Annotated in this window: 109 protein-coding genes, 1 tRNA gene and 1 riboswitch (1 of these 111 running past the window's edge); of the genes, 41 read left to right on the forward strand and 69 right to left on the reverse strand. The window is 68.1% G+C overall.

Going from position 1 to position 110513, the window contains the following annotated elements; translation table 11 throughout:
* Positions 1-91 precede the first annotated feature (91 nt).
* Positions 92-652 (reverse strand): RBBP9/YdeN family alpha/beta hydrolase, encoded by a 561-nt coding sequence (locus RCO38_RS01325; RefSeq protein ID WP_308326507.1) that lies wholly within the window; start codon positions 650-652, stop codon positions 92-94.
* A 127-nt stretch (positions 653-779) separates the two neighbouring features.
* Positions 780-1247 (reverse strand): Lrp/AsnC family transcriptional regulator, encoded by a 468-nt coding sequence (locus RCO38_RS01330; RefSeq protein WP_308326508.1) that lies wholly within the window; start codon positions 1245-1247, stop codon positions 780-782.
* Positions 1248-1471: 224 nt separating this feature from the next.
* On the opposite strand from RCO38_RS01330, the gene RCO38_RS01335 reads away from it, so the two are divergent.
* The 4 genes from RCO38_RS01335 (at position 1472) to mmuM (ending at position 4719) form a co-directional block, all read left to right on the forward strand.
* A complete protein-coding gene (locus RCO38_RS01335; RefSeq protein ID WP_308326509.1) occupies positions 1472-2257 on the forward strand; it encodes a transporter substrate-binding domain-containing protein in 786 nt (261 codons plus the stop codon).
* A 68-nt stretch (positions 2258-2325) separates the two neighbouring features.
* Positions 2326-3006 (forward strand): ABC transporter permease, encoded by a 681-nt coding sequence (locus RCO38_RS01340; RefSeq protein ID WP_308326510.1) that lies wholly within the window; start codon positions 2326-2328, stop codon positions 3004-3006.
* Positions 3003-3704 (forward strand): ABC transporter permease subunit, encoded by a 702-nt coding sequence (locus tag RCO38_RS01345; protein ID WP_308326511.1) that lies wholly within the window; start codon positions 3003-3005, stop codon positions 3702-3704. The genes RCO38_RS01340 and RCO38_RS01345 overlap by 4 nt, the downstream gene beginning before the upstream one ends.
* Before the next feature lie 40 nt (positions 3705-3744).
* Positions 3745-4719: a homocysteine S-methyltransferase gene (gene mmuM, locus RCO38_RS01350; RefSeq protein ID WP_308326512.1), complete on the forward strand. Its 975-nt coding sequence runs from the start codon at positions 3745-3747 to the stop codon at positions 4717-4719.
* Positions 4720-4764: 45 nt separating this feature from the next.
* On the opposite strand, the gene RCO38_RS01355 is transcribed toward mmuM, so the two are convergent.
* From RCO38_RS01355 to RCO38_RS01380, 6 genes are read right to left on the reverse strand one after another with little or no spacing between them, the layout of a single operon-like run.
* Positions 4765-6099 carry a sulfatase family protein gene (locus RCO38_RS01355; protein WP_308326513.1) on the reverse strand — a complete coding sequence of 445 codons (1335 nt, stop codon included), beginning with the start codon at positions 6097-6099 and terminating at the stop codon, positions 4765-4767.
* Positions 6096-7196, reverse strand: coding sequence for an ABC transporter substrate-binding protein (locus RCO38_RS01360; RefSeq protein WP_308326514.1), 1101 nt, complete (start codon positions 7194-7196; stop codon positions 6096-6098). Before RCO38_RS01360 ends, RCO38_RS01355 begins: the two co-directional genes overlap by 4 nt.
* A 28-nt stretch (positions 7197-7224) precedes the next feature.
* Positions 7225-8058 (reverse strand): ABC transporter ATP-binding protein, encoded by an 834-nt coding sequence (locus RCO38_RS01365; RefSeq protein ID WP_308326515.1) that lies wholly within the window; start codon positions 8056-8058, stop codon positions 7225-7227.
* Positions 8059-8077: 19 nt separating this feature from the next.
* Positions 8078-8869, reverse strand: a complete 792-nt coding sequence (locus RCO38_RS01370; protein ID WP_308326516.1) for an ABC transporter permease — start codon at positions 8867-8869, stop codon at positions 8078-8080.
* A 14-nt stretch (positions 8870-8883) separates the two neighbouring features.
* The gene (locus RCO38_RS01375) at positions 8884-9726 is read right to left on the reverse strand and encodes an ABC transporter permease (protein ID WP_308326517.1); all 843 of its coding nucleotides are present in this window, start codon (positions 9724-9726) and stop codon (positions 8884-8886) included.
* 28 nt (positions 9727-9754) lie between these two features.
* Positions 9755-10834, reverse strand: coding sequence for an ABC transporter substrate-binding protein (locus RCO38_RS01380; RefSeq protein WP_308326518.1), 1080 nt, complete (start codon positions 10832-10834; stop codon positions 9755-9757).
* Positions 10835-11094: 260 nt separating this feature from the next.
* Here RCO38_RS01380 and RCO38_RS01385 point away from each other — a divergent pair, with 260 nt between their 5' ends.
* The gene (locus tag RCO38_RS01385; RefSeq protein WP_308326519.1) at positions 11095-11964 is read left to right on the forward strand and encodes a TauD/TfdA dioxygenase family protein; all 870 of its coding nucleotides are present in this window, start codon (positions 11095-11097) and stop codon (positions 11962-11964) included.
* 24 nt (positions 11965-11988) lie between these two features.
* Positions 11989-13359 carry an LLM class flavin-dependent oxidoreductase gene (locus RCO38_RS01390; RefSeq protein WP_308326520.1) on the forward strand — a complete coding sequence of 457 codons (1371 nt, stop codon included), beginning with the start codon at positions 11989-11991 and terminating at the stop codon, positions 13357-13359.
* 65 nt (positions 13360-13424) lie between these two features.
* Here the strand turns inward: RCO38_RS01390 and RCO38_RS01395 are convergent, their stop codons facing one another.
* The 4 genes from RCO38_RS01395 to RCO38_RS01410 are packed head-to-tail and all read right to left on the reverse strand — an operon-like array spanning position 13425 to position 16254.
* The gene (locus RCO38_RS01395; RefSeq protein ID WP_308326521.1) at positions 13425-14351 is read right to left on the reverse strand and encodes a CysB family HTH-type transcriptional regulator; all 927 of its coding nucleotides are present in this window, start codon (positions 14349-14351) and stop codon (positions 13425-13427) included.
* A 2-nt stretch (positions 14352-14353) separates the two neighbouring features.
* Positions 14354-14569 (reverse strand): TOBE domain-containing protein, encoded by a 216-nt coding sequence (locus RCO38_RS01400; RefSeq protein ID WP_066150175.1) that lies wholly within the window; start codon positions 14567-14569, stop codon positions 14354-14356.
* 26 nt (positions 14570-14595) lie between these two features.
* Positions 14596-15192 carry an NADPH-dependent FMN reductase gene (gene ssuE, locus RCO38_RS01405; RefSeq protein WP_308326522.1) on the reverse strand — a complete coding sequence of 199 codons (597 nt, stop codon included), beginning with the start codon at positions 15190-15192 and terminating at the stop codon, positions 14596-14598.
* A 42-nt stretch (positions 15193-15234) separates the two neighbouring features.
* A complete protein-coding gene (locus RCO38_RS01410) occupies positions 15235-16254 on the reverse strand; it encodes a sulfate ABC transporter substrate-binding protein (protein ID WP_308326523.1) in 1020 nt (339 codons plus the stop codon).
* Positions 16255-16421: 167 nt separating this feature from the next.
* Between RCO38_RS01410 and RCO38_RS01415 the strand changes: the two genes are divergently transcribed.
* Entirely contained in the window at positions 16422-17786 is a 1365-nt protein-coding gene (locus tag RCO38_RS01415; RefSeq protein ID WP_308326524.1) for an MBL fold metallo-hydrolase, read from the forward strand.
* A gap of 14 nt (positions 17787-17800) precedes the next feature.
* On the forward strand, positions 17801-19063 hold the full coding sequence (locus RCO38_RS01420; RefSeq protein WP_308326525.1) for a lytic murein transglycosylase: 1263 nt from the start codon (positions 17801-17803) through the stop codon (positions 19061-19063).
* On the opposite strand, the gene RCO38_RS01425 is transcribed toward RCO38_RS01420, so the two are convergent.
* The 5 genes from RCO38_RS01425 to RCO38_RS01445 form a co-directional block, all read right to left on the reverse strand.
* Positions 19035-19379, reverse strand: coding sequence for a heavy metal-binding domain-containing protein (locus RCO38_RS01425; protein WP_308326526.1), 345 nt, complete (start codon positions 19377-19379; stop codon positions 19035-19037). The genes RCO38_RS01420 and RCO38_RS01425 overlap by 29 nt on opposite strands.
* Positions 19380-19431: 52 nt before the next feature.
* Positions 19432-20085 carry an ABC transporter ATP-binding protein gene (locus RCO38_RS01430; protein ID WP_308326527.1) on the reverse strand — a complete coding sequence of 218 codons (654 nt, stop codon included), beginning with the start codon at positions 20083-20085 and terminating at the stop codon, positions 19432-19434.
* Positions 20078-21667: an ABC transporter permease gene (locus RCO38_RS01435; RefSeq protein WP_308326528.1), complete on the reverse strand. Its 1590-nt coding sequence runs from the start codon at positions 21665-21667 to the stop codon at positions 20078-20080. Before RCO38_RS01435 ends, RCO38_RS01430 begins: the two co-directional genes overlap by 8 nt.
* Positions 21664-22704, reverse strand: coding sequence for a thiamine ABC transporter substrate-binding protein (locus tag RCO38_RS01440; protein WP_308326529.1), 1041 nt, complete (start codon positions 22702-22704; stop codon positions 21664-21666). The genes RCO38_RS01435 and RCO38_RS01440 overlap by 4 nt, the downstream gene beginning before the upstream one ends.
* Positions 22705-22765: 61 nt before the next feature.
* Positions 22766-22874, reverse strand: a riboswitch (TPP riboswitch).
* Between the two features lie 84 nt (positions 22875-22958).
* Positions 22959-23129 (reverse strand): hypothetical protein, encoded by a 171-nt coding sequence (locus tag RCO38_RS01445; RefSeq protein ID WP_308326530.1) that lies wholly within the window; start codon positions 23127-23129, stop codon positions 22959-22961.
* 94 nt (positions 23130-23223) lie between these two features.
* On the opposite strand from RCO38_RS01445, the gene RCO38_RS01450 reads away from it, so the two are divergent.
* From RCO38_RS01450 to RCO38_RS01465, 4 genes are all read left to right on the forward strand, one after another.
* On the forward strand, positions 23224-25791 hold the full coding sequence (locus tag RCO38_RS01450; protein ID WP_308326531.1) for an ABC transporter permease: 2568 nt from the start codon (positions 23224-23226) through the stop codon (positions 25789-25791).
* On the forward strand, positions 25791-26891 hold the full coding sequence (locus RCO38_RS01455; RefSeq protein ID WP_308326532.1) for a lipocalin-like domain-containing protein: 1101 nt from the start codon (positions 25791-25793) through the stop codon (positions 26889-26891). The genes RCO38_RS01450 and RCO38_RS01455 overlap by 1 nt, the downstream gene beginning before the upstream one ends.
* A gap of 155 nt (positions 26892-27046) precedes the next feature.
* Complete coding sequence (locus tag RCO38_RS01460) at positions 27047-27280, forward strand: hypothetical protein (RefSeq protein ID WP_308326533.1); 234 nt, start codon at positions 27047-27049, stop codon at positions 27278-27280.
* A 33-nt stretch (positions 27281-27313) separates the two neighbouring features.
* Entirely contained in the window at positions 27314-29101 is a 1788-nt protein-coding gene (locus RCO38_RS01465; RefSeq protein WP_308326534.1) for an ABC transporter transmembrane domain-containing protein, read from the forward strand.
* Between the two features lie 152 nt (positions 29102-29253).
* Here RCO38_RS01465 and RCO38_RS01470 read toward each other — a convergent pair whose 3' ends face one another.
* The 5 genes from RCO38_RS01470 to RCO38_RS01490 form a co-directional block, all read right to left on the reverse strand.
* The gene (locus RCO38_RS01470; RefSeq protein WP_308326535.1) at positions 29254-30246 is read right to left on the reverse strand and encodes a dipeptide ABC transporter ATP-binding protein; all 993 of its coding nucleotides are present in this window, start codon (positions 30244-30246) and stop codon (positions 29254-29256) included.
* Complete coding sequence (locus RCO38_RS01475; RefSeq protein WP_308326536.1) at positions 30243-31232, reverse strand: ABC transporter ATP-binding protein; 990 nt, start codon at positions 31230-31232, stop codon at positions 30243-30245. The genes RCO38_RS01470 and RCO38_RS01475 overlap by 4 nt, the downstream gene beginning before the upstream one ends.
* A 19-nt stretch (positions 31233-31251) precedes the next feature.
* Positions 31252-32109, reverse strand: a complete 858-nt coding sequence (locus RCO38_RS01480; RefSeq protein WP_308326537.1) for an ABC transporter permease subunit — start codon at positions 32107-32109, stop codon at positions 31252-31254.
* The gene (locus tag RCO38_RS01485; protein WP_308326538.1) at positions 32106-33134 is read right to left on the reverse strand and encodes an ABC transporter permease subunit; all 1029 of its coding nucleotides are present in this window, start codon (positions 33132-33134) and stop codon (positions 32106-32108) included. The genes RCO38_RS01480 and RCO38_RS01485 overlap by 4 nt, the downstream gene beginning before the upstream one ends.
* Before the next feature lie 85 nt (positions 33135-33219).
* Positions 33220-34812 carry an ABC transporter substrate-binding protein gene (locus RCO38_RS01490; protein ID WP_308326539.1) on the reverse strand — a complete coding sequence of 531 codons (1593 nt, stop codon included), beginning with the start codon at positions 34810-34812 and terminating at the stop codon, positions 33220-33222.
* A 204-nt stretch (positions 34813-35016) separates the two neighbouring features.
* On the opposite strand from RCO38_RS01490, the gene RCO38_RS01495 reads away from it, so the two are divergent.
* Entirely contained in the window at positions 35017-35994 is a 978-nt protein-coding gene (locus tag RCO38_RS01495) for a dipeptidase (RefSeq protein ID WP_308326540.1), read from the forward strand.
* Between the two features lie 133 nt (positions 35995-36127).
* On the forward strand, positions 36128-37456 hold the full coding sequence (locus RCO38_RS01500) for a Glu/Leu/Phe/Val family dehydrogenase (RefSeq protein ID WP_308326541.1): 1329 nt from the start codon (positions 36128-36130) through the stop codon (positions 37454-37456).
* A 39-nt stretch (positions 37457-37495) separates the two neighbouring features.
* Here RCO38_RS01500 and RCO38_RS01505 read toward each other — a convergent pair whose 3' ends face one another.
* The 32 genes from RCO38_RS01505 to RCO38_RS01660 form a co-directional block, all read right to left on the reverse strand.
* Positions 37496-37957 (reverse strand): DUF1178 family protein, encoded by a 462-nt coding sequence (locus RCO38_RS01505; RefSeq protein ID WP_308326542.1) that lies wholly within the window; start codon positions 37955-37957, stop codon positions 37496-37498.
* Between the two features lie 8 nt (positions 37958-37965).
* Positions 37966-38562 (reverse strand): NUDIX hydrolase, encoded by a 597-nt coding sequence (locus RCO38_RS01510; RefSeq protein ID WP_308326543.1) that lies wholly within the window; start codon positions 38560-38562, stop codon positions 37966-37968.
* Positions 38563-38571: 9 nt separating this feature from the next.
* Entirely contained in the window at positions 38572-38874 is a 303-nt protein-coding gene (locus RCO38_RS01515) for a DUF2818 family protein (RefSeq protein WP_308326544.1), read from the reverse strand.
* Complete coding sequence (gene nuoN, locus RCO38_RS01520; protein ID WP_308326545.1) at positions 38871-40379, reverse strand: NADH-quinone oxidoreductase subunit NuoN; 1509 nt, start codon at positions 40377-40379, stop codon at positions 38871-38873. Before nuoN ends, RCO38_RS01515 begins: the two co-directional genes overlap by 4 nt.
* Before the next feature lie 35 nt (positions 40380-40414).
* Positions 40415-41890 carry an NADH-quinone oxidoreductase subunit M gene (locus RCO38_RS01525; protein WP_308326546.1) on the reverse strand — a complete coding sequence of 492 codons (1476 nt, stop codon included), beginning with the start codon at positions 41888-41890 and terminating at the stop codon, positions 40415-40417.
* 13 nt (positions 41891-41903) lie between these two features.
* Positions 41904-43934, reverse strand: coding sequence for an NADH-quinone oxidoreductase subunit L (gene nuoL / locus RCO38_RS01530; protein ID WP_308326547.1), 2031 nt, complete (start codon positions 43932-43934; stop codon positions 41904-41906).
* 4 nt (positions 43935-43938) lie between these two features.
* Entirely contained in the window at positions 43939-44256 is a 318-nt protein-coding gene (gene nuoK, locus RCO38_RS01535; RefSeq protein ID WP_308326548.1) for an NADH-quinone oxidoreductase subunit NuoK, read from the reverse strand.
* Positions 44253-44891, reverse strand: a complete 639-nt coding sequence (locus RCO38_RS01540) for an NADH-quinone oxidoreductase subunit J (RefSeq protein ID WP_308326549.1) — start codon at positions 44889-44891, stop codon at positions 44253-44255. Before RCO38_RS01540 ends, nuoK begins: the two co-directional genes overlap by 4 nt.
* Before the next feature lie 19 nt (positions 44892-44910).
* Positions 44911-45420 carry an NADH-quinone oxidoreductase subunit NuoI gene (nuoI, locus tag RCO38_RS01545; RefSeq protein WP_066150086.1) on the reverse strand — a complete coding sequence of 170 codons (510 nt, stop codon included), beginning with the start codon at positions 45418-45420 and terminating at the stop codon, positions 44911-44913.
* A 15-nt stretch (positions 45421-45435) separates the two neighbouring features.
* A complete protein-coding gene (nuoH, locus tag RCO38_RS01550; RefSeq protein ID WP_308326550.1) occupies positions 45436-46518 on the reverse strand; it encodes an NADH-quinone oxidoreductase subunit NuoH in 1083 nt (360 codons plus the stop codon).
* On the reverse strand, positions 46515-48641 hold the full coding sequence (nuoG, locus tag RCO38_RS01555; RefSeq protein ID WP_308326551.1) for an NADH-quinone oxidoreductase subunit NuoG: 2127 nt from the start codon (positions 48639-48641) through the stop codon (positions 46515-46517). The genes nuoH and nuoG overlap by 4 nt, the downstream gene beginning before the upstream one ends.
* Before the next feature lie 14 nt (positions 48642-48655).
* Positions 48656-50023, reverse strand: coding sequence for an NADH-quinone oxidoreductase subunit NuoF (gene nuoF / locus RCO38_RS01560; RefSeq protein WP_308326552.1), 1368 nt, complete (start codon positions 50021-50023; stop codon positions 48656-48658).
* Entirely contained in the window at positions 50020-50553 is a 534-nt protein-coding gene (gene nuoE / locus RCO38_RS01565) for an NADH-quinone oxidoreductase subunit NuoE (protein WP_308326553.1), read from the reverse strand. Before nuoE ends, nuoF begins: the two co-directional genes overlap by 4 nt.
* A complete protein-coding gene (locus RCO38_RS01570; protein ID WP_308326554.1) occupies positions 50550-51803 on the reverse strand; it encodes an NADH-quinone oxidoreductase subunit D in 1254 nt (417 codons plus the stop codon). Before RCO38_RS01570 ends, nuoE begins: the two co-directional genes overlap by 4 nt.
* Before the next feature lie 2 nt (positions 51804-51805).
* Positions 51806-52420, reverse strand: coding sequence for an NADH-quinone oxidoreductase subunit C (locus tag RCO38_RS01575; protein WP_308326555.1), 615 nt, complete (start codon positions 52418-52420; stop codon positions 51806-51808).
* 32 nt (positions 52421-52452) lie between these two features.
* Positions 52453-52932, reverse strand: coding sequence for a NuoB/complex I 20 kDa subunit family protein (locus RCO38_RS01580; RefSeq protein WP_308326556.1), 480 nt, complete (start codon positions 52930-52932; stop codon positions 52453-52455).
* Positions 52933-52959: 27 nt separating this feature from the next.
* The gene (locus RCO38_RS01585) at positions 52960-53319 is read right to left on the reverse strand and encodes an NADH-quinone oxidoreductase subunit A (protein WP_308326557.1); all 360 of its coding nucleotides are present in this window, start codon (positions 53317-53319) and stop codon (positions 52960-52962) included.
* 49 nt (positions 53320-53368) lie between these two features.
* A tRNA-Leu gene (locus tag RCO38_RS01590) sits at positions 53369-53453 on the reverse strand.
* A 155-nt stretch (positions 53454-53608) separates the two neighbouring features.
* On the reverse strand, positions 53609-53998 hold the full coding sequence (gene secG / locus RCO38_RS01595; protein WP_308326558.1) for a preprotein translocase subunit SecG: 390 nt from the start codon (positions 53996-53998) through the stop codon (positions 53609-53611).
* Positions 53999-54030: 32 nt separating this feature from the next.
* Complete coding sequence (gene tpiA, locus RCO38_RS01600; protein ID WP_308326559.1) at positions 54031-54774, reverse strand: triose-phosphate isomerase; 744 nt, start codon at positions 54772-54774, stop codon at positions 54031-54033.
* A 24-nt stretch (positions 54775-54798) separates the two neighbouring features.
* Entirely contained in the window at positions 54799-55788 is a 990-nt protein-coding gene (locus tag RCO38_RS01605; protein ID WP_308326560.1) for an NAD(P)H-quinone oxidoreductase, read from the reverse strand.
* 19 nt (positions 55789-55807) lie between these two features.
* Positions 55808-57937 (reverse strand): polyribonucleotide nucleotidyltransferase, encoded by a 2130-nt coding sequence (gene pnp / locus RCO38_RS01610; RefSeq protein WP_308326561.1) that lies wholly within the window; start codon positions 57935-57937, stop codon positions 55808-55810.
* A 229-nt stretch (positions 57938-58166) separates the two neighbouring features.
* Positions 58167-58433 carry a 30S ribosomal protein S15 gene (gene rpsO / locus RCO38_RS01615; RefSeq protein ID WP_308326562.1) on the reverse strand — a complete coding sequence of 89 codons (267 nt, stop codon included), beginning with the start codon at positions 58431-58433 and terminating at the stop codon, positions 58167-58169.
* A gap of 130 nt (positions 58434-58563) precedes the next feature.
* Entirely contained in the window at positions 58564-59742 is a 1179-nt protein-coding gene (locus RCO38_RS01620) for a pyridoxal phosphate-dependent aminotransferase (protein WP_308326563.1), read from the reverse strand.
* 16 nt (positions 59743-59758) lie between these two features.
* The gene (locus tag RCO38_RS01625; protein ID WP_308326564.1) at positions 59759-61039 is read right to left on the reverse strand and encodes a branched-chain amino acid ABC transporter substrate-binding protein; all 1281 of its coding nucleotides are present in this window, start codon (positions 61037-61039) and stop codon (positions 59759-59761) included.
* Positions 61040-61146: 107 nt separating this feature from the next.
* Complete coding sequence (gene tsaD, locus RCO38_RS01630; RefSeq protein ID WP_308326565.1) at positions 61147-62232, reverse strand: tRNA (adenosine(37)-N6)-threonylcarbamoyltransferase complex transferase subunit TsaD; 1086 nt, start codon at positions 62230-62232, stop codon at positions 61147-61149.
* A gap of 27 nt (positions 62233-62259) precedes the next feature.
* Entirely contained in the window at positions 62260-62952 is a 693-nt protein-coding gene (locus RCO38_RS01635; protein WP_308326566.1) for a Crp/Fnr family transcriptional regulator, read from the reverse strand.
* A gap of 70 nt (positions 62953-63022) precedes the next feature.
* The gene (locus tag RCO38_RS01640; RefSeq protein ID WP_308326567.1) at positions 63023-64858 is read right to left on the reverse strand and encodes a nitric oxide reductase activation protein NorD; all 1836 of its coding nucleotides are present in this window, start codon (positions 64856-64858) and stop codon (positions 63023-63025) included.
* Positions 64858-65811 carry a 4Fe-4S binding protein gene (locus RCO38_RS01645; protein WP_308326568.1) on the reverse strand — a complete coding sequence of 318 codons (954 nt, stop codon included), beginning with the start codon at positions 65809-65811 and terminating at the stop codon, positions 64858-64860. The genes RCO38_RS01640 and RCO38_RS01645 overlap by 1 nt, the downstream gene beginning before the upstream one ends.
* A 52-nt stretch (positions 65812-65863) precedes the next feature.
* A complete protein-coding gene (locus RCO38_RS01650) occupies positions 65864-66676 on the reverse strand; it encodes a CbbQ/NirQ/NorQ/GpvN family protein (RefSeq protein ID WP_308326569.1) in 813 nt (270 codons plus the stop codon).
* Between the two features lie 18 nt (positions 66677-66694).
* The gene (locus tag RCO38_RS01655) at positions 66695-68143 is read right to left on the reverse strand and encodes a cbb3-type cytochrome c oxidase subunit I (RefSeq protein ID WP_308326570.1); all 1449 of its coding nucleotides are present in this window, start codon (positions 68141-68143) and stop codon (positions 66695-66697) included.
* A 13-nt stretch (positions 68144-68156) separates the two neighbouring features.
* Positions 68157-68591 carry a c-type cytochrome gene (locus tag RCO38_RS01660; RefSeq protein WP_308326571.1) on the reverse strand — a complete coding sequence of 145 codons (435 nt, stop codon included), beginning with the start codon at positions 68589-68591 and terminating at the stop codon, positions 68157-68159.
* 108 nt (positions 68592-68699) lie between these two features.
* Here RCO38_RS01660 and RCO38_RS01665 point away from each other — a divergent pair, with 108 nt between their 5' ends.
* From RCO38_RS01665 to RCO38_RS01680, 4 genes are all read left to right on the forward strand, one after another.
* A complete protein-coding gene (locus RCO38_RS01665) occupies positions 68700-69014 on the forward strand; it encodes a metal-sulfur cluster assembly factor (protein ID WP_308326572.1) in 315 nt (104 codons plus the stop codon).
* A complete protein-coding gene (locus RCO38_RS01670; protein ID WP_308326573.1) occupies positions 69008-70111 on the forward strand; it encodes a hypothetical protein in 1104 nt (367 codons plus the stop codon). Before RCO38_RS01665 ends, RCO38_RS01670 begins: the two co-directional genes overlap by 7 nt.
* Before the next feature lie 63 nt (positions 70112-70174).
* Positions 70175-70405 carry a ribbon-helix-helix domain-containing protein gene (locus RCO38_RS01675; protein ID WP_308326574.1) on the forward strand — a complete coding sequence of 77 codons (231 nt, stop codon included), beginning with the start codon at positions 70175-70177 and terminating at the stop codon, positions 70403-70405.
* Positions 70406-70410: 5 nt separating this feature from the next.
* On the forward strand, positions 70411-70815 hold the full coding sequence (locus RCO38_RS01680; protein ID WP_308326575.1) for a PIN domain-containing protein: 405 nt from the start codon (positions 70411-70413) through the stop codon (positions 70813-70815).
* Positions 70816-70826: 11 nt separating this feature from the next.
* Here the strand turns inward: RCO38_RS01680 and RCO38_RS01685 are convergent, their stop codons facing one another.
* The 11 genes from RCO38_RS01685 to RCO38_RS01735 form a co-directional block, all read right to left on the reverse strand.
* Positions 70827-71102, reverse strand: coding sequence for a cytochrome C oxidase subunit IV family protein (locus RCO38_RS01685; protein ID WP_308326576.1), 276 nt, complete (start codon positions 71100-71102; stop codon positions 70827-70829).
* 14 nt (positions 71103-71116) lie between these two features.
* Complete coding sequence (locus RCO38_RS01690) at positions 71117-71647, reverse strand: cytochrome c oxidase subunit 3 (RefSeq protein WP_308326577.1); 531 nt, start codon at positions 71645-71647, stop codon at positions 71117-71119.
* Between the two features lie 128 nt (positions 71648-71775).
* Positions 71776-73329 carry a cytochrome D1 domain-containing protein gene (locus tag RCO38_RS01695; protein WP_308327306.1) on the reverse strand — a complete coding sequence of 518 codons (1554 nt, stop codon included), beginning with the start codon at positions 73327-73329 and terminating at the stop codon, positions 71776-71778.
* A gap of 46 nt (positions 73330-73375) precedes the next feature.
* Positions 73376-74605, reverse strand: coding sequence for a heme d1 biosynthesis radical SAM protein NirJ (gene nirJ, locus RCO38_RS01700; RefSeq protein WP_308326578.1), 1230 nt, complete (start codon positions 74603-74605; stop codon positions 73376-73378).
* Between the two features lie 5 nt (positions 74606-74610).
* Positions 74611-75093 carry a siroheme decarboxylase subunit beta gene (ahbB, locus tag RCO38_RS01705; RefSeq protein ID WP_308326579.1) on the reverse strand — a complete coding sequence of 161 codons (483 nt, stop codon included), beginning with the start codon at positions 75091-75093 and terminating at the stop codon, positions 74611-74613.
* Positions 75080-75580 (reverse strand): Lrp/AsnC family transcriptional regulator, encoded by a 501-nt coding sequence (locus RCO38_RS01710; protein WP_308326580.1) that lies wholly within the window; start codon positions 75578-75580, stop codon positions 75080-75082. The genes ahbB (RCO38_RS01705) and RCO38_RS01710 overlap by 14 nt, the downstream gene beginning before the upstream one ends.
* A complete protein-coding gene (gene ahbB / locus RCO38_RS01715; RefSeq protein ID WP_308326581.1) occupies positions 75564-76580 on the reverse strand; it encodes a siroheme decarboxylase subunit beta in 1017 nt (338 codons plus the stop codon). The genes RCO38_RS01710 and ahbB (RCO38_RS01715) overlap by 17 nt, the downstream gene beginning before the upstream one ends.
* A gap of 15 nt (positions 76581-76595) precedes the next feature.
* Entirely contained in the window at positions 76596-77789 is a 1194-nt protein-coding gene (locus tag RCO38_RS01720; RefSeq protein WP_308326582.1) for a cytochrome D1 domain-containing protein, read from the reverse strand.
* Entirely contained in the window at positions 77786-78127 is a 342-nt protein-coding gene (locus RCO38_RS01725) for a c-type cytochrome (protein ID WP_374694493.1), read from the reverse strand. Before RCO38_RS01725 ends, RCO38_RS01720 begins: the two co-directional genes overlap by 4 nt.
* A gap of 15 nt (positions 78128-78142) precedes the next feature.
* Positions 78143-78457: a c-type cytochrome gene (locus RCO38_RS01730; RefSeq protein WP_308326583.1), complete on the reverse strand. Its 315-nt coding sequence runs from the start codon at positions 78455-78457 to the stop codon at positions 78143-78145.
* 152 nt (positions 78458-78609) lie between these two features.
* Positions 78610-80337, reverse strand: a complete 1728-nt coding sequence (locus RCO38_RS01735; protein ID WP_374694494.1) for a cytochrome D1 domain-containing protein — start codon at positions 80335-80337, stop codon at positions 78610-78612.
* Positions 80338-80569: 232 nt separating this feature from the next.
* On the opposite strand from RCO38_RS01735, the gene cobA (RCO38_RS01740) reads away from it, so the two are divergent.
* From cobA (RCO38_RS01740) to RCO38_RS01770, 7 genes are all read left to right on the forward strand, one after another.
* Positions 80570-81412 carry a uroporphyrinogen-III C-methyltransferase gene (gene cobA / locus RCO38_RS01740; RefSeq protein WP_308326584.1) on the forward strand — a complete coding sequence of 281 codons (843 nt, stop codon included), beginning with the start codon at positions 80570-80572 and terminating at the stop codon, positions 81410-81412.
* Between the two features lie 83 nt (positions 81413-81495).
* A complete protein-coding gene (locus RCO38_RS01745; RefSeq protein ID WP_308326585.1) occupies positions 81496-82191 on the forward strand; it encodes a substrate-binding domain-containing protein in 696 nt (231 codons plus the stop codon).
* A 45-nt stretch (positions 82192-82236) separates the two neighbouring features.
* Positions 82237-83520, forward strand: a complete 1284-nt coding sequence (locus tag RCO38_RS01750) for a nitrate- and nitrite sensing domain-containing protein (RefSeq protein WP_308327309.1) — start codon at positions 82237-82239, stop codon at positions 83518-83520.
* Between the two features lie 340 nt (positions 83521-83860).
* On the forward strand, positions 83861-85138 hold the full coding sequence (locus RCO38_RS01755) for a CmpA/NrtA family ABC transporter substrate-binding protein (protein ID WP_308326586.1): 1278 nt from the start codon (positions 83861-83863) through the stop codon (positions 85136-85138).
* Between the two features lie 24 nt (positions 85139-85162).
* Positions 85163-86083, forward strand: a complete 921-nt coding sequence (ntrB, locus tag RCO38_RS01760) for a nitrate ABC transporter permease (RefSeq protein ID WP_308326587.1) — start codon at positions 85163-85165, stop codon at positions 86081-86083.
* Positions 86080-86895, forward strand: coding sequence for an ABC transporter ATP-binding protein (locus RCO38_RS01765; protein ID WP_308326588.1), 816 nt, complete (start codon positions 86080-86082; stop codon positions 86893-86895). The genes ntrB and RCO38_RS01765 overlap by 4 nt, the downstream gene beginning before the upstream one ends.
* 150 nt (positions 86896-87045) lie before the next feature.
* Positions 87046-88053: a helix-turn-helix domain-containing protein gene (locus RCO38_RS01770; protein WP_308326589.1), complete on the forward strand. Its 1008-nt coding sequence runs from the start codon at positions 87046-87048 to the stop codon at positions 88051-88053.
* A gap of 25 nt (positions 88054-88078) precedes the next feature.
* On the opposite strand, the gene RCO38_RS01775 is transcribed toward RCO38_RS01770, so the two are convergent.
* Positions 88079-89209, reverse strand: coding sequence for an FAD-dependent oxidoreductase (locus RCO38_RS01775; RefSeq protein ID WP_308326590.1), 1131 nt, complete (start codon positions 89207-89209; stop codon positions 88079-88081).
* Between the two features lie 229 nt (positions 89210-89438).
* On the opposite strand from RCO38_RS01775, the gene RCO38_RS01780 reads away from it, so the two are divergent.
* The 7 genes from RCO38_RS01780 (at position 89439) to RCO38_RS01810 (ending at position 95580) form a co-directional block, all read left to right on the forward strand.
* Positions 89439-90596, forward strand: a complete 1158-nt coding sequence (locus RCO38_RS01780) for an alpha/beta hydrolase family protein (protein ID WP_308326591.1) — start codon at positions 89439-89441, stop codon at positions 90594-90596.
* Complete coding sequence (locus tag RCO38_RS01785) at positions 90593-90913, forward strand: subunit of meta cleavage enzyme (RefSeq protein ID WP_308326592.1); 321 nt, start codon at positions 90593-90595, stop codon at positions 90911-90913. The genes RCO38_RS01780 and RCO38_RS01785 overlap by 4 nt, the downstream gene beginning before the upstream one ends.
* Entirely contained in the window at positions 90906-91739 is an 834-nt protein-coding gene (locus RCO38_RS01790) for a 2,3-dihydroxyphenylpropionate 1,2-dioxygenase (RefSeq protein ID WP_308326593.1), read from the forward strand. The genes RCO38_RS01785 and RCO38_RS01790 overlap by 8 nt, the downstream gene beginning before the upstream one ends.
* Positions 91736-92533 carry an alpha/beta fold hydrolase gene (locus tag RCO38_RS01795; protein ID WP_308326594.1) on the forward strand — a complete coding sequence of 266 codons (798 nt, stop codon included), beginning with the start codon at positions 91736-91738 and terminating at the stop codon, positions 92531-92533. Before RCO38_RS01790 ends, RCO38_RS01795 begins: the two co-directional genes overlap by 4 nt.
* A gap of 17 nt (positions 92534-92550) precedes the next feature.
* Positions 92551-93564 carry a Bug family tripartite tricarboxylate transporter substrate binding protein gene (locus RCO38_RS01800; RefSeq protein ID WP_308326595.1) on the forward strand — a complete coding sequence of 338 codons (1014 nt, stop codon included), beginning with the start codon at positions 92551-92553 and terminating at the stop codon, positions 93562-93564.
* Between the two features lie 3 nt (positions 93565-93567).
* Positions 93568-94092, forward strand: a complete 525-nt coding sequence (locus tag RCO38_RS01805) for a carboxymuconolactone decarboxylase family protein (protein ID WP_308326596.1) — start codon at positions 93568-93570, stop codon at positions 94090-94092.
* Positions 94093-94365: 273 nt separating this feature from the next.
* Positions 94366-95580 carry an MFS transporter gene (locus RCO38_RS01810; RefSeq protein WP_308326597.1) on the forward strand — a complete coding sequence of 405 codons (1215 nt, stop codon included), beginning with the start codon at positions 94366-94368 and terminating at the stop codon, positions 95578-95580.
* Positions 95581-95680: 100 nt separating this feature from the next.
* Here the strand turns inward: RCO38_RS01810 and RCO38_RS01815 are convergent, their stop codons facing one another.
* Complete coding sequence (locus RCO38_RS01815; RefSeq protein ID WP_308326598.1) at positions 95681-96679, reverse strand: LysR family transcriptional regulator; 999 nt, start codon at positions 96677-96679, stop codon at positions 95681-95683.
* A gap of 106 nt (positions 96680-96785) precedes the next feature.
* On the opposite strand from RCO38_RS01815, the gene RCO38_RS01820 reads away from it, so the two are divergent.
* Genes RCO38_RS01820 through RCO38_RS01830 form a run of 3 tightly spaced genes read left to right on the forward strand, consistent with a single transcriptional unit; the run spans position 96786 to position 99371 of the window.
* Positions 96786-97124, forward strand: a complete 339-nt coding sequence (locus tag RCO38_RS01820) for a hypothetical protein (protein WP_308326599.1) — start codon at positions 96786-96788, stop codon at positions 97122-97124.
* Between the two features lie 10 nt (positions 97125-97134).
* On the forward strand, positions 97135-98109 hold the full coding sequence (locus RCO38_RS01825) for a Bug family tripartite tricarboxylate transporter substrate binding protein (protein WP_308326600.1): 975 nt from the start codon (positions 97135-97137) through the stop codon (positions 98107-98109).
* 35 nt (positions 98110-98144) lie between these two features.
* Complete coding sequence (locus tag RCO38_RS01830; RefSeq protein WP_308326601.1) at positions 98145-99371, forward strand: glycosyltransferase; 1227 nt, start codon at positions 98145-98147, stop codon at positions 99369-99371.
* Here the strand turns inward: RCO38_RS01830 and RCO38_RS01835 are convergent.
* Entirely contained in the window at positions 99316-101088 is a 1773-nt protein-coding gene (locus RCO38_RS01835) for a bifunctional protein-serine/threonine kinase/phosphatase (protein ID WP_308326602.1), read from the reverse strand. The genes RCO38_RS01830 and RCO38_RS01835 overlap by 56 nt on opposite strands.
* A 53-nt stretch (positions 101089-101141) precedes the next feature.
* A complete protein-coding gene (locus RCO38_RS01840; protein ID WP_308326603.1) occupies positions 101142-102437 on the reverse strand; it encodes a type IV pili methyl-accepting chemotaxis transducer N-terminal domain-containing protein in 1296 nt (431 codons plus the stop codon).
* 370 nt (positions 102438-102807) lie between these two features.
* Between RCO38_RS01840 and nirB the strand changes: the two genes are divergently transcribed.
* The 6 genes in view from nirB to cobA (RCO38_RS01870) are tightly spaced (at most 36 nt apart) and all read left to right on the forward strand, a layout consistent with a single transcriptional unit that may run on beyond the window.
* Positions 102808-105261, forward strand: a complete 2454-nt coding sequence (gene nirB, locus RCO38_RS01845) for a nitrite reductase large subunit NirB (RefSeq protein ID WP_308326604.1) — start codon at positions 102808-102810, stop codon at positions 105259-105261.
* A gap of 9 nt (positions 105262-105270) precedes the next feature.
* The gene (locus RCO38_RS01850) at positions 105271-106053 is read left to right on the forward strand and encodes a type IV pili methyl-accepting chemotaxis transducer N-terminal domain-containing protein (protein WP_308326605.1); all 783 of its coding nucleotides are present in this window, start codon (positions 105271-105273) and stop codon (positions 106051-106053) included.
* 22 nt (positions 106054-106075) lie between these two features.
* Positions 106076-106459 (forward strand): nitrite reductase small subunit NirD, encoded by a 384-nt coding sequence (gene nirD / locus RCO38_RS01855; RefSeq protein WP_308326606.1) that lies wholly within the window; start codon positions 106076-106078, stop codon positions 106457-106459.
* A 4-nt stretch (positions 106460-106463) separates the two neighbouring features.
* Positions 106464-109238, forward strand: a complete 2775-nt coding sequence (locus RCO38_RS01860; protein ID WP_308326607.1) for a nitrate reductase — start codon at positions 106464-106466, stop codon at positions 109236-109238.
* Between the two features lie 36 nt (positions 109239-109274).
* Positions 109275-110234 (forward strand): DNA-binding protein YbiB, encoded by a 960-nt coding sequence (gene ybiB, locus RCO38_RS01865; RefSeq protein ID WP_308326608.1) that lies wholly within the window; start codon positions 109275-109277, stop codon positions 110232-110234.
* Positions 110231-110513, forward strand: partial view of a uroporphyrinogen-III C-methyltransferase gene (cobA, locus tag RCO38_RS01870; protein ID WP_308326609.1) — the start only. The gene runs 530 nt beyond the window's last position; the window shows 283 of its 813 coding nt (coding positions 1-283); its start codon is at positions 110231-110233; the stop codon falls past the right edge of the window. Before ybiB ends, cobA (RCO38_RS01870) begins: the two co-directional genes overlap by 4 nt.

Genomic DNA, 110513 nt, shown 5'->3' on the forward strand with positions numbered 1-110513 from the left:
CCGATAGAGGGAATGCATGGCATTCTGAAACCAGGTCGTTCTGAATCAAACGACTTTGTTCTTGTTTTCTTATTCGGATACCGAATAAAGCTCAGGCCGCCAGCGGCAGCGGCCGGGCTGGCGTGATCTCGGCCCCCAGCGCCTGCAGCAAGGCCAGGCCCAGCGGCCACTCCCCGTGACCGGACTCCACATTGATGTGGCCGGCGTCGTTCAGGCGCATGAACTCGCTGCCCCAGGCACGGGCGTAGGCGCCCGCCAGACGCACCGGGCAGTACGGGTCGTTGCTGCTGGCCACGACGATGCTGGGGAACGGCAGGCGCTGGTAGGGCACGGGCGCGAAGTCGGCGAGCACGCCGCGGCGCTCGGGGTCGGCCGGCGCCACCAGCAGGGCCGCCCGGATGCGCGCCTTGATGGCGTCGGGCAGGTGGGTGGTGGCGATGCAGCCGAGGCTGTGGGCGGCGATCACCACCTCGCCCGGGGCTTGCTCGATGGTGCGGGACAGCTGGTGCACCCAGGGCCGCCGGAGCGGGCTGATCCAGTCGTCCTGCTCGACCCGCAGAACCTTGGGCAGTCGGTTGGCCCACAGGCTCTGCCAATGGCCTGAGCCAGAGTTGCGCCAGCCGGGAACGATGACAACGGTGGGAGAAGACATGCGGCGATTCTGGTCAGCACGCTTCCAAACACAAACGACTGAGTCGTAGTTTGCTTATGCGTATTCCGTCTATGACCGCCCTGGCCGCCCCTGCGCAAGGCGGATTGGCCAGGGTGCACGCGCTGCCTCAGGAAGAGACCGGCACGAACAGGCTTTGTTTCATGGTGTCGATCACGACGTGGGTGGTCATGCGCACCACCTGGGGGATGTGGGCCATCAGCCGGGCCGACAAGGCGTCGTAGGCCTTCACGTCGCTGGCCACCACCACCATCATGATGTCGAAGCTGCCCGTCACGTAGTAGACCTGCTGCACCGCCGGCTCACCCAGGGACCACTGGCGAATGCGTGGCAGGGCCTCGTAGTTGTCCTTGATCTCCAGCCCCGCCAGGAAATGCATGGTGTTGCCCACCGCCTGCGGGTCCACCACCGCCACCTCGGCGCTGATGGTTTTGTCCTGGCGCATGCGCCGCAGGCGGCGCTGGACGGCCGATGCAGACAGACCCACCGCCTCGGCGATCACCTCTGCATTGAGTTGGCAATCTTTCTGGACCAGGTCCAGAATCTTGCGGTCGAAAACGTCCAGGTCGCTGTCCATGCGGCGATTCTAGGCACAGCATCTGCAGGCCGCTGCCGCGCGGCACCACCATCCGATTCGCCGCCTGGCCGCGCCATGCACGGCGTTTTTGCCGCCACGCCGCATTGCGGGCACAGATACTTCCCAAGCTTTTTGCGCTGAAAAAACAGTTTGCCCGGCACACCGGGACGCTGGCGGCGCTGTTCTGTCGGGTGTTCGATGTGTTTTTTTCTGGAGATTGATGAATGAGTCGTTCGCTGTTGGGTTGGTTGGTCGCTGGCGTGGTGTCGGTCAGTGGTTTCGCACACGCACAGGATGTGGTCCGCATCGGCACCCTGTCGGACTACGCGCCGTTCGAATACCGCGATGCCAAAGGTGAGCTCAAGGGCATGGAGATCGAACTGGCCAAGACCATGTGCAAGCACATCCAGGCCAGGTGCGAGTTCGTGACGATCGACTTCGACGCGCTGATCCCTGCCCTGAAGGCCAAGAAGATCGACGCGGTGGTGGCCCAGATGTCGATCACCGACGAGCGCAAGAAGGAAGTGGACTTCACCGACCTGTTCACGCTGGCGCCGGTGCAGTACGTGGCCAAGGCGGGCTCGGGCATCTCCGACGATCCGGCCACGCTCAAGGGCAAGACCGTGGGCGTGTACAGCGGGTCGACCCACGAAACCTACCTCAAGAAGCGCCTGCCCAAGAGCACGTCGGGCATCGCCACCAAGTCGTACCCGTCGCAGGACCCGATCTGGCTGGACCTCGAAGCCGGACGGGTGCAGGCCGCCCTGACGGACACCACGGTGGCCCACGAATGGCTGGAGAAGACCGGCAAGGCCAAAGGCTTCGCGCTGGTCGGCAAGCCGCTGAGCGACCTGGCCATCTTCGGTGAAGGCACCGGCATCGCCGTGCGCAAGGGCGACCCGCTGCGCACGCGCCTGAACGGCGCGATCAAGCAGGTGCTGAGCGATGGCAGCTTCGCCGCAGAGAACAAGAAGGTGTTCCCCTTCAGCATCGCGCCGACCGCCAAGTAAGCGGTCGGGTGTCCAGGCCAGGCCCTCGGTTGCGATGGCCTGGTTTTTCTTTTTCCGGGTGTGAACGCATGGATGACTTGTGGCCGTACGCCGGTCAGTTGATGCAAGGTGCGTGGATCACCGTGCAGCTCGCCGTGTGCTCGCTGGCGCTGGGCATGCTGCTCGGCCTGCTGCTGGCGGCGGGCAGCCTGAGCCGGCAGACCTGGCTGCGCCGGGCCGTGATGTTGTGGACCGCCGTGCTGCGCGGCATCCCCGAGTTTCTGATCGTGCTGGTCTGCTACTTCGGGCTGTCCAACCTGATCAACACCCACTTCGACGGTGCCATCGACCTCAGCCCGTTCGCGGCCGGTGTGTTTGCGCTGGCCATCGTGTTTTCGGCCTACGCCGCCGAGGTGTTCCGTGGCAGTTTCGCGGCCATCCCCAAGGGCCAGATCGAAGCGGCGCACGCCCTTGGCCTGCGGCCCGTGCAGACCTTCTTTGCCGTGCGCCTGCCGCAGGCCTGGCGCATCGCCCTGCCCAGCCTGGGCAACCTGTGGCAGTCGCTGTTGAAAGACACCTCGCTGGTGTCCGTGGTCGGGCTGGAAGACCTGCTCAAGAAAGCCAACATGGCCGGGCAGGCCACCCACCAACCCTTTGTGTTCCTGCTGGCGGCCGCGGCGGTGTACTTCGTCTTTCTCCACGCGTCCCAACCGGTTCAGCACTGGCTGGAACGGCGGGCGGGTGCGGGCTTCGGACCGAGGGCCGCATGAGCCTCGAACCGCTGGAGTCCTGGCTGGGCCTGCCCCCCGACAGCACCCTGGAGGTCTGGGAAGGACTGGTCACCACCGTGCAACTGCTGACAGGGTCGGTGGTGCTGGCCTTCTTGCTGGCGGTGCCCCTGGCACTGGCGGCCACCTCGGGCCATGCGTGGCTGGCCCGGCTCTCGCGCGGCTACAGCGCCGCGTTTCGTGGCACGCCGCTGCTGGTGCAGCTCTTCATCCTGTACTACGGCGTCAGCCAGTTCGAGGCGGTGCGCAACTCGCCCGCCTGGTGGCTGCTGGAGGAGGCGTTCTATTGCGGTCTGCTGGCACTGAGTCTGAACCTGGCCGCCTACATGGCCGAGGACCTGCGCGCCGGCATCCTGGCGGTGCCCGTCGGCGAGAAGGAAGCCGCCCTGGCCCTGGGCATGAGCAGCCACCAGGTCAACCGGCGGATCGTGCTGCCGGCGGCCTGGCGCATCGCCACCCCCGCCCTGGGCAACGAGGTGATCGCCCAGCTCAAAGCCACCGCTCTGGTGAGCACCATCACCGTGCTGGACCTCACCGGCGTGGCCCGCCGCCTGTCCACGACGGCCTACACCACCGATGCCCTGGTCATGGCTGGCGTGGTGTACGGCGTCATCACCCTGCTGATCGTGCTGGCGGTGCGGCTCATCGAAAGACGGTTCGGCCCCGCCGGCCGACGCTAGACCGCCCGCCCCCGGCCTCCCCCTGAACTCGTACCAAGACATGAACATGCACACCCACCCCTTGCAGCAAGCCCTGACCGACCAAGGCCTCTTCGTGCTCGACGGCGCACTGGCCACCGAACTGGAACGGCGCGGCGCCGACCTCAAGGACCCGCTGTGGTCCGCCAAGCTGCTGATCGAGCAGCCCGACCTGATCCGCCAAGTCCATCTGGACTACTTTCTCGCGGGGGCCGACGTGGCCACCACCGCCAGCTACCAGGCCACCTTTGAAGCGTTCGCGCGGCGTGGCCTCGGCCACGAACAGGCGGCGGACCTGATGCGCCGCTCGGTCCAGCTGGCCTGCGAAGCCCGCGACGCCTTCTGGTCAGACCCGGTCCACCGCACAGGCCGACGCAAACCGCTGGTGGCCGCCTCGGTGGGGCCCTACGGCGCCATGCTGGCCGACGGCTCGGAGTACCGCGGCTACGACGGTGTGTCCCGCGAAGCCCTGGCCGCCTTCCACCGCCCCCGGTTGCAGGTGTTGGCCCACGCCGGAGCAGACCTGCTGGCCTGCGAGACCCTGCCCTGCCTGGCCGAAGCCCTGGCCATCACCGACCTGCTGCCCGAGTTCCCGGGGGTACAGGCCTGGATCAGCTTCTCGTGCCGCGACGGCGAACACAACAGCCAGGGCGAAGCGCTGGCGGACTGCGTGGCCGCGCTGGACAGCGTGCCCCAGGTGGCGGCGGTGGGGCTGAACTGCACCGCGCCCGAGTTCGTGCCCTCGCTGGTGGAGCGTGCCCGTGCGCGCACGAGCAAACCCATCGTGGTGTACCCCAACTCCGGCGAACACTACGACGCGGTGGGCAAGGTGTGGCAAGGAGAAGGCCAGGCCCACGACTTTGCCGCCCAGGCCATGCGCTGGCACAACCGCGGTGCCCGCCTCATCGGCGGCTGCTGCCGCACCGGCCCGGACGACATCCGCGCCTTGCGGCAGGCGGCCGCGGCGGCTGGAGCCCTCCAGCCAGCCGCAGCCTGACGCACGGGCGGTGTCCCTGGCATCGCCCGCCGCGCCACCCCAGCCTCACATCCCTCGCCGGTCCCGCTCGGGCGCGTAGCGGTCGGCCTGGATGTCGGGCGTCACGCCGTGCGTGAACACCTCGTCCGTGATGGGCAGGAACTGCGCATTCCAGTCCTCCCAGGCCCGGCGCAGGCGCGCGAACACCTCGGGGTGTTTGTCCTTGAGGTTGGCGCGCTCCAGCGTGTCGTCTTCGACGTCGAACAGGAACTCGTTCTGGTTGATGCGCAGGTACTTGAAGCGGCCCTCGCGCGCGGCGCGCTGGCGCTGCGCCTTGTAGCGCCAGAACAGGCGGCGTTCGTGCACCGGCGCCTCAGCTTGCAGCACCGGCAGGATGTTCTCGCCATCGCTGGGGCGGTCGGGGTGCGGCGCCGTGCCCGCGGCCGACAGCAGCGTGGGCAGCCAGTCCATGGTGATGGTGACCTGCTCGCTCACTTGCGGTTTCAGGCGCGCAGGCCAGGACAGCAGGGTCGGCACGCGGATGCCGCCTTCGAGCAGCTCGGTTTTCTGGCCGGTGAAGGGCCAGGTCTTGGAGAAACGCTCACCGCCGTTGTCGCTGGTGAAGACCACGATGGTGTTGTCGAAGATGCCCTTGGCCTTGAGCGCCTGCACCACCTGCCCCACCGCGGCGTCGAGCGAGCGCACCATCTTCGCGTAGGTGTGCAGGTTGCCACCGTCGTAGTGGAAGATGTCGGTCAGGTCGCGCGAGACGTGTTCGTCCTCCGGACCGACCCAGGGCCAGTGCGGCGCGGTGAAGTGCAGCGAGAGGAAGAACGGTTTGTCCTCACTCTGCTGGCCGATCCAGGACGAGGCCTCGTCGGCCAGCAGCTGCGTGTAGTAGCCCACGCGCTCGACCGGCACCTCGCCTTCGTAGAGATCGCGCGGCACCGCCGCGCCCACGCCCGGCTTGTGGGTGAAGTAGTCGATGGCGCCGCCGTAGTTGCCGAAGAAGCGGTTGTAGCCGCTCTTGAGCGGGCCGTAGTTCGGCAGGTTGCCCAGGTGCCACTTGCCGATCAGCGCAGTCTCGTAACCCGCATCGCGGAGCAGCGACGGCAGCGTGGGGTGGTCGGTCGGCAGGCCGTGCAGATGCGCGGTGCGCACCAACGGCTCTTCCAGCCCGCCGCGCAGGCGGTACTGGTAGCGCCCGGTGATCAGGCCGAAGCGCGTGGCCGAACACACCGCCGAGTTGGCATAGGCTTGGGTGAAGCGCACACCGCCGGCCGCCAGCGCATCCAGGTGCGGCGTCTGGTAGTGGGTCTGCCCGTAGACGCTCAGGTCGGCCCAGCCCAGGTCGTCGGCCAGGATGAAGACGATGTTGGGCTGGTTCGTGGCGCCGCTCATGCCGCACCCTTCGCCTTGCCGCTGGCGTCGGTCTCTCGCCAGGCCTTCTCCAGTTTCAGATCCTTGACGGCCTGCTGCACGAACTGGGGTTGGAACCAGGCCTTGACGTCGAAGCCCTCGCCGCGGATCAGCCCCAGGCGCAGGCCGTCGTTCAACACCAGCTGGTAGTTGGACTGGAAGCCGTCGTCCAGCAGCGGCGAGTAGCGCACCGCCAGTTGGTCGCCCGCCAGTTCCTCGCGGAACGACAGTTCGGGGTTGCCGCTGTTGCTGGCGTAGAGCTTGATGAGCGCGTCGCGGTTGGCCTCCTGCGAGGCCCAGGCCGAGGCGCGCACCAGCTGCTTGACCACACGCTGCGCGACCGGCGCATGGCCGGCCAGGAACTCCTCGGTCGCCAGCAGGCCGGAATTGATGGTGAAGGCCGGTCCCTTGCCACGCGTGAGCGGGAGGATGTTCACGCCCTTCTCGCGCAGGATGAACAGGTCCGGCCCGCCGAAGGTGGCGTCGATCTGGCCCGCCACCACCGCCGCCTTGGAACTGGGCCAGTCCATGTTGATGAGCCTGACGTCCTTCTCGCTCAGGCCGGCGGCGGCCAGCAGGTTGTCGAACGGGCGCTGGTAGGCCGTGCCCTTGAGCACGCTCACCTTCTTGCCCTGCAGGTCGGCGATGGTCTTGATGGTCGAGCCCGGCGCGGTGGCCAGGTAGCTGTCGGTGCCCCGGCCGGTGGCGGCGATGAAGCGCGTGGGCAAGCCGCGGGCCTTGTGGATCACCGAGGCCAGGTCGCCCAGCGAGACGATGTCCAGCTGTTTGGCCGCCAGCGCCTCGGCCACCGCCGGGCCGGCGCCGCGGAAGAAGTTCCACTGCACCTCGATGCCGTCCTTGGCGAACTCTTCTTCCAGCCATTGGTTGGCCTGCACGATGGCCAGGGTGCCCCCGCCCGGCGAGGGCTTGCCGGCGGTGCCCAGGTCGGGTGAACCGATGCGCACCACCCTGGCGGGCGAAGACTGTGCGCGGGCCAGCCACGGAGTGGCCAGGCCGGCGGCGGCGAGACCGGCCACGAATTGCCGGCGCTGGAGGGATGTCGGGAGATGGTTTTTCATGGGTGGACTCCGAAGTGGGGGAAAGAAGTCAGACGGCGAACTGCCAGGCACTCAGCCCAGGCCCGGGACGTTCGGCTTTCAGCGGGGGCTCGGCCAGGTCGGCGGCGCTGTGCTCGCCGAACTCGCGCAACACGCTGTCCTTGACGGTGGTGAAGGCGTAGGACGCGCGGTCGCGCGGATGCGCCAGCGGCACCGGCACGGTGCGGCGGATGCGGCCCGGGCGCGGCTCCATCACCACCACCTTGTCGCCCAGGTAGACCGCCTCTTCCACGTCGTGGGTGACCAGAATCATGGTGATGCCCTCGGTCTGCCAGATGCGGTGCAGCTCCTGCTGCAGGTGGGCGCGCGTCATGGCATCGAGCGCGCCGAAGGGTTCGTCCAGCAGCAGGATGTCGGGCCGGTTCACCAGCGCGCGGGCAATCGCCACGCGCTGCGACATGCCGCCCGAGAGCTGGTGCGGGTAGGCCTTCTCGAAGCCGCTGAGGCCCACCAGTTCGATGTGCTCGCGGATGGTGGCGCGCCGCTGGCCTTCGGTCAGGTCCGAGTTGAGCAGCCCCAGCGCGATGTTCTTTTCCACCGTCAGCCAGGGAAACAGGCGGTGCTCCTGGAACACGATGCCGCGGTTGAGGTTCGTGCCTTTGATGCGCGCGCCATCGAGCAGGATCTCGCCCTGGTAGTCCTCTTCCAGGCCGATGACCAGGCGCAGCAGCGTGGACTTGCCGCAGCCGCTGGTGCCCACGATGCTGACGAATTCGCCCGGTTCGATGGTGAGGTGGATGTCCTGCAGCACGGGCAGGGGCTGTCCCTTCACCTCGTACCGCTTGTTCAGGCCCCGGATGTCCAGGGTGCCGGCGTGTGCCATGGGTGTTTCTCCTTCTTGTTCAGTAACGCGCGACGGTGCGGTCGCGCCAGGCCAGCAGGCGGCGTTCCAGCGCAGACGTGAGGGCGTTGAGGGCGTGGCCCACCAGGCCGATCACGACCACGCCGAACAGCACCAGGTCCATCTCGAAGTGCTCGCGCCCGTCGATCAGGGTGTTGCCGATGCCCGCGCCCGAGGCCATCAGGTATTCGCTGCCCAGCGTGGCCAGCCAGCTGTAGATCAGCGCCAGCTGCACGCCGGTGAACACCGAGGGCGCGGCCGAGGGCGCGATCACGCGGGTGAGCTGCTGCCAGAGGCCGAAGCCGTAGACGCGCCCCACCTCGATGAATTCGCGCGGCATGCTGCGCAGGCCCTCGAAGGTGTTGAGCACCATGGGGAAGAAGGCCGCCATGGCGATGAAGGCGACCTTGGCGCCATCGCCCAGGCCGAACCACATCGAGAGCATCGGAATCCAGGCGAACAGCGAAATCTGCTTGAGCGTGTGGAAGGACGGACCGACCAGGCGCTCGGCCCAGCGCGACCAGCCCAGCAGCACGCCGAAGGCCAGCCCCGCGCTGGCGCCGAACAGAAAGCCCCGGGCGTTGCGCCAGAGGCTGGCGGACAGCGCGGTCCGGAGGTCTCCACTGGTGAGTTGCTGCACCGCGCGGTCCCACACCGCGCCGGGCGAGACCAGGAGTGGCGAAGTCGACCAGCCCGAGGTCACGGCCCACCACCAGAACAGCAGGATCAGCGCAGGCAGCACCCAGCCACGCAGGGCCGGCGGCACGATGGCCAGAGAACGTGTTCGCGACATGTCGGTCTCCTTGTTCACAGACCAGGCTTGCGCCAGCGCAGCAGCCAGGCCTCGGCCAGCGACAGCAGCTTGTCGATGGCCAAGCCCACGATGCCCACCGCCAGCACCGAGGCCAGCACCACGTCGAGCTGGAACAGCTGTCGGCCGTAGACGATCAGGAAGCCGATGCCCTCGGACGAGGCCAGCAGTTCCACCACCACCAGGGCCAGCCAGGCGTGGGTGAGGCCGTAGCGCACGCCGTTCCAGATCGGCGCCGTGGCGGCCGGGAACACCACGCGGGTCAGCAGTTGCCAGCGCGTGAAGCCATAGACGCGGGCCACCTCGACGAGGCGGTGGGGCACGCCCTGGATGCCCTGGCAGGTGTTGAGCGTGACCGGCACCAGGGTGGCCTTGGCGATCAGCAGGAACTTCAGCGCCTCGTCGATGCCGACCAGCAGCATCAGCAGCGGCAACCAGCCGATGACGGGCACCTGGGCGAAGGCCTTGAACAGCGGGTACAGGTAGTCGCGTGCGGTGGACGACAGCCCCATGACCGACCCCAGCACCAGCCCGGCCAGCAGGCCGATGCCGAAGCCGGTGAACACGCGCACCAGGCTGATCGTGAGGTTGCTCCAGATCTCGCCGCTGGCCAGCATGTCGGCAAAGGTCCGGGCCACCTGGGCCGGCGGCGGCAGCACCTGCTCGGGCGCCCAGCCCAGCACCGACGACAGGTGCCACAGCAGCAGCACCGCCAGCGGGAACGGCCAGGCCCAGAGCCATTGCAGCGGCGGGTGCCAGCGCCAGGACTGGGCCTGTCGCACGTCATTTGCAGGCACCGGCGACGGCAGTGGCGCGGTCACGCCAAGGGAAGAAGACATGGTGATGCTCTCCACTCAAGACGCGGCGTCAATTCGCCAACTGGCCGTCGGGTCCGTAGACCGGCCAGTAGGTCTCCAGCTTGAGTTCCTTGAGCGCCACGTTCAGGTAGCGGCGGTCGAACCAGCTGTCGATCTCGGGCACGCTGCGCGTGAGCTTGAGTGCTTGCGCGTCCTTGGCGGCTTCCTTGTAGCGCGAGACCAGGAAGGGGTCGAGCAGCGGCGAGAGGCGCACGCGCAGCGGCTGGCCGATGAAGTCCTCGCGCCAGATCTTTTCCGGATATTCCGTCTTGCCCCAGCGCTCGAACAGGTCGGCACGGTTCGCTTCGTTCGAGTAGCGGTGCGCCACCTTGACCAGCGCAGTGACGATGCGCTGCACGGCCTGCGGGTGTTTCGCGGCGAAGTCCTCGGTCACCAGCAGGTGGGTCTGGCGGGTGTACTTGTAGTTGTCGGCCGCGGCGGACCACACGATCTTCGCCTGTCCCTTGTCGCGCAGGTCGAAGGCGCCCACGTAGTCGAAGATGGCGTCCACGTCCTTGTTGAGCAACGCGGTGCGGCCACCGGCCAGGTCCAGGTTGATGAGCTTGAGGTCGCTCTCCTTCAGGCCGTGCGCGGCCAGCGCGGCGGACGCGGCCAGGTGCAAGTTGGTGCCCTTGAACAGCGCCACGCGCTTGCCCTTGAGGTCCTCGAGTCTGGTGATACCCGAATCGGGCTGTACCGCGAGGTACAGGCCGGTGCGCACGCCGCTGCCGGCGATCAGCTTGGTCTTCACACCGTTGGCGCGCGCCACGATGGCCGGCAGGTCGCCCTGCCAGGCGAAGTCCAGCTGTTTGTTGACCAGGGCCTCGTTGACAGCCGGTCCGGCGCCCTTGAAGAACACCCACTTGATCTCGACGCCGTCCTGACGGAACGCCTCTTCAAACGCGCCGTCGGTGTAGGCCAGCGCGGTGGTGGTGCCGCCGTGCCGGATGGGGTTGCTGCCCACGCCGCCGGTGGCCACACCGATGCGGATGACTTTCAGCGGTTCGGGCGTGGACTGGGCCTGCGCGAGGCCCGTGGTGGACAGGGTGAAGGCCAGTGCGAGCAGGCCCAGGCGTTGGCGTGGATTCATGGTTCCTCCGGTTGAATCGGTTGCTGTGGACCGACCGAAATCTACGGACGAAGCCTTGCTCGCGGAACGAATGAAAACGGATATCCAAACGCGGTGTTGTTGCGGTCATGAGCTCATCGCCGCACCGCATAAGAACCCCGTGTTTGCCGCGCATGCATATGCGAATCCCTTCGTTCACGGGGTGACACGCCAGGCCTAGCCTGAAAAAAGGACGCCGCATTCCGCACCGTCCGGCACAACACCCATTCCAAGGAGTTCCCATGTCCCAGCTCAACGATCTGCCCGGCACCTACTCGCGCTTCAAGGTCGAGCCCTACACCCCGAACATCGGCGCCGTGATCCACGGCCTGGACCTGCGCCAGCCGCTGGACGAAGCCACCCAGGCCGAGCTGCGCGACGCGCTCGCCCGCCACGAGGTCATCTTCTTCCGCGACCAGGACCTCACGCCCGAACAGCACGTGGCGTTCACGCGCACCTTCGGTGGCGTGGCCGAGGTCAAGGCCTTCTTCCCTCGCCTCGAATCGCACCCCGAGATCGAGATCGTCGAGAGCACGGCCGACAAGCCCAAGGCCGCCAGCAACTGGCACGCCGACATCACCTGGCGCGAACAGCCGCCGCTGGGCACCAGCCTGTACGCGCAGGTGATTCCGGCCACCGGCGGCGACACGCTGTGGGCCAGCCTGACCAAGGCCTACGACAGCCTGCCGCCCGCCTTCCAGGCCTACCTGGAAACGCTGACCGCCGTGCACACCTGGGAGATCAGCGGCTGGACCGAGTACCTGCTGCGCAAGGACGCCAGCGGCGAAGAACTCAAGGCCGCACGCGCCAAGTACCCGCCGGTGGAACACCCGGTGGTGCGCGTGCACCCGGTCACCGGCAAGAAGATCCTGTACGTCAACAGCACCTTCACCAGCCACATCAAGGGCCTGTCGCGCGCGGACAGCGACGCGCTGCTGACGCAGCTGTTCGAACTGGCCCGCGTACCCGAGTTCCAGGCGCGCCTGCGCTGGGCACCCGGCACCCTGGCCGTGTGGGACAACCGCTCGACCCAGCACTACGCGGTGGGCGATTTCTTCCCGCAGCACCGCAAGCTGCACCGCATCACGATCACGGCAGACCAGACCTTCTGATCGCCCCACAAGGAGGAACCCGACATGACCCAAGAGCAACGGCCACCCCAACGAAAGCTCCGCCTCGGCGCGTTCATCATGGCCACCGGCCACCACATCGCGGCCTGGCGCCACCCCGACGCGCAGGCCGATGCGGGCGTGAACATCGACCACTACATCGAACTGGCGCAGACGGCCGAGCGCGGCCTCTTCGACCAGGTCTTCGTGGCGGACAGCCCCGGCATCTGGCACCAGGGCGACCGCGAGTCGTTCAGCCGCCAGGGGCGCCTGTCGCACTTCGAGCCGGTCACGCTGTGGGCCGCGCTGTCGGCGGTGACGAAACACATCGGCTTCGTCGCCACCGCGTCCACCACCTATGAAGACCCCTACCTGCTGGCGCGCAAGTTCGCTTCGCTGGACCACATCAGCAAGGGCCGCGCGGCCTGGAACGTGGTGACCACCAGCGCCGAAAACGTGCACGGCAACTTCGGCCTCGACGCGCACCCGGACCCGGCCCTGCGCTACGAGCGCGCGCACGAGTTCGTCGATGTGGTCAAGGGTCTGTGGGACAGTTTCGAAGACGACGCCTTCGTGCGCGACAAGGCCTCCGGCGTGTACTTCGACCCCGACAAGCTGCACGCGCTCAACCACATCGGCAAGCACCTCAAGGTGAAGGGACCGCTGAACATCGAGCGCCCGCCGCAGGGCCATCCGGTGATCGTGCAGGCCGGCTCGTCGGAAGACGGCAAGGAGCTGGCCGCCGCCACCGCCGAAGCCATCTTCACCGCCTGGACCAGCCTGGCCGAAGCGCAGGCCTTCTACAAGGATGTGAAGGGGCGCCTGGCCAAATACGGCCGCCGGCCCGAACAACTGCTGGTGCTGCCGGGCATCTCCCCCGTGATCGGCCGCACCGAGGAAGAGGCGCAGGCCAAGTGGGCCGAGCTGCAGGCGCTGATCCACCCCAGCGTGGGCCTGGCCACGCTGGCGCCGTTCTGGCCGGGTGAAGACCTGAGCAAGTGGGACCTGGACGCACGCCCGCCGTACATTCCACAGCCGCCCAAGGGCGTGCACAGCCGCGCCCACGTGGTGCTGGAGCTGGCGCGGCGCGAGCGCTACACCGTGCGCCAGCTCTACGAGTACCTGGCCGGCGCGCGCGGCCACTGGGTGGTGGTGGGCACGCCGGCGCAGATCGCCGACCACATCCAGGAGTGGTTCGAGAACGGCGCGGCCGACGGTTTCAACGTCATGCCGCCGGTGCTGCCGCAGAGCCTGAACGAGTTCGTCGATCTGGTGGTGCCCGAACTGCAGCGCCGCGGCCTGTTCCGCACCGCCTACGAAGGCACGACACTGCGCGAGAACCTGGGGTTGGCACGGCCGGCGGGCCGCTGGGCCGAACGGCAACCGAAGGCCGCCTGAAGAATGGTTCGTGGGGTTGAAGCGGGGTCCCGCCAACTGGCGGGCTCCGCTTCTTTTTGGAAAGCTCAGGCGCTTTCCTGTGCCGCCATCACCGCCTCGCGCGTGAGCGTGGGCACGAAGGTTTCGATGAAACCGTAGGCGAAACCCGGCAGCCAGTGGTTGCGGCGCAGGCCCAGGCGCGTCAGGTTGATCTGGAACAGATGGCCGGCGTCAATGGCGTGCAGGTGCGCGTCGCGCTCTTCGTCGAAGGCGATCGAGGCCACGATGCCCACCCCCATCTCCAGCTCCACGTAGGTCTTGATCACGTCGGCATCCATGGCGGTGAGTACCACATCAGGCCGCAGACCCTCGGCTGCAAACGCATCGTCGATGTGCGAACGGCCGGTGTAGCCCACCTCGTAGGTGATGATGGGATGGGCCACCAGATCCAGCAGCGTCACCGGACGCCCCAGCGCGAGCAGCGGATGCCCCGGCGGCACGACGATGCTGTGGCTCCAGCGGTAGCACGGCAGCGTCACCAGCGGCGCGTAGCCGGCCAGCGCCTCGGTGGCCACGCCGATGTCGGCATCGCCCGAGAGCAGCATCTCGGCCACCTGTTTGGGCGAGCCCTGGTGCAGGTGCAGCGTGACGCGCGGGTAGCGCCGGCGGAAGTCGCGCACCACGTGCGGCAGCGCGTAGCGCGCCTGCGAGTGGGTGGCCGCGATCGACAGCCGGCCCTCGTCGCGGCCCTGCAGCTCCTGGCCGGCGCGGCGCAGGCTTTCGGCGTCCAGCAACACGCGCTGGATGATGGGCAGCAGGGCCTGGCCGGCCGAGGTGAGCCCGAGCAGCCGCTTGCCCGAACGCACGAACAGCTCGACACCCAGTTCCTCCTCCAGCTCGCGCACCTGCCGGCTCACGCCGGGCTGCGAGGTGTGCAGCACCGCAGCGACTTCGGTGAGGTTGAAGCCGCAGCGCTCGGCCTCCCGGACCGAGCGCAGCTGTTGAAAGTTCACCCTCAGACCTTGGCGATGGACACCTCGGTGGACTTCACCAGCGCGACCACGTCGGACCCCACGGCCAGCCCGAGGTCGACCACCGAGCGGGTGGTGATGACCGAGGTCACGACACCCCAGGGCGTTTCGACATCGACCTCGGACACGACGTCGCCTTTGATGATTTCCTTGACCTTGCCGCGGAACTGGTTGCGGACGTTGATGGCTTGAATGGACATGACAGAAGCTCCTTTGAAAAAATGGTTCAGACGCTGTAGAGCGCCTGGGCAAACGGCACCGGCCGGACCATGGCGGCGGGCGGGAGGCGCAGCCCCTCGTGCAGCAGGAGGTGCGTGGCGTCGTCCAGTCGCTGGGCGATGTCACCTTCGATGAGGTACTCGCCGTCTTCGTCCTTCGGGATCTGGCTGTCGGAGGCGTACACACCCGGCAGGATGTGGCGCGCCCCCAGCGACTGCAGCACCGGCCGCAGCGCGTAGTCGAGCGCCAGCATGTGGTGCGGGCTGCCTCCGGTGGCCAGCGGCAGCACCGCCTTGCCCTTGAATGCGCTTTGCGGCAGCAGGTCCAGAAAGACCTTGAGCACGCCGCTGTACGCGGCCTTGTAGACCGGCGTGGCGATCACCAGCGCGCGGGCGTTGGCCACCTGTTCGATGGCGCGGACGACGCTGGGGTGCCCCCAGTCGGCCAGCAGCAGCGCCTGCGGCGAAAGGTCGCGGATGTGCAGGCGGTCGACACGCAGCCGCCGGTCGTCGACGGCGGCGTGCAGGCGCTGCTCCACGCCGCCCAGCAGCGTGGCAGAGCGCGAGTGTTCGGTGGGACTGCCGGCGATCAGCAGGACGGACATGAAGGACTCCCTGGGGTGAGTGACAGCGAACCGGAGGGCGCCTTACTTCTTGGTGTAGATCTGGTCGAACGAAGCGCCGTCGGCGAAATGCTCCTTGGCCGCTTTCTCCCAGCCGCCAAAGGCCTCGTCGATCCTGAACAGATTGAGCTTGGGGAACTGCTTGCTGTACTTGGCCTGCGCCTTGGCCGAGATGACCGGGCGGTAGAAGTGCTTGCCGATGATGTCCTGGCCTTCTTCGGAGTACAGGTACTCCAGGTAGGCGGTGGCCACGGCGCGCGTGCCTTTCTTGTCCACGTTCTTGTCGACCACGGTCACCGCCGGCTCGGCCAGGATGGACAGCGAGGGGTAGACCACGTCGAACTTGGTGTTGAACTCCTTCTCCAGCAGGTAGGCCTCGTTCTCCCACGCAATCAGCACATCACCCTGGTTGCGCTGGGCAAAGGTGATGGTGGAGCCGCGTGCGCCGGTGTCGAGCACCGGGACGTTGCCGTACAGCCTGGCCACGAATTCCTTGGCCTTGGCGTCGCTGCCGAACTTGCGCTTGGCGAATTCCCAGGCGGCCAGGTAGTTCCAGCGGGCGCCGCCCGAGGTCTTGGGGTTGGGGGTGATGACCTTCACGTCCGGGCGCACCAGGTCGTCCCAGTCCTTGATGCCCTTGGGGTTGCCCTGGCGCACGGCCAGGATGATGGTGGAGGCGTAGGGCGTGCTGTTCTGCGGCAGGCGCTTCTGCCAGTCCTTAGGAATCCAGCCGCCGTTGGTGTGCAGCGCGTCGGTGTCGCCGGCCAGGGCCAGGGTGGCGACGTCGGCGTCCAGGCCGTCGATGATCGAGCGGGCCTGCTTGCCCGAGCCGCCATGGCTCTGCTTGATGGTCACGTCCTGTCCGGTCTTGGCCTTCCAGGCCTTGGCGAAGGCGGCGTTGACCTCAACGTAGAGCTCGCGCGTCGGGTCGTAGGACACGTTGAGCAGGGTCACGGGGGCGGGCTGGGCCAGCGCGGTGCCGCTGGCGGCGGTGAGCGCGGCGGCGGCGATCAGGGTGGTGGTGAAGTGGCGGCGGGTGCTCATGGTTTTGCTCCGAAAGGGTGGTCAACGGAGCGGATCATGAAAGCCGGTCGTCAAAACTGGAACGAATACGTTCTCAGTTGTTTATTACCAAATCAACTAACAACCCAGGTGCGGTGTCCGTCGGCCAAGCTGCTTGCGGGCCGCGGCCCGCGGGGTACCATGCCCGCATGAACGTCCACATCCGCTTCCTCGGCGCCGCCGGCACCGTCACCGGCTCCAAGTACCTGGTCGAGTTCAATGGCGAGAGCCTGCTGGTCGACTGCGGGCTGTTCCAGGGCTACAAGCAGCTGCGCCTGCGCAACCGCGACCCGCTGCCGGTGCTGCCCAACCACATCGGCGCCGTGCTGCTGACCCACGCCCACCTGGACCACAGCGGCTACCTGCCGCTGCTGGCCAAGGAAGGTTTCCACGGCAAGGTCTGGTGCACGCCCGCCACGCGCGACCTCGCGCAGATCCTGCTGCCCGACAGCGGCCACATCCAGGAAGAAGACGCGGCCTTCGCGAACCGCAAGGGCTTCAGCAAACACGCGCCCGCGCTGCCGCTCTACACGGAAGCCGATGCGCTGGCTTCGCTCAAGCTGCTGCACACCGTACCCATGGACCGGGCCTTCGAGCCCCTGCGCGGCTGGACCGCCCGCTTCACCCGCGCCGGCCACATCCTCGGCGCGGCCAGCCTGCTGCTGGAGGTGGGCGGCAGGAAGATCGTGTTCTCGGGCGACCTGGGCCGGCCCGACGACATGCTGATGCTGCCACCCGAACCACCGCCCGCCGCCGACGCGGTGGTGATCGAATCCACCTACGGCGACCGCGAGCACCCCGATGAGGACGTGCTGGCCGAACTCGGCCCGGCCCTGCAGCGCGTGGCTGCGCGTGGCGGCACCGCGGTGCTGCCGGTGTTCGCCGTGGGCCGTGCGCAGGAGATCCTGCACGCCATCGCCCTGCTCAAGGCCAACGGCGTGCTGCCGCACAGCCTGCCGATTTACCTCGACAGCCCGATGGCCGTGCACACCACCGACCTGTACGACCGCCACCTGGGCGAGCACCGCCTGAACGCCGCCCAGTGCCGCGACATGGAGCGCGTGGCGAAGATGGTGCGCAGCGTCGACGAGTCCAAGGCCATCGCGCAGCAGCACGGCCCCAAGATCATCCTGGCCGCCAGCGGCATGGCCACGGGCGGTCGCGTGCTGCACCACCTCGCGCTGTACCTGGGCCACCACCGCAACATGGTGGTGCTCACCGGCTACCAGGCCCCCGGCACGCGCGGCGACTCGCTGTCCCGCGGCAACAAGGCCATCCGCATCCACGGGCAGGACGTGCCGGTGCGCGCCGAGGTCGTGCAGCTGCAGTCCGCCTCGGCCCACGCCGACGCCGGCCAGCTCATGGCCTGGCTGCGCGCTTCACCACACGCGCCACACCGCGTCTTCATCACACACGGCGACCCGGGCGCCTCCGACGCGCTGCGCCAGCGCATCGAGCACGAACTGGGTTGGCGCGCGCTCGTTCCAGAACACGGTTCCACCTGGGCAGTCTGATTTTTTCCGTTTTCATGAACCGCCGCTCCCCGCTTCTGGCCGCCGCCGCGCTGGCCCTCTCCCTTCCCGCGTTCGCGCAGCCCGCGCCCGCCAGCATCCCGCCCGACTTCACCCAGTGCCTCGACGGCCTGCGCGACGAGGCGCGCCGCAACGGCGTGTCGGAAACCACCTACCGTTTCCTCACCCGCGACCTCGCGCCCGACATGAGCGTGATCGACAAGCTGAACGTCCAGCCCGAGTTCAGCATGCCGATCTGGGACTACCTCAGCGGCCTGGTCGACGACGAGCGCGTGCAGCAGGGCCAGGCCATGCTGCAGCAGCATGCGGCGGTGCTCGAACGGGTGCAGCAGCGCTTCGGCGTCGACCCCGCCACCGTGGTCGCCGTCTGGGGCGTGGAGAGCAACTTCGGCCAGAGCCTGGGCAAGTACCCGCTGGTGCAGGCCCTGGGCACGCTGTCGTGCTACGGCCGGCGCCAGGCCTTCTTCCAGGGCGAGCTGTACTCGGCCATGCGCATCCTGCAGGCCGGCCACATCGCGCCCGAGCGCCTGGTTGGTTCCTGGGCCGGCGCCTTCGGCCACACCCAGTTCATGCCCACCACCTTCGAACGCCTCGCGGTCGATGGCGATGGCGACGGCCGGCGCGACCTGATGGACAACACCGCCGATGCGCTCGCCTCCACCGCGAACTTCCTCGCCAGGGCCGGATGGCAGAGCGGCCAGCCCTGGGGCTTCGAGGTGCAGCTGCCACCGGGCTTCAGCACCGATGGTGAAGGCCGACGCAGCAAACGGCCGGTGAGCGAATGGGTGGCGCGCGGCCTGCGCAAGGTCGACGGCTCACCGCTGCCCACAGGCCTGGGCAGCGCCGGCCTGATGACCCTGGCCGGCCCCACCGGCCCGGCCTTCCTGGTGTTCAGGAACTTCGACGCGATCTACAGCTACAACGCCGCCGAAAGCTACGGCCTGGCCATCGCCCACCTGAGCGACCGGCTGCGCGGTGCCGGCCCGTTCGCCACACCCTGGCCCACCGACGACCCCGGCCTCTCTCGCGCCGAACGGCGCGAACTGCAGATCCTGCTGCTGCTCGCCGGCCACGAGGTGGGCCTGGTCGACGGCATGCTCGGCGACAAGAGCCGCACCGCCATCCGCACCGAACAGGCGCGGCTGGGGCAGGAGGTCAACGGGCGTGGGGGAATGAAGCTGTTGAAGGCGCTGCGCTCCGAGACACCGCCGTCACTGCCTGCCGCGGAGATCAGCCCAGTTTCACCGCCGTCCCGCTGACGGCCACCATCATCATCCCGTTGGTCTCGCCCATGACTTCGTAGTCGAAGTCGATGCCAATCACGCCGTTGGCACCCAGCTCTTTCGCGGCCTCGATCAGTCCTTCCAGCGCCGCGTCGCGCGCGCCCGACAGCGCCCGCTCATAGCCCCCGGCGCGGCCGCCGACCACGTCGCGCACGGACGAGAACATGTCGCGGAAGATGTTGGCGCCGATGATGGCCTCGCCGTTGACCACGCCCAGGTACTGGCTGCGCGCGATGTCGGGCGGCGTGGTGGTGGAGAGGAAAAAATCACTGCTCTTGGAAAACCAGCCCATGGGAACCTCCTTGGTGGGAACGAAGAATCTTCATTCTCACCCAGTGCCGACGTCACCAGAGCGCGACCGGTTTCCCGTCCTTCAACCCCCAGGCGTGCCGCGCCATGGAGCGCGCCTCCTGCTCGTCGTGCGTCACCAGGATCGCGGCCATGCCGGCCTCGGTGATGCGCTCCTTGAACTCCGAGCGCAGCTGCTCGCGCAGCGCGGCGTCAAGGGCGGAGAAGGGTTCGTCCAGCAGCAGGGCGCGCGGCTGCGTGATGAGCGCGCGCGCCAGCGCCACGCGCTGCTGCTCGCCACCCGAGAGCGTCCACACCCGCGCGTCGCCGTGACCGGCCAGACCGAAACGCGCCAGCATGGCCTGCGCGCGCTCGCGGGCCTCGGCCTTGCGCACGCGCTGCTCGATCAGGCCGAAGGCCACGTTGTCGCGCACGTTCAGGTGCGGGAACAGCGCGAAGTCCTGGAACATCAGCGCGAAGCGGCGCCGCTCGGGCGGCCAGGCGGTGATGTCCACGCCGTCGAACCAGACGCTGCCCCGTTCCGGCGCTTCCAGTCCGGCCACGATCTTGAGCAGGGTGCTCTTGCCGCTGCCCGAGGCGCCGAGCAGCGCCACCGTCTCGCCCGCGTCCACGCGCAGGTTCACGCCGGACAGCAGCGGCCATTCGGGTGCGTCGTGCCAGTGTTTGTGGATGTCGCGCAGCTCAAGCATGGCGCGCATTGTCCCTGCCCCGCCCTTCGATCAGCACGAAGGCCAGCAGCGCCAGCGCCATCAGCAGCGCCGCGAGCACGAAGGCGGCGTCCAGCTGGGCCGCGCCGGGTCGCCCCAGGTGCTGGTGGATCAGGGTGGTGAGCGTGGTCCACTCGGGCCGCGAGAGGAACAGCGTGACCGCGAACTCGCCCAGTGCGGTGGCGGCGGCAAAGGCCATGCCGCGGCGCAGCGCGGGCGCGATCAGCGGCAGCGTGACGCGGCGGAACACGCGCCAGGGGGAGGCGCCCAGCGTGGCTGCGGCCTGCGCATAGTGGGCCGGCAGGCCGTCGAGAGCAGAGCTGACCGACTTGGTGACGAAGGGCCAGGCCAGCAGCGCGTAGGCCGCCAGCAGCACCACGAGGCTCGCGCTCCAGCCGGGGTAGAGCAGCAGCAGGCCGAAGGCCACGCTGACCGGCGAGACCACGAAAGGCAGAAAGGCCAGCGCGCGCCAGGCCACAGCGCCCTGCAAGGCGAAGGCGTGCGAAAGGCCGAGCGCGGTCGAGAACAGCACGGCCAGCACCGAGAAACGCAGCGTGTTGCCCAGCGCGGCCAGGGTCTCAGGGTCGGTGACCACGTCCACGCCCGAGCCCGAGAACAGCGCCGACGCCGCGTGCCAGCCGATGGCCGCGAGCGGCGCGACGCACACCAGCACCAGCAGCCCCATGGCGCCGGCCACGCCGAGCCACTGCAGGGTGCCCGAGGGCCGCTGTCGCAGCACGGGCGTGACCCGCGCCGGCGCGGCCAGCCGCCGCTCCAGCCAGGCGTAGGCCAGCGCGACGACCCCGGTCAGCGCCATCATCCAGACCGCCAGCACGCCCGCGCGGCCCAGCTCCAGTTCGTGCGCCACCAAGGTGTAGATCTCGACCTCGGCCGTGGCGTAGCGCTGCCCGCCCAGCACCAGGGCCAGGCCGAAGCCCGCGAAGCAGTAGAGGAACACGAGGCACAGCGCCGAGGCCAGCCAGGGTGCAATGGCCGGCCACTCGATGCGCCAGAACGCGCGCCAGGGCGTGGCGCCCAGGGTGCGGGCGGCCGCCAGCCGCTGCGCGCCCACCTGGTCCAGCGCGTCGACGCCCGCGCGCACCACCAGGCAGAGGTTGAAGAACAGGTTGCCATAGAGCAGCAGCCAGGGGGTGTCGGTGAGTTCGATGCCGGCGTCGGCCAGCGGCCCGCCGATCAGGCCGCGCGGCCCCCACAGCGCCAGCACGCCCATGGCCGCCACCAGGGTGGGCACCACAAAAGGCAGCATCATCAGGCGCAGCACCAGTCTGCGGCCCGGAAACTCACGCCGCGCCAGCACCCAGGCGCAAGGCAGGCCCAGCAGCAGCGCGAGTGCGCAGGTGATGGCCGCCTGGGCGAACGACCAGAGCACGCGCCAGCGCAGGTAGTCGTCCCGCCATACATCGAGCCAGCGCAGCGGCTCGGCGCCGTCCGCCGCACCGGGCGCAAACCCCTCGGCCAGCAGCCGCAGCACCGGCGCCACCAGCACCACCGCCAGGAAAACCAGCGGCAGCGCGGGCAGCAGCCCGCGGCCGGGCAACCTCATTTCAGAACCACTTTGGTCCAGCGTTGGACCCAGCCCTTGCCCTTCGAACTCATGTCCGCCGCAGCCGGGTTGTCAAACGCCGTCGGCTCCACCGCATGCGCCTTCATCACGTCCGCCCGCGCGGCACCGGCCTCGGCCGGGTACATCCACATCGTGGTCTGCAGCGCCTGCTGCGCCGGGACCGAGCGCAGGAACTCGATGAACTTGCCAGCGGCCTCGCGCGCTGCGGGGTTGCCGCCCCTGACCAGCGCCACGCCCTCGACCTGGCGGAACACGCCGCCCTTGAGGAACAGGTTGGCGGTGGGCGACTCGGTGATCTTGTCCTTGCTGTAGAAGACCTCGGCCGCCGGGCTGCTGGCGTAGCTCACGACGATGGGGCGGGTGCCGCCATTGCGAGTGAACTCGGTGTAGTAGGCCTCGGTCCAGCCCTTGACCACCTTCACGCCGTTGGCGCGCATCTGGCCCCACCACTTGAACGCACCTTCTTCACCCAAGCCGGCGATGGTCGCAAACAGGAACGCCTGGCCAGGGCTGGACGTGGCGGGGTTCTGCACCACCAGCAGCTTGGCGTAGGCGGGTTTGGTCAGGTCCTCCAGCGATGCCGGCAGGGCCAGGCCCTTCTTCGCGAACCACGCCTTGTCGATGTTGAGATTGACGTAGCCGAAGTCGACCGGCACCACGCCGCCGTCCAGGGTCACCGCGACCGCGCGCTGGGCCGCCGGGCCGGTGTACGGCTCGACCACGCCGGCGGCCAGCGCACGCGGCAGCAGGGTGTTGTCGATGCCGAACGCGACATCGGCGATCGGCTTGGCTTTCGTCAGGATGAGCTTGTTGGTCATCTCACCAGCGTCGCCGGCCTTGACGATCTGCAGCTGGACGCCTGCGTCCTTCTCGAACTGCGCCAGCAGCTCCTTGGGCAGGTCGAACGAGCTGTGGGTGAGCACGCGCAGCGGCATCGGCGCCTGCGCGTGGGCCAGGCCCGCCAAAGACAGCGTGGTGAGGGAGAGGAATGCCGAAATAAGAAACCGCCGTTGCATATGCATCCGCCTTGTCAAACAGCCCGCGACGGGGCTGAGCAGGACGGACCGCAGCACACGGCGGACCGGCATGTCACGCTCCCTACGCTGGCACAACCCAGATCAGGTGAGAGGGGTATTTCTCAGCCGCTGCCCGCCTTGCTGCGGGCCCGGCACCCCCGGTGAAGCTTTGAATTTTAGTCGGGGCGCGCCAAAAGCAGAAAAGGCCCTGGCGGGCCTTTCTTCAAGCTCGGGGCGCGGCCCCGGACGGGCGATCAGCCGCCCTTCTTCGAGCGCTTGCCAGGGTTCTTCTTGGTGCGGGTGGCCACACCACGCTCCAGACTCACGCGCTGGCCACGGCCGGGCGTGGGCAGCACCACGCCGTTGGCGGCGGTGGGGCGGGGAGTGGCTTTGCGGTCGGCTTCGGTGACGATTTTGTTGCCCATGTCGGTCTCAAGGGAAAGTTGGTTGGAAACCCCGTATTGGACCACATGACCACGTCCGGCACGGGGGGCCGGGGCGCAGCGCTAAGCTCGCACGATGTTTGCACTGCTCAAGACCTATTCCTGGCAGGAACTGCGCCACCACCCGTGGCGCACGGCCGCCGCGGTGGCCGCGGTGATGCTGGGCGTGGCGCTGGCCTTGGCGGTGCAGCTGATCAACGCCTCGGCGCTGGCGGAATTCTCTGGCGCGGTGAGCGCGGTCAACGGCCAGCCGGACCTCTCGCTGCGCGCGCGCCAGGGCAGGCTGGACGACGCGCTGCTGGCGCCTGTGGCGCAGGCGCCCGGCGTGGCCGCCGCGAGCCCGGTGCTGGAGGTGTCCACCTCGGTGCAGACGGCCGATGGCCGGCGCCTGGGGGTGCGGCTGGTCGGGGTGGACGCCCTGGCCGTGGCGGCGGTCTCGCCTGCGCTGATGCCCCTGCCCACGCCGGGCAACGACCCCGCGGGCCGCGGCCGCTTCGAGCTGTTCGCGCCCGACGCGGTGTTCCTCAACCCGGCGGCCGCTCAGGCGCTGGCGCCGTCGGGTGATCCGCCGGCCACGCTGCGGGTGCAGCGCGGGCTGGACCACGCGACCCTGCGGGTGGCCGGCACCGTCAACGCCCCCGGCGCTCCCCTGCTGGTGATGGACATTGCGGCGGCGCAGGCGCTGGTGGACAGCACCGGAGAGGTCAGCCGCATCGACCTGCGCCTGGCACCGGGCGCCGACACCCCGGCGCTGTTGCGCGTGCTGGCCCTGCCGCCCAACGTCGTCGCCCAGCCACCGGGCCAGGCCGGCGAGCGCGCCGACCAGCTCTCGCGCGCCTACCGCGTCAACCTCACCGTGCTGGCGCTGGTGGCGCTGTTCACCGGCGGCTTCCTGGTGTTTTCGGTGCTGTCGCTGTCGGTCGCGCGGCGCCAGCAGCAGCTGGCCCTGCTGGGTGTGCTGGGCCTGTCGGCTCCGGAGCGGCTGCGCCTTGTGCTGGCCGAGTCGGCGGCACTGGGGCTGATCGGCAGCGTGCTCGGTGTGGCACTGGGCACGGGGCTCGCGGCGGCCGCGCTGCGCCTGCTGGGCGGCGACCTGGGCGGTGGCTACTTTTCGGGCGTCGCGCCGTCCTTGCACTGGAGCACGCCGGCCGCCCTGCTCTACGGCGCGCTGGGTGTGGTGGCGGCGCTGGCCGGCGGCTGGTGGCCGGCGCGGGCGGCAGCGGCCATGGCCCCTGCCCTGGCGCTCAAGGGGCTGGGCGCGTCCGGCCCGGTGTCCCGGCGCAGCCACAGGCTCGCCCTGGGCCTGATGGCCCTCGCCGCGGCCCTGGCCTGGGCGCCGCCGGTCGCGGGCATTCCGCTCGCCGCCTATGTGTCGGTGGGCCTGCTGCTGGTGGGCGGCATTGCGGCGCTGCCGCTGGCGGTGGGCGCGCTGCTGGACCGGATTGCTCCCCGGGCGGGGGGCCATGCACTGGTGCTGCTGGCTGTGGAGCGCTCGCGCCGCCTGCGCGAGACGGCCGCGGTTGCGACCAGTGGCGTGGTCGCCAGCCTGGCGCTGTCGGTGGCGCTGACGGTGATGGTGGCGAGCTTCCGCGACTCGGTGACGCAGTGGCTGGACGGCGTGCTGCCGGCGCAGCTGTATGTGCGCAGCGCCGGCAGTGCTTCGGAAGGGCAGACGCTGCCGCCGGAGTTCGTGGTCGCGGTGCGGACGCTGCCCGGCATCGAGCGGGTGGATCCGCTGCGCGCCACCGAGGTATTGCTGGACACCACGAAGCCGGCGGTCACCCTGCTGGCGCGACCGCTGGTGCACGACGACACCGGCACGCCGGGCCAGCGCCTGCCTCTGGTCGGCGATGCGCTGACGCCCCCTCCGGGCGCGGTGGCGGTGTACGTGAGCGAAGCCATGCGGGACCTGCACAGTGCGCAACCGGGCGGCGGGCTGGACGCGCTGGCCCCGGCGTTCCCGCAGAGGCCGCCAGGCACGCGCTTCTTCGTGGCCGGCGTCTGGCGCGACTACGCACGCCAGCACGGCAGCGTGGTGATGGACCTGGTGGACTACCGCCGCCTCTCGGGCGACCTGCGCGTCAACGACCTCGCGCTGCACCTCGCGCCCGGCACCGGCGAAGACACGGTGCGCGAGGCGATCCGCGGCCTGGCGCAGTCCGCGGGTGCGCAGGACCTGATCGAGTTCGCCTCGGCGGGCCAGATCCGCGCCATCTCGCTGCGCATCTTCGACCGCAGCTTCGCCGTCACCTACTGGCTGCAGGCGGTGGCCATCGGCATCGGCCTGTTCGGCGTGGCCGCCAGCTTCAGCGCCCAGGTGCTGGCGCGGCGCAAGGAGTTCGGCCTGCTGGCGCACCTGGGCCTGACGCGCCGGCAGATCCTCGGCGTGGTGGCGCTCGAAGGCCTGTCGTGGACCACCCTGGGTGCCCTCGCCGGGCTGGCGCTGGGGCTGGCCGTGAGCGTGGTGCTGGTGCATGTGGTCAACCCCCAGAGCTTTCACTGGACCATGGAGCTTTCGCTGCCCTGGTGGCGCCTGCTGGCCCTGTGCGCTGCGGTGGTGGCCGCCGGCACGGTGACGGCCTGGCTGGCCGGGCGCGCCGCCGCCGCCCGCGACGCGGTGCAGGCGGTCAAGGAGGACTGGTGATGAACGGTCTCACGCGCCGCGCGCTGATCGCCGCGGGGCTGGCAGCGCCGCTGCCGGCGCTCCCGCGCGCCCTTGTGCCGCGCCCGCTGATGTTCCCGCGCGACCACGGCACGCACAACGACACGCGCACCGAGTGGTGGTACCTGACCGGCCACGCCAGGGACACGACAGGACGAGAGTTCGGCTTCCAGATCACGTTTTTCCGCAGCCGCGTGGACGGCACCGAAGCGCTGACCAGCCGCCTCACCGCGCGCCAGCTGTTGTTCGCCCACGCGGCCATCACCGACGTGCAGGGCGGCCGGCTGCTGCACGACCAGCGCATCGCCCGCTGGAATGGCGAGCCTCCGGCGCGCACCCAGCGCGCGGTGTTCGCCAGTGCAGAAGACACGCATGTGGCGATCCGCGACTGGCTCCTGCGCCGCGAGGCCGACGGCCGCTACACCACGCGCGCTTCGGGCGACGAGCTGCAGATCGAGCTGGAGGCCACGCCCCGCCAGGCCTGGCTGCTGCAGGGCGACCAAGGTTTTTCGCGCAAGGGCCCCGAGCCGTCACAGGCCAGCTTCTACGTGAGCCACCCGCAGCTGGCGGTGCGCGGCACGCTGGGCCTCAAGGGCCAGCGCTTCGAGGTGCAGGGCACGGCCTGGCTGGACCACGAATGGAGCGAGGCGCTGATGCACCCCGAGGCGGTGGGCTGGGACTGGTTCGGCATGAACCTGTTCGATGGCCACTGCGTCACCGCCTTCCAGCTGCGGCGCCAGGACGGCAGCAAGCTCTGGGCCGGCGGCTCCTTCCGCGCCGCCGGCAGCGCCCACAGCCCGACCGACATCTACCGCTTCCGGCCCGGCGAACTGGACTGGGTGCCGCAGCGCCACTGGACCAGCCCGCGCACCCGTGCGCGCTATCCGGTCGAGTGGGTGGTGCGCACACCGGCCGACTTTTACACCGTCAAGGCGGTGATCGACCCGCAGGAACTGGACGCCCAGGGCAGCACCGGCATGGTGTACTGGGAAGGCCTGTCCAACCTGTTCGACAGCAACGGCCAACACGTGGGCCGCGGCTACCTGGAGATGACCGGCTACGCCAAACGGCTGGTGCTGTGAGGGGCGGAAGCGGCGGAATGTCGCAAAAAGAGACAAACCCCTAAATCGCGCCCACCCGTTGCAGCCCATAACGGTTTTTGCCGATAATGCTGCACCGCACCATGGGTACCACCACCGCTCCCCTGCAAGTTGGCCTCGAGGATCTCCTCGGGGACATGCAACATGCCCGCCGCACCGGCGACATGGGCCGCCTCGCCCTGCTGGCCTATTGCGAGGTGCGCCGCTGGGCCCGGCAGGCCGGCGAACCCGAGCTGGCCGACCGTTCCACCCAGCTGATCACCCGCCACCCGTACGCCAGCCGCGACCAGTTCATGGCACAGATCGACGACCTGATCCTCGATCTGGAGCGGGCCCACGCCCGCGTTTCTGCCCGGCACCTGCCCCTCTGAGCGGCCCCGGCCAACTGCCGGCACACTGTGGGGATGAGCACTCCCTCGTCCGCAGACCGCCCCCGCGCCACCACACCCACGTCGCTGAGCGGCCTGCTGCCGTTCCTTCGGCCCTACCGCATGCAGATCGCGGGCGCCCTGCTGTTCCTCACGCTGGCCGCTGTGGCCACGCTGCTGTTTCCGCTGGCCCTGCGCCAGCTGATCGATGGCGGACTGGTGTCCCTCGACCGGGGTGGCCAGACCATGGCGTTGCGTGGGCATTTCCTGCAGCTGTTTGCCGTCGCGGTGCTGCTGGGCCTGTCGTCGGCGATGCGCTTCTATTTCGTGAGCTGGATCGGCGAGCGCGTCACGGCCGACCTGCGCAACGCGGTCTACAGCCACGTGCTGCGCCAGAGTCCGCAGTTCTTCGAAACCACCCAGACCGGCGAGGTGCTCTCGCGCCTGACCACCGACACCACGCTCGTGCAGACCGTGGTCGGCTCGTCGATGTCGATGGGGCTGCGCAACGCCGTCACCGGCCTGGGCGCGCTGGCGATGCTGATCTGGACCAACCCCTATGTGATGACCCAGGTGCTGCTGATCCTGCTGCTGGTGGTGGCGCCCAGCATGTGGTTCGGCCGGCGCGTGCGCAAGCTCTCGCGCGCCAGCCAGGACCGCGTGGCCGACTCCAGCGCGATCGCGGCCGAGGTGCTCAACGCGATTCCGGTGGTGCAGAGCTACGCCGCCGAAGACCGCGAGGCGCAGCGCTTCTCGGCCTCGACCGACAGCGCCTTCCTCACCGCGGTGCGGCGCAGCAAGGCCCGCGCCGCGCTGATCGCCTTCATCATCATCAGCACCGCGGCCCTGCTGCTCTGGGGCCTGTACCAGGGCACGCAGGCGGTGATCGCGGGCCAGATCAGCGCCGGGCACCTGGGCCAGACCGTGGTCTACATCGTCATCCTGGCCGGTGCGGTGGCGGTGCTCGGCGAGGTCTATGGCGATCTGCTGCGCGCGGCCGGTGCCAGCGAACGGCTGATGGAACTGCTGGCGCTGCGCTCGCCGGTGCAGTCGCCCGCGCAACCCGTGTCGGTGCCCTGGCCACAGCGCGGCAGCGCGGTGCGCTTCGACGCAACCACCTTCCACTACCCCTCGCGCCCCGATCAGCCCGCGCTGTCGGACCTGACGCTGGACGTGGCACCCGGTCAGACCGTGGCCCTGGTCGGCCCCAGCGGCGCCGGCAAGACCACGGTGTTCGGCCTGCTGCTGCGCTGGTACGACCCGGCCTCGGGCAGCATCACGCTGGACGGCACGCCGATCCAGCGAATGGCCCTGCAGGACCTGCGCGAGCGCATCGGCATCGTGCCGCAGGATCCGGTGATCTTCTCCAGCAGCGCGATGGAGAACATCCGCTACGGCAAGCCCGGCGCCAGCGACGACGAGGTGCGCGCCGCCGCGAAGGCGGCCTTTGCCGACGAGTTCATTGAACGCCTGCCCGAGGGCTATGGCACCTTTCTGGGTGAGCGCGGCGTGCGGTTGTCGGGCGGCCAGCGCCAGCGCATCGCGATCGCGCGCGCCATGCTCAAGAACCCGCCGCTGCTGCTGCTCGACGAAGCCACCAGCGCGCTGGACGCGCGGAGCGAGCGCATGGTGCAGGCGGCGCTGGCATCGGCGATGAAGGACCGCACGACGCTGGTCATCGCCCACCGCCTGGCCACGGTGCAGCAGGCCGACCACATCCTGGTGCTGGACCACGGGCGGCTGGTGGAACAGGGCACGCACTCCGAACTGGTGGCGCTCGGTGGCGTGTATGCGCGACTGGCCGCGCTGCAGTTTTCCGTTTGAACCCATCGCGCCCGGTGCCGCAACGCGCGGGGAAGCGCCAACCCGGGGACACCGAGGGTCCGGCTCCGCCGGCCCAAGGGTGTCGTCCCCCTCCCAAGCCGAAGGCGCCAGGGAGGGGGGAAGCCGTGCAGCGGCGCAGGGGGAGACCTGATTCACACGTGGTGACAAGCCACCAGCCGCCCTTCGACCTCGCGCAACAACGGCAACTCACCCGAACACCGCGCATCCGCACGCGAACAGCGCTTGTGAAAGGCACACCCGGTCGGCGGATTCAGCGGACTCGGCAACTCCCCGGTGATCGGGATCTTTTTCTGCCGCTGCGCCGGATCGATCGACGGGGTCGCCGACAGCAGCGCCTGCGTGTACGGATGCAGTGCGCCCGCGAACAGCGCGGCCTTCGGCGCCGACTCGACCACCCGGCCCAGGTACATCACCATCACATGGTCGGCGATGTGTTCCACCACCGCCAGGTTGTGCGAGATGAACACATAGGCCGTCTTCAACTGCTCCTGCAGGTCCATGAACAGGTTCAGCACCTGCGCCTGGATCGACACGTCCAGCGCCGACGTCGGCTCGTCAGCCACCAGAATCTTGGGCTGCAGCACCATCGCGCGCGCAATCGCGATGCGCTGGCGCTGACCGCCCGAGAACATGTGAGCGTAGCGGTCGGCGTGCTCGGGCCGCAGGCCCACGCGCTGCAGGATCTCCTGCACCTTGTGCCGGCGCTCGTCTCCACCCAGTGAGGTGTTCAGCAGCAGCGGCTCGGCGATCTGGTGGCCGATCTTCTGGCGCGGGTTGAGCGAGGCGTACGGGTTCTGGAACACCATCTGCACCTGGCTGCGCAGGCGCTTGTACTGCGCGCGGTCGCCCGGCACCACCCACTCACCGCCGACCTGCAACCGCCCTTCGGTCGGGGGCTCGATCAGCGTGAGCTGGCGCGCCAGCGTGCTCTTGCCGCAGCCCGATTCGCCCACCACCGCCAGGGTCTGGCCGGCGGCGAGGGAGAAGGACACGTCGACCAGGGCCTTGACGGTCAGCTTCGGTTTGAACGCGCCCTGCGAGACGCCATAGTGGCGCGTCAGCGACTCGGCCTGCATCACCGACGTGGCAGCGGTGCTCATCTGCAATGGAACGGCGTTGCTCATGACAGAACCTCCTCGGCCACGAGGGGGAAGAAGCAACGCACCTGGGCACCCTCGTGGGCGTTCAGCATGGGGCGCTCGTTCTGACAGCGCCCCTGCACCTTGGGGCAGCGCGGCGCCAGCAGGCAGCCGGCCGGCCGGTCGTGCTGCCCAGGCACGATGCCCGGCAGCGTGTGCAGGCGCCGCGCCCCGCGGCTGTGTTCGGGCACGCTCTGCAGCAGCGCGGCGGTGTAGGGGTGCGAGGGCGCTGTGAACAGACGCTCCACGGCGCCCTGCTCCACCACCTGGCCGGCGTACATCACGGCCACGCGCTGCGCCACCTCGGCCACCACCGCCAGATCGTGCGTGATCAGGATCAGCGCCATGTGGTGCGCCTGCTGCAGCTGCACCAGCAGCTCCATGATCTGCGCCTGGATGGTCACGTCCAGCGCCGTGGTCGGCTCGTCGGCGATCAGCAGCTTGGGGTTGCAGGCGATCGCCATCGCGATCATCACGCGCTGCGCCATGCCGCCGGAGAACTGGTGCGGGTAACTGTCGAGCCGACTCTGCGCGCCCGGGATCTCGACCATCTGCAGCAACTCCAGCGCCCGCGCGCGCGCCGCGGCGCCGCGCAGGCCCATGTGCTCGCGCAGCACCTCTTCGAGCTGGTAGCCCACGGTGAAACACGGGTTCAGCGAGGTCATGGGGTCCTGGAAGATCATGGCCATGTCCTTGCCCAGGATCCTGCGGCGCTGCCGGTCGCTGATCTTCAGCAGATCCTGGCCGTCGAACTGCAGGCGCTGGGCACTGACCCGGCCTTGTCCGGCCAGCAGCCCCATCATCGCCATCATGGCGACCGACTTGCCCGAGCCGGACTCGCCGACGATGCCCAGCACCTCGCCCTGGTTCAGTTGCAGGTCGAGCGAATCGACCGCCCGGAAGGCGTGGCCCGTGGTCTTGGATGTCGCGCCGAACTCGACGCTCAGTTGTTGGATGTCCAGAAGGCTCATGTTGGTGTTCCTTGCCCGTTCATGAGGCCGACTTGAGTTTGGGGTCCAGCGCGTCGCGCAGCCCGTCGCCCACCAGGTTGATCGCCAGCACCGACAGCAGGATGGTCAGGCCCGGCAGCGTCACCACCCACCAGGCGCTTTCGATGTAGTCGCGCGCCGAGGCGAGCATGGTGCCCCACTCGGGCAGCGGCGGCTGCACGCCCAGGCCCAGAAAGCCCAGCGCTGCGATTTCCAGGATGGCGGCGGAGAAGCTCATGGTGGCGTGCACGATCAGCGGCGCCGTGCAGTTGGGCAGCACGGTCACGAACATCAGGCGCAGCGTGCGCGCGCCCGACAGGCGCGCGGCCGTCACGTAGTCGCGCTTGAGCTCGCTCATCGCCGAGGCGCGCACCAACCGCACATAGGCCGGCAGCGACACCAGGGCGATTGCGATCATCGCGTTGACCAGGCCCGGGCCGAGGATGGCCATGATCGCCACCGCCATCAGCAGCGACGGCAGTGCCATGACGATGTCCATCACGCGCATGATGGCTGCGTCGACCCACTTGCCGGCAAAGGCCGCCACCAGGCCCAGGATCACCCCCGGCACCAGCGCCATCACCACCGACACCAGGCCCACCAGCAACGACAGGCGTGCACCGTGGATCAGGCGCGAGAGCAGGTCGCGGCCCAGCTCGTCGGTGCCCAGCAGGAACTGCGGGCTGCCGCCGGCCCAGGCCGGTGCCTGCAGGAAATGGTCGCGGTACTGCTCGACCGGACTGTGCGGCGCCACCAGCGGCGCGAACAGCGCCAGCAGCACCACCACGGTCATGAACAGCAGGCCGGCCACGGCCCCCTTGTTGAGCGAAAACGCCCGCCAGAACTCTTTGAAATTCATGACTGCACCCGGATGCGTGGATTGGCCACACCGTAGAGCAGGTCCACGGTGAAGTTGGTCAGGATCACCAGCGTGGCGACCAGCAGGATGCCGTTCTGCACCACGGGATAGTCGCGCCGGCCGATCGCCTCGATCAGCCACTTGCCGATGCCGGGCCAGGAGAAGATCGTCTCGGTCAGCACCGCGCCGCCCATGAGCGTGCCGACCTGCAGGCCGACCACCGTCAGCACCGGAATCAGCGCGTTGCGCAGCGTGTGCACGAAGATCACCCGCGTGGGTGACAGGCCCTTGGCGCGCGCGGTGCGCACATAGTCCTCGCGCAGCACCTCGAGCATGGACGAGCGCGTCATGCGCGCGATCACCGCCAGCGGGATGGTGCCCAGCACGATGGCCGGCAGAATGAGGTGGCGCACCGCGTCCCACCAGGCGCCGGCATTGAGCTCAGGGTCGGCGCGCTCGGCCAGCCAGGCGTCGATGAGCATGAAGCCGGTCCGCGGCTCGACGTCGAACATCAGGTCGAGCCGGCCGGACACCGGCGTCCAGCCCAGGCCGACCGAAAAGATCAGGATCAGCAGCAGACCCCACCAGAAGATCGGCATCGAATAGCCGGTCAGCGCACCGGTCATGACCGTGTGGTCCAGCCAGGTGCCGCGCCTCACGGCGGCCAGCACGCCCGCGATCAGCCCGAACACCAGCGCGATCAGCAGCGCACACAGCGCCAGCTCCAGCGTGGCGGGGAACAGCGACTTGAACTCGGTCCAGACGCTGGCCTGCGTCTTGAGCGACTGGCCCAGGTTGCCCTGCGCCAGATCGGCCAGGTAGCGGCCGTACTGCACGTACAGCGGTTGGTCCAGTCCGAGTCGCTTGAGCGCCGCGGCGTGCATTTCGGGGTCGAGCGTGCGCTCGCCCACCATGACCTCCACCGGATCACCCGGGATCAGCCGGATGAGCGAGAAGGTCAGCAGCGTGATGCCCAGGAACGTGGGTATGAGCACCAGCAGTCTTTGGAGAAGGTATCTCAGCATGAGAGAACACTCCTTGTTGTTATGCGAATACAAAAAAAGCAGGCGTCAAACCTGACGCCTGCCATGTGAGCCACCGGGTGTGGCTTTACTTCACACCAACGCCTTCAAAGTTGTAGTCGCCAAACGGGCTGATGACGAAACCGCTCACGCCCTTGCGCATCGGTTGGTTGACCGTCGAGTGGGCGATGGTGGTCCAGGGCAGGTCCTTCTTGAAGACTTCCTGCGCCTTCATGTACAGCTCGGTGCGTTCCTTCTGGTTGGTGCTGTTGCGGGCCTTGAGGGTATAGCCGTCGAAGTCCTTGCTGCAATAGCGCGCGTAGTTGGAGCCGCCCACGGCCTCGCAGGTCAGCAGCACGCCCAGGAAGTTGTCGGGACTGGCGTAGTCGCCGGTCCAGCCGATCAGGCCGGTGTCGTGCTCGCCCTGCTTCATGCGCTTGAGGTACTCGCCCCACTCGTACTGCGTGATCTTGGCCTTGATGCCCACCTTCGCCCAGTCGGCCTGGATCATCTCGGCCATCAGCTTGGCGTTGGGGTTGTAGGGGCGCTGCACCGGCATGGCCCACAGGGTGATCTCGGTGCCTTCGGCCACGCCGGCCTTCTTCAACAGTTCCTTGGCCTTCTCGGGGTTGTAGGCGGCGTTCTTGAGGCTCTTGTTGTAGGACCACAGCGAGGCCGGGAACGGGTTCGAAGCCTCCTGGCCCTGGCCCTGGTAAACGGCGTCGATGATGGCCTTGCGGTTGATCGCCATGTCCAGCGCCTGGCGCACTTCCAGCTTGTTCATCGGGGCCTTCTCGGTGTTGTACGAGAGGTAGCCGATGTTGAAGCCCGGGGCGGTGTCGACCTTGAGGTTGGGGTCGGCCTTCATCGCGGCAATGTCCTGTGGCTTGGGGTAGGACATGATGTGGCACTCACCGGCCTTGAGCTTCTGGAAGCGCACCGAAGCGTCGGTGGTGATCGCGAAGATCAGGTTGTCCACCAGCACGTTCTTGGCGTTCCAGTAGTCCTTGTGCTTGGCGTAGCGGATCTGCGCATCCTTCTCGTAGCGGCGCAGCACGAACGGGCCGGTACCCACCGGCTGCTGGTTGATCATGCTGGCCTTGCCCTCGGCGAGCAGCTTGTCGGCGTACTCCTTGGACAGAACGGAAGCGAACGGCATGGCCAGCTTGACCAGCAGATCCGGGTCGGGCTTCTTGAGCTTCACGACCACGGTCAGCGGATCGGTCTTGGTCACGGATTCGGTGTTGCTCTCCAGGCCCACGTCGGAGGCGTAGGGGAATTGCGCGGGGTAGGCCTTGTTGAAGGCATGCTCCTTGTTGACCATGCGCTCGATGGTGAAGATCACATCGTCCGCGGTCATGTCCCGCCCGGGCTTGAAGTAGTCGGTGGTGTGGAACTTCACGCCCTTGCGCAGCTTGAAGGTGTAGGTCAGGCCATCGGCGGAGATGGTCCAGGACTCGGCCAGGCTGGGCTCGACGTCGGTGCCGCCCTTCTTGAACTGCGTGAGGCGGTTGAACATGGCATGACCGGCGGCATCGAAGGTGTTGCCCCCGGTGTACTGCGCAGTGTCGAAGCCTTCGGGACTACCTTCGGAACAGTAGATCAGCGTGCCGGCCGCATGCGACGCAGCTGCGACGGCCGTCATGCCCAGCGCGAGCACCAGTTTCTTCACTTCAAACATAGGTCTTCCTCAAGTTGTGCGGGCGCAGCGGGGTGCTCGCCCGTCGGTGAAAAATCATTATCAAGACAAATGCCTGTGCGGCTGTCACCTGCGTTGGTGCCACTCGTACCGAACCACAGGTCCAATTGACCCGCATCAAGGACTGCAAAATCGGTGCCACCGCGCGGCGCTTCGCTGGCCTCGCCCTCACCGCCAAGGAACCCCATGATTCGCTGGGAAGCCCACACCTGCCTGCCCCTGCATCCCGACGCCAGCTTTGCACCACTGGAGCACTACCGCACCGCGGGCGTGCACTACGTGAGCATCAATGTGGGCATGGACATGAACCCGCTGTCGCAGATCCTGCCGGTGATCGCGGCATTTCGATCCCGGCTGCTCGCTCAGCCGGACCGGTACCTCCTGCCGGACACGGTAGCCGACATAGAACGAGCGCGTCACGAGGGAAAACTCGCGGTCGGCTTCGACCTGGAAGGTGCCCTGCCGCTGCTCGATCGGCCCGAGATGGTGGCGCTGTACCGCGACCTAGGCGTGCGGCAGATCCACTTCGCCTACAACCGCAACAACAGCGTGGCCGGCGGCTGCCACGACACCCCGCAGGGCCTGACCGCGCTGGGAAGCCGCATGGTCGAGGCGATGAACGCGGCGGGGGTGATCATCGACTGCTCGCACACGGAGCGCCGCACCACGCTGGACATCATGGCGCAGTCGGCCCGGCCTGTCGTGTTCAGCCACGCCAACCCGCTGGCGCTGGTGGAGCACGGTCGCAACATCACCGACGAGCAGATCCAGGCCTGTGCCGCGACGGGAGGTGTGGTGTGCATCTCCGGCGTGTCGCGCTTTCTCGGGGTCGAGTCGCCCGCCGCCACCGACATCGTCCGCCACATGCTGCACGTCGCCGATCTCGTGGGTCCCCGGCACGTCGGCCTGGGCCTGGACATCGGTTTTGGCGAGCCTCACCTCAACGACGATCCGCCCCCTCCTTTCGACCCGGGCCACTGGTGGCCCGCAAACGACGGCTACGGCGATGGCATCCGGCAGATGCGGTATGCACCGGTCGCCACCTGGACGGTGTTGCCCGAAGCCTTGCGCGAAGCGGGTATGGGCAACGCCGACATCGACGGCATCCTGGGTGGAAACATGGCCCGGGTGGCGCGCCAGGTCTGGAAACCCTCGCCCGCCTGAAGGGCACGGTTATGCATCGAACGCATAACCGAATGGCAACTCGGCCTTGGACAGCACCGGCAACCGGTCTTTACAGTCGCGCCCATCGATCCCACCCGGAATCGATGAGACAACCCACAAGGACACTTTGCACATGTCACAAGCACCGCATCCGGCCGGCGCCGCGGCCAACAGCCCGGCCGCCTTCACCAGCGCCCTGCCGTCCTACCTGGACCCCAACAACCTCGGCCCCTGGGGCATCTACCTGCAACAGGTCGACCGCGTCGCGCCCTACTTGGGCAGCCTGGCCCGCTGGGTGGACACCCTCAAGCGCCCCAAGCGCACCCTGATCGTCGACGTGCCGATCCACCTCGACGACGGCACCGTGGCCCACTTCGAGGGCTACCGCGTGCAGCACAACACCAGCCGTGGCCCGGGCAAAGGCGGCGTGCGCTTCCACCAGAACGTGACGCTGTCCGAAGTGATGGCACTGTCGGCCTGGATGTCGATCAAGAATGCGGCGGTCAACGTGCCCTACGGCGGTGCCAAGGGCGGCATCCGCGTCGACCCGCGCCAGCTCTCCATCGGTGAGCTTGAGCGCGTGACGCGCCGCTACACGAGCGAGATCGGCATCATCATCGGCCCGACCAAGGACATCCCGGCTCCCGACGTCAACACCAACGAGCAGGTGATGGCCTGGATGATGGACACCTACTCCATGAACGAAGGCGCGACGGCCACCGGCGTGGTCACCGGCAAGCCGGTCGACCTCGGTGGCTCGCTGGGCCGCCGCGAGGCCACCGGCCGCGGTGTGTTCACGGTTGGCGTCGAAGCCGCCAAGCACATCGGCCTGGACATCTCCAGGGCCCGCGTGGCCGTACAGGGCTTTGGCAACGTGGGCGGTGTCGCCGGCAAGCTGTTCGCCGAAGCCGGTGCCAAAGTCGTCGCGGTGCAGGACCACGGCGGCACCGTCTACCGCGAGGCCGGCCTGGACGTGCCTGCCCTGCTGGCCCACGTGGGCCGGTTCGGTTCGGTGGCCGGCTTCACCGGTGGCGAAGTGATCGACAACGACGCCTTCTGGGGCGTGCCTTGCGAGATCCTGATCCCCGCCGCGCTGGAGCAGCAGATCACCGAGGCCAATGCTGGCCGCATCCAGGCGAAGATGATCATCGAAGGCGCCAACGGCCCGACCACACCGCAGGCCGACGACATCCTGCACGACCGCGGCATCCTGGTGCTGCCCGACGTGATCGCCAACGCCGGCGGCGTGACGGTGAGCTACTTCGAGTGGGTGCAGGACTTCTCCAGCTTCTTCTGGAGCGAGGACGAGATCAACGAGCGCCTGGTCCGCATCATGAAGGGTGCATTCGCCGCCGTCTGGCAGGTGGCCGAAGAGAACAAGGTCAGCCTGCGCACCGCCACCTTCATCGTGGCCTGCAAGCGCATCCTCCATGCACGTGATCTCCGTGGCCTGTATCCTTGACAGGCCCACCATGAAAAAGCCCCGCATCGCGGGGCTTTTTCATTGAAGAGTTTCCTTGAGAGCCGGCAAGGCCGGCAATGGCATCACGTCGATGCCCTCCTCGATCAACTCCATCGCCACCTCGGGGGTGGTGCGGCCGCGGATATTGCGCTGTGCCAGCTCACCGTGGTGCATGGCCCGCGCCTCGTCGGCAAAACGTTCGCCCACGTCTTCGGTCTGGCTCATGAGTTCGCGCACGGCGCGCAACAGGCGCCCTTGCAGTTCCGAGCCTGGCGCGGTGCGCCCCATCTCTACCATGCCGTCCCCGGCAGGGGCCGGCGCTTCTTCGCGCGCACGTCCGAGGTTGAGCCGGGGTGCGGACAGCATCTTGCGCACCTGCACATCGCCGCACAGGGGACAGCCCAGCAGGCCGCGTTCGAGCTGCTGGTGGAAATCCTCTTCGGAAGCGAACCAGCCCTCAAAATCATGCTGGTGCGCGCATTGCAGGTTCAGAACCTTCATGGAAGCAATTATCGGGCGACCTCGGGCGGCATGTTCCCCGTCCAGTCCAGAGACCACGCACCCGACAGCACGTTCTGAAGCCACAGAGCGCCGACCAGTGTCTTGCAATCGATGATGCGACCGTCGCGGCACCAGCCACTCACTTCGTCGGGCGTGGCGGTGAACACGTCCAGGAACTCACCCTCGTCGAGGCGGCGTTCGCCTGGCGTCAGCCCGCGGGCGAACCAGATGTCGATGGTCTCGTCGGAGTAGGCAATGGTCGGCGCCAGCCGTCCCGCAAACGCCCACTCCGTGGCGCTGTAACCGGTTTCTTCCCGCAACTCCCGCTGCGCGCAGGCCAGGCTGCGCTCGCCCGCATCCAGCTTGCCCGCCGGGAACTCGACCATGACACTGCGCAAGGGGTGGCGGTATTGCCGCTCCAGGATCACGCGCCCGTCGTCGAGCAGACCGATCACCATCACCGCACCCGGGTGCAGCACGTACTCCCGCGTGGCCTCGCGTCCGGAGGGCAGCCGGACCGTGTCGCGCACGACATGCAGGAAGTGCCCACTGAGCAGTTCGGTGCGCGACACCGGCTCTTCGCGCAGATGGAGGTCCTCGCTCATGGCAGGTTCTCAGCCGTGGCGTTTGAACAAATAGCGGTAGACGAAACCGGGAAAGGCCAGCGTGAGGAAGAGCGCCGCCGTCGTGGCATAGAACTCCCAGCCCTGCGGGTAGATCTGGCCGTCTGCCTTCTCCAGCCCCAGGCCCAGCGCACCCACGAGAAAATAGCACACCACCAGTTCCAGCAGGTGGACGCCCAGGGTCTTGGGCGTGGAGCGCGGGACCACGCCCAGCCAGCGTTGGTTCAGAAATGGCAGGTTGGCAGCCAGAACAGCCGCCAGCAACACCAGCCACACCGACGCCGAGGCACTCACGCGATCAGCGAGGCGATGGCCTGGGCACACAGGGCCATCAGGCCAGCCGGAAACACACCCAGCACCAGCACCAGCGCGCCATTGACCGTCAGCACCGAGCGCACTTCCATGCCTGCGGTGATGCCGGCGGTCTGCGTCGGCGCGTCGAAGTACATGACCTTGACGAGGCGCAAGTAATAGAAAGCACCAATCAGCGACATCACCACGGCGAACACCGCCAGTCCGATGTACACCGGTTGGGAAGACGCCAGAAGGGCCTGGAGCACCGCCAGCTTGGCGTAGAAGCCCACGAGCGGCGGCACGCCCGCCAGAGAAAACATGCACACGGCCATCACACCGGCGTACAGCGGGCTGCGCTGGTTCAGACCGGCCAGGTCGGCGATTTCATCGGACTCGAAGCCATCGCGCGACAGCAGCAGGATGACACCAAAAGTGCCCAGGGTGGTCAGCACATAGGTGATGACGTAGAACATCGTGGCGCTGTAGGCATTGGCCATGTTGCCCGTGTCCAGCCCTTTTTCGCCTTGCACCACACCGGCCAGCAGACCCAGCAGCATGAAGCCCATCTGGGCAATCGTCGAGAACGCCAGCATGCGCTTGAGGTTGCTCTGTGCAATGGCGGCGAGGTTACCGATCACCAACGAGGCAACGGCGAGTACCGCCAGCATCTGCTGCCAGTCCATAGCGAGCGGTGCCATGCCTTCCACCAGCAGGCGGATCACGATGGCAAATGCCGCCAGCTTCGGCGCGCCCCCCACCATCAGCGTGATGGAAGTGGGAGCGCCGTGGTACACGTCGGGCACCCACATGTGGAAGGGCACCACGCCCAGCTTGAACGCGAGACCGGCCACCACGAACACCAGCCCCAGCATCAGCACCTGGGACGACCCCTTGAGGGACTCCGGACCGCCTGCGATGGCCTTCATCACGTCCGCCACGTCCAGCGAAGCGGTGGCGCCGTACACCAGCGAAAGGCCATACAGCAGGAAGCCGCTGGCCAGCGCGCCGAGCACGAAGTACTTCATGGCCGCCTCGATCGCCTTGCCGTCGTCGCGACGCAGGGCCACCAGGGCATAGCTGGAGAGCGTCAGCAGTTCCAGACCGAGATAGATCACCAGGAAGTTGTGGCCGGAGATCATCACGAACATGCCCAGCAGCGCATACAGCGACAGCGTGAACAGGTCGCCCGCACGCAGCATGTCGCGGCTGGCCGCGTAGTCGCGGCCATAGACCAGCGTGACGAACATGGCGATGGCGGCAAAGCACTTGAGCCACAGCCCCATCGGATCGCTCACGATCATGCCGCCGAAGCCGCTGATCGATTGACCGGCCAGAGCATTCTTGCCTTGCAGGAAGGCCACGCTGGCCAGGGTCAGCAGGGTGAGCACATAGGTGGGACGGCGGGTCGTCGACTTGACGGTCAGGTCAACCAGCGAGATCACGCAGGTCATCACCAACAGGAAGATCTCGGGGTACACCGCCACCAAGCTGAGTTGATCAATCATGTGAAGACTCGTTCGTGTGTTTGCTCAGGCCACGATCAGGGCAGCTTGGAGATGGCGACATGCCGCAGCAGCTCGGCGACGGATGCATCCATCACGTCGGTGAACGGCTTGGGGTTCACGCCCATGTACAGCACAGCAATGGCCAGCAGCGCCATGATCAGGAACTCGCGTCGACCGATGTCGGTGAGTTCCTTGACATGGTGGTTGCCCACCGCGCCCAGGTACACGCGCTTGTACATCCAGAGCGAATAGGCGGCGCCGAAGATGAGAGCCGATGCGGCGGCAGCGCCGATCCAGAAGTTGGCTTTCACGGCGGCCAGGATCACCATCCATTCGCCCACGAAGCCGGCGGTTCCCGGGAGACCGCAGTTGGCCATGGTGAACAGAAGGGCGAACGCCGCGAAATTGGGCATGGTGTTGACGACACCACCGTAGTCGGCGATGTTGCGCGAGTGCACACGGTCGTACAGCACGCCAATCGACAGGAACATGGCCGCCGAAACGAAGCCGTGGGCGATCATCTGCACGATGGCGCCGGACACGCCCAGATCACTGAAAACGAAGAAACCGAGCGTCACGAAACCCATGTGGGCCACCGACGAGTAGGCCACCAGCTTCTTCATGTCTTTCTGCACCATGGCCACCAGACCCACATAGATCACCGCCACGAGCGACAGCGTGATGATCAGCCAGGCCCACTGGTGGGAGGCGTCGGGCAGGATGGGCAGCGAGAAGCGCAGGAAGCCGTAGGCACCCAGTTTGAGCATGATGGCGGCCAGCACGGCCGAGCCGCCAGTGGGCGCCTCCACGTGCACATCGGGCAGCCAGGTGTGCACCGGCCACATCGGCACCTTCACCGCGAACGCGGCGAAGAAAGCGAAGAACAGCAGCGTCTGCGCCGTGCTGCCCAGCGGCAGCTTGTGCCAGGCAGCGAGATCGAAGCTGCCACCCGACTGGTTGTACAGGTAGATCAGGGCCACCAGCATCAGCAGCGAGCCCATCAGGGTGTAGAGGAAGAATTTGAAAGCCGCGTAGATCTTGTTCGGCCCCCCCCAGATGCCGATGATCAGGTACATCGGAATCAGCGTGGCCTCGAAGAACACGTAGAACAGCATGCCGTCCAGAGCGGAGAAGACGCCGATCATCAGGCCCGACAGGATGAGGAATGCGCCCATGTACTGGTTCACGCGCTCGGTGATCACCTCCCAGCCGGCCAGCACCACAATCACCGTGATGAAGGCGGTCAGCAGCACCAGCCAGAGGGAGATGCCGTCGACACCCAGGTGGTAGTGGATGTTGAAGCGCTCGATCCAGGGCATCTTCTCGACGAACTGCATCGCGGCCGTGCCCAACTCGAAGCCGGAGTACAGGGGAATGGTCACCGCCAGAGAGGCCAGCGCCCCCACCAGGGCGATCCAGCGCACCACGCCAGCCTGGTCATCCCGACCCAGGGCCAGCAACACGACACCGAACAGGATCGGCGTCCAGATCGCAAGGCTCAGCAAACCCATCTTCTTGTTCTCCTTATTTGGCGAGCCACACGAAATACGTCATGAACAGGAACACGCCCACAATCATCAGCAGCGCGTAGTGGTACAGGTAGCCACTCTGGAAGCCACGAACCACGGAAGAAAATCCGCCCACGACTTTCCAGCTGGCATTGACCACGCCGGTCTCGATCACGCCCTGGTCGCCACCCTTCCACAGACCGGTTCCCAGCGCACGCGCGCCACGGGCGAGCACGTTTTCGTTGAACCAGTCCATGTAGTACTTGTTCTCGAGGATCGTGACGATGGGCTTGAGGGCACGGCCGATGGCAGCGGGCACCGCCGGGTTGACCAGGTACATGTACCAGGCCGTCACAGCACCAGCGAGGGCCAGCCAGAACGGCGCGGTGGAGAACGCGTGCAGGGCCATGGCCAGCGGGCCGTGGAATTCTTCTGCGAACTTGGCCATCGCCGGATGAGCGGCCGTGTTGATCGTGATGGCGTCCTTGAGGAAGTCACCGAACAGCATCGGCTGGATGGTCATGAAGCCGATCACCACCGAGGGAATGGCCAGCAGCAGCAGCGGCACGGTCACCACCCACGGGGTTTCGTGCGGCTTGCCATCACCATGGTGGGCATGGTCGTCGTGGTGGTCGTCGTGACCGTGATGGGCGTCCGGGTTCTGGTCGTAGCGCTCCTTGCCGTGGAACACCAGGAAGTACAGACGGAAGGAATAGAACGACGTGACAAACACGCCCGCCAGTACGGCGAAGTGCGCGAAACCGGCCGCAGGCAGGTTGCTGAAATGCACCGCCTCAATGATCGCGTCCTTCGAGTAGAAGCCCGCGAAGAGCGGCGTGCCGATCAGCGCCAGCGTGCCGAGCAGCGACGTGATCCACGTGATGGGCATGTACCTGCGCACACCACCCATCCAGCGGATGTCCTGGTTGTGGTGCAGCCCCATGATCACCGAACCGGCGGCCAGGAACAGCAGCGCCTTGAAGAACGCGTGCGTCATCAGGTGAAAGACCGCCACCGAGTAGGCCGAAGCGCCCAGCGCCACCGTCATGTAACCCAGCTGGGACAGCGTGGAATAGGCCACGACACGCTTGATGTCGTTCTGGATGATGCCCAGGAAGCCCATGAACAGGGCGGTGATGGCGCCGATCACCATGATGAAATTCAGCGCAGTGTCCGACAGCTCGAACAACGGAGACATGCGCGAAACCATGAAGATGCCGGCCGTCACCATCGTGGCGGCGTGGATCAGCGCGGAGATGGGCGTCGGGCCTTCCATCGAGTCCGGCAGCCAGACGTGCAGCGGAAACTGCGCCGATTTGCCCATGGCTCCGATAAACAGGCAGATACAGATGACGGTGACCAGCATCCAGTCGGTGCCCGGAAAGCCCAGTTGGGCCAGCTCGGGGGCCTTGGCGAACACCTCGGTGTAGTTGAGCGTACCGCCATAGGCGACGATGAGGCCGATGCCCAGGATGAAGCCGAAGTCGCCGACCCGGTTGACCAGGAAGGCCTTCATGTTGGCGAAGATGGCGGTCGGCTTGTTGAACCAGAAACCGATCAGCAGATAGGACACCAGACCCACCGCTTCCCAGCCGAAGAACAGCTGCAGCAGGTTGTTGCTCATCACCAGCATCAGCATGGAGAAGGTGAAGAGCGAGATGTAGGCGAAGAAGCGGTTGTAGCCTGCGTCCTCTTCCATGTAGCCGATGGTGTAGAGGTGCACCATCAACGATACGAAGGTGACCACGCACATCATCATGGCGGTCAGGCCGTCGACCATGAAGCCGATTTCCATCTTCAGGCCGCCCACCACCATCCACTCGTAGATGGTCTGGTTGAAGCGGGCGCCTTCCAGCGCCACGCTCTTGAGCGTCATGGCCGAAATGATGAAGGCCACCAGCACACCCAGGATCGTCAGGGAGTGGGCGGCGCGCCGACCGATCAGGTTGCCGCCGAAGGTGGTACCCAGAATGCCGGCCAGGGCGGAACCCACCAGCGGTGCCAGCGGCACGGCCAGCAGGGTCGTTGCGGAAAGGGTGGTGCTCATGTTCTTAACCCTTGAGGGCGTTGAGTTCTTCGGCGCTCACGGAGGACTTGCTGCGGAACAGCAACACCAGAATGGCCAGGCCGATGGCCGACTCGGCGGCGGCCACGGTCAGAATGAAGAACACAAACACCTGTCCGTGCAGGTCTCCAAGGTAATGGGAGAACGCGACGAAGTTCATGTTGACCGCCAGCAGCATCAGCTCGATGGCCATCAGCAGCACGATGATGTTCTTGCGGTTCAGGAAGATACCGATGACGGACAGCGCGAAGAGGATCGCACTCACTGACAGGAAATGTCCCAGTGACAGGTTCGTGAGGCTCATGCCTTGCCCTCCTCGGCGGCGACTGCTTCGGCAGGCGCGGATTTTTTCGTGGCGGCCATGGGCACCACCACCAGTCGGTCGGCGGCGCGCACACGGACCTGCAGACCCGGGTCGATGGCCTTGCTGTCCTTGCGCTGACGCAGGGTGAGTGCAATGGCAGCGAACATGGCCACCAGCAGAATGACCGCGGCAATTTCAACCGGGTACAGGTACTCGGTGTACATCAGCGCGCCGAGCGCCTTGGTGTTCGAGGCCCCGGTTGCCTGTGCAGCCACCGGCGCCACCATATTGGGGAAACCGACCCACAGCACGGCGATCAGCTCTGCGGCGACCAGCGCACCCAGCGTGGCGGCGAGCGGAAAGTTCTGCCAGAAACCCCAACGGTCGCCGTCGAGCTTGATGTCCAGCATCATGACGACGAACAGGAACAGCACCATGACCGCACCCAGGTACACCAGCACAAGGGTCAGTCCGAGAAACTCGGCCTTGAGCAGCAGCCAGAGGCCCGACGCCTGCGAGAACGCGAGCATCAGGAACAGCACGGCGTGCACCGGGTTGCGCGCCGTGATGACGCGGTAGGCGGCAAACAGCATCACCGCCGCGAACAGGTAGAAAAAGCCGGTCTGGTAATCCATGGTCTTGTCTTTCGCCGGCTCAGCGGTACTTCGCGTCCGCGGCCTTGGCTGCTGCTATCTCGGGCTCGTAGCGGTCACCAACGGCCAGCAGCATTTCCTTGGTGAAGTACAGGTCACCGCGTTTTTCGCCGTGGTACTCCAGAATCTGGGTTTCGACAATGGCGTCGACCGGGCAGGCCTCCTCGCAGAAACCGCAGAAGATGCACTTGGTCAGGTCGATGTCATAGCGCGTGGTGCGGCGGGTGCCGTCTTCACGCTCACCGGCCTCGATGGTGATGGCCATCGCGGGACACACCGCTTCGCAGAGCTTGCAGGCGATGCAGCGCTCCTCACCGTTCTCGTAACGGCGCTGGGCGTGGAGACCGCGGAAACGCGGGGACAACGGCGTCTTCTCTTCGGGGAACTGGACCGTGACCTTGCGGCGCAGGGCGTAGCGGCCGGTCAGGGCCATGCCCTTGAAGAGCTCCAGCAACATGAAGCTCTTGAAGAAGTCACTCAGCGAAAAGGGGGCAACGGCGGAGGTGGACATGATCGGTCGCCTTGCTTATTTCCAGAGGTTCCACGAGGTCTGCATCAGGCCGCCGACGAGCAGCAGCCAGACCAGCGTCACGGGAATGAAGATCTTCCAGCCCAGACGCATGATCTGGTCGTAACGGAAACGGGGGAAGGTGGCGCGGATCCAGATGAACAAAGACACCACGAAGAAGGTCTTGGCACCCAGCCAGATCCAGCCGGGAATCCAGTTGAACAGGGCGCTGTCGATCGGCGGGAGCCACCCGCCGAGGAACATCACCACTGCCAGGATGGACACCAGCCACATGCTGGCGTATTCGGCCAGGAAGAAGATGGCGAAGCCCATACCCGAGTACTCGACCATGTGGCCGGCCACGATTTCCGCTTCGCCTTCGACCACGTCGAACGGGTGGCGGTTGGTTTCGGCCACACCCGAGATCAGGTAGACGAGGAAGATCGGCAGCAGCGGCAGCCAGTTCCAGGAAAGGAAGTCCAGGCCCATGTTCACACCATGGCCCTTGGCCTGCGACGCCACGATGTCGCCCAGGTTCAGGCTGCCGGCGGTCATCACGACCACCAGGAAACAAAAACCGATGGCGATCTCATAGCTCACCATCTGGGCCGAGGCGCGCAAAGCGCCCAGGAAGGCGTACTTGGAGTTGGAAGCCCAACCAGCAATGATCACGCCGTAGACCTCGATGGAGGTGATGGCCAGAATGACCAGCAGGCCGGCGTTGATGTTGGCAATCACAGCCTCGGGGCCGAAGGGCACCACCACCCAGGCCGCGAGGGCCGGCATGATGGCCATGATGGGCCCCAGGCGGAACAGGCCATTGCTGGCGGCGGTCGGGTTGATCAGCTCCTTGGTTAGCAGCTTGAGCGCGTCGGCGATCGGCTGCAGCAGGCCGGCCGGGCCGACCCGGTTGGGCCCCAGGCGGACCTGCATGAAACCCAGCAGCTTGCGCTCCCACAGAGTCAGATAGGCCACCGCTCCCATCAGTGGTGCCAGCACCGCCACGATCTTGATCAGACCCCAGATGACCGGCCACGCCGCAGTAGTCCACCAGGAAGCATTGATGAGGCCGAGGCCTCCGTTGTACATCGCATCGATCATGCGCGGGCTCCTCGGGCGTCGCTCGTGAGTTGCAGCGAGGTGGCGCGGCGCACCAGCCCATCGAGCTGATAGATCGGCGCCACACAAGGTGAAGTCCGGACGGGCGACTGGTCTGCCGCGGCAGGTCCCAAGCCAAACTCCGCGTTGCTCAGACGGGACGCCGCCACCAGCGATTCACCGGCCACGCCCGGCAGGGCGGCTGCCAGCACGGCCTGGGAAGTGTCCGCATCAAACCCGGGCAGACCCAGGAGGTTGCCCAGCACGCGCAGCACCTTCCAGGCCGGACGCGTCTCGCCGAGCGGACGCACCACTGCGTGGAAGCTCTGCAGGCGGCCTTCGGCATTGACAAAGGACCCGGAGGTTTCCGTGAACGGTGCGATGGGCAACAACACGTCGCTGATGTCCATGTTGGCCTTGAACGGACTGAGCGTGACCACCATGTCGGCGGATTTCAGGCCTTCCGCACCATGGGCACTGTCAAAAGCAGGCTCGGTGTTGAGGAGAATGGCGGCCTTCAGTTGCCCGCCGAGCATTTGAGCGGCGTTCAGACCACCCTGCCCCGGCACGGCACGCACCAGCTGGGCCCCGACGGTGTTGGCCGCTTCGGTGAGGTAACCCACCGAGGCGCCCGTCTGCTGACCGATCCAGTTGGCCAGCGCCAGCAGGCTGGAAGCTTTTTCATGGTGGGCAGCGGCGTTGCCCAGAAGGATGGCCTTTTGTTCGCCGCTCAACAGGGACTTGGCCACGGCGCGGGCATCGTCGGTGATGCTGCCGGCGACCGGCGGTTGCACACCGGCCTCAGCCGCTACAGCGGCAGCGATTCCAGCCAGTGCGCTGACCCAGACACTGCTGTCGGCCAGCAGCACGTTCTTCAGCGGCATCGCCCAGTCCGGAGCCTGGCCATCCAGCACGTTGACCTGGCCACCCTTGCGTGCGGCTTGACGGATCCGCTGGGCGAACAGCGGATGGTCCTTGCGCAGGTTCGAACCCACGACGAGCACGCGCTGCAGCTGCGACAGTTCGGAGATCGGACGGCCGAGCCAGCGGGCCTGACCGGCCGGCGCCGCATTGCCGAAATCGGCATGGCGCAGACGGCTGTCGATGTTCTCGCTGCCCAGGCCACGCACGAGGGCGCCGGCCAGCGACAGTTCTTCCACCGTGCTGTGCGGACTGGCCAGCAGGCCGATGGCGCCTGCGCCATGCTTGTCCTTGACGCACTTGAGACCGTTGGCCACGTACTCGAGTGCCGTCTGCCAGTCCACGGTTTGCCATTCGCCGCCCTGTTTGAGCATGGGCCGGGTCAGGCGGTCTTCACCATTCAAGGCTTCGTACGAGAAGCGGTCGCGATCCGCGATCCAGCACTCGTTGACGGCGTCGTTCTCCAGCGGCACCACGCGCATCACCTGGTGGTTCTTCACCTGGACGATCAGGTTCGCACCGGTCGAGTCGTGCGGGCTGACGCTCTTGCGGCGCGAAAGCTCCCATGTGCGGGCGCTGTAGCGGAAGGGCTTGCTGGTGAGCGCACCCACCGGGCAGATGTCGATCATGTTGCCCGAAAGTTCGGAGTCCACCGACCGACCGACGAAGGTCTCGATCTCCGCATGCTCGCCGCGGTTGGACATGCCCAGCTCCATGACGCCGGCGATTTCCTGGCCGAAGCGCACGCAGCGGGTGCAGTGGATGCAGCGGCTCATCTCCGCCATGGAAATCAGCGGGCCCACGTTCTTGTGGAACACCATGCGCTTTTCTTCTTCGTAGCGGGAAGCACCACCGCCGTAGCCCACAGCCAAGTCCTGCAGCTGGCATTCACCGCCCTGGTCGCAGATCGGGCAATCCAGCGGGTGGTTGATCAGCAGGAACTCCATGACCGACTTCTGGGCCTTGATGGCCTTGTCGGACTTGGTGCGCACGATCATGCCCATGGTAACCGGCGTGGCGCAGGCGGGCATGGGTTTGGGGGCCTTCTCCACCTCGACCAGGCACATGCGGCAGCTGGCGGCAATGGAGAGCTTCTTGTGGTAGCAGAAGTGCGGAATGTAGGTACCAGCCTTCTCGGCAGCATGCATGACCATGCTGCCCGGGGGCACTTCGACCTTCTGGCCGTCGAGTTCGATTTCAACCATGGTGTGTTCCGGAATCAGGCCGAGGCCGCGGTGTCGGCCTTGATCATGGCCGCGAACTCGTGACGGAAATGCTTGAGCATGGCGCGCACCGGCATCGCGGCAGCATCGCCCAGGGCGCAGATGGTGCGGCCCATGATGTTTTCGGCCACGTTGTCCAGCAGGTCCATGTCGGCCGGCTTGGCGTCGCCGCGCTGGATCTTGTCGACCAGTCGCCAGAGCCAGCCCGTGCCTTCGCGGCAGGGCGTGCACTGGCCACAGGACTCGTGCATGTAAAAGTAGGACAGGCGCTTGAGCGACTCGACCATGCAGCGGGTGTCGTCCATCACGATCACGGCCCCCGAGCCCAGCATGGAACCGGCCTTGCTGATCGAGTCATAGTCCATCGTGCAGTCCATGATGATGGACGCCGGCAACACGGGCGAAGACGAACCGCCGGGGATGACCGCCTTGAGCTGGCGACCGGTGCGCACACCGCCGGCCAGGTCGAGCAGCTTGGAGAACGGCGTGCCCATGGGAATCTCGTAATTGCCGGGCAGGTTCACGTCACCACTGACCGAAAAGATCTTGGTGCCACCGTTGTTGGGCTTGCCGCATTCGAGGTAGGCCTGGCCGCCATTGCGGATGATCCAAGGCACGGCCGCGAAGGTCTCGGTGTTGTTGATGGTGGTCGGCTTGCCGTACAGGCCGAAACTGGCCGGGAACGGCGGCTTGAATCGGGGCTGGCCCTTCTTGCCTTCCAGCGATTCGAGCAGCGCGGTTTCTTCACCGCAGATGTAGGCCCCAAAGCCATGGTGCGCATGGAGCTGGAACGAGTAGTTCGAGCCCATGATGTTGTTGCCCAGATACCCGGCGGCGCGGGCTTCTTCCAGGGCGGCCTCGAAGCGTTCGTACACCTCGAAGATTTCGCCGTGGATGTAGTTGTAGCCCACGCTGATGCCCATGGCGTACGCCGCGATCGCCATGCCTTCGATGACGATGTGCGGGTTGTACATGAGGATGTCGCGGTCCTTGCAGGTGCCCGGCTCGCCCTCATCGGAGTTGCACACGAGGTATTTCTGGCCCGGGAACTGGCGTGGCATGAAGCTCCACTTCAGGCCCGAAGGGAAACCCGCGCCGCCGCGGCCGCGCAGCGCCGACTCCTTGACAGTGGCGATCACCTGGTCCTGGGTCATGCCCACGGCACCCGTCTCGGGGTTGGGCGCCGAACCATCCATGCCCAGCACCTTGCGCAGGGCCTGGTAGCCGCCACGTGCCTCGTAGTCCTTGAGCGACCAGTTGCTGCCGTTGAGGTCCTTGTAGATCTGCGGCTCGATGTGGCGGCCATGGAAGCAGGTCTGAACGCCAGTGGCGCTGAACTGCGCGAGCACTTGCTGGGCGTTCATTGTTTGCCCTCCGCGGCGCGCAGGCCGTCAATCAGCTGATCGAGCTTTTCATTGCTCATGAAACTGCACATGTGGCGATCATTCACCAGCATGACCGGCGAATCGGCGCAGGCGCCCAGGCACTCGCTCTGCTGCAACGTGAACAGGCCGTCGGCCGTCGTCTCGCCCATGGCGATGCCCAGCTTTTTCTCAAGGTGGTGCAGCGCGGTGTAACCGTCGCGCAACTGGCACGGCAGGTTGGTACAGACGTTGAGCTTGAATTTGCCCACCGGCCTCTGGTTGTACATGTTGTAGAAGGTCGTCACCTCGTGGACGGCCATCACCGGCATGCCCAGGTAGTCGGCGATCGCCTGCTCGGCGGCATTGCTGACATGCCCCTGCTCCTGCTGCACGATGGACAGACAGGCCATCACGGCCGATTGCGCCTGCTCGGTGGGGTACTTGGCGACTTCGCGGGCGAAGCGCGCCTTGGTGGCCTCGGACAGCTCCATCGCCGTCACCGGCCCCTGATTTGCGGGGGTCGAGATCATCGGTCAATCTCTCCAAAAACGATGTCCATCGTGCCGATGATGGCCACCGCGTCGGCCAGCATGTGGCCCTTGGCCATTTCATCCAGCGTGGACAGGTGCGTGAAACCGGGGGCGCGGATCTTCAGGCGGTAGGGCTTGTTGGCACCGTCGCTGACCAGGTAAATGCCGAATTCGCCTTTGGGATGCTCGACGGCGGCATAGGCCTCGCCTTCGGGCACGTGGAAACCCTCGGTGAAGAGCTTGAAGTGGTGGATCAGCTCTTCCATGCTCGACTTCATCGCCTCGCGGGAGGGCGGCGCCACCTTGTGGTTGTCGGTGATGACCGGACCTGGATTGGCACGCAGCCAGTCCACGCACTGCTTGATGATGCGATTGGACTGCTTCATCTCCTCCATGCGGACGAGGTAACGGTCGTAGGTGTCACCGGTCTTGCCGACCGGGATGTCGAATTCGACGCGGTCGTAGACGTCGTAGGGCTGCTTCTTTCGAAGGTCCCAGGCGATGCCGGACCCCCGCAGCATCGGACCGGTCATGCCCAGGTTCAGCGCGCGTTCGGGCGACACCACGCCAATGCCCACCGTGCGCTGCTTCCAGATTCGGTTGTCGGTCAGCAGCGTGTGGTATTCGGCCAGGTAGGTCGGGAAACGCTGGGTGAAGTCGTCGATGAAGTCCAGCAGCGAGCCTTGGCGGTTCGTATTCATCTCCGCCAGCGCCTTGGCGTTGCGGATCTTGCTGTGCTTGTACTGCGGCATGGTGTCCGGCAGGTCGCGGTACACGCCACCCGGGCGGAAGTAGGCCGCATGCATGCGCGCACCGGACACCGCTTCGTACATGTCGAACAGGTCCTCGCGCTCGCGGAACGCGTAGATCAGGATGGTCGAGCTCCCGCAGTCGTTGCCGTGCGAACCGAGCCACATCAAGTGGTTCAGCAGGCGGGTGATCTCGCTGAACATGACACGGATGTACTGCGCGCGGATCGGCACTTCGATGCCCAGCAGCTTCTCAATGGCCAGACAGTAGGCGTGCTCGTTGCACATCATGGACACGTAGTCGAGACGGTCCATGTAAGGCAGCGACTGGATGAAGGTCTTGTGCTCGGCGAGCTTTTCGGTGGCCCGGTGCAGCAGGCCGATGTGCGGGTCGGCGCGCTGCACCACCTCGCCGTCGAGCTCGAGCACCAGACGCAGCACACCGTGTGCGGCCGGGTGCTGCGGCCCGAAGTTCAGGGTGTAGTTCTTGATTTCAGCCATGATCAGTGCAGTCCGCCATAGTTGTCTTCACGGATCACGCGCGGCGTGATCTCGCGCGGCTCGATCGTCACCGGCTCATAGACCACGCGCTGACGCTCGGCGTCGTAACGCATCTCCACGTGCCCCGACAGCGGAAAGTCCTTGCGGAAGGGGTGACCGATGAAGCCGTAGTCGGTCAGGATACGGCGCAGGTCGTTGTGCCCCTCGAACACGATGCCGTAGAGGTCGAAGGCCTCGCGCTCGTACCAGTTGGCCGACGACCAGAGCCCGGACACCGAGTCCACGACCGGAAAATCATCTTCCGGGCAGAACACACGCACCCGCAAGCGGTGGTTGAGACTCACCGACAGGAGATGGACGACCACCGCAAAGCGGGAACCCTCCCACCGGCCATCACCGTAGGTGGAGTAGTCCATGCCACACAGATCGATGAGTTGCTCGAAGCGCGTTTGCGGCGCATCGCGCAGGGTCTGCATGACCTCGAGGTAGTCGGAGGCCGCCACCACCAGGGTGACTTCGCCGCGGACAACGGATACCGATCTTGCGCGTTCGCCAAGCAATTGCGCCACGTTGGCAGCAATGGTTTCGGCAGGAGTGAAGTAGGCTGTGTCGCTCATGGGCCGTCTTTCTGACTCAGTCCAGGCACCGGTCAGGCGCGGGCAATCGTGTTGGTGCGACGGATCTTCTGCTGCAACTGGATGATCCCGTAGATCAGCGCTTCGGCCGTCGGAGGACAGCCGGGCACATAGACGTCCACCGGTACGATGCGGTCGCAGCCGCGCACCACGGAATAGCTGTAGTGGTAGTAGCCACCACCGTTGGCACAGGAGCCCATCGACAACACCCAGCGGGGCTCGGCCATCTGGTCGTACACCTTGCGCAGCGCGGGCGCCATCTTGTTGCACAGGGTCCCTGCCACAATCATCAGATCGGACTGGCGGGGGCTGGCACGAAACACCTCGGCACCGAAGCGGGCCAGGTCGTAACGGGCCGTGGCAGCGTGCATCATCTCCACGGCGCAACAAGCCAGACCAAAGGTCATCGGCCAGAGAGATCCGGTTTTGGCCCAGTTCACCACCGAGTCATAGCTCGTGGTGATGAAGCCTTCTTTCAGGACGCCTTCAATCATGTGTGCTCCACTGCGCCAGCAGGCGCATCATTCCCAGTCCAGGGCGCCGATCTTCCAGGCGTAGACAAATCCAACCAGCAGGTCGATCAGGAAGATCACACCCACCCAGAAGCCGGTCGAACCGATGTCGGTCAGGGCCACCGCCCAGGGAATCAGGAACGCGATTTCCAGATCAAAGAGGATGAAGAGGATGGCCACGAGGTAGTAGCGGACATCGAACTTCATGCGCGCATCTTCGAAAGCCTCGAAGCCGCATTCGTAAGGGGAATTTTTTGCAGGATCCGGGCGGTTGGGGCCCAGGATGTAGCCCAAGGCCTGGGGTATCACGCCTACGGCAAGACCGACCAGGATGAACAAAAGCACGGGGAGATATTGTTCGAGACTCATCGTGGGTCGGTTCCATGCGCAGGGCCTGATGGCCCTGCCTGCCTTTGTCTGGTGCCGACGGCGAGACTCGAACTCGCACAGCTTTCGCCACTACCCCCTCAAGATAGCGTGTCTACCAATTTCACCACGTCGGCTGGGTCTGCATTGTCTGGCTCACGAGGGCTGGTGTGAGCATTGTCGACAACCCATAGAGTTTACCCTGAAACGACCCGGGTTTTCCAGAATTCCTGGGCTTTTTCGGGGTGGCCGCCCCGCTCTCGCCGGGGCGGCCACACACCCTCTCGGGCATTTATTTGCCGGGGATCTGCGCCGCGCCAGAAGCCGGCGTCGCCGGAGTTTCGACCGGCGTCCCTGCGGGGGCGGCAGAACCCTCCGCCGGAGCCTGCGTCGCAGGGGTCACGCTCTCCAGCACACTGCCGGAGCGCGCCGTTGTCGGCACCAGGTTGCCAAAGTAGGCGAGACCAAGGGTGCAGGTCAGGAACACACCAGCCAGCACCGCAGTGGTGCGAGACAGGAAGTTGGCACCTCCCGAGGCACCGAAGAGGCTCGCAGACCCTGCTCCACCACCGAAGGCGGCGCCGGCATCGGCACCCTTGCCGTGCTGCATGAGGATCAGGCCGATCATGCCAACGGCGGCAAGGATCTGGACAGCCTGGAGGATGGTCATCAAAACGTTCATGTCTGCTCCTAATGTGCGTAAAGGGGAGATCGTCAGCCGGCCGCAGCCACGATCTGAAGGAAGTCGGCGGCCTTGAGGGAAGCGCCTCCGATGAGGCCCCCATCGATGTCCGGCTGGGCCAGCAGGCTGGCTGCGTTGGCCGCGTTCATACTGCCGCCGTAAAGAATGTGCACCCGCTTCGGGTTGGTGGTGGCGGCCGCCAGCTGGGCCCGCAGGACAGCATGCACGGCCTGCGCCATTTCGGGCGTGGCCGTCTTTCCGGTACCGATGGCCCACACAGGCTCGTAGGCCACCACGATTTCGGTGATGCAGTGGCCTACGGTGTGGATCACCGCAGCCAGTTGGCGCTTGACCACGGCCTCGGTTTCGACGGCCTCTCGTTCGGCCAGTGTTTCGCCCACGCACACGATGGGCGTGACACCAGCCGACAGCGCCCGCTGGGCCTTGGCGGCCACCAACTCATCGGTCTCGCCGTGGTACTGGCGGCGTTCGCTGTGGCCGACGATGGCGTAGCGGCAACCGAAGTCCTTGAGCATGGCCACGCTGACCTCGCCCGTGTAGGCGCCTTGCTCATGGGCAGACACATCCTGCGCGCCCCAGGCGATCGGACTGCCTTGCAGCAGGCCCTGCAGCTGCGCCAGATAGGGCGCGGGTGCGCACAGCGCGACCTCGGCCGCAGGCTGGCCGACACCGGCCAGCATGGCCTGGACCAGGGCCTCGTTGGCCGCCAGGCTCCCGTTCATCTTCCAGTTGCCGGCGATCAGCTTCTTGTTCATCTCAGTCTCCGAAAGAGTGGTGGATCACGCCCAGGTCAGCACGATCTTGCCGATGTGCCGGTTGGACTCCATCAGTGTGTGGGCCTCGGCCGCACGGGCGGCCTCGAAGGTGCTGTGGATCACCGGTTTGACCTGCCCCTGCTCCAGCAACGGCCAGACCTTTTCGCGCAGCGAGGCCGCGATGGCCGCCTTGAAGGTCACGGGACGTGGCCGCAGCGTCGAGCCGGTGATGACCAGCCGGCGGCGCAGCACCAGACCGGCATTGAAGCCAGCCTTGACGCCACCCTGCACCGCGATGATGACCAAGCGCCCGTCTTCGGCCAGGCACTCAACCTCGCGGGCCACGTAGTCGCCGGCCACCATGTCCAGGATCACATTCACACCCTGCCCACCCGTCAGTTCCTTGGCCACGACCGAAAAATCCTGGCTGCGGTAGTTGATGGCGTGGTCGGCACCAAGGCCCAGACAGGCTGCACACTTGTCGTCGCTGCCGGCCGTCGCGATCACGGTCGCTCCGAAGGCCTTGGCCAGCTGGATCGCGGTCACGCCGATGCCGCTGGTGCCGCCTTGCACCAGCAAGGTTTCACCGGCCTGCAAGCGGCCGCGGTCGAACACGTTGCTCCAGACCGTGAAGAAGGTCTCCGGCAACGCTGCCGCCTGCACATCGTCGAAGCCTGCAGGCACCGGCAGGCACTGCCCCACCGGCGCGACGCACAGTTCGGCATAACCACCACCCGCGACCAGAGCACAGACGCGGTCCCCGATCTTGAAACCTGCCTGCGCCATCGCGTCGGCGTCACCCGACTCGATGACACCCGCCACTTCGAGGCCAGGCAGATCAGACGCCCCGGGCGGCGGCGGGTAGGACCCGCTGCGCTGCAGCACGTCCGGGCGGTTCACGCCCGAAGCGCGCACACGGATCAGTACCTCGCCGGCCGCCGCGACCGGCGCCGGGCGTTCCGCCAAGCGCAGGACCTCGGGTGCGCCGAAGGCGCTGATCTCGACCGCTTGCATCACCGTCAGCGGCAGCTGCTTATTGCTGCTGTTGCTGGGCCTGCTCGCCACCGCCATTGCGGTCCAGCAGCGCCTTCATGGACAGCTTCACGCGGCCCTTCTCGTCGGTCTCGAGCACCTTGACCTTCACGATCTGGCCTTCCTTGAGGTAGTCCGTGACCTTCTCCACGCGCTCGTGGGCGATCTGGCTGATGTGCAGAAGACCGTCCTTGCCGGGCAGCAGGTTGACCAGGGCGCCGAAGTCCAGGATCTTGGTGATCGGGCCTTCGTAGACCTTGCCCACTTCCACTTCGGCCGTGATCTCGGCGATGCGGCGCTTGGCCTCTTCGGCCTTGGCGCCGTCCGTGGAGGCGATGGTGATGGTGCCGTCTTCGGCGATGTCGATCTGGGTGCCGGTTTCTTCGGTCAGCGCACGGATGGTGGCGCCGCCCTTGCCGATCACGTCGCGGATCTTCTCCGGATTGATCTTCATGGTGTACAGACGCGGCGCGAAGTTGGAGATCTCCGTCTTCGCTTCGCCCATGGCGTCCTGCATCTTGCCCAGGATGTGCATGCGCGCTTCCTTGGCCTGGGCCAGGGCGACCTGCATGATTTCCTTGGTGATGCCCTGGATCTTGATGTCCATCTGCAGGGCGGTGATGCCGTTGGTGGTGCCGGCCACCTTGAAGTCCATGTCGCCGAGGTGGTCCTCGTCACCCAGGATGTCGGTCAGCACCGCGAAGCGGTTGCCTTCCTTGATCAGGCCCATGGCGATGCCGGCCACGTGGGCCTTCATCGGCACGCCGGCGTCCATCAGCGCCAGGCAGCCGCCGCAGACGGACGCCATGGAAGAAGAACCGTTGGACTCGGTGATTTCGGACACCACACGGATGGTGTAGGGGAAATCTTCCTTGGTCGGCAGCGCGGCCACCAGGGCGCGCTTGGCCAGGCGGCCGTGGCCGATTTCGCGGCGCTTCGGCGAGCCTACGCGCCCGGTTTCGCCGGTGGCGAACGGAGGCATGTTGTAGTGCAGCATGAAGCGGTCTTCGAAGTCGCCGGACAAGGCGTCGATGCGCTGCGCGTCGCGGTCGGTGCCCAGCGTGGCGATCACCAATGCCTGGGTTTCACCACGGGTGAACAGGGCCGAGCCGTGGGTGCGCGGCAGCACGCTGTTGCGGATTTCGATGGCGCGCACGGTGCGCGTGTCGCGGCCGTCGATGCGCGGCTCGCCGGCCAGGATCTGGCCACGCACGATGGCGGCTTCGATGTTGAACAGCAGGCCTTCGACGGCCACGCTGTCGAACTCCACGCCCTCGGCCTTGAGGCCTTCCATCACGGCGGCGTAGGCTTCGCGGCAAGCCTGTGTGCGGGCCTGCTTGTTGCGGATCTGGTAGGCGGCTTCGAGCTTGGCCTTGCCCAGGGCTTCGACCTTGGCGATCAGCGGCTCGTTCTTGGCAGGTGCTTGCCAGCTCCACTCGGGCTTGCCGGCGTCGCGCACCAGCTCGTTGATGGCGGCGATGGCGATGCTGCCCTGCTCGTGGCCGAACACCACCGCACCCAGCATGATCTCTTCAGACAGCTGCTCGGCTTCGGATTCCACCATCAGCACGGCGGCCTGCGTGCCGGCGACCACCAGATCCATCTGGCTGTTCTTGCGCTCGGTCTGGCCGGGGTTCAGCACGTACTGACCATTGATGTAGCCCACGCGCGCCGCACCGATGGGGCCGTTGAACGGGATGCCGGAGATCGACAGGGCGGCCGAGGTGGCGATCATGGCGGCGATGTCGGCGTCCACCTCCGGGTTCAGCGACACGGTGTGGATGACCACCTGGACTTCGTTGAAGAAGCCGTCCGGGAACAGCGGGCGGATCGGACGGTCGATCAGGCGGCTGGTCAGGGTCTCGTACTCGGAGGGCCGGCCTTCGCGCTTGAAAAAGCTGCCGGGGATCTTGCCGGCGGCGTAGGACTTTTCGAGGTAGTCGACGGTCAGCGGGAAGAAGTCCTGGCCGGCCTTGGCCTCCTTCTTGGCGACGACGGTGGCCAGCACCACGGTGCCGTCCATGTCGAGCAGCACGGCGCCGCTGGATTGGCGGGCGATTTCGCCGGTTTCCATGCGGACCGTGTGCTGGCCCCACTGGAAGGTCTTGGTGACTTTGTTGAACATGGTCATGTGTCTCTCCTGTTGGATGGGCGTCTGTGGCGCCGCCCGCGGCCCGGAGCCGAAAAACCTGCAGAACACGATGCCATTCCAGCGGGCCTGCGTCGGCGCAACCCCTCTGGAATGACACAGCTTCGCTCTGCTCGTTCCCTTATCCGAAAACTTTCTGAAAAATCAAAGTGAAAAACGCCCGAGCCGGCGAACCAACTCAGGCGTTTTGCGTGTCACGGCAAGCTCAAGATTACTTGCGCAGACCCAGCTTGGCGATCAGGGCGACGTAGCGGTCGGCGTCCTTGGACTTGAGGTAGTCCAGCAGCTTGCGGCGGCGGCTGACCATGCGCAGCAGACCGCGGCGGCCATGGTGGTCCTTGGCGTGCTGCTTGAAGTGGGGGGTCAGTTCGTTGATGCGGGCGGTCAGGATGGCGACCTGCACTTCGGGGCTGCCGGTGTCGTTGGCAGCACGGGCGTTTTCGGCCACCACAGCGGCCTTGACGGTTTTTTCGATCATGGTGATTCCAGTCTGGTTACGTGCGACCCGCCGCAGCCAGCCGACCTTTCCCTGGGGAAACCCGGCCGCCACAACGGGCGTGAGGATGCCACCCGGATCGGGCGGCAACCGCGCATTATAGACCAGCGGTTCAGGACGCGGTGCGCAGCCAGTTCCGCAGACGCTCGGCTCCCTGGGCCAGCCGCTGCGGGTCGCGGCTGGCAAAACACCAGCGCAGCCAGCCCGCCGCCTCGGGTCCGAAGGCGCTGCCCGGCGCCAGGCCGAGGCCGGCCTCGCGCACCAGTCGCGTGGCGGTCGACAGGCAGTCGCCATGGCCCTGCAGGCGGAAAAAGGCGTACATGCCGCCCCTGGGCTCGGCCAGCTCCACGCCCGGGATCTGGCGCAGCAGCGGCACCAGGGTGTCGCGGCAGACCTGCAGGTGCCGCACCAGACCTGGGGTGACCTCGTGGCCGCGCTGCAGCGCCACCGTGGCGGCGCGCTGGGCGAACACGGGCGCGCAGGAGGTGTTGAACTCGATCAGCTTGCCGACCGGGTGCGTCAGCGCCCGCGGCAGCACCAGCCAGCCCAGGCGCCAGCCGGTCATCAGGAAGCTCTTCGAGAAGCTGTGAGCGACGATCAGCCGGTCTTCGGGCTCGGACACGTCGAGGAAGCTGGGCGCGGCGCCGCTGGCGGTATCGCCCGCGAAATACAGCCGCTCGTACACCTCGTCGGCCAGCACCCAGGTGCCGGTGCGGCGGCAGTGGGCCAGGATGGCTGCCTGCTCGTCGCGGGTCAGCGTCCAGCCGGTGGGGTTGTTGGGGGCATTGAGGATCAGCAGCTTCGTGGCCGGTGTCACCGCCGCCAGCAGTACGGCCAGATCCAGCACCCAGGCACCGTCCGGCGCCACCTTCAGCGACACCGTGCGCACCCGGGCCCCCATGATCTGCGGCTGGGCCACCAGGTTGGGCCAGGCCGGCGTGACCACCACCACCTCGTCGCCCGCCTCCACCAGCGCCTGGGACGCCAGCATCAGGCCGTTGACACCGCCCGAAGTGACGGCGATGCGGTCGAACCAGTGGTCGGTGGCCAGCTGCGGATGCAGGGTGTGGGTGTAGCCGGCGATGGCGTGGCGCAGTTCGGGCAGGCCGAGGTTGTGGGCATAGAAGGTCTCGCCCGCATTGAGCGAGGCGATCGCGGCCTCGCGGATGAAGTCGGGCGTGACCTCGTCGCTCTCGCCGAACCAGAACTTGAGCACGCCTTCCAGGCCCATGCCCGCATTCGCCACCTCGCGGATGCGCGACTCTTCCAGACTCTCCACCACCGGACGCATGAACGCTCCTACAACATCAGGGACGGACCATGGTACAGGCGTGCGGCATCTCGGCTTGCTGCGGTGTCAGCTGTCGCACCACCCGGAAGCCGTAGCCCGAGCCCTCGACGTCGAACTTCACGCCCGGTGCGCCCTGCCGGTCCATCACGGCCACGGCCAGCGGCTGCTGGAACTGGTGGTCGGCGGCGCGCATGCGGGCGGTCTGGCCCGCCAGGGAGACCTGCGCCTTTTCCAGTTGCACGGCGATGTCGGCCGCCTTCACCGATCCCGCCTTTTCGATCGCCTGTGCGAGCGCCTCGATCATCAGCTGCATGCGCATGTGCACGTAGTCGTCGGCGGGGTTGGGGAAACGCTGGCGGAACGACTGGTAGAAAGCCTCGGACTCGCGCGTCGGCACATTGGGGAACCAGTCGGCCACGGCCACCACCTTGCCGATGCCGGCGTCGCCCATGGCCGCCGGAGCACCCAGGGCGTTGCCGTAGAAGGTGTAGAACGTGCCCTCGAAGCCGGCCTCGCGCGCGGCCTTGACCAGCAGGGTCAGGTCGTTGCCCCAGTTGCCGGTGAGCACGGCCTGCGCGCCACTGGACTTGATCTTGGCGGCGTAGGGTGCAAAGTCCTTGATGCGGGCCATGGGGTGCAGCTCGTCGCCGACGATCTTCACATCCGGCCGCTGGGCCGCCAGCTGCTGGCGCGCCTCTGTCAGCACCGCCTGGCCGAAGGAGTAGTCCTGGCCGATCAGGTAGATGCCTTTGAGCGCCTTGTCTTCCTTGAGCACGCTCATGAGCGCGCCCATGCGCATGTCGGCGTGGGCGTCGAAGCGGAAGTGCCAGTAGCTGCACTTGGCGTTGGTGAGCAACGGGTCGACCGCCGAGTAGTTGAGGAAAAGCACCTGGCGCGCGGTGTCGCGCTCGTTGTGCTTGTTGATGGCGTCGATCAGGCCGGCCGCCGCGGCCGACGAATTGCCCTGCGCCACGATGGAGATGCCCTTGTCGATGGCCGAGCGCAGACCCGAGAGCGCCTCTTCGGTCTGGCCCTTGCTGTCGAAGCGCACGATCTCCAGCGGCCGGCTGCCCCCGGGCAGCTTGACGCCGCCACGGGCGTTGACCCGTTCGGTGGCCCAGACCAGGTTGCGGTACACCGCCTCGCCGGCGTTGCCGACCGGACCGGAGAGGCCTTCGATCATGCCGATGCGGATGGGCTCGCCAGCAGGCTGCGCCCAGGCGCTGGCGCAGGACAGGGTGGCCGCCACCAGCGCGACCAGAGCGCCGCGGCGCGAGAGGTGATGAGTGAGTTGCATGCTTGTTTGGCTCCGTGGTTCACCGCCGCACGGAGTCACCCACGCGACAGGGTGGCGCAGTGTAATTCATAATTACCGAAACCGACCCATCCCGGCGTGGAAAGGGCTCAGGCGGCGGAGAGTTCGGCCAGCGGCCAGCGCGGGCGCACATCGAAGCGGTATCCGTCTGCCGCCGCGAGATCGGCCAGACCGGCCTGCACCCGCAGGCCGGCGGCCAAGGCAATCATGGCGCCGTTGTCGGTGCACAGGTGCAGTTCGGGATAGTGCACGCGGACCTTGCGCCGGGCGCAGGCGGCGTTGAGCTGCTCGCGCAACCGGCTGTTGGCTCCCACGCCGCCGGCCACCACCAGGCGCCGCAGCCCGGTCTGGTCCAGCGCCGCGAGAGACTTCTTCACCAGCACGTCCACGATGGCGGCCTGCGCGCTGGCGGCCACGTCGGCTTTCTGCTGCAGGGTCAGCGGGTCGGCCAGGTGGCTGGTGGCCGGGCCGTCCGGATGCGCCTGCGCCAGGCGCTTGACCTGGGTCAGCACCGCCGTCTTGAGTCCGGCAAAGGAGAAGTCGAGGTCGCCGCTGTGCAGCAGCGGGCGCGGCAACTTGTAGGCCGCCGGGTCCCCCTGTTGCGCCAGCTTCGACAGCGCCGGCCCCCCCGGGTATCCCAGTCCCAGCAGCTTGGCCGACTTGTCGAAGGCCTCGCCGGCGGCGTCGTCGATGGTTTCGCCCAGCAGTTCGTAGCGCCCCACCCCGTCCACCCGCATCAGCTGGGTGTGGCCGCCGGACACGAGCAGCGCCACGAACGGGAACTGCGGCGGATCGGCACTCAGGAAAGGCGAGAGCAGATGCCCTTCAAGGTGGTGCACGCCGATGACGGGTTTGCCCAGGGCCATGCCGAGGGCACAGGCCACGCCCGAGCCCACCAGCAGCGCCCCGGCCAGGCCAGGGCCGCGCGTGTGGGCGATGACGTCCACCGCCGACAGCGGCAGGCCGGCCTGGGCCATGACCGCGTCGGTCAGCGGCAGCACGCGGCGGATGTGGTCGCGGCTGGCGAGCTCGGGCACCACACCGCCGTAGGCCTGGTGCATCTCGATCTGGCTGTGCAGCGCGTGGCCCAGCAGGCGCGGCGTGGCCTCGCCGCTGGCGTCGACCAGGGCGACACCGGTTTCGTCGCAGGAGCTCTCAAATCCGAGGATCAGCATAGGGCGGCGAGTGTACGGGGGGCACCTTCACCGAAGCGGATAGCGGGACAGCCGCTGCACGTCCAGCAGCCGGATCTCGCGTTTGTCCACCTCGATCAGTCCCTGGTCTTCCAGCTCGCGCAGCACCTTGGAGAAGTACTCCGGGGTCATCGACAGGCGCGAGGCGATCGAGGCCTTGCTCACCGGCAGCAGCACGCTGGCCGCGGCCTCGCCGCCCTCTTCGGGCAGGTCGCGCATCAGGTAGCCGATCACGCGCTCGACGCCGCTGTGCAGCGAATAGGCCTGCACGTCGTTGACGAGACCGTGCAGGCGGCGCGAGAGGCCGGCGAGCATGCGCATGCAGAACTGGGCGTCGCCCTGGATCTCGTGCATGACGGCCGCACGCGTCACGCTCAGCAGCAGGGTGTCCGTCAGCGCCTGGGCGTTGATGATGTACGGGCGCTGCATGAACATCAGCGCCTCGGCGAAGCTGTTGCCCGGGCCCACGAGCTCGATGATCTTTTCCTGACCGGCCGGCGAAATGGCAAACAGCTTGACCTGGCCGGTGACGGTGACGTGGAACTCGTCGCAGGGGTCGCCGAAGCGGAAGATGTCCGACCCGCGCGCGAACTCGCGCAGCTGGCTGCCCTCGGCCAGGCGCTGCAGCTCGGGCGCCCGCATCTCCTGGAACAGGGGCAGCATCGAGAGGTAGCGCGGCAGGTCGAAGCGGGACAGGTCCATGGAAGCAGGCGGTGGGGGCGTTGGAGCCACCGACTGTAGCCGCGAACCGTGACCGGTAACGGGCATGACCTCAGGCGGCGCGGGCCATGAAGCGCTGGTGCACCGCCGACAGCTTGTTGACCAGTTCCTGCGGACGCCGCACCAGCGCATAGCCCTGGTCACCGAACAGCGCGGGCAGGTAGTCGTGGGCGGTTTCGTCGATGGTGATGCAGAACGGCAGCAGGCCCGCGGCGCGCGCCGCCTGCACCGCGTGGCGCGTGTCCTCCAGACCGTAGCGGCCCTCGTACACGTCCAGGTCGTTGGGCTTGCCGTCGGTCAGCAGCAGCAGCAGGCGCTGGCGCTCGGGCCGCTGCGCCAACCGCGCCGTGGCGTGGCGGATGGCCGCGCCCATGCGCGTGTAGTAGCCGGGCTTGATGGCGCCTACGCGGTCGCGCGGGCGCGGGCCCCAGGCCTCGTCGAAGCCCTTGAGCTGATGGATGCGCACGTTCTGCCGCCGCACCGACGAGAAGCCCAGCATCTCGAACGGGTCGCCGCTGGCGGACAGCGCCTCGCCGAACACATAGAGCGCGTCGCGGATCACGTCGATCACGCGCGCGGTCTGCGTCGCGTAGGCGTCGGTCGACAGCGAAAGATCGGCCAGCAGCAGCGTGGCCAGGCTGCGCTCGCTGCGCACGCGGCGGCTGAACACCGCAGGCGACTCGCTGCGCGGTGCGGCCGCCGCTTCCACGGCGTGGCGCACCCAGGCGTCCAGATCAAGCTCGTCGCCCTCGGGCTGGGCGTGCAGACGGCCCATGCCACCGCGCAGCACCTCCATGCGGCGGCGCACGCGGCGGGCGGTCACGCGCAGCGCGGAGGGCGGCACGAAGGGCGGCGGCTCGGCGGTCACCAGGGTCTGCAGCGCGCAGTGGTCTTCGATCAGTTGCCCTTTGCGCCAGTCCCACTCGGGCAGGCGGGTGCCGGGGCCGAGCGGCCGGTCGTCGGCGGCAGCGCTGGGCAGGTCGAGGTCGAACTTCACCCGCGAGGCGGTGGTCTGCCCGTCGGGCGCGATGGCCAGCACGTCCATGTCGTTGGCCGCGGCCAGCGCGTTGCCGTCGTCGTCGTCGTCGCTGGCGCGGTTGACCTTGACGAACTCGCCCCAGGACAGGATGGACTCGGCGCGGAAGAACATCATCAGCGGCGCCTTGTCGCGATCGTCGGCCACCGTTTGCGCGCGGCGGCGGCGTGCGTCCTGCGCGGCCAGCGGGCGCCCGGCGCCAGCCGCCTCAGGGTCCTGGTCGCGGGCCACGGAGGCAGCGGGCGCCGCGGCCGTGGTGTCGAGCCAGAGCCAGACCGGGGCCACCTCGTCGGGCCGCACACCGCCCACCGGGGCATCGCCCTGCGCCGCCAGCGCCTGCTGCACCGAGCGCTCGGCCTCGGCGGCGCGGCCGCGCAGGCGCGAGGGCTCGGGCCGCAGCGCGGTTTCGGCGGCCAGCAATTGCCGGTGGCGTTCGGCCAGGCCGGGGAACGTGGCCAGCGCGCGTTGCGTGGCGCGCCGGTTGTCGGCGATCCATTCGCCGGTGGGCTCGATGTGCGCGGCCAGGGCCGCCAGCCACAGGTAGAGCGCGCGGTTGAGCGCCGGTTCGGCGTGCACCGCGATGACCGGTGGCAGCGACAGGGCCTCAGGTTCGAGCCGCCCGGTGGCCGCGTGGGTGCCGGTGCCGGCCACGCGCTGCAGCCAGTCGCGGGCGCCGCCCACCCGAGCCTCGGCGGCGGGCGCCACCCGCACCGCCGCTGCGCCGCCAGCGGCGCGGAACATCAGGTGCAGCGTGCGCTGCATCTCGCCCAGCGTCACCGCGGCCGCATCGTGCTGGCGGTGGGCCGCGCGGCGGATGAAGCGGTCCCACTGTTGGCCGACCCACTCTTCCATCAGACTTTCCTTTCGAGAACGGCGGCCGCTTCGCGCTCCGCTTTGCGTTGGCGCAGTGTTTCGCGCACCGCGTCGGCGCCGACCTTCCATTCCAGCAGCGGTTCGCGGGATTGCGCGGTCCGCGTTTCTTCACACGAATCCAGGCACTGGCCGCACTGCACGCACGAGAACATCATGCGTTTGATGTTGCGCGGGTGCAGGCGCATGGGGCAGCCGTTGTCGCAGGCCGAGCCTTGCGGATAGGTGGCGGTGGTGCAGGTGCGGCAGTCGCGCGCGTGGTCGCGGTCGAAGGCGACCACCATGCCTTTGGGGTTGGCCATCCACACCAGACTCTGGAACAGGCCCACCGCACAGCCGAAGCGGCAGAACAGGTGACGGGCGAAGGCGAATTCCAGCGTGAAGATGAGCGAGCCGGCGATCAGGAAACGCGCCTCGTTGGGCGTGAGCGTGCCGGCCAGCAGGCCGCCCCAGATCTCGGCCGGGGGCAGCAGGTAGGTCAGCAGCGTGATCGCCCACAGGAAGCCGAACACGGCGCAGAGCGCGAAGAACACCGGCCACCAGCGGGCCGAGGGCTTCACGCCCGCGCGCCGTGTCGTGTGTTTGTCCCAGATGCTGAGCTTGCCGCAGGCGCGGTGCAGCGCGGCGTTGAGCGTCTCCACCAGGGTGAAGTGCGGGCAAAGCCAACCGCAGTAAAGGCGGCCGTATTTCCAGGCCACGGCCAGGAAGGCGGCGATCAGCGCGATGGCGGGCAGGAAGGCCCTGACGAAGATCTGGATCGCGGCCTGGTTGGCACTGATCTCGCCCGCGCGGAAGGCGTCGATGCCCAGGCTCCAGCGTTGGCCCAGGAACCACAGCTGCGCCTCGTGCAGATCGAAGCGCAGCAGGTTCAGTGCGGGGGCCAGCAGGAACAGGGCGAAGAAGCCCAGCTGGAAAAAGAGGCGGCGGCGCTGCATGTTTGTGTGGCAAACGAGGAGGAAGGCGCAGCGCCGCCGCTGCAAACGGAATTCAGGTTCGGTTTCCGAGCATGGCGACCACCACCTCGTCGAGCGCGGCGGCGGTCTCGAAGTCGTCGGTCAGCGCGTCGACGATGGCCGAACGGCAGGCCACTTTCAGCGGCAGGCCGCTGGCGACCAGGCGCGCCGCCATCACCAGCAGGCGGGTGCTCACGGTTTCTTCAAGGTCGTGGTCGCTCAGGCGGCGCAAGGCCTGCGCCAGCGTCACCAGCCGCTCAGCCAGCGCGGGCTCCACGCCCGCCTCGGCCACCACGATGCCGCGCTCCACGTCGGGCGCGGGGTAAGCGAAGGTCAGCGCCACGAAGCGCTGGCGCGTGCTGGGCTTGAGGCTCTTGAGCAGGTTCTGGTAGCCGGGGTTGTAGCTGACCACCAGCATGAAGCCCGGCGGCGCGACCAGCTGTTCGCCGGTGCGTTCGATGGGCAGCACGCGGCGGTCGTCGGCCAGCGGGTGCAGCACCACGGTGGTGTCCTTGCGGGCCTCCACCACCTCGTCGAGGTAGCAGATGGCACCGCTGCGCACCGCGCGGGCCAGCGGGCCGTCTTGCCAGACGGTGCCATCCGCGCCAATCAAATGGCGCCCCACCAGGTCGGCCGCGCTCAGGTCGTCGTGGCAGCTCACGGTGATGAGCGGCCGGCCCAGGCGAGCGGCCATGTGCTCCACGAAGCGGGTCTTGCCGCAGCCGGTGGGCCCCTTGATCAGCACCGGCAGGCGCTGGCGGAAGGCGTGCTCGAAGAGCGCGACCTCGCCGGCCTGTTCGGCGTAGAACGGTGCGTTCACCAGATGCTGCTGTTCACTGTGGTCCATGGCCGTGTCCTCGTGGCATCAGGCGCGTTGTGCGGGGCGGGCACCCAGCACGCCGCCGCCACCCGTCTTCACGGTCTCGGCGCGCACCGGCTCGCCGCCGATGAAGAAGCTGGCAAAGTACAGGAACTGGCCGAGCAGGAAGATCACGCCGCCGGCGATGCGGGTCCAGTAGAAGAAGGCCAACTGGTCCTGCGTGGCCATGAAGCTCATGGCGCCTTCGGTGGGCATGCGTTGCAGCCACACCTGCAGGATGCCGGCACCGGTCAGGGCCAGCACCATCACCGACATGCCGATGGTCATGACCCAGAAGCTCCACATCTCGGCAGACTGGGCCTTCTGGCTGTTGGCGATGCGGCCGCGCAGCGTGGGCATGGCGTAGCTGATCAGCGTGATGACCACCAGCACATAGGCACCGTAGAAGGCCAGGTGACCGTGGGCCGCAGTGATCTGCGAGCCGTGGGTGTAGTAGTTGACCGGGCTGAGCGTGTGGATGAAGCCCCACAGGCCGGCGCCCAGGAAGCCCATGACCGAGGTGCCCACGGCCCACAGCACGGCGGCCTGGTTCGGGTGTTCGCGGCGGCGGCGCTGCACCATGTTGAAGGCGAACACCGTCATCATGAAGAACGGAATCGGTTCCATGGCCGAGAAGATCGAGCCGATCCACTGCCAATAGCCGGGCAGACCAATGAAGAAGAAGTGGTGGCCCGTGCCCAGGATGCCGGTCATCAGCGCGAAGGCGATGATCACGTACAGCCACTTGTCGATCACCTCACGGTCCACACCGGTGGTCTTGACCAGCACATAGGCCAGCAGCGCGCCCAGGATCAGTTCCCACACGCCCTCCACCCAGAGGTGGACGACGAACCACCAGTACATCTTGTCGCGCACCAGGTTGTGCGGGTTGACGAAGCTGAACAGGAAGAACAGCGCCAGACCCCACAGGCCCATCAGCAGCACCACGGTGATCGCGGTCTTGCGGCCCTTGAGCACGGTCATGGTGATGTTGAACAGGAAGGCCAGCGCCACGATGACGATGCCGACCTTGGTGGGCAGCGGCTGTTCCAGGAACTCGCGGCCCATGGTCTCCAGCAGCTGGTTGCCGGTGAGTTCGGCCAGCTTGGCGTAGGGCAGCGTCAGATAGCCGACGATGGTCAGCGCACCGGCCGCCAGGAAGACCCAGAACAGGACCTTCGCCAGCAGGGGGCTGAAGAGCTCGGTTTCGGACTCCTCCGGCACCAGGTAGTAGGCCGCCCCCATGAAGCCGAACAGCAGCCACACGATGAGCAGGTTGGTGTGGACCATGCGGGCCACGTTGAAGGGGATGTAGGGGAAGAACAGGTCCCCGATCACGTACTGCAGGCCGAGGGTGATGCCGAAGATCACCTGCCCGGCGAACAGCACCATGGCGGCGATGAAGTAGTTCCTGGAGACCGACTGGCTCTGGTATTTGAGTGTTGCGATGGTCATGGTGCTTCTCCGGTCAGCCTTCGATGTTGGGCGGCCACTTCTCGGTGTTGATCTCGCCGGTCCATTTGAGGAACTCGACCAGGTCGTTGAGTTGCTGCTCGTTCAGGTCGAACTGCGGCATCTGGCGGCGGTGCGGCGCGCCCGTGGGCTGCGCCTGCATCCAGGCCTTGATGAAGTCGCCACCGCGGCGCTTGTAGACGTTGCCCAGCTCGGGGGCGAAGTAGGCGCCCTCACCGAGCAGCGTGTGGCAGCCGATGCAGTTGCGCGTCTCCCAGATCTTCTTGCCCGCCACGACGGCCGGTGTGATCGCCTGCGCGTTGGAGCGCTCGGGGATGCGTTGTTCGGTGTCGAACACGATCACCGCGAACAGCAGCGCGAAGAACACGCTGCCACCGTAGAACATGTTGCGGGCGGTCTGTTTGGTAAACCCGCTTTGCGTCTGGCTCATGAAGCCCTCCATCACTGGTTGATGGGGCGTATCCTCCTTTTTTGCTCGGGTATCGTCCTTGAACTGGTTCAAGGATGGGTGCACAAGGCCCGTTCACAGTGAGGACCCATGGAAACCAAGACCACCGACCTGCACACCGCCGTGATGGCCGCCCTGGGCACCGTGGACGACCCCGAGATGGGCGAGAACCTGGTGGACCTGGGCGTGGTCGGCGAGGTCCGCATCGACGGCACGTCGGTCGCCGTCACGCTCATCCCCACCAGCGCCACCTGCCCCATGGCCGACGTGATGGTGGACGACGCCCTCACCGCCGTGCAGCGCGCCTGCCCGCCCGGCACCGCGGTGGACGTGCGGATGGACTGGGACAGCGAGTGGTCGCCCGAGCGGCTGGCGCCGGCGCTGCGAGCGCGCTTCGGATGGTGAACCCTCCCCCCAGGCCACCCGGCAAGGCGCGCCCGGCCGAGCCGCCGCCCCTGCCCCGCTGGGCTGTCGGCCTGGCTGCGCTCATGGCCATCGGCAACCTGCTGGGCGCCGTCGGCGGCGGCCTGGTGCGCTTGGGCAGCCTGCCCGCGCAGGGTTTCGGGCCTACCGGCGCCCACGCCATCGGCGCGCACGGCGCGGTGATGATGGCCGGCTTCTTCGGCGCCCTGATCGCACTCGAACGGGTGGTCGCGCTGCGGCGTGGCCTGTGGGTGCCGATGCTGGCGGCCCTGGGCGGCTGGCTGGCCTGGGGCGCCGGCCAGTGGACCGCCGCGGGCGGTCTGTGGATGGCCTCGGCCGCCGGGCTGGTCTGGCTCTACGCCTGGGCCGGATCGAATCGCGCCATGTCGCTGCCGCTGGCGGTGGAGGCCTCGGGCGCGCTGGCCCTGCTGGTGGCCAACGCCGCCTTCGTGGTGGGCCAGACGGAGGCCGCCCGCATCGGCTGGAGCGCCTTCCTGGTGCTGACCATCGCGGGCGAACGGCGCGAACTCACGCGGCTGGTGAAGCTGCCCGACTGGGCCTCGAAAGCCTTCCTGCTGGTCTGGGCCGGCGCAGTGGCCGCCGTGCTGCTGGCGCTGTGGCGGCCTGATGTGGCGGTGGTGCTCTGGTGGACCACCATGGCGCTGCTGGCCGCCTGGCTGCTGCGCTGGGACGTGGCCACGCGCCAGTGGCGCGTCAAAGGCTGGGCCGGCCACACCGCGATCTGTCTCGTCGTCGGCTACGTCTGGCTGGCCGTGGCCGCGGTGCTGGGTCTGCTGGGACAGACCGTCGCCTGGCACGCGCTCTGGCTGGGTTTCGTCATGGCCATGGTCTTCGGTCACGCGCCCATCATGCTGCCCGCCCTGGCCGGCTGGCGGCCCGAGCCCACACGCTGGGCGCTGCTGCCGCTGGCGGTGCTGGGGGCGAGCCTGGCGCTGCGGGTGGGGGCCTCGGTCACGGGCTGGTCTGCCGGGCTGGCGCTGGCGGGGGCGGGCCATGCGCTGGCGTTCGTGCTGTTCGGCGCGGTGATGGTGCGGGCGGTTCGGCGGGGGTCGGGTTGACTTCGGCGCTCAGGCACGTATATTTCCACATATATTTGTTCCCCCCGCCGCAGGAGGACCACCATGTCCCAAATCACCCTCTATCTGGACGATGCCACGCAAGCGCTTGTGGAACAGGCCGCGCTGGCCAACGGCGTGTCCAAAAGCCGCTGGGTGGCGGACATCATCCGCAAGTACGCCGCCCACGAATGGCCGCAGGACTGCCTGGCTCTGGCCGGCCGCTTCGCCGACTTCCCCCTGCGTGAAGACATGCCGGTGGCACAGCCGGCCGATGCGCCACGCATCGGGTTCTGACGGCCATGCTGGTTCTGGACACCAACACCATCAGCTACTACTTTCGCGGCGACCCGCAGGTGGTGCCGCGCCTGCAGGCCCTGCGCCCGGCCGAGCTGGGCGTGCCTGCCATCGTGGAGTACGAGTTGCGCTACGGCCTGCAGCGCCTGCCCACCGAAGCGGCCGAGCCCCGGCTGGCCGCATTGACGCAGTTGCTCAGACCCATGCAGTTGTTGCCATTCGACGGCGAGTGCGCCGCCATCGCAGCCCGCCTGCGTGCGGCGTTGGAATCGGCGGGCAAGCCCATCGGTCCGCACGACACCCTCATCGCCGCCACCGCCCTGCGCCACCAGGCCACGCTGGTGACGCGCAACATCAGCGAGTTTTCAAGGGTGCCTGGCTTGCAGTGCCTGAACTGGCACGACGCCTGACCCGCTCGCCATCAGCCGGGCAACCCCACGCTGACCAGCGCGATCAGCCCCAGCACCACCACCAGCCAGCCCATCACCGCACGCCGCCACAGCGCGGGCGCGCGGCGCAGTTCCATGTAGTCCAGCGCGATCAGCGCGCCCTTGGCGCCTGCGAGCGCCAGCACGGCGAGCGTCGCCACGGTGCCCAGGTGCTGGCCGCTGACGGCGGCGCCCTCGCCCAGCCACCAGCTCGCCAGCGTGGCGAGCGCGAGCAGTGCGAAGATGGTGTCGGCCTTGTTCAATCGCATGTTCTTCACAGCCTTCAGCGGATGACGTAGACCAGCGGGAACAACACCATCCACAGCAGGTCGACCATGTGCCAGAACACGGCACCCGACGCCGGGGCCATGTGGTTGGCACGGCCGTAGGCGCCGGCGCGGGCCTTGAACCAGAGCACGGCGAACACGATGGCACCCACGACCACGTGCAGGTAATGGAAGCCGGTGAGCAGGGTGTAGAGCAGCGTGAAGGCATCGGTGGCCCAGTCGAAGCCCGCCCGCACCTTGCCCGCGAACTCGTGGGTCTTGACGACCAGGAAGCCGATGGCACCGGCCAGCGCGGCCAGCAGCCAGTGCGAACCCGCCCGGCCCCGGTCCGCTTCAAAGCAGCGCACCGCGCGCACCGCGGCCCAGCTCGCCGCCACCAGCAGCAGGGTGTTGAGCGCCCCAGTGTGCAGGCTCAGCGCCGCCTGGCCGGGCGCGAACACCTCGGGCTGCAGCTGGCGGGTGACCGCGAACGAGATGAACAACAGACCGAAGGTCAGCAGCTCGGCCAGCACCAGCAGCCAGACCACGCCATCGCCGGCCAGCCTCTCCGGAGCACGTGCCTCATCCAGGGCAGCCGTGGAACCGGCTTCGCCGGGCCACTGGCTGCGTCCCCCTCCCGCAGGAGAGGGGGAAGACGCGCAGCGTCGCAGGGGGTTCAATGTGAAGTACCTTCACTGCGCGTGATCTTGTTCCACACGTTGTACTTGCCCACCGGCTTGCTCATGGGCAGGCGCTTGACCTCCTTGAACGTCGCGGCGTCGTAGACGATCAGCGCGCCGTCCATTTCCCAGACGCTGGCCAGCGCGTATTTGCCGTCCTTGGTGAACTCGATGTGGGCCAGGGTCTTGCCGGGTTCCTTCACCGTGGCCACGGGCTGCAGCGTGGTCTTGTCGATGAGGGTCATGGTGTCCTTGGCCGTGGGGCTCATCATCGAATCGGTCCAGGCGTAGCGCGTGTTCTCGTGGCTGCGCATGAAGAAGCCCGGGCCGGGTGTGGGGATGGTGGCGACCGGTTTCCAGGTCTTCATGTCGATCACGTCGATCGCCCCACCCTTCAAATTCGGCGAGGCCAGCACCGTGCTGCCGTTCCAGGCGAAGGTGATGCCCGAGCCCAGGTGCGGCATGCCGGCAATCGGCAGGTCGGCGATCTTGCGACGGGCGTCGAGATTGACCACCTGCGCGGTGGCCGCGCCGTCGCCGGTCTTGGGGCGGGTGGCTCCGAGTACATGGCGATATGACTGGTCGAAGAAGAAGTCGTCCAGCGGCTCCTCCAGCGGTGTGCGACGCACGCCCAGGAAGCCGGGCTTGGCGATGGACTCGCCCATCTTGTAGTCGTGCACCAGGCCGTCGTAGATGGGCTCGGCCTTCGGGTTGTAGGAGATCTCCCAGAGCTCGGCAATGTCCTTGAGGGCGACCACGAAGCTGTTGCGCGGCGTGGCGTCGTACACCGCCGACACGCGCGACGTGGTCTTGCCGTCCAGCGTGGCCGCAGCATAGGTCTTCTGCAGGTTCAGGTCGGCATCGAACAGCACCACGCTGTGCGGCAGGTAGTTGGCGGCCATGACCCATTTCCCGTCGCCGCTCACGGCCACGTTGCGCATGTTCAGCCCGGCGCGCACCTCGGCCACCACGCGCAGGCGCCAGAGGTCGTACTTGGTGATCCAGCCGTCGCGCGAGCCAAAGAAGACGTAGCGGCCGTCGGGCGTGAACTTGGGGCCGCCATGCAGTGCGAAGCGGCTGGCAAAGCGGGTGATGACCTCGAACCGGTCGCCGTCGAGCAGGCTGACATGGTGGTCACCGCCCTCCACCACCACGAACAGGTTCATCGGGTCGGCGGACCACACGGGTTTCGCTGGCTCGTTGGCCGGCGCTGCATGGAAGCTGCGCGAGGCACGGATGTCGTCCTCGGTCCAGCGCGGCGTGGGCAGCACGGGGGTGCGGATGTGGGCTGCCAGCGCGTTGATTTCCTCGGCGTTCAGCTGCTGGGCGAAGCCAGGCATCTGCGTCGCGGGGCGGCCCTGCTGGATGACCTTGAGCGCCTCGGCCGGGCGCAGGCGCTCCAGGCTCTCGGGCAGCAGGGCCGGGCCCATGGCGCCGGTGCGCTGCTCGCCGTGGCAGGCGGCGCAGTGCTGCTGGTACAGGGCCCTGGCGTCGATGGTCTGGGCGGACGCCATGTCCACGCCCATCCACACGAGGCCGGCCACCAGCATGGCGCGCGCGATGTCGGCCAGGCGCTCGGCCCAGCGGGGGCGTGGATCAGACATGGTCCACCTCCTTCATGAGGATGGTCGTGCGCCGAGGTGCGGTCGCGGCGTGGTCGGCCGGCAGACCGATTTCTTCGTCCGTGAGGTAACACCCCGGGTCTTCGGCCCAAGGGTTGCCGGTGAGCTGCTGGGCCCGCGTGCGGGTGTTGCCACCGCAGATGGAAAAGTGCTGGCACAACGCGCAGCGGCCCTCCACCGGGCGCGGACTCGCCTTGAGTCCCGCCATCAGCGGGTCGGCCGTGTCCCTCCAGATCTGCGAGAACGGGCGCTCGCGCACATTGCCCAGGGCGTGGTGCCACCACATGGTGTCGGGGTGCACCTCGCCCAGGTTGTCGATGTTGGCCACGTTCACGCCGCTGGCGTTGCCGCCCCAGGCCACCAGGCGCTCGCGCAGGGCGTCGGTCCAGCGCGGGAAGCGCTGCGCCACCCACTGCAGCAGGTAGGGGCCGTCGGCGTCGTTGTTGCCGGTCACGTACTCCTCTTCCAGTCCGTCGCGCGCGGCCTGCCAGGCGCGTTCGTACAGGCGGTCCAGCGCGTCGCGCGTGGCCTGGAACTGCGCGTCCTTGCCGCGGTGGATGTTGCCGCGGCCCGCGTAGTTCAGGTGCGAGAAATAGAACTTGTTGACCCGCTCGGCGCGCATCAGGTCGAGCAGCGGCGCAAAGTCGTGCGCGTTCAGCGCCGTCATGGTGTAGCGCAGGCCGACCTTGACGCCGCGTTCGCGCAGCAGGCGCACCGCGGCGAGGCTGCGGTCGAAGGCGCCATCGAGACGGCGGAACCTGTCGTGCGTCTCGCGCAGGCCGTCCAGGCTGATGCCCACGTAGTCGAAGCCCTGCGCTGCTATTCGGTCCGCCATGGGCGCGTCGATCAGCGTGCCGTTGGTGGACAGGCCGGTGTAGAAGCCCATGCGTTTGGCGCGCTCGGCGATGTCGAACAGGTCCGGCCGCATCAGCGGCTCGCCGCCCGAGAGGATGAGCACCGGCACACGGAAGGCCTTGAGGTCGTCCATCACGGTGGCCACCTCGTCGCCGCTCAGTTCACCGGTGTAGTCGTGGTCCGCCGAGAGGGCGTAGCAGTGTTTGCAGGTGAGGTTGCAGCGGCGGATCAAATTCCAGATCACGACCGGACCCGGCGGGGTGCCAGTGCCGCGACGGCAGGCGGCGGGCCATTGCCCGGTCTGTTCGGCGAGCGCGACCTCGCGCAGGTACTGGCTGATGCGGAACATGGTTCTCAGCTTTCGGAAATGCGCAGCCCGGTCTTCTTCAAGATGGCTGTCGAATACAGGATGTCGTGCGCGCGGCAGGCGTCGCCGAGCAGCGCCGCGACCAGCTTCGCCTGGGCCTCGACCTCGTCGCGCGAGCGGCCGTGCAGCATGGCGAACAGGTTGTAGTTCCAGACCGGAGCGCAGCGTGGCCGGCGGTAGCAGTGGCTCACGAACGGCAGCTGGCCCACGCGTTCGCCGAGTTCGTCGACACGGTCGTCGGCCACGTCCCACACGCTCATGCCGTTGGCGGTGAAGCCCAGCCGGTAGTGGTTGGGCACGGCGCCGATGCGGCGGATCAGGCCTTCATCGAGCATGGCCTGCAGGCGCTCGCGCACCTGCTCGCCGCTGATGCCCAGCGACGCACCCACGGCCTCGTAGGGGCGGTGCACCAGCGGCAGGCCCGACTGGGTGGCGCGGATGATGCGGCGATCCAGTTCATCCAGCGACATGGTGGCCTCCGGGCAGCAGGGGCAGGCGCAGCTCGACGAAGAACTCGCGCTCTTTGGGGAAGGCGTAGACCGGCAGGCCGGTCATGGCTTCGATCGCTTCGGTCACGCGGTCCACCTGGTCGGCGTGTTCGACAGCGATGACGAACCACATGTTCAGCGGCGTGGCGCCGGGCTGGTCGGGGTGGGCCGACTCGCGGCGGTAGTTGTGGGCGATCTCGGCCATGGCGCCCAGCTGGGCGGCCACGGCGTCGAAGCGTTCCTCGGGCACGGCCATGGCGGCCAGCACAAAGCGGCCGCCGGCGCGTTCGATCTGGAACAGCGGACCGAAACGCGTGAGGTCGCCGTGCGCCAGCAGGCGCTGCAGGCGGTCGATCAGCATGTCCTCGGTGCAGCCCAGGCTGGCGGCCACCTCGGCAAAGGGCCGGTCGCTCAGCGGAAAGCCGCCGTGCAGACGGTCGATCAGGCGCAGGTCATCGGGCGAAGCCATGGGGCACCTCCGGCAAGAGGGCGGCGGCACTCCAGCCGCGGAAGCGACGCGCGCCGGTCTGCTTGAAGCGGCGGGTGGAGAACAGCACCTCGCGCGGGCGCTGCACCAGGCCGGCGGCGCGGGTCACGCGTTCGATCACGGCCGTGACCGCGTCGCGGTGGGTGCCGTGCACCATCGCATACAGGTTGTAGGGCCAGCCCTCGGCGCGCGTGCGGCGGTAGGCCAGGGTCACGCCCGCCTGTTCGGCCAGCGCCTGGCCGCAGGCGTCCACGTGGTCATCGGGCACGTCGAACACCGTCATGGCGTTGGCTGCGAAGCCGAGTTCGTGGTGGCGCACCACCACGCCGAAGCGCTTGAGCCGGCCTTCGGCCAGCCACTGGCCGATGCGCTCGGTCACGCGGTCTTCGTTGTCACCGATGTCGTCGGCCCACACGGCATACGGGCGCTCCACCAGCGGCAGACCGGCCTCGACGCGCCGGGCCAGCGGCCACTGGCCCGCCGGCAGCCGCGCCGCGGCGGGCAGCCCCGGCGCGGCGCGCATGGGCCGGTGGGCGGTGTCGCCACCCAGGTCGAAGCCCAGGTCGATGCGGTAGGGCCTGAGCATGCGCAGGCGCAGCGCCCGCAGGCCGGTGGCCCGTTCCAGGCCGGACACGCCGGCCTCGACCGCGTCGCGGTCGGCGCCGGTCATCACGAACCAGAGGTTGTGATGGTGCTCGCGCAGGTAGTTGTGGTTGACGCCCGGGTGGGCCGAGACGGTGGCGGCCACGTCGTCGATGCGGTGCGCGGGCACGGCCATGGCGGCCAGCATGGCGTCGCCGCCGCTGCCGTGGGCGAACACACCGCCGATGCGGCTGATGCGACCGTCGTCCTGCGCCTGGCGCAGCGTGGCCAGCACCTGCTCGCGCTCCAGGCCGGTCTGCGCCGCCAGCACGCCGAAGGGATCGCGGCACAGAGGGAAGCCGTGCTGCCAGTCGTTGAGCAGGCGCAGTTCGGCGTTCATCGCGGTGTCCACGGCTCAGAACCCCATGCGCGCGGCGCGCGCGGTGAAGAAGATGCCGCTGGGCGCGGGCACCTGCAACCGGGCGCGGGTGGCGAAGCCCTGCGTGTCGACCACGCTCACGCGGTCGTCGTCGCGGCTGCTGATCCACACGGCGTCGCCGCGCGGCGTGAACTCCATGTGCAGCACGGCCTTGCCCGGCTCCAGCGTCTGCACGACCTGCTGGCGCTGCGTGTCGATGACCTGCACACGGTGGTAATCGGGCACCGCGAAGTTGACCCAGACCTGGCGGCCATCGGGCCGCGCCATCACGAACACCGGCTGACCGGCCACCGGGATGCGGCCGACTTCCTGCCAGCTGTCGGTGTCGACCACCAGCACCTCGTGCCGGCCGATGGCGGGCAGGTAGGCGCGGCGCCCGGCCACGGCCCAGCCGCGCAGGTGCGGCATCTTGTAGACGGGCAGCGGCTGCTGGCCCTTGCCGTAACCGCCCAGGATGCGCCGGACCTTGGGCTGTTCGGCCCAGAGGTCCACCATGGCCAGGCCGTCCTCACCGAACAGGCCGGCGATGTAGTGGCGGCCATCGGGTGTGACCAGCGCGTCGTAGGGCTGGCGGCCGATGCCCTCGAATGTCTGCGTGGTGACCTGCTTCGGGTCCGAACAGTCGGTGACCCAGATCGCGTCGGCGTCGAACAGGCTGTAGGCGAAACGCCGGCCCGGTAGGTCGACCAGGCCGACCACGCGGGACCGCTTGCCCGGCGCGTATTCGGCCGGCACATCGGCCACCAGCGCCAGCGTGCGCGCGTCGAACACCTTCACACCACCGGGCGTGTAGTTCTGTGCCGCCACCAGCGTGCCGTCGGCGCTGATGGCGCCGCCGATGGAGTTGCCGGCCTGCAGGATGCGGCGGGCGATGCGCTGCGTGAGCAGGTCCACCATGGTGAGCGCGCCGTCGCGCCCGAACACGTAGGCGAAGCGACCGTCGCGCGAGAACACCACCGAGGCGTGCGAGAGGTCGCCCAGCCCGGGCACCTCGCCGATCAGCGCGCGGCTGGAGGTGTCCACCAGGTACAGCGTGCCGTTGGCGCGGCCGATGACCACACCCAGGTCGCCGGTGCCGCGCAGCACGGGCGCGGCGCAACCAGCGAGGCCGCCGAGCGCGGCGACGGACGACAGGGTGGCCGCGGCGGCCAGCCATGCGCGACGCTTCATCGAACACCTGCACTTTCTTCGGGAAAGCCCTGCCGAAGGCGCTGCGCGATCCAGCGCGCCTCGCGCTCACTGAGCATCGCCTTCCAGGGCGGCATGGGGGTTCCCGGCCGGCCGTGGAAGATCACGGCGGCCAGGCTGTCGAGGGGAAAGTCGGCCAGGGCCTCGCGCGTGAGCGCAGGGCCGAGGCCGCCGGTCAGGCGCATGCCGTGGCACGAGCCGCAGTCCTGCCGCACCATGCGCACCAGCTCGGCCGAGCGGATGGCGTCGGGTGCGGGCTGCGCGAAGGCCGGCACCGACCCCAGCAGCAGCGCGGACAGGACAGCAGCGAAACGCAGCACGGCAGGCCTCCCGGATCAGGACTTGAGGATCACCGCGATGGCGTCCTTGAGGTCGGGGTCGGCGATCTTGTCGGCGCCGTTGGGCGACATGGGGATGGGACCGAACACGCCGGACCCGCCCTTGCGCACCTTGTCAAACAGCTTGGCCGCGACATCCTGCCCCTTGTACTTGGCCGCGATGTCCTTGAACGACGGCCCGACCAGCTTCTTGTCCTTGGCATGGCAGGCCATGCAGCCGGACTTGGTCAGCGCGGCTTCACCATCGGCAAAGGCAGCGCCGGAACCCAGCGCAAGCACAGCAGCCGCCACAGCAGAAACAAACACTCTCATGAAGTTCTCCAGAAGAAAAACAACGAAGACGAAGTGACTTCACCCAGGGGTGCGGTGGAACCGGCTTTGCCGGGCCACTCGCACCGTCCCCCCTCGAAGCGCCGCAGGCGCGTCACGGAGGGGGGAAGCCGCGTCAGCGGCGCAGGGGGGAGTCAATAGACATCGTGTTGGGTGTTGTGCACGTTGAAGTGCCCCGTCGGCGTGATCAGGCGCGGGTCCTTGATCACAGCCTTGAGCTTGAGCGTCTTGTCGTCCACCACCACCAGGGCGCTCTCCTTGTTCTTGGCGCTCCACACCGCGAACCAGACCTCGTCGCCGGCCTTGTTGAACTCGGGCTGCACGACGCGCTTGGCGCCGTCGTCCTTGATGCCCGCCCACTCGGCGATCGGCAGCACGGTGTAGCCCTTGGCCAGGTTGTCGATGTCGTACACCGCGACCGATTGCGAGATCTTCGGATCGGGGTTCAGCGGGGTGTCCGAGTACAGGTGCTTGCTCTTCGGGTGGCTCTTGATGAACAGCGCACCACCGCCCTGGCCCTTGAGCGTGTCGACCACCTTCCACGCGTTCTTGGGGTGCTTGACCGGGTCGGTGCCGATCAGCGAGATGGTCTCGTCGCCCAGGTGGCCGGTGGACCACACGGGGCCGTATTTCGGGTGGGTGAAGTTGGCGCCGCGGCCCGGGTGCGGGATCTTGCCCACGTCGATCAGCCTGGTCAGCTTGCCCTCTTTCAGGTCCACCGCCGCGATCTTGTTGGACTGGTTGGCCGCCACCATGAAGTAGCGCTTGGACGAGTCCAGGCCGCCGTCGTGCAGGAAGCGCGCGGTGCCGATGGTGGTGACCTTGAGCGCGTCGATGTTGGAGTAGTCCACCAGCAGGGTCTGGCCGGTCTCCTTCACGTTCACCACGAACTCGGGCTTGTAGTGGCTGCCCACGATGGAGGCCACGCGCGGCTCGGGGTGGTACTCCTGCTTGTCCACGGTGTTGCCGCGGGTGGAGACGATCTTCAGCGGCTCCAGCGTGTCGCCGTTCATGATCACGTACTGCGGCGGCCAGTAGGTGCCGGCGATCGCGTACTTGTCTTCAAAGCCCTTGAACTTGCTGGTCTCCACCGAGCGCGCTTCCAGGCCGGTGCGGATCTCGGCCACGTTGTCGGGCTTCTCCATCCACAGGTCGATCATGTTGATCTTGGCGTCGCGCCCGATCACGAACAGGTAGCGGCCCGAGGCCGACAGGCGCGAGATGTGCACCGCGTAGCCGGTCTTGACGATGTTGATGATCTGCTTGGTGTCGCCGTCGATCAGCGCCACCTCACCGGTGTCGCGCAGCGTGGTGCTGAAGATGTTGGTGATGTTGTAGTTGTTCATCTTCTTCGTCGGCCGCTTCTCCGGCGGGACGATCACCTTCCAGGTGGCCTTCATGTCGGCCATGCTGTATTCGGGCGGCGTGGGCGCGTCGTGCTGGATGTAGCGCGCCATCAGGTCCACTTCCTTCTCGTTCATCTCGCCGCTGGTCTGCCAGTTGGGCATGCCGGCGGGCGAGCCGTAGGCGATGAACACCTTGAGGTAGTCCGTGCCCTTGCCCAGCGTGATGTCGGGCGTGAGCGGCTTGCCGGTGGCGCCCTTGCGCAGCACGCCGTGGCAGCCGGCGCAGCGCTCGAAGTAGATCTTGCGCGCGGTGTCGAACTCGGCCTGCGTCATGGGCGGCGCCTTGGGGTTGGTCGCCTGGTACATCGGCTCGTTGGCCAGCGGCGATCCACCGGCCTGGTAATTGGCTTCCGCCGGGCTCACTTTCTTGTCTGCAGCCGTCTGCGCGAATGCGCCGGTGCCGATCAGTGCCGCCATCGCCAGCATCGTCAGGCGAATCGTGGTGCGGGGTCTCATGGTGTTCTCTCTCCGTCGTGGATCAGCGTTTGAAGTGGCCGTCCCTGCAAGGGCGCTGCCCGCTCGCCAGGCTGCTGTCCATGGCCGGTGCGAGCAGGCACATGCTCTGCCCGGCCGCAGGCCTTGTCCTTGAACTGGTTCAAGGACGGCCGCGCGTGGCGTCCGAACAATGGGCCTCACAACAGACGGCCGGGCGATGCTGCCGGGCCGTCCACCCACGACGGAGCGACTCATGAACCTGGTCAACCTGATCACCCCCTCGCGGCCAGCGGCCGCCGACGGCCCGGCGCTCCCTCCCGGCAGGGTCACGCTGGTGGGCGCCGGCCCCGGCGACCCCGAGCTGCTGACGGTGAAGGCGGTGAAGGCGCTGCAGGCGGCGCGGCTGGTGCTGTACGACCACCTGGTCAGCCCGGCGGTGCTGGAGCACCTGAGCCCCGATGCCGAGCGCATCTATGTGGGCAAGGAGAGCTCGCGCCACACCCTGCCGCAGGCGTCCATCATCGAACTCATGGTGCAGCTCGCGCGCAGCGGCCGCTCGCTGCTGCGCCTCAAGGGCGGCGACGGCTACATCTTCGGCCGCGGCGGCGAGGAGGCGCAGGCGTTGGCCGCCGAGGGCATCCCGTTCACCGTGGTGCCCGGCCTCACCGCCGCGCAGGGTGCGGCGGCCTCGGTCGGCATCCCGCTCACCCACCGCGACCACGCCTGCTCCCTGGTGCTGGCCACCGGCCACCTGCGCGACGGCCAGGGCCTGGACATGGACTGGGCCATGCTCGCCCGCCCGCGCCAGACCGTGGTGCTCTACATGGGGGTGAACAACCTGCCCGAGATCTGCCGCCAGCTGATCGCGCACGGCCTGCCGCCGCAGACCCCGGCCGCGCTGGTGGAAAAAGCCACCCTGCCCGACGAACGCTGCATCACCGGCACCCTGGCCGAGCTGCCCGCGCTGGCGCTGCGCCACCAGGTGCGCCCGCCCGCGCTGATCATGGTCGGCGGGGTGGTGTCGGTGCGTGCTCAGCTGGTGCCGGCGCAGGCGCCCGCGGTGGCGCCGCCGGCGCCCTTCCATGCCGTGGCCTGATAACAGAAAGAACGCGCGCACACGGGTCAGACGGGCACGGCTTTGATACGCTGCCCGGCTCCATCCACGAGCCCGATGCCGCCATGCCGTCCACCACCCTGACCCTGATCTCTTCCATGGCCACCAAGGCCCTGCTGGCCGACCTGGTGGCCGCGTATTCGGCGCAGCACCCGGAGGTGTCGGTGGCGGTCACCTCGGTGGGCGGCGTCGACGCGGCCAGGCGGGTGGTGGCCGGCGAGGCCTTCGACATCGTCGCCCTGGCCTCGGATGCGCTCGAGAAGCTGGCCGCCAGCGGCCACGTGGCCGGTGACAGCCGCGTGGACATGGTGCATTCGGCCGTGGCTGTGGCGGTGCCGGCCGGCGCCGCGCACCCGGACATCGCCACCGAAGCCGCGCTCAAAGCCGCGGTGCTTGCCGCGCCCACGCTGGGCTACTCCACCGGCCCCAGCGGCGTGCAGCTGGCCCAGTTGTTCGAGCGCTGGGGCATTGCGCAGCAGATCGCGCCGCGCATCGTCACGCCGCCGCCGGGCACCTCGGTGGCCTCGCTGGTCGCCAAAGGCGAGGTCGCGCTGGGCTTCCAGCAGCTCAGCGAGATGACCGGCGTCGCCGGCATCGACGTGATCGGCGGCCTTCCGGAAGCGGTGCAGATCGTGACCACCTTCTCGGCGGCGCGCGCCACGGCGAGCACGCAGCCGGACGCCGTGCAGGCCCTCCTGGCTTTTCTGGCCAGCCCTGCCACAGCGGCGCTCAAACAGCGGCACGGCATGAAGGCCGTCTGATCCCCCACGCCCCAGGCGGCACGAATGTTGCTGCCATCCCGGGGCATGAAATCGGCCTTCTGTTTCCTCATTGCTGCCAAGCGCTGCGAGATCGCCGGCTTGCAGCAGCTCGCGCTGACCAGTGCCCTGGTCAACGCCACCGGCCGCTTCATCCACGCGCTGCAGCGCGAGCGCGGCCTGTCCAACCTTTATCTGGCTTCGCAGGGCCAGCGCTGGGCCGATGAGCGGCTGGAGCAGGTCGTGCGCTGCGACGAACTGCAGGCCGAGGTGCGTGCCGCCTTCGACATCCTGGACACCGAGACCCCGCGTGCGGGCAACGGAGCGCGCCTGTTCAGCCGCATCGCCTACGTGCTGCAGGGCCTGGACGCCCTGCCCCTGCTGCGCCAGCGCGTGCAGACCCAGCAATGGGCGGCCGCGCGCGCCACGGCCGGCTACATCCGCCTGATCAACGGCCTGCTGGCGGTGGTGTTCGAAGCCGCCGACAGCGCCTCGGACCCCGACATTTCGCGCCGCCTGGTCACCCTGTTCAACTTCATCCAGGGCAAGGAGTTCGCGGGTCAGGAGCGCGCCACCGGCTCGGCCCTGTTCGCGGCGGGCTGCGCGCAGGCCGACGGCCAGCAGCGCCTGCTGCACCTCATCGACTCGCAGGAGCGCTGCCTGCAGGTGTTCACCGACTTCGCCAGCGAGCCGCTGCGCGAGGCCTGGGCGGCCGTGCAGCGGCACGACACGCAGGCCTCGCTGGAGCGCCTGCGCCGCATCCTGGCCACCTCGCTGCCGGCAGGCCCGCTGGACACAGGCCTGAGCCAGATCTGGTTCGACGCCTGCACCGCCCGCATGGACGCCATGAAGACGGTGGAGGACGCGCTGGCCGCCGAGCTGGAGGCGCTGTGCCACCAGCGCCTGGCGGCCGCCACGCGCGACCTGGCCGACTTCCAGAAGTGGCAGCGCGCCGAGTCGCTGGGCGAAGACCTGCCCGAACACGGCGACTTCTTTGATGAAGGCCAGGCGGTTCCCGCGCCGCCGGTCAACCTGGCCCACCCGGTGCAGGCCTACGGTCCGCAGGTGGAGCGCTCGATCCTCGAACTGGTGCACGAACAGGCACAGCGCCTGCAGCAGATGGGCGACGAGCTGGACATGGTCCGCGCCAGCCTGAACGAACGCAAGATCGTCGAGCGCGCCAAGGGCCTGCTGATGGCCCACCGCCAGCTCAGCGAGCACGAGGCGCACAAGACGCTGCGCCAGATGGCGATGAACCAGAACCGGCGCCTGGTGGACGTGGCGCAGGCGGTGCTGGCCATGGCCGAGATCCTGCCGCCGGGCCTGCGCTGAGCCAACCTGCTGCGGCGCACAAAAGCTGTGCCGCACCACAGCGGCGCACCAGTTTGAAGCCATCCCGGCGCCCCGTCCAGCGGCGCCACCTCTCCAGTCTCTCCAAAAACACCAGCCAATTCAAAGAGTTACGTCTTGACGGGTGGTCGTGGCACAAGCTGGCACGGTCCGTGCTGAGAGATGGTCAACGGGACGTGCCAATGGCGGCACACCCTCCCGACCGTCTCAGGACACTCAGGACAACGGCGTCCATTTCTCGCCCCCCATCGAGGGGCCTGGAATGGGCGCCGTTTTGTTTTTTCCGGCTTCAGTTTTGGTTTTTTCTTCACAGGAGTTGAGCATGAACGACCACCGCGCCACGACACCCGAGACCGCCGCAGCGCCCGCCGCGGACAGCGCCTCGCGCCGCGACTTCATCAAGAAGGGCGCCGCGGCCGCCACCTTCTTCTCCACCCTGGGCCACAGCGGCGTCTGGGCCGCCGGCTCCGACGCGCCGGAGAAGGCTGAGGTCAAGATCGGCTTCATTCCGCTGACCGACTGCGCCAGCGTGGTGATGGCCGCTGAACTGGGCATCGACAAGAAGTACGGTGTGAAGATCGTGCCGACCAAGGAAGCGAGCTGGCCCGGCGTGCGCGACAAGCTGGTCAACGGCGAGCTGGACTTCGCCCACGTGCTCTACGGCCTGATCTACGGCGTGCACATGGGCACGGCCGGCCCCAAGAAGGACATGGCCGTGCTGATGAACCTGAACCACAACGGCCAGGCCATCACCCTGTCGAAAAAGCTGGCCGATGCGGGCGCGGTGGACGCCGCCAGCCTGGCCGCCGTGATGGCCAAGGACAAGCGCGAATACACCTTCGCCCAGACCTTCCCGACCGGCACCCACGCCATGTGGATCTACTACTGGCTGGCCAGCGCGGGTATCAACCCGATGAAGGACGCCAAGGTCATCACCGTGCCGCCGCCGCAGATGGTGGCCAACATGCGCGTGGGCAACATGGACGGCTTCTGCGTGGGCGAGCCCTGGAACCACCGCGCCATCCTCGACGGCATCGGCATCACCGCCGCCACCACCCAGCAGGTCTGGAAGGACCACCCCGAGAAGGTGCTGGGCACCACGGCCGAGTTCGCCAACAAGTACCCCAACACGGCGCGCGCCGTGACCGCGGCCATCCTGGAGGCCGGCAAGTGGATCGACAGCGGTCTCTCGAACAAGAACAAGATGGCCGAGACAATTGCCCAGCGCGCCTACGTGAACACCGGCGTGGACGCGATCAACCAGCGCATCCTCGGCCGCTACCAGAACGGCCTGGGCAAGACCTGGGACGACCCGGACCACATGAAGTTCTTCAACGAGGGCAAGGTCAACTTCCCCTACCTCTCGGACGGCATGTGGTTCCTCACGCAGCACAAGCGCTGGGGCCTGATCAAGGACCACCCCGACTATCTGGGCATCGCCAGGCAGATCAACCGCATCGACATCTACAAGCAGGCCGCCGCCGCCACCAAGACACCGCTGCCCGCCTCCGAGATGCGCAGCAGCAAGTTCATCGACGGCGTGGTCTGGGACGGCAAGGATCCGAAGAAGTACGCCGATTCGTTTGCCGTGAAGGCCTGATCGTTCCAACGGAAGGAGAACCCCATGGTTGCCGCTGTTTTTCATTCACCGCTGGAGGCCACCGCCGTGCCCGCCCCCACCTCGTCCCCCATCGCCAAGGCCGTGAGCGCGACCAAGCCCGCACCTGTCGCCGCCGCCCCCGTCCCGCAGAAGCCGGCGCGCGACCTGCGCGGCTTCTGGCTGGCGGTGCTGCCGCCCGTGCTGGGCCTGGCGGTGCTGGTGCTGGTCTGGCAGGCCATTGCCTCCACCTCCAACAGCGGCATTCCCAAACCCGCCGAGACCTGGGCCCAGGCCGTGGAGGTGTTCTCCGACCCGTTCTACAGCAACGGCCCGAACGACCAGGGCATCGGCTGGAACATCCTGTCCTCGCTCAAGCGCGTGGCCATCGGCTTCGGCCTGGCCGCGCTGGTGGGCATCCCGGCCGGCTTTGCGATTGGCCGCTCGGTGTTCCTCTCGCGCATGTTCAACCCGCTCATCAGCCTGCTGCGCCCGGTCTCGCCGCTGGCCTGGCTGCCGATCGGTCTGCTGGTGTTCAAGGGCGCCAACCCGGCCGCCATCTGGACCATCTTCATCTGCTCGATCTGGCCCATGGTCATCAACACCGCGGTCGGCGTGCAGCGCGTGCCGCAGGACTACATGAACGTGGCCCGCGTGCTCAACCTCAGCGAGTGGAAGATCTTCACCAAGATCCTGTTTCCCGCCGTGCTGCCCTACCTGCTGACCGGTGTGCGCCTGGCCGTGGGCACGGCGTGGCTGGTGATCGTGGCGGCCGAGATGCTGACCGGCGGCGTGGGCATCGGCTTCTGGGTCTGGGACGAGTGGAACAACCTCAACGTCTCGTCCATCATCATCGCCATCTTCGTGATCGGCATCGTCGGCCTGCTGCTGGAGTTTGCGCTCATCAAGCTGGCCTCCCTGTTCACCTATGAGGAAGTGAAAGCATGAACACCGCCGCCATGAACACGAAGTACATCGACATCCAGGGCGTCGAGCAGACCTTCAAGACCAAGAAGGGCCTGTTCCCCGCGCTGCGGGACATCCATCTCACTGTGGCCAAGGGCGAGTTCGTGGCCCTGATCGGCCACTCGGGCTGCGGGAAATCCACGCTGCTCAACCTCATTGCAGGCCTCACCACACCCACCGACGGTGTGCTGCTGTGCGCCGACAAGGAGATCAAGGGCCCCGGCCCGGAGCGCGCGGTGGTGTTCCAGAACCACTCGCTGCTGCCCTGGCTGACCTGCTTCGAGAACATCCACCTCGCGGTCGAGCGCGTGTTTGGCGCCACGGAAAACAAGGCGCAGCTGAAGGCACGCACCGAAGCGGCGCTGGCCCTGGTAGGCCTGACCGCCGCCGCGCAGAAGCGGCCCGGCGAAATCTCCGGCGGCATGAAGCAGCGTGTGGGCATCGCCCGCGCGCTGTCGATGGAACCCAAGGTGCTGCTGATGGACGAGCCCTTCGGTGCGCTGGACGCGCTGACCCGCGCCAAGCTGCAGGACGAGCTGCTGGAGATCGTCGCCAAGACCCACGCCACCGTGGTCATGGTCACGCACGACGTGGACGAGGCGGTGCTGCTGTCCGACAAGATCGTGATGATGACCAACGGCCCCGCCGCCACCATCGGCGAAGTCCTCTCGGTCGAGCTGCCGCGCCCGCGCAACCGCGTGGCCCTGGCCGACGACCCGCAGTACCAGCAGTACCGCAAGGCCGTGATCGACTTCCTCTACACGCGCCAGGCGCACGTCGAAAAAGCCGCCTGAAGCCCGCAGGCATGGGGACCTGGTGCGGGGCCCATGCCCTCGGCGCACCCACCTGGTGCGCTGCACAACCCGTTGTTCCGTCTGGTTTTTCTGATCGGCATGTAATGAGTCACCGGCTCCGAAGCCGCAGAAAAACGAGATGGAGACCACATGCCCACAGCGACCGCCGCCGAGCCCGGCAAGGCTTGCCACTTCACGATGGACACCACCCCTGAACCCCTCCGGGCGCTGCGGTTCCAGAAGGAGATGCAGTCCACCTTTGCCATGCACCTGGCCATCAGCAGCCCGCCCGCCACGCCCTTGACGGCGGATGTGCGGGGCTACTTCGGACGCAGGCTCCGTTTTGCCGCCCTGCGGTTCTCGGCCCACTCCACGGCATCCACCCGGACCCGGCACGCCAGCGAGTCGAGGCTGCTGGTGTCCTGCCACCGGCAGGGGGCCGCCGTGGTGACGCAGGGTGGCCGCGAAAGCCGCATCGAGGCGGGCGATTTTTTTGTCATCGATCCATCGCGGCCCTTCCACATCCAGACCACCGACAGCGAGGTGCACTCGGTCTACCTGGAGCCCCAGGCCCTGCGCCAGGTGCTGCCCCACTGGGACATGCTGACGGCGCGCGCCATCCGGCCCGATGTGAAAACCGCCGCGCTGTTCACCGGCCTGCTGGACCAGCTGTTCGCCATGGCCCCCGACATCGGTGAGGACATGGCCGACGACATCTCGGAGGCCTTGCCCCACCTGCTCGCGCCTGCGCTGCGAACGCTGCAGGACGAGGCGGACGCGTCGCCCTCGCGCCTGAAGGCGCTGCACCGCCAGCGCATCCGGGCCTATGTGCGCGACCACCTGTGGGACAGTCAGCTCAGCGCGCAGGCGATCGCCCAGGGCGTCAACCTGTCCCCGCGCCACGTCTACGAGCTGTTCGACGAGCGGGACGGGCTCCCGCTGATGAAGTCGGTGTGGAAACAGCGGCTGGCCATGTGCCGCCGCGACCTGGCGGCGCCGGCCCTGCGGTCCCGGTCCATCGGTGAGATCGCCTACGCCTGGGGCTTCAGCAACGTGTCGCACTTCAGCCGCGCCTTCAAGGCGGAATTCGGCATCGGGCCGCGCGAGTTCCGCCGCGCCCGGGAGCTGGCGGGCACGGTCCCGGCGGCCCGCCACTGAGCGGTAGCCTCCGGCCTCGCGGGCCTCAGATGGGCTCGGCGAGGATGCGCAGCGAGCGCTCCACCAGCTCGGCCTGCTGCTGCATCGGCGCCCGCGCCTGTTCCCTGCGGCCGATCTCCAGCGAGTTCTCCACCACCAGGCGGCAGCGCTCGTAGCGCCGGTTCATGAAGCCTTCGAAGGCCGCCTCGACCGAGGCGTTGCGGGCCAGCTCTTCGCCCAGCACCAGGGCGTCCTCCACCGCCATGCCCGCGCCTGAGGCCAGGTGCGGCGTGGTCGGGTGGGCCGCGTCGCCGATGAGGATGGCGCGGCCTTTCTCCCAGGGGCGCGGCAGCAGAAAGCCCTCCAGCGGCCGGAGCACCACATGCGACGATGGATTCAGGCCCTCGCGCACATCCCGCAGGACGCCGCCGTAGCCCGCCAGCAGGCGTTTCAACTCGCCCGGCAGCTGGTCGTCCGGCAGGGCGGGCCGCTTGGGCCCCGTCTCCAGCACGAACATGTACATCTCGTCGCGCGACACCGGCGTCAGACCGACCTTCACCGGCCCGCCGAGAAAGAACATGCGGCGGACCACCTCTGGCGGCCTGGGCACGGTCACGCGCCAGACGCACTGACCGGTGTAGACCGGCCCGGGCGCCTCGGGAAACAGCAGGCGCCGGACCTTGGAGAACACCCCGTCCGCGCCCACCACCAGGTCGTACCGCCCCGATGTCCCGTCGGACAGCCAGGCGGTCACCCCGTCGGCGTCCGGGTCCAGCCGGTCCACCGTCAGGCCCAGGCGCACCTGCGCGCCGCTGGCCAGGGTCTTCTCGGACAGGATGCGGTGCAGCACCGGCCGCATGATCCCGCCCGAACCCGGCACGTCGCCGTCGGCCACGATGGGTGTGGGCACCACGTGCGAGGGCGCGCCCTGCGCATCGCACACCTGGATGCCGTCGCCGGTGAAGCCTTCGCGCCGCACGGCGTCCAGGATGCCGAGCGCCCCGAAGGCGCGCAGCGTGGGACCGGTGATCGAGATGCCCGCGCCGTACACCCGCCAGTGCGGGTCCAGGTCGATGAGGTCCACGGCCATGCCGGCCTTCCTCAGCGTGATGGCGGTGGACATGCCCGCGATGCCGCCGCCAACGATCAATGCCCTGCGTGTGGATGAGGTGCCCATGGTGTGCGTGAGGTGGATGCTGAGAAGGTGACAGGCCCCCCTGATGGAGGCCCTTTAGGGCATTAGGCGTGGGACGCTCGAGGGGCGTCAATGCGGCGAGGGCACTGTCGCCATCCCAGGCAAAACGCATCGCAGGCCCAGTCAAATGGCGCTACACGGACAGAACAACATCGCGGAGCCCTTTTTCCTACGATCCACCCAGAACCTTCCCACCACAGGAGTCCCCGCCTTGAGCCACGCCGCACCGGCCCCAGACGTTGCCGACCGCCCCAAGACCCTCGACGAGTCCAAGCAGTGGATGCACCAGCGGCTGCGGTCGCGTTTCCACCCGATGAACGCACTGGACCTGCAAGACGGCCCCGCCTTCATCGACGGTGTGCCCGGTCTGGACGGCGCCACCTGGGGCGGCTACTGGTATGACCTCGGCGACCGGGTGCGCAGCGAGGCCGCCCAGGCCGAACAGGCCGGCGACACCGGCCGGGCGGCGGCCCTGTACCAGAAGGCCAGCGGACTCTTCTTCATGGGCCGGTTCCCGTGCCCCAACCACCCTGCCAAGGAGCGCTGCGCGGTGGCCGAGCGCGAGACCTACCTGGCCGGCAGCCGCCACTGGCGCGAACCCATCGAGCGCGTCGAGATCCCCTTTGCCGGCCAGCCCGGCGAGGGATCGCAGGTGGTGGTGCTGGTGCGCAAACCGGTCGGTGTGACGCGACCGCCCGTGGTGCTGATGTGGGGCGGCGTGGACGCCTGCAAGGAGCAGATGACGGCCGCGTCCGACGCCTTGCTGGCGCGGGGCGTGGCCACCGTGGCCATGGACAACGCCGGCACCGGGGAGTCGCCCGTCAAAGGCGTGCCGGACGCCGAGCGCCAGTTCATCACCGCGCTGCAATGGATCGCCGCGCAGCCTGATTTCGACGGCGCCCAACCCGCTGTGCTCGGCCGCTCCTTCGGCGGCTACTGGGCCACCAAGCTGGCGCACCTGCTGCCCGATGCGCTGGCCGGCGCGGTCAACTGGGGCGGTGGCGTGCACCACATGTTCCAGCCGGACTGGGTGCAGGCCTCGCGCTACCCGGACAGTTACCTGATGGAGCTGGTCGAGACCCGCAGCCGCATGCTGGGCGCGACGAATGACGCCGAGTACGTGAGCGGCTTCGGTCGGCTCTCGCTGCTCGACCAGGGCCTGCTGGACCGGCCCTGTGCGCCGCTGCTGCTGGTCAACGGCAAGGAAGACAGGCAGTGCCCGGTGGCCGACATCCACCTGCTGCTCGACCACGGCTGGCCCAAGTCGGTGCGCATGTTCCCCGGCGGGCACATGGGCCTGACACCCATGACCCTGCCCACCATCGTGGACTGGCTGGCGCGGCAACTGCGCCCGCGGGGAACGGCATGACGCCAAGCAACTGGCGACAGGCCATGCCATCGGCCGAGGCCTACTGGATGAACCGGGTGCTCTACGACATCCACCATGTCGACAGCCACCTGCAGCGCTACAAGGCCGACCCCGACGCCTACATGGCCGAGGTGCCGCTGGCCGCCGCCATGAAGGCGGCCATCCGCGACAACGACATCGGCGCGATGTACCTCGCGGGCGTCAACCCCCTGCTGCTGCGCGCGCACTGCCTGGGCCTCCGGATTTCCGAGGCCGCGTTCGTGGCTTCGCTGCGCGCGGTGGGCCAGGATTCGACCGGGGAGGTCCCCCATGGCTGAGATCGTCTCGGTGCACGCCACCAGCCACACGCCGGTGATGATCAACTTCCCCGGTGCCATCCCGGACGAGGACCGCGAGCGCATCTTTGCCGGCTTCCGGCAGGTGGGCGAGGAGATCCGGCAGGCCCGCCCGGATGCGGTGGTCGTGGTCTCGGACGACCATGTGCACAACTTCTTCCTGGACAACCTGCCGGCGGTCTGCATCGGGGCCGCCGCGAGCTGGAAATCGCCGGTGGAGCACTGGCTCAAGATCGACCCCCACGAACTGCGGGGCGACGTGCAGCTGGGCGGCCACCTCATCACCAGCGCGCTCGAAGGCGGCTTCGACCCCGCCTTCTCCATGGAACTGACCCTGGACCACGGCACGCTGGCTCCGCTGCACCTGGCCGGCATCGCGCGCGAAGTGGTGGTGGTGCCGGTGCTGGTCAACTGCGTGCAGCCCCCGCTGCCTCCCATGAAGCGTGCGCTGCAGTGGGGCCGCCTGCTGGGCCAGGCCCTGCGCAACTACGGTGGCTGCGAGCGGGTGTCGGTGCTGGCCACCGGCGGCTTGAGCCACGACATCGCCACCCCCCGCATGGGCCTGGTGAACGAAGCCTTCGACCGCGAGTTCCTGCGCCTGCTGGCGGCGGGCGACGACGCCCGCCTGCTGGACCACGCCACCCACCGCGTGCACGAGGCCGGCAACGGCGCCGAGGAAGTGCGCACCTGGCTGGTGGCCCATGGCGTGGCAGACGGCGCCGCCTTCGACACGCTGTACTACAAGGCCGTGCCGGCCTGGTACACCGGCATCGGTCTTGGTCGCTGGCGCACCGGGCGCGTCGTATGAGCACCGCCCGCCTGTTCCACAGCGTGCACGGACCGGACGGCGCGCCCGTGGTGGTGCTGCTGCACCCGCTGGCCACCCACAGCGCGCTCTGGCAGCCGCAGCTGCCGGCGTGGTCCACCCGGTTCCGGGTGGTCTGCGTCGACCTGCCCGGCCATGGGCGCAGCCCGGTGCTGCCCGAGGTCACCACCTTGAGCCAATACGCAGCGGAGGTCCGGCGGGTGCTCGACGCCCTGGGCGTGGACCGCGCGGCCCTGGTCGGCCTGTCGCTGGGCGGCATGGTGGCGCAGGCCTTTGCGCTCGACTGGCCCGGGCGCACCCAAGCGCTGGTGCTGGCACACACCAGCGCCCGCACCGAGCCCGCCGTCTGCGACCTGTGGAGCACCCGCCTGCAACAGGCGGCCGACGAGGGCATGGCCGCGCAGGTTCCGGCCATCCTGGGGCGCTGGTTCCCGCCCGCGTTCGCTGCCTCGGCACCCATGACGCTGCAATGGGTGGCGGCGCAGATTCTGTCCACCCCCTTCGCCGGCTACGCGGCGGCCGTTGGCGCGATCCAGCGGCTGGACCACCTCGACCGTCTGCACCGCATTGCCGCACCCACACTGGTGGTGGCTGGTGAGCTCGACGCGGCCGCCCCGCCCGCGCTGGCCTGGTCGATGGCCGAGCGACTGCCCCGAGCCACCCTGGTCACGCTGCCCGGCAGCGGCCACATCGGCAACGTGCAGCAAGCCCTGGCGTTCACGGAAACCGTGGGCGCCTTTCTCGTGCAATCGCCGGATTCCCCTGCTTCCCCATAACACCGACGGAGACCACCATGTCACAACCCCACACCTTTTCCCGCCGACGCTGTCTGCAGCTGGCGGCGGCCACCCTCGCCTCCGCCAGCGGCCTGCCGTGGGCACGCGCGCAAGGCGCCACAGCGCCGTCCGAGCTCGCGCGCATCGTCGTCGGACCGCCGCCCGGCACCCTGGTCGACCTGTTCGCGCGCCGCGTGGCCGAAGCCATCGCTCCGGGCTATGCACGCACCGTGCTGGTCGAGAACAAGGTGGGCGCCTCCAGCCAGATCGCGGTGTCCACGGTGAAGGCGGCCGCGGCGGACGGCAACACCATCCTGATGACCCCCATGCCCATGATGGGCATCTTCCCGCACACCTACCCCAAGCTCCCCTACGACCCGGTGGCGGACTTCGCTCCGGTGTCCATGGGCGGTGTGTTCGACCTGGCGTTCGCAGTCGGGCCCATGGTGCCCGCCAGCGTGGCCACCATGGCGGACTTCTTCAGGTGGTGCAAACAGAACCCCGGCGCGGCCAACTTCGGTTCCCCCGCTGCGGGCTCCACACCCCACTTCGCGGGCAGCATCGCGGCCCGCTCGGCCGGCGCCGAACTCACCCACGTGCCCTTCCGTGGCACCACGCCCGCGATCCTGGACATGGTCGGCGGCCAGATCGCCGCCGTGTGTGCGCCCCTGGGCGACTTCATCCCGTTCGTGGCCGGAGGCAAGTGCCGCCTGCTGGCCACCACCGGCGAGAAGCGCAGCCGCTTCGCTCCCTCGGTGGCCACCTTCCTGGAACAGGGCTTCCGCGAGGTGGTGATCGACGACTGGTTCGGCTTCTTCCTCCCGGTCGGCACACCGCCTGCGCGGGTGGAGGCGCTGAATGCCGCGCTCAAGTCGGCCCTGGCCAACCCGGCGCTGGTCAAGGCCATGGAGGAACGGGGCCTGGAGCTTCGGTGGACAATCCCCGGCGACCTCGCCACCCGGCTCAAGGCCGACCTCGACAAGTGGCGGCCCATCGTCAAGTCTTTCAACTTCACCGCCACCACCACCTGAAGCATGAAATCACGCCTTCCCCTGCCGGACGTGGACCGGCTGGACCCACCGCAACAGGCGGTGTACCGGTCCATCATGGCCACCCGGGGCAACCTCAGTGGCCCCTTCCTGGCCTGGATGCACAGCCCCGAGCTGGCCTCGCATGCCGAGAAACTCGGCGCCTTCTGCCGCTACCAGACCGTGTTCGAGCGGGTGGAGTCGGAGCTGCTGATCCTGGTCGTGGCGGCCCACTTCCGCTGCGTCGGCGAACAGCAGATCCACGAGCCCATCGCCGAGCAGGCGGGACTGTCGGCCGGGCACATCGCGGACATCCGGGAACGGCGCCCGGTGAGCCTGGCCAGCGTGCGGCTCACGCTGATCCACGCCCTGGCGAAAGAACTGCTCGAAAACAACCGCATCGGAGACCGGCTTTACGACGAAGGCATCCGCGGGCTGGGCACGCAGGGAATGGTCGAACTGGTGGGCATCGTGGGCTACTACAGCCTGGTGGCCATGACCCTGAACGCCTTCGACATGCAGATGGCCTAGCGCACGGTCGCAGACCAGCCAGTGACCAAGAAGGGGCATGCCGCGGCGCACGCCCCGTTTGTCCGGGCCCATCTCACCAGTCTGGTGCATCGGGTCGGCGCTGCGGCGGGCACAGACCTTGCAAGAGCTCACGCGAAGGCTGACGAAGGCCTTCCCCCTCTGTGCCTGCCGCGTCAGCGGCTGCCCGGCACCATTGCGTCCGCATCCGCCAGCGCCGGCGACTTGCTGACGTGGTGATTCCTTCCCCCCCGACTGCCCCACCAGACCACCACCATGGCCGGATTCCGCTCGTTCCTCCAAAGTGGCCACACGCCCACGCTGTTCGCCGCCTTCTTCTACCTGATGTTCTCCTTCGTCATCTGGGTGATGAACGGCGCCATGGCCCCCTTCATCAGCGAGGAGTTCAATCTCACCCCCGCGCAGAAGGGCCTGCTGCTGTCCATCCCCATCGTGGCCGGCGCCATCATGCGGTTCCCGCTCGGTCTGCTGGCGCAGTACGTGGGCCGCAAGACCGCGACGCTGGTCGAGCTGAGCCTGATCACGCTGACCATGGCCTTCGGCTACTTCTTCGTGCACAGCTACGACGACCTGCTCAAGCTGGCCCTGCTGCTGGGCGTGGCCGGCGCCAGCTTCGGCGTGGCCATGTCGCTGGGCTCGGGCTGGTACCCGCCCAAGTACAAGGGCCTGGCCATGGGCCTGGTGGGCGCAGGCAACGTGGGCACCGCCGTGGCCGCGTTGCTCGCACCGCCGCTGGCACAGAAGTTCGGCTGGCAGACCGTCTATGGCTTCGCCGCCCTGGCCTCGCTGGTGCCCATGCTGGTGGTGGCCTTCATGGCCAAGGAACCGCCCGACCGCGACGAACACGCCAACCTCAAAGACCACCTGGCCTGCCTGATGGAAAAGGACGGCTGGGTGTTCAGCCTGATCTACGTCGTCACCTTCGGCGGCTTCATCGGCATCACCACCTTCCTGCCCACCTACTACTACGACCAGTTCGGCGTGAGCAAGGTGCAGGCCGGCCAGCTCACCATGCTCGCCGCCTTCATGGGTGCCGCGGTGCGCGTGTTCGGCGGCTGGATCTCCGACCACTGGGGCGGCGTCAACACCCTGACCGTGGTGCTGGTGGTCGTCGCGGCGGCGCTGGTGGGCGTGGGCCTGTCCTCGCAGTCCATCGTGCTCACCACACTGCTGCTCATCGTCTGCTTCGCCGCGCTGGGCGCGGGCAACGGCGCACTGTTCCAGCTGGTGCCGCTGCGCTGGCCCACCTCCACTGCCGTGGCCGGCTCCATGATCGGCGAGATCGGCGCCCTCGGCGGCGGTCTGGTGCCCATGCTGATGGGCCAGTCCAAGCAGAACACCGACAGCTTCCTCACCGGCTTCGTCGTGCTGGCCGTGTTCTCGCTGCTGATGCTGGGCGTGATGCGCAAGATGCAGGTGCGCTGGACGCGGACCTGGGCGGAAAAAGGCGGGCGGGCGCGCAGCGCCTGATCGGCGCAGCGGAGGGGTGCGCCTGCACCTGTCCGGACTTTGTGCGAAGCAAAAAAAAGCGCGCGGGTGGCTGGAGAGGGATGCGGCGTCCCCGACCGTCTCAGCTGCCGCGCGTCGAAGCCCGGCCGACCCCCTTGCCGTACCAGTCCGGGCGTGCATTGGGGGTGCGCGGGCCGATGGCCGCCATGCATTCGGCCTCGATCCCCTGGAGCAGCCGTGCCAGAAAGGAGACGAAGCCCTGCACGTCAGGGTCTCTCCGCCCGTCGGGCCGCACGAGGGCGTGAAAGGGTGGTGAGTCCCCGCTGTCCCAGTCCGTCAGCACAGGTTCCAGCTGCCCGTCCCGGACGTGGTGCCACACGGAGAGATCGGCGAAGCGGCCCACCCCGTGGCCGAGCAGCACCGCCTGCAGCGCATCGTCCCGGCTGCCGCAGGTCAACCACCCGCGCACGGTCACTTCCTCGACCGTGTCGCCCCGGTGGTGGCGCCACAGATCGAGCACGGTGCCCTCGGGCGAACGGACCAGCACGCAGGCGTGCGAGTTCAGCCCGGCGGGTTGGCGGGGCGGGGGATGCTGGCGCCAGTAGGCGGGACTGGCACACACGATCAGGCGGCTCCGGGCCAGTGGCACCTGGATGAAGTCCAGCGCGCCCGGCCAGCCCAGCGCCACCAGCACGTCCATGCCGCGGGCCTCGGCGTCCGTCACCGTGAGGTGGTTGACGGGTTTGAGTTCGATCTGGACATGGGCGAAGCGCTCGCGGAAGGCCGGCAGCGCCGGCACCAGCACGGCTCTCGACAGCAGGGGCGGCACACCGACCACCAGGGTGCGTTCCTCGACCCCTGCACGGTCCGACACCACGCGGTCGGCCCGGGCCAATTGCCCGAGCAGCGGCGCGCACATGTCCCGGTAGGCCTCGCCGCGGGCGGTGAGCCGCAGGCCGTGGGTGCTGCGGTCGATCAGCCGGGCCCCGAGTTCGCGCTCCAGCGCGCCGATCAGCTTGGTCACCGCCGGCACGCTCACGTCGAAGCGGCGCGCCGTCGCAGAGAAGCTGCCTTCCTCGGCAGCCACCACGAAGTAATGCAGGGCGCGCAGCTTGTCCATGTGGAAGGCATTTTTACCGTAGGTTAAAGGCGGTGTCATCCGGGAAGGGCTTTCCCGGACCGGGCGGGTTTCCTAGAGTTCATCCATCGAAACGCCGGAGGACGCCATGACCACCCTTGCCCCGAACCGACGTCCCTCGCCGCAGCGCCGACTGGAGCTGCTGGCGGCCGCGTTCGCCGTCTTCAACAGCCTGCGCATCGTGGCCTACCTGCCCACCCTGCTCGCGCTGCACGCGAGCGGCCACACCGAGCAGCATTCGCTGTTCACCTGGCTGGTCTTCCTGGGCGCCAACCTGACCATGGCCTTGTGGCTGCATGAGCAGAACGGCCGCCGGATGAACCGTGCCATCGCGGTCAACGCCTGCAACGCCCTCATGTGTGGCGCCATTGCCCTGTCCATCGGCTGGCTGCGCTGGATGCCGCCGGCCACCAACCTCCTGTACTGAAGGAAGCACCATGTCCGCACTGCGCACCCTCCTGGTCATTGCCGCCGCGCTCGCGCCGCTCGGCCCCTCGCACGCCCAGGCCCCAGCCGCCGATCTGTCTGCGGCCCGGTCCGTCCGCATGGTCGTGCCCCTGCCAGCCGGCGGTCCCAGCGACTTCATCGCCCGCCTGGCGGCGCAACACCTCAGCGAGGCCCTCGGGCAACCGGTGGTGGTCGAGAACAAGCCCGGGGCCAACGGCCTGATCGCCGCGCGCGAAGTCGCCGCGACCGGCGGCGACGGTCAGGTGGTGCTGTATGCGCCCGGCTCCATGATCGCCACGCCGCTGCTGGCCAGAGACCCGGGCTTCGACTGGACGCGCGAGCTGGCACCGCTGGGCAAGATCGGTCGCGTGCCGTTCGGGCTGGCGGTGCATCCCGGCGTGCCAGCCACGTCGGTGGCCGAACTGGCCACGCTGGCGCGACAGCAGCCGGGCGCCCTCAACGTGGCCACCAGCACCCCGAGCGAGGTCATGGCGGCCGCGCAGTTCATGAAGGCCGCGAGGGCCACCCTGACGCGGGTGCCGTACAAGGGCGCGCAGCAGGCCATGCCCGACCTGCTGGCCGGCCGGGTGCAGCTGATGTTCGGTCCCCTGTCCGCGCTGCAGCCCCAGGTCCGGTCCGGCGCCTTGCGCCTGCTGGCGGTGCTCGGCAGCGAACGCAGTGCGGCATGGCCCGATGTGCCCACCCTGGGCGAGGCCGGATTTCCCGGCGTGGCCGTGCCCACGTGGCAGGCGTTGTACGTGCCGGTGCGGGTCGACGGCGCACGCCAGGCCCGGCTGGCGCAAGCGGTCCAGGCGGTGGCCGCGCGGCCGGACGTCCAGGCCGAACTGGGACGGCGGCTGCTGGCCGCGGAAGCGGCCTCCCCCCAGGAGCTGTCGGCCACGATCCGGCACGAGCTGGCCGACTGGGCGGCGCTGATCGACGAATACCGGCTCACCGCCGACTGACCCCTCGCCGCCCGACGCCCGCACCGCCCACCACCATGCGGGTCCTGTTCTGCTCCACCGGCGGCCTCGGGCACCTCCAGCCGATGCGGCCCCTGGCGGTGGCGCTGCGTGCGCAGGGTCATGCGGTGGCCTGGGCCACCGCGCCGGATGCGCTCGGATGGCTGGCCGACCAGGGCATGGCGCTGTACCCGGCCGGTCCCGCCTTCGGTCCGGGCCGGCTCGCCTTCCGGCAGCGGCACGCGACGGCCCTGCAGGTCACTGGAGAGGCGCTCTCGGCCCAGGTGTTCCCGCGCCTGTTCGGCGCGACGCTGGCGCCCGCCATGGTCGAAGGGCTCTGCGCTGCGGTCGATCACTGGCGGCCCGACCTGGTGGTGCACGAACCGGCGGCTCTGGCCGCCCCCCTGGTGTGCGCACAGCGCGGCCTGCCCTGCGTGACACACGAGTACGGTCTGCCGGTGCCTGCGGCCTATCTCGAAGACGCCATGCGCTGGTTCGGCTCCTGGTGGCAACGAGCGGAGCTGGTGGTGCCGGCGCACGGCGGACTCTACCGGGACCTGGCCATTGGCGTCGCACCACCGGCGCTGGCGCCGATGCCGGTCTCCCTGGCGGTTCCCCACCTGCGGCTCAATCCCTGCGCGCCCGGCACCCGGCCTCAGCGCCGGGCCGCCCGACGCGCCCGCGTCTACCTGACGTTCGGCACCGTCTTCAACCACCACCCGGCGCTTCTCGTGGCGGCGAACGTTGCGGCCGAGCTCGGGGCGGAGGTGGTGGTCTCCGTCGGTCTGGACCGAAGCCCGGGGGACATGCCTGTGCATCCCCGCGTGCAGGCAAAGACCTTCGTCGATCAGGCGTCCCTGCTCCCGACCTGCGACCTGGTGGTGTCCCACGGCGGTGCGGGCACCGTCCTGGCGGCGGTGGCGCACGGCCTGCCGCAGCTGGTCCTGCCCCAGGGCGCCGACCACTTCCGCAACGCCCGCGCGCTGGCACAGGCCGGCGCGGCACTCGTGCTCGCCCCTGCGGAGCAGACCAGACCCCGCCTTCGGGAGGCCGTGGGGCACCTGCTGACAAGCGCGGTCCAGGCCGACGCCGCGCAGCGCCTGGCCGAAGAGATGGGCCGCATGCCGTCCCCCGCCGCCGCGGCCATCGCACTTGAGCGTTGGTGGGTCGCGCGTTCGCCGTCTGGTAAGCCCGGGCACCCCGGCGGGGTCAGCGCGGCAAAAACGCCAGCCAGTACACCAGCAGCAGGTTCATCAGCACGCTGAACCCCAGCAGCAGTTTCCACAACATGGTCGGGTCGCGCCGGATCAGCGGGGTGGCGGGCGGCGCGGTGAGCGGGCGCGAGGCGCCGCGCTCCAGCGCGAGCAGCAGTTCTTCGGCGGTTTCGAAACGCAGCTTCTGGTCGCGGCTGACGGCCTTGAGCACGATGTGGTCGAGCCAGATCGGCACCTCGGGGTGGTGGCGGCTGGGCGCCACCGGGTCGCGGTAGTAGCGGCCGGCCTGGTAGGGCAGCACCTCGCCGTAGGGCAGCTTGCCGGTGAGCAACTGGTAGAGCGTGACGCCGAGCGCGAACAGGTCGCTGCGCGCGTCGGCGGCTTGCGGCTCGGCGTCGGTGTCCACGCCGCCGCCGCGCAGGCGGAAGCCCCACTGCTCGGGGTTGATGAAGCTGGGGGTGCCGGCGTGCAGCGCGCGAGCCGACGCAGGTTCGCGGCCGCTGAGCGCCACGCCCAGGTCCAGCAGGCGCAGCACGCCGTCTTCGCCCTGGTGCAGGTTGGCGGGTTTCACGTCGCGGTGGATCACGCCCTGGCGGTGCAGATGGCCCAGGGCCTTGGCGGCCTGCGTGGCCATGGCAATGGACTGCGCCACGCCGGGGCGGTGCTGGCGGTCGAGCATGTGCTGCAGCGACTCGCCGGCGTGCCAGTCGTAGAGCAGGTAGAAGGCGCTGGCGCCCTGCCCGGGCGGCAGGCCAGGCGGCGCGTCGTGCACGGCCACCAGGTGTTCGGCCGCGCGGCTGGTGGCCATGCGGCGCGCCAGCCAGGCCTCGTGCGCCAGCATGGCGCGCTCCTCGGCGTCGTGCGCGCGCTGCGGGTGCAGGGTCTTGAGCGCGTAGAGCTTCTGCGTGGCCGGGTCGCGCGCCTGGTACACGAGGTTGATGCCGGTGTCGGCCACCACGGCCGTGATGTGCAGGCCGTCGATCTGGTCGCCCAGCTTGAACTTCGGCGGGACAGGCCGTTGGGCGGCCAGGCGGTTCTGGTCCTGCAGCGTGGCGCTGTCGAGCCCGCGCACGCGCACGGCCAGCGCGGTGACGTTGTCCTGGCTGCCACGCTGCAGGGCAGCGGCCACCAGGGCCTCGCACAGGGTCTGGGCGTCGGGCGCGTCGGCTTGTTCGTCCACCAGGGCCCTCAGGCGTGGCTCGGGCAGCACGTTGTGCACCCCGTCGCTCATGAGCACGAACAGGTCGCCCACCAGCAGATCCCCCTGCGTGTAATCCACCACCACGCGGTCTTCCACACCGATGCAGCGCAGCAGCTGGTGGCTCAGGTCGGGGTGGTCGGCCACGTGGTCGTGCGTGAGCTGGATGAGCTGGCCGCCGCGCAACAGGCAGGCGCGCGTGTCGCCCACATGGGCGAGCGTGTAACTGTGGCCGCGCAGCACCATCGCCGTCAGCGTGGTCAGGCCCATGGCCGGGTGGCGGCGCCGGTTGACACCCGCCAGCCAGGTGTTCTGCGCGCCGATGATGCGGTCCAGCGCCACCGTGGTGTCCCAGGTCTCGGGCGTGCCGTAGTAGTCGCGCACCAGGCTGGTGACCGTGGTCTGCGCCGCCTCCCGGCCCAGCCCGCCCGCGCTCACGCCGTCGGCGATGGCGACGATGGAGCCCATCGCCGCGTGTTCGGGCGAGGGCAGCATGGCGGCGCAGAAATCTTCGTTGGGTTCCTTGCGCCCCGCCTGGCTGGCGTAGCCGATGTCGATGTCAAAAGCCATGCACCACCTCTAGCAAGAACAGCGCCCGAAGTTGGTGCATCAGCGGCATCGGCTCAACCCATGAGCATCTGCATGCTGCGTTCGTAGTGGGTGGAAAGGCTCTCGAAATGGGCCAGCAGACCCTCGCTCGCATGGGCCACCGTCTCCAGCCGCGCCAGCCGGTCGCGGCCGGCCGGGCGACGACCCTGCGGCGTGGCGGCCAGCATCTGCTGCCAGCCGGTGGCGGCCTCGTCGAGCGCGCTGCGGATGTCGGGTGTGGTCAGCGGCAGGCCATTGAGGTAGGCCAATGCCCGCTCGAAGTCCTGCTGCACGGCGGTCATGGCGGCGCTGCGGCCGGCGGCACCGCCCTCGACGCCCAGCAGGTCCATCAGCGCCATCTTGGCGAAGCGCTGCGAGAGCATGCGCTGGCGGCCCGCGGCATTGAGCACTTGCAGGGAGGCCACAGCGCCCGCGCGCTGCAGGCTGGCGGTCAGGCGCTCGGCGTCCTGCAGCAGGCGCTCAGCGAGTTCGTCCACCGGGAGCACCTGTGCGACCACGGGCTTGCCCTTGAGCGAGGCCTTGAGCGCCCGCCAGGTGGCACCCAGCGGGTCCAGCAGGTCACCGAAGCTGGGCTGCGACAGGCCCTTGCCCAGCCAGGCGAGGTTGGCGTCCACCCGCTGCACCGACTCGTCCAGCAGCGCCTGCTGCTGGCGCGACGGCACGTCGGCCAGGCGCAGCAGGTAGAGCTTGACCAGGCGCTGCGAGAGCATGCGCAGCTGGCCCGCGCGGTTGAGGGCTTCGGCGACGTGGGCCGACTGGATGATCTGCTCGGACACCTGGCCCAGGCGCTGGTTGGTGTGCATGGACGCGGTGCGCAGGATCTGGAAGGCGTCGTCGTCGCTCAGCGCGCGGGCGCGCATGAGGATGCCCTTGGCGCGCTCGACCAGCTTGCGTTCCTCGAAGCGCTGCGAGACGTCGCGCAGCTGTTCGAGCAGGGCCTGCTCGCGCTCGAAGCGCGCCTGCGCCAGCTTCAGCAGCGGGCGCAGCCGCCCGGCCTCGTAACCGCTGACCACCCAGGCGTGCACACCCGCGCCGGTGGCGCGCTCGATGTGGGTCGCGTCGGCGTCGTCCGTGAACAGCAGCACCGGCCGGGGCAGCACCTCGGCCAGCGTCTGTGTGGCCTTGAACAGGGCCTCATCGGGGCGCAGCACCTCGCCAACCACCAGATCTGGTGCGTGCTGCACGGCGGCCTGCACCAGTTTGCTGCAATCGTCGATGGTGGCCAGGACCCGGCAGCCCGCGGCCGACAGGTCCTCCTGCAGCGGCAGAAGGGCCCGGGAACCCGGTCGAAGCAGCAGCACGGAAGTCATATGAATCAAGCACTTGTTGTGGATGAGGCCCCTGCCCGCGGCCCCCGCAACCGCCGCAGGGCCTGCGGTGCGGCGAAGGCCCGCGAATGGGGCGCCGATCATATGGCACACCTCTTGCATTGAACAGGCCAGACGTGACGACGCGTCCCACCCCGACCGCAGCGTCGGGGCCTGCCCACAACGACGTGCGCAGTGACCGAACCGGTGCTGGCCCCGTGCCCGCGCCACCCCGGCAGACCGGCCGGGCTTCGAACCTTCCCTATCCCTGTGTTCCGGCTTGCGTGCCGCCGCGTGACCGCCCTCGTGCGTGCGCCGGAGCCAGACCCCTTTCCCCAGCAATCCCCGTGATCTTCAGACAGGAGTCGCCGCAATGAAAAAGATGAAACTCGTGATGGTGGGCAACGGCATGGCCGGCGTGCGCACGCTCGAAGAGCTGCTGAAGATCGCGCCGGACTTCTACGACATCACCGTCTTCGGAGCCGAGCCGCACCCGAACTACAACCGCATCCTGCTCTCGCCCGTGCTGGCGGGCGAGCAGACCATCGACGAGATCATCCTCAACGACTGGTCCTGGTACACGGACAACGGCATCACGCTGCACGCCAGCCACAAGGTGACCGAAGTGGACCGCGTCAAGCGCATCGTGCATTCGGTCGGCCCCAACGGCGAGCAGGTCTCGGCCGAATACGACCGCCTGATCATGGCGACCGGCTCGAATCCCTTCATCCTGCCCATCCCCGGCAAGGACCTGCAGGGTGTGCTGGCCTACCGCGACATCGCCGACACGCAGGCCATGATCGACGCGGCCGCGACCTACAAGCACGCCGTGGTCATCGGCGGCGGCCTGCTGGGCCTGGAAGCGGCCAACGGCCTGATGAAGCGCGGCATGACGGTGAGCGTGGTGCACGTGGCGCCCTGGCTGATGGAGCGCCAGCTCGACGACGTGGCGGGCAAGCTGCTGCAGAAGTCGCTGGAAGAGCGCGGCATGCAGTTCCTAATCGGCGCGCAGACGCAGGAGCTGGTCGGCGGCGACGACGGGCGCGTGAAGGCCATCCGCTTCAAGGACGGCAGCGAGGTGGCGGCCGACCTGGTGGTGATGGCCGTCGGCATCCGCCCCAACACCGCGCTGGCCGAGTCGATGCGCCTGCACGTGAACCGCGGCATCGTCGTCAGCGACACCATGCAGACCGTGACCGACCCGCGCATCTACGCGGTGGGCGAATGCGCGGCGCACCGCGGCATCGCCTACGGTCTGGTGGCCCCGCTGTTCGAGCAGGGCAAGGTGCTGGCCACGCACCTGGCCGAGTTCGGCATCGGCCGCTACACCGGCTCGCTCACCTCCACCAAGCTCAAGGTCACCGGCATCGACCTGTTTTCCGCCGGCGAGTTCATGGGCGGAGAAGGCACGGAAGAGATCGTGATGAGCGACCCCTTCGGCGGTGTCTACAAGAAGCTGGTGATCAAGGACGACAAGCTGGTCGGCGCCTGCCTATACGGCGACACGGTGGACGGCAGCTGGTACTTCAAGCTGCTGCGGGAAGGCCGCACCGTCGGCGACATCCGCGACAAGCTGATGTTCGGCGAGTCCAACATCGGCGACGTGGGCCACCAGGGCCACAACAAGGCCGCCGCCATGAAGGACAGCGACGAAGTCTGCGGCTGCAACGGCGTGACCAAGGGCACCATCTGCAAGGCGATCAAGGAGAAAGGCCTGTTCACGCTGGACGAGGTGAAGAAGCACACCAAGGCCAGCGCGAGCTGCGGCTCCTGCACCGGGCTGGTCGAGCAGATCCTGATGTTCACCGCCGGCGGCGACTACTCGGCGACGCCGAAGAAGAAGGCCATCTGCGGCTGCACCGAGCACAGCCACCAGGACGTGCGCGACGCGATCCGCAACGACAAGCTGCTGACCATCACCGACACCTTCAGCGCCCTGGGCTGGAAGACGCCCAACGGCTGCGCCACCTGCCGCCCGGCGATCAACTACTACCTCATCAGCACCTGGCCCAAGCAGGCCAAGGACGACCCGCAGAGCCGCTTCATCAACGAGCGCTCGCATGCCAACATCCAGAAGGACGGCACCTACTCGGTGATCCCGCGCATGTGGGGCGGCGAGACCACGGCCGACGAGCTGCGCCGCATCGCCGACGCGGTGGACAAATACAAGATTCCCACCGTCAAGGTCACCGGCGGCCAGCGCATCGACCTGCTGGGCGTGAAGAAGGAAGACCTGGTCAACGTCTGGAAGGACATCGGCATGCCCTCGGGCCACGCCTACGCCAAGGCCCTGCGCACGGTGAAAACCTGCGTGGGCAGCGAGTGGTGCCGCATGGGCACGCAGGACTCGACCCAGATGGGCAAGGACCTGGAGCGCGCGATGTGGCGCATGTACGCGCCGCACAAGGTCAAGTTCGCCGTCTCGGGCTGCCCGCGCAACTGCGCCGAGGCCGGCATCAAGGACGTGGGCGTGATCGGCGTCGACTCGGGCTGGGAGATGTACATCGCCGGCAACGGCGGCATCAAGACCGAGGTCGCGCACTTCCTCGTCAAGGTGAAGACGGCCGAAGAGGTCATGGAATACACCGGCGCCTTCTGCGAGCTGTACCGCCAGGAAGGCTGGTACCTGGAGCGCACGGTGCACTACGTCAACCGCGTGGGCCTGGACTACATCAAGAAGCGCATCCTGGACGACGCGGCCGGCCGCAAGGCGCTGTGGGAACAGCTGCAGTTCGCGCTCGACGGCGAGCCCGATCCGTGGTTCGACTTCCAGGAAGCGGCCGTGGACACGCGCCAGTTCGAACCCGTGGCTGTCGTCAAGGCCTGAGGTCCCGCCATGCAACGCCGCCACCTCCTTCTGCTCGCCGCCGCTGCCCCCTTGGGACTGAACGCCCAGGTCAGCGACCTCGCCGACGCGATCAACAAGGCCGGGCGCCAGCGCATGCTCTCGCAGCGCATGGGCAAGGCCTGGCTGGCCATGGTCCACCAGGCCGAAGGCCGCATCGCCGGCACCGTGCTGGACAAATCGATGGCGCTGTTCGACCGCCAGCTGGTGGAGCTCAAGGCCTTTGCGCCGTCGCCCGAGATCCGCGAGACCTACAGCGCCCTCGAAGCCGCCTGGAGCGACTACAAGACCGCACTGGTCGGCGCTGCACCCAGCAAGGCCGGCGCCACGGCCGTGCTGCGGGCCGATGCGCGCGTGCTCGGGCTGGCCCACCAGGGCACGCTGCAGTACGAAGCCGCCATGGGCCGTCCGGTGGGCAAGCTGGTCAACATCGCGGGCCGCCAGCGCATGCTGTCCCAGCGCATGGCGAAGTTCTATTACGCGGCCACGCTGCCGGTGGACACCGCGACCGCGGTGGCCGAGATCGGCAAGGCGCGCAGCGAGTTCCTGACGGCCATGGACGTGCTGCGCCAGGCCCCCGAAGCCACCGCCCGCATCCGCGAGGAACTGGCGCTGGCCGACGGCCAGTGGCTGTTCTTCGACCAGGCCCTGCAGCGCGTGCAGTCGGGCGCCGCCGCCACCGCCAAACCGCTGTCCGACGTGTTCGTGACCAGCGAAAACCTGCTCAGCGTGATGGACCGGGTGACCGACCTCTACGCCAACGTGAAATCCTGAAAACCGCGAAAGCCCCATGAACATGAGCCAATGGACCCCCATCTGCCAGGTTGACGACATCCCCGTGCTCGGCTCGCGCCGCGTGACGCGCGATCAGGGCCTGGACGTCGCGATCTTCCGCAACGACAAGGACGAGGTGTTCGCCCTGCTGGACCGCTGCCCGCACAAGGGCGGCCCGCTGAGCCAGGGCATCGTCTTCGGCACCCATGTGGCCTGCCCGCTGCACAACTGGACCATCGGCCTGTGCGACGGCCAGGCTTCCGCGCCCGACGAGGGCTGCACGCCCAAGTTCAGCGTGAAGGTGGAGAACGGCCAGGTGTTCCTGGACGCCACGCAGCTCGCATCGCACGCGACCGATCTGGAGCGCCCGATCGCCGGCCCCGCCCGCAGAACCGTCAAGGCCTGAGCCCATGACCGAAACCCGCTCCACCTGCCCGTACTGTGGTGTGGGCTGCGGCGTCATCATCGAATCCGATGGGCCGCAGATCACCGGTGTGCGCGGCGACCCGGACCATCCCGCCAACTTCGGCAAGCTCTGCACCAAGGGCAGCACGCTGCACCTGACGGCCACGCCCGCCATCACCCGCCAGACCCGGCTGCTGCAGCCCATGCAGCGGCTGCAGCGCGGCCAGGCACCAGTGGCCATCGGCTGGGACGCGGCCCTGGACCAGGTGAGCAACACCTTCGGCCGCATCGTGCGCGAGCACGGCCCCGACGCGGTGGGCTTCTACATCAGCGGCCAGTTGCTGACCGAGGACTACTACGTCTTCAACAAGCTGGCCAAGGGCCTGATCGGCACCAACAACGTCGACACCAATTCGCGCCTGTGCATGAGCAGCGCCGTGGCAGGCTACAAGGCCACGCTGGGCGCCGACGCGCCGCCCGCCTGCTACGACGACGTGAACCACGCCCAGTGCCTGTTCATCGTCGGCAGCAACGCGGCCTACGCGCATCCCATCCTGTTCCGCCGCATCGAGGCCGCGAAGCAGAACAACCCGGGCATGAAGGTGATCGTGGCGGACCCGCGCCGCACCGACACCGCCGAGCTGGCCGACCTCTACCTGCCCCTGCTGCCGGGCACCGACGTGATGCTGTTCCACGGCCTGCTGCACGTCATGCTGTGGGAAGGCTGGACGGACGCCGCCTACATCGCCGCGCACACGAACGGCTTCGATGAGCTCAAGGCGCTGGTGCGCGACTGCACGCCCGACGTGGTGGCGCAGACCTGCGGCATCGCCAAGGACGACCTGTTCAAGGCCGCACAGTGGTTCGCCACCTCGCCCGCCACCCTGAGCCTGTACTGCCAGGGCCTGAACCAGAGCAGCAGCGGCACCGCCAAGAACGCCACCCTGATCAACCTGCACCTGGCCTCCGGCCAGATCGGCAAGCCCGGCGCCGGCCCCTTCAGCCTGACCGGCCAGCCCAACGCCATGGGCGGGCGCGAGGTCGGCGGCCTGGCCAACCTGCTGTCCGCCCACCGCGACCTGGCCAACCCGCAGCACCGTGCCGAAGTCGCCGCGCTCTGGGGCGTGGCCGATGTCCCCGCGACACCCGGCAAGACCGCGGTCGAGATGTTCCAGGCCGCGGCCGACGGCGAGATCAAGGCGCTGTGGATCACCTGCACCAACCCGGCGCAGTCCATGCCCGACCAGGCGACGGTGCGCCGCGCGCTGCAGCGCGCCGAGTTCGTGGTGGTGCAGGAAGCCTTCGCCACCGCCGCCACCTGCGATTTCGCCGACCTGCTGCTGCCCGCCACCACCTGGGGCGAAAAGGAAGGCACGGTGACCAACAGCGAACGCCGCATCAGCCGCGTGCGCGCCGCGGTGCCACCGGCCGGCGAGGCGCGGCACGACTGGCGCATCGCCGTGGATGTGGCACACCGGCTGGAAGCGCAGCTGCGTCCCGGCCAGGCTTCGCTGTTTCCCTACGAGACCCCCGAGGCCGTCTGGCTCGAACACCGCGAATCCACCCGCGGCCGCGACCTCGACATCACCGGGCTGTCCTACGCCATGCTCGAAAGCGAGGGCCCGCAGTTCTGGCCGCTGCGTGAAGGCGACAAGACCGGACGCGAGCGCCTCTACGCCGACGGCGCCTTCCCCACCGCCGACGGAAAAGCGAAATTCGCCGCCCTGCCCTACAGGCCCACCGCCGAGCCGCGCGAATCGCGCTTCCCGTTCTCGCTGACCACCGGCCGCCTGCGCGACCACTGGCACGGCATGACGCGCACCGGCACCATCGGCCGCCTGTTCGGACACGTGGCCGAGCCGGCGGTGCAGCTGAACCCCCAGGACATGGAGCGCCGCGGCCTGAAAGACGGCGAACTGGTGCACGTCACCAGCAAGCGCGGGTCCATCGTGCTGCCGGTGCAGGGCTCGCGCACGGTCCACACCACGCAGGCCTTCATCGCCATGCACTGGGGACCGGAGTACCTGTGCGGCCGCAGCAGCCAGGGCGAGCCGCTGGCCGGCGTCAATGCCCTCACCACCTCGGCCTACTGCCCCACGTCCAAACAGCCCGAGCTCAAGCACGCGGCCGTGAAGATTCTCAAGGCCGAACTGCCCTGGACCCTGCTGGGCGTGGCCTGGTTGCCCGAGGCCTCGGCGCTCACGGCGCTGGCCGAACTGCGCTCGCTCATGCCCTCGTTCGACTTCGCCTCCTGCGTGCCATTCGGCCGTGAACGCAGTGGCGTGCTGTTCCGGGCCGCCGCCCACGACGCACCGGAACCGGCCCTGGTCGAACGCATCGAGGCGCTGCTGGGTCTTAACACCACCGACACGCTGCGCTATGCCGACAAGCGCCGCCAGCAGCGCCGCAGTGCCCGCCTGCAGCGGACCGGTGACGACATCACGCTCGAGGCCTTCCTGCTGGCCGGCGACACCAGCGCAGAGTCCTGGATCAAGACCCTGCTCCAGGACGAACTGCCCGCCGGCCGCTACGGCCGCCTGCTGCTCATGCCCGGCGCCGCCGCGCCGGTGGCCGTGGTCGCCAAAAGCCCCCAGGTCTGTACCTGCTTCAACGTCAGCGAAGAAGCGATCCGGGGCGCGCTGCCGCGCTGCGGCGGCCCCGACGACCAGCGCCTGGCGCAACTGCAGGGCCAGCTCAAGTGCGGCACCAACTGCGGCTCCTGCATCCCGGAACTGCGGCGGCTGGTGAAGGCCGTGCCCGCATCCCTGGTAACCATATAACCCGCAGTCATCTGACCTCGCGGACAATGGCGGCCCATGAGCATCAGCCACTACATCAAGGAGATCGGACGCGGCAAGGACGGCGCCCGTTCGCTCACGCGCGAGCAGGCCACCGACCTGTTCGGCCAGGTGCTGGACGGCACGGTGACCGACCTGGAGGTGGGCGGCTTCTGCCTGGCCATGCGCATCAAGGGCGAGACGCCCGACGAGATGGCCGGCTTCCTCGACGCCACGCACGCCCGCCTGCAGCGCCTGCCCCAAGGTCACCACGGTCGCGACCTCACCACCGTGGTGCTGCCGAGCTACAACGGTGCACGCAAGCTGCCGGTGCTGACCCCCTTGCTGGCCCTGCTGCTGGCGCGCGAGGGCGCGGCGGTGCTGGTGCACGGCACGGCCACCGAAGACCGGCGCGTGACCAGCGAAGCGGTGTTCGCCGCACTGGGCCAGGCGGCCCGAACATCGGTGACCGCCTTGCAGGCAGGCGAATGTGCCTTCGTGCCCACCGAGGTGCTGCACCCGGGCCTCAAGCGCCTGCTGGACGTGCGCCGCGCGGTCGGCCTGCGCAACCCGGCGCACAGCCTGGTCAAGCTCATGAACCCGTGTGACGGCCGGGCGCTGATCGTGGGCAGCTACACCCACCCGGAATACGCGGTCTCGATGGCCGACACCTTCGCCCTCGTCGGCGCCCACGCCCTGCTGCTGCGCGGCACCGAGGGCGAGCCCGTGGCCGACGCCCGCCGCACCCCGCAAATGGACGCCTTCCGCGACGGCGAACGCGTCCTGCTGCAGCCGGCGCAGGAAGGCTCGCTGGCCTCACTGCCCGAGCTGCCCAGAGACATCTCGGCCGACGCCACCGCAGCCTACATCCGCGCCGTGCTGGACGGCCGGCTGCCCGTACCCGTGCCCATCGCCCGACAGGTGGCACATATCCTGCAAGAAGTCTCTCGCCCCGCCACACCAGAGACAAACCGCCTCGCCGCGGTCAGCACACCATGAACATGCCCGCCCACGTCATCGCCTCACAAAGCCAGTTCCACCCCGGCACCGTCACCCTCGTGGGCGCCGGCCCGGGCGACCCGGAACTGCTGACCATCAAGGCCGCCAAGGCCATCGCCGCGGCCACCGTGCTGCTGGTGGACGACCTGGTCGGCGACGGCGTGCTCGAACACGCGTCCCCGAGCGCACGCATCGTGCACGTGGGCAAGCGCGGCGGCTGCAAGAGCACGCCGCAAGCCTTCATCGAGAAGCTGATGATCATGGCCGCGCGCGAAGGCG

It is taken from the genome of Hydrogenophaga pseudoflava, assembly GCF_031020795.1.
GTDB lineage: Bacteria > Pseudomonadota > Gammaproteobacteria > Burkholderiales > Burkholderiaceae_C > Hydrogenophaga > Hydrogenophaga pseudoflava_A.

What these genes read in the sequence shown, in the direction of transcription:
- RCO38_RS01325 (WP_308326507.1), bottom strand. Translation starts at nt 652, where the DNA reads ATGTCTTCTCCCACCGTTGTCATCGTTCCCGGCTGGCGCAACTCTGGC.
- RCO38_RS01330 (WP_308326508.1), bottom strand. Translation starts at nt 1,247, where the DNA reads ATGGACAGCGACCTGGACGTTTTCGACCGCAAGATTCTGGACCTGGTC.
- RCO38_RS01335 (WP_308326509.1), top strand. Translation starts at nt 1,472, where the DNA reads ATGAGTCGTTCGCTGTTGGGTTGGTTGGTCGCTGGCGTGGTGTCGGTC.
- RCO38_RS01340 (WP_308326510.1), top strand. Translation starts at nt 2,326, where the DNA reads ATGGATGACTTGTGGCCGTACGCCGGTCAGTTGATGCAAGGTGCGTGG.
- RCO38_RS01345 (WP_308326511.1), top strand. Translation starts at nt 3,003, where the DNA reads ATGAGCCTCGAACCGCTGGAGTCCTGGCTGGGCCTGCCCCCCGACAGC.
- mmuM (WP_308326512.1), top strand. Translation starts at nt 3,745, where the DNA reads ATGAACATGCACACCCACCCCTTGCAGCAAGCCCTGACCGACCAAGGC.
- RCO38_RS01355 (WP_308326513.1), bottom strand. Translation starts at nt 6,099, where the DNA reads ATGAGCGGCGCCACGAACCAGCCCAACATCGTCTTCATCCTGGCCGAC.
- RCO38_RS01360 (WP_308326514.1), bottom strand. Translation starts at nt 7,196, where the DNA reads ATGAAAAACCATCTCCCGACATCCCTCCAGCGCCGGCAATTCGTGGCC.
- RCO38_RS01365 (WP_308326515.1), bottom strand. Translation starts at nt 8,058, where the DNA reads ATGGCACACGCCGGCACCCTGGACATCCGGGGCCTGAACAAGCGGTAC.
- RCO38_RS01370 (WP_308326516.1), bottom strand. Translation starts at nt 8,869, where the DNA reads ATGTCGCGAACACGTTCTCTGGCCATCGTGCCGCCGGCCCTGCGTGGC.
- RCO38_RS01375 (WP_308326517.1), bottom strand. Translation starts at nt 9,726, where the DNA reads ATGTCTTCTTCCCTTGGCGTGACCGCGCCACTGCCGTCGCCGGTGCCT.
- RCO38_RS01380 (WP_308326518.1), bottom strand. Translation starts at nt 10,834, where the DNA reads ATGAATCCACGCCAACGCCTGGGCCTGCTCGCACTGGCCTTCACCCTG.
- RCO38_RS01385 (WP_308326519.1), top strand. Translation starts at nt 11,095, where the DNA reads ATGTCCCAGCTCAACGATCTGCCCGGCACCTACTCGCGCTTCAAGGTC.
- RCO38_RS01390 (WP_308326520.1), top strand. Translation starts at nt 11,989, where the DNA reads ATGACCCAAGAGCAACGGCCACCCCAACGAAAGCTCCGCCTCGGCGCG.
- RCO38_RS01400 (WP_066150175.1), bottom strand. Translation starts at nt 14,569, where the DNA reads ATGTCCATTCAAGCCATCAACGTCCGCAACCAGTTCCGCGGCAAGGTC.
- ssuE (WP_308326522.1), bottom strand. Translation starts at nt 15,192, where the DNA reads ATGTCCGTCCTGCTGATCGCCGGCAGTCCCACCGAACACTCGCGCTCT.
- RCO38_RS01410 (WP_308326523.1), bottom strand. Translation starts at nt 16,254, where the DNA reads ATGAGCACCCGCCGCCACTTCACCACCACCCTGATCGCCGCCGCCGCG.
- RCO38_RS01415 (WP_308326524.1), top strand. Translation starts at nt 16,422, where the DNA reads ATGAACGTCCACATCCGCTTCCTCGGCGCCGCCGGCACCGTCACCGGC.
- RCO38_RS01420 (WP_308326525.1), top strand. Translation starts at nt 17,801, where the DNA reads ATGAACCGCCGCTCCCCGCTTCTGGCCGCCGCCGCGCTGGCCCTCTCC.
- RCO38_RS01425 (WP_308326526.1), bottom strand. Translation starts at nt 19,379, where the DNA reads ATGGGCTGGTTTTCCAAGAGCAGTGATTTTTTCCTCTCCACCACCACG.
- RCO38_RS01430 (WP_308326527.1), bottom strand. Translation starts at nt 20,085, where the DNA reads ATGCTTGAGCTGCGCGACATCCACAAACACTGGCACGACGCACCCGAA.
- RCO38_RS01435 (WP_308326528.1), bottom strand. Translation starts at nt 21,667, where the DNA reads ATGAGGTTGCCCGGCCGCGGGCTGCTGCCCGCGCTGCCGCTGGTTTTC.
- RCO38_RS01440 (WP_308326529.1), bottom strand. Translation starts at nt 22,704, where the DNA reads ATGCAACGGCGGTTTCTTATTTCGGCATTCCTCTCCCTCACCACGCTG.
- RCO38_RS01445 (WP_308326530.1), bottom strand. Translation starts at nt 23,129, where the DNA reads ATGGGCAACAAAATCGTCACCGAAGCCGACCGCAAAGCCACTCCCCGC.
- RCO38_RS01450 (WP_308326531.1), top strand. Translation starts at nt 23,224, where the DNA reads ATGTTTGCACTGCTCAAGACCTATTCCTGGCAGGAACTGCGCCACCAC.
- RCO38_RS01455 (WP_308326532.1), top strand. Translation starts at nt 25,791, where the DNA reads ATGAACGGTCTCACGCGCCGCGCGCTGATCGCCGCGGGGCTGGCAGCG.
- RCO38_RS01460 (WP_308326533.1), top strand. Translation starts at nt 27,047, where the DNA reads ATGCAACATGCCCGCCGCACCGGCGACATGGGCCGCCTCGCCCTGCTG.
- RCO38_RS01465 (WP_308326534.1), top strand. Translation starts at nt 27,314, where the DNA reads ATGAGCACTCCCTCGTCCGCAGACCGCCCCCGCGCCACCACACCCACG.
- RCO38_RS01470 (WP_308326535.1), bottom strand. Translation starts at nt 30,246, where the DNA reads ATGAGCAACGCCGTTCCATTGCAGATGAGCACCGCTGCCACGTCGGTG.
- RCO38_RS01475 (WP_308326536.1), bottom strand. Translation starts at nt 31,232, where the DNA reads ATGAGCCTTCTGGACATCCAACAACTGAGCGTCGAGTTCGGCGCGACA.
- RCO38_RS01480 (WP_308326537.1), bottom strand. Translation starts at nt 32,109, where the DNA reads ATGAATTTCAAAGAGTTCTGGCGGGCGTTTTCGCTCAACAAGGGGGCC.
- RCO38_RS01485 (WP_308326538.1), bottom strand. Translation starts at nt 33,134, where the DNA reads ATGCTGAGATACCTTCTCCAAAGACTGCTGGTGCTCATACCCACGTTC.
- RCO38_RS01490 (WP_308326539.1), bottom strand. Translation starts at nt 34,812, where the DNA reads ATGTTTGAAGTGAAGAAACTGGTGCTCGCGCTGGGCATGACGGCCGTC.
- RCO38_RS01495 (WP_308326540.1), top strand. Translation starts at nt 35,017, where the DNA reads ATGATTCGCTGGGAAGCCCACACCTGCCTGCCCCTGCATCCCGACGCC.
- RCO38_RS01500 (WP_308326541.1), top strand. Translation starts at nt 36,128, where the DNA reads ATGTCACAAGCACCGCATCCGGCCGGCGCCGCGGCCAACAGCCCGGCC.
- RCO38_RS01505 (WP_308326542.1), bottom strand. Translation starts at nt 37,957, where the DNA reads ATGAAGGTTCTGAACCTGCAATGCGCGCACCAGCATGATTTTGAGGGC.
- RCO38_RS01510 (WP_308326543.1), bottom strand. Translation starts at nt 38,562, where the DNA reads ATGAGCGAGGACCTCCATCTGCGCGAAGAGCCGGTGTCGCGCACCGAA.
- nuoN (WP_308326545.1), bottom strand. Translation starts at nt 40,379, where the DNA reads ATGATTGATCAACTCAGCTTGGTGGCGGTGTACCCCGAGATCTTCCTG.
- RCO38_RS01525 (WP_308326546.1), bottom strand. Translation starts at nt 41,890, where the DNA reads ATGGGTTTGCTGAGCCTTGCGATCTGGACGCCGATCCTGTTCGGTGTC.
- nuoL (WP_308326547.1), bottom strand. Translation starts at nt 43,934, where the DNA reads ATGAGCACCACCCTTTCCGCAACGACCCTGCTGGCCGTGCCGCTGGCA.
- nuoK (WP_308326548.1), bottom strand. Translation starts at nt 44,256, where the DNA reads ATGAGCCTCACGAACCTGTCACTGGGACATTTCCTGTCAGTGAGTGCG.
- RCO38_RS01540 (WP_308326549.1), bottom strand. Translation starts at nt 44,891, where the DNA reads ATGGATTACCAGACCGGCTTTTTCTACCTGTTCGCGGCGGTGATGCTG.
- nuoI (WP_066150086.1), bottom strand. Translation starts at nt 45,420, where the DNA reads ATGTCCACCTCCGCCGTTGCCCCCTTTTCGCTGAGTGACTTCTTCAAG.
- nuoH (WP_308326550.1), bottom strand. Translation starts at nt 46,518, where the DNA reads ATGATCGATGCGATGTACAACGGAGGCCTCGGCCTCATCAATGCTTCC.
- nuoG (WP_308326551.1), bottom strand. Translation starts at nt 48,641, where the DNA reads ATGGTTGAAATCGAACTCGACGGCCAGAAGGTCGAAGTGCCCCCGGGC.
- nuoF (WP_308326552.1), bottom strand. Translation starts at nt 50,023, where the DNA reads ATGAACGCCCAGCAAGTGCTCGCGCAGTTCAGCGCCACTGGCGTTCAG.
- nuoE (WP_308326553.1), bottom strand. Translation starts at nt 50,553, where the DNA reads ATGATCTCGACCCCCGCAAATCAGGGGCCGGTGACGGCGATGGAGCTG.
- RCO38_RS01570 (WP_308326554.1), bottom strand. Translation starts at nt 51,803, where the DNA reads ATGGCTGAAATCAAGAACTACACCCTGAACTTCGGGCCGCAGCACCCG.
- RCO38_RS01575 (WP_308326555.1), bottom strand. Translation starts at nt 52,420, where the DNA reads ATGAGCGACACAGCCTACTTCACTCCTGCCGAAACCATTGCTGCCAAC.
- RCO38_RS01580 (WP_308326556.1), bottom strand. Translation starts at nt 52,932, where the DNA reads ATGATTGAAGGCGTCCTGAAAGAAGGCTTCATCACCACGAGCTATGAC.
- RCO38_RS01585 (WP_308326557.1), bottom strand. Translation starts at nt 53,319, where the DNA reads ATGAGTCTCGAACAATATCTCCCCGTGCTTTTGTTCATCCTGGTCGGT.
- secG (WP_308326558.1), bottom strand. Translation starts at nt 53,998, where the DNA reads ATGAACGTTTTGATGACCATCCTCCAGGCTGTCCAGATCCTTGCCGCC.
- tpiA (WP_308326559.1), bottom strand. Translation starts at nt 54,774, where the DNA reads ATGAACAAGAAGCTGATCGCCGGCAACTGGAAGATGAACGGGAGCCTG.
- RCO38_RS01605 (WP_308326560.1), bottom strand. Translation starts at nt 55,788, where the DNA reads ATGCAAGCGGTCGAGATCAGCGCCTTCGGCGCACCCGAGGTCCTGCGC.
- pnp (WP_308326561.1), bottom strand. Translation starts at nt 57,937, where the DNA reads ATGACCATGTTCAACAAAGTCACCAAGACCTTCCAGTGGGGCCAGCAC.
- rpsO (WP_308326562.1), bottom strand. Translation starts at nt 58,433, where the DNA reads ATGATCGAAAAAACCGTCAAGGCCGCTGTGGTGGCCGAAAACGCCCGT.
- RCO38_RS01620 (WP_308326563.1), bottom strand. Translation starts at nt 59,742, where the DNA reads ATGCGTCCGGTGGTGGAGAGTCTGGAAGAGTCGCGCATCCGCGAGGTG.
- RCO38_RS01625 (WP_308326564.1), bottom strand. Translation starts at nt 61,039, where the DNA reads ATGCAACTCACTCATCACCTCTCGCGCCGCGGCGCTCTGGTCGCGCTG.
- tsaD (WP_308326565.1), bottom strand. Translation starts at nt 62,232, where the DNA reads ATGCTGATCCTCGGATTTGAGAGCTCCTGCGACGAAACCGGTGTCGCC.
- RCO38_RS01635 (WP_308326566.1), bottom strand. Translation starts at nt 62,952, where the DNA reads ATGGACCTGTCCCGCTTCGACCTGCCGCGCTACCTCTCGATGCTGCCC.
- RCO38_RS01640 (WP_308326567.1), bottom strand. Translation starts at nt 64,858, where the DNA reads ATGGAAGAGTGGGTCGGCCAACAGTGGGACCGCTTCATCCGCCGCGCG.
- RCO38_RS01645 (WP_308326568.1), bottom strand. Translation starts at nt 65,811, where the DNA reads ATGCAGCGCCGCCGCCTCTTTTTCCAGCTGGGCTTCTTCGCCCTGTTC.
- RCO38_RS01650 (WP_308326569.1), bottom strand. Translation starts at nt 66,676, where the DNA reads ATGGACCACAGTGAACAGCAGCATCTGGTGAACGCACCGTTCTACGCC.
- RCO38_RS01655 (WP_308326570.1), bottom strand. Translation starts at nt 68,143, where the DNA reads ATGACCATCGCAACACTCAAATACCAGAGCCAGTCGGTCTCCAGGAAC.
- RCO38_RS01660 (WP_308326571.1), bottom strand. Translation starts at nt 68,591, where the DNA reads ATGAGCCAGACGCAAAGCGGGTTTACCAAACAGACCGCCCGCAACATG.
- RCO38_RS01665 (WP_308326572.1), top strand. Translation starts at nt 68,700, where the DNA reads ATGGAAACCAAGACCACCGACCTGCACACCGCCGTGATGGCCGCCCTG.
- RCO38_RS01670 (WP_308326573.1), top strand. Translation starts at nt 69,008, where the DNA reads ATGGTGAACCCTCCCCCCAGGCCACCCGGCAAGGCGCGCCCGGCCGAG.
- RCO38_RS01675 (WP_308326574.1), top strand. Translation starts at nt 70,175, where the DNA reads ATGTCCCAAATCACCCTCTATCTGGACGATGCCACGCAAGCGCTTGTG.
- RCO38_RS01680 (WP_308326575.1), top strand. Translation starts at nt 70,411, where the DNA reads ATGCTGGTTCTGGACACCAACACCATCAGCTACTACTTTCGCGGCGAC.
- RCO38_RS01685 (WP_308326576.1), bottom strand. Translation starts at nt 71,102, where the DNA reads ATGCGATTGAACAAGGCCGACACCATCTTCGCACTGCTCGCGCTCGCC.
- RCO38_RS01695 (WP_308327306.1), bottom strand. Translation starts at nt 73,329, where the DNA reads ATGCTGGTGGCCGGCCTCGTGTGGATGGGCGTGGACATGGCGTCCGCC.
- nirJ (WP_308326578.1), bottom strand. Translation starts at nt 74,605, where the DNA reads ATGTTCCGCATCAGCCAGTACCTGCGCGAGGTCGCGCTCGCCGAACAG.
- ahbB (WP_308326579.1), bottom strand. Translation starts at nt 75,093, where the DNA reads ATGTCGCTGGATGAACTGGATCGCCGCATCATCCGCGCCACCCAGTCG.
- RCO38_RS01710 (WP_308326580.1), bottom strand. Translation starts at nt 75,580, where the DNA reads ATGGCTTCGCCCGATGACCTGCGCCTGATCGACCGTCTGCACGGCGGC.
- ahbB (WP_308326581.1), bottom strand. Translation starts at nt 76,580, where the DNA reads ATGAACGCCGAACTGCGCCTGCTCAACGACTGGCAGCACGGCTTCCCT.
- RCO38_RS01720 (WP_308326582.1), bottom strand. Translation starts at nt 77,789, where the DNA reads ATGAAGCGTCGCGCATGGCTGGCCGCCGCGGCCACCCTGTCGTCCGTC.
- RCO38_RS01730 (WP_308326583.1), bottom strand. Translation starts at nt 78,457, where the DNA reads ATGAGAGTGTTTGTTTCTGCTGTGGCGGCTGCTGTGCTTGCGCTGGGT.
- RCO38_RS01735 (WP_374694494.1), bottom strand. Translation starts at nt 80,337, where the DNA reads ATGAGACCCCGCACCACGATTCGCCTGACGATGCTGGCGATGGCGGCA.
- cobA (WP_308326584.1), top strand. Translation starts at nt 80,570, where the DNA reads ATGAACCTGGTCAACCTGATCACCCCCTCGCGGCCAGCGGCCGCCGAC.
- RCO38_RS01745 (WP_308326585.1), top strand. Translation starts at nt 81,496, where the DNA reads ATGCCGTCCACCACCCTGACCCTGATCTCTTCCATGGCCACCAAGGCC.
- RCO38_RS01750 (WP_308327309.1), top strand. Translation starts at nt 82,237, where the DNA reads ATGAAATCGGCCTTCTGTTTCCTCATTGCTGCCAAGCGCTGCGAGATC.
- RCO38_RS01755 (WP_308326586.1), top strand. Translation starts at nt 83,861, where the DNA reads ATGAACGACCACCGCGCCACGACACCCGAGACCGCCGCAGCGCCCGCC.
- ntrB (WP_308326587.1), top strand. Translation starts at nt 85,163, where the DNA reads ATGGTTGCCGCTGTTTTTCATTCACCGCTGGAGGCCACCGCCGTGCCC.
- RCO38_RS01765 (WP_308326588.1), top strand. Translation starts at nt 86,080, where the DNA reads ATGAACACCGCCGCCATGAACACGAAGTACATCGACATCCAGGGCGTC.
- RCO38_RS01770 (WP_308326589.1), top strand. Translation starts at nt 87,046, where the DNA reads ATGCCCACAGCGACCGCCGCCGAGCCCGGCAAGGCTTGCCACTTCACG.
- RCO38_RS01775 (WP_308326590.1), bottom strand. Translation starts at nt 89,209, where the DNA reads ATGGGCACCTCATCCACACGCAGGGCATTGATCGTTGGCGGCGGCATC.
- RCO38_RS01785 (WP_308326592.1), top strand. Translation starts at nt 90,593, where the DNA reads ATGACGCCAAGCAACTGGCGACAGGCCATGCCATCGGCCGAGGCCTAC.
- RCO38_RS01790 (WP_308326593.1), top strand. Translation starts at nt 90,906, where the DNA reads ATGGCTGAGATCGTCTCGGTGCACGCCACCAGCCACACGCCGGTGATG.
- RCO38_RS01795 (WP_308326594.1), top strand. Translation starts at nt 91,736, where the DNA reads ATGAGCACCGCCCGCCTGTTCCACAGCGTGCACGGACCGGACGGCGCG.
- RCO38_RS01800 (WP_308326595.1), top strand. Translation starts at nt 92,551, where the DNA reads ATGTCACAACCCCACACCTTTTCCCGCCGACGCTGTCTGCAGCTGGCG.
- RCO38_RS01805 (WP_308326596.1), top strand. Translation starts at nt 93,568, where the DNA reads ATGAAATCACGCCTTCCCCTGCCGGACGTGGACCGGCTGGACCCACCG.
- RCO38_RS01810 (WP_308326597.1), top strand. Translation starts at nt 94,366, where the DNA reads ATGGCCGGATTCCGCTCGTTCCTCCAAAGTGGCCACACGCCCACGCTG.
- RCO38_RS01815 (WP_308326598.1), bottom strand. Translation starts at nt 96,679, where the DNA reads ATGGACAAGCTGCGCGCCCTGCATTACTTCGTGGTGGCTGCCGAGGAA.
- RCO38_RS01820 (WP_308326599.1), top strand. Translation starts at nt 96,786, where the DNA reads ATGACCACCCTTGCCCCGAACCGACGTCCCTCGCCGCAGCGCCGACTG.
- RCO38_RS01825 (WP_308326600.1), top strand. Translation starts at nt 97,135, where the DNA reads ATGTCCGCACTGCGCACCCTCCTGGTCATTGCCGCCGCGCTCGCGCCG.
- RCO38_RS01830 (WP_308326601.1), top strand. Translation starts at nt 98,145, where the DNA reads ATGCGGGTCCTGTTCTGCTCCACCGGCGGCCTCGGGCACCTCCAGCCG.
- RCO38_RS01835 (WP_308326602.1), bottom strand. Translation starts at nt 101,088, where the DNA reads ATGGCTTTTGACATCGACATCGGCTACGCCAGCCAGGCGGGGCGCAAG.
- RCO38_RS01840 (WP_308326603.1), bottom strand. Translation starts at nt 102,437, where the DNA reads ATGACTTCCGTGCTGCTGCTTCGACCGGGTTCCCGGGCCCTTCTGCCG.
- nirB (WP_308326604.1), top strand. Translation starts at nt 102,808, where the DNA reads ATGAAAAAGATGAAACTCGTGATGGTGGGCAACGGCATGGCCGGCGTG.
- RCO38_RS01850 (WP_308326605.1), top strand. Translation starts at nt 105,271, where the DNA reads ATGCAACGCCGCCACCTCCTTCTGCTCGCCGCCGCTGCCCCCTTGGGA.
- nirD (WP_308326606.1), top strand. Translation starts at nt 106,076, where the DNA reads ATGAGCCAATGGACCCCCATCTGCCAGGTTGACGACATCCCCGTGCTC.
- RCO38_RS01860 (WP_308326607.1), top strand. Translation starts at nt 106,464, where the DNA reads ATGACCGAAACCCGCTCCACCTGCCCGTACTGTGGTGTGGGCTGCGGC.
- ybiB (WP_308326608.1), top strand. Translation starts at nt 109,275, where the DNA reads ATGAGCATCAGCCACTACATCAAGGAGATCGGACGCGGCAAGGACGGC.